Raw genomic sequence first — 115,343 nt, 5'->3', positions numbered from 1 at the left:
CGGCGCGTCGCCAATGCAGATTCCTGATCCCGAAAATACGCCAAGCGATTGGGTGTAGCGGGCCAGTTGTAGCTGATGAAGGCGCCCTGATAGCCCAGAAAGTGTTGCAACTCTTTGGAGACAAGGGTCGAGTAATCAAAATCGACATTGTAGCCATGGACATAGATGAAAATGTCTTTGTTGCGAGAGGCTGCAAGGTGATCGTCAATCCATTGGGCAAACCGAAGTCCGGCTGCCTTCATCTCCTTTTGCGAAGGTGGATCGTTCATGTAGCGCGTGACACTGAACGGCATGACACCAATCTCTTGTACGTCAGACAAGCTGAGCGTGTAGTCCTTAGCGCGGTCGCGCGTCATGGTAACGTGGCGAAGCTTTTTCAACGTCGCCAATGGGGGGTTGCTTTGCACTTCGGCAATGCCGGTACGCAGAATGTGACCGCGCTCATTGTTGTAATAGGCTTGTGGGTCGCCGGGAACCGCGGGCAGCCGATCTGTAGCGTAGAATAGCTGCGAACGCTGCACGAAATTGTCTTCCGTGATGTCCTTGTAAGGGTCAAAAGCAGCCTCGGCATAGACCGTTGGGGAGGGCATCAGTTCAATTTCGTCATAGATGTTTGGCCCGCAGGCAGCGAGGACACAGAACGAACACACGGTTGCCGCAGGCAAAGCTCTGGCAATCAGTCGCCTCGTCGTTCCTTTTCTGAATTGCCTTTGTCCGACTGTTCGCATCCGGCTGCAATTGTCGGTCCCAAGCATGTCGGCACCGCTGCTCGCGCCTTGGCGCAACTTCGATACTACAGACCTGTTTGTGTTCGGCATGGCCGCCTTTCGCATAATGCCCTTACTCAGAAGCTGTAGGTCACACCCAACACGGGTCCGAATTGTGAGAGCTTGAACCTGCTGTCAACTTCACCTTTGTCGACCATGATGTAGCGATAACCTGCGCGCAAATTCCACTTTGGAGCGATCGCATAACCTACCGTTGCCAAAAACTGTGCGGTTTCGCGATCTGAGCGAAATCCACCATAGTCGGCCAAGGCAACGGCCGACCATCGGTCATTGATCTGATACCGGATACGGGCCGCAATCAGAGGGTCTATCCAATCGTCGCTGGCACTGGAACTTGGTGCCGGGGTGGGGCCGCCGACCAGAGTGATCGTGCTGCTCGTCTCAAACCAGCGAAACCCGCCACCGAGATCGACGGCCAGGTTTTGGTCTTGATAGGCCGTGTAAGCGGCATATCCACTTAAAAACTGCGTCTTCAGACTGGTTTCAGCGCCACTGAACACCGGGCCGGGAGTGTCATTGTCAAAGGACAGGTCTGTGCGCATGTAGTCCGCGATCAGCGACCACCGGCCACTTCGCGCTTCAAGTGTACCCATGAATGCCAGATCAAGGTTTTCAACCGCTTCACTGAAGCTGAGTTCCGACTCCAGCGATCCAATGGTTGTCTTGGTGTCCGCCGCGTAGATGTAGAAGCTGCCGGAAAAACTCCAGTCGGAGTCCTGTGCCACTGCTGTTGATCCGCCGGGCAGTATCGTCGCCGCAACCAGAAAACTGCTTGCGATACACCGTATTTTTAAGCACGCCATGGCCCGCTCCCCCCTTTGCCTATCCCGAGTTCGAGGCGCGGCAAAAGATGGGCCGCGCCGTTGTCCTGTTACGTTTCACAATCGCATTCGACCGGGTCGAGTATCGGAACAGATGCCTTAACGCTATTCATTTCACGGGCGCGAAACTCTGACGGTGTTTGACCCGTCCATTTCTTGAAGGCCCGTGTCATGGCCGTCGCGTCAGAGTATCCCAAATGATCAGCGATATCGCCCACCGACAATTCAGACTTGGAAAGCAGATGTTTCGCCTGGTCACATTTGGCTTCGATGACGATGCGCGACAGTGATGTCCCATAGGCAGCAAGCCGTCGGTTGAGAACCGCGCCTCGAAAACCGCATGCCTTGGCGAGCGCCGTAGCCGACAAGTCCGTGCGCCCGACCCTTGAGTTGGCAACGCTTTGGATCGAACTCAACAAGTCTGTAGGTACAGGGTTTTTTTCGTCCTGAGTGGTCAACACGTACTCGGTCGCGGTTCGGTTAACCAGTTCAAACAAAAGCCAGGCACTTGGGAAGCGGATGGAATACCCGTCTGAGCCCGCACCTACCGCCCGGATACCGTAGAAGTAAGACGGGAGCAGATCAGGACGGTTCACACGCACAAGAACCTTATTTGCTTCCCAACGCTGACCTGCGGTTTCATGCAGCAACGTAGCCCATCGGCTGATCTGAAACGCATCCATATAGGCGGGCGAACAGCATGGCGTGAACCTGCGTTTGGCGGACAGCACGGCGAACTCTCCAGAGACATCGAGTGTCATGGTGACCGCGTTTGTGTTGTTTCCCGCATGAACGCAAAACCTGGCAATGAAATCGGCCAGCGACTTTGCTACGCGAAAGGCCTGTCCGAATGGGGATGCAACGGTCGGATCTGAAGTTTGACCAACAAGTGCTGGAAAGTCTGGGGATGTCTTTTGTGCGACGGCTTCAAACACGGCATAGACAGTGTCGTGCGGAATGAAACAACTCGGAGCGTTCAATTCCGAGAAGGATAGATCGAATTCCGCTAGGAGACTTTCTACAGATTGACCGGATTCTTGAAACGCAAGCAAAAGCGGCACGATAACCCGCCCGCGTGTAAGCGGCGGTGTTCTGTGTTGAGCATGTGCGTCATGCCCTGTCATCATAGCTCCTTAAGACCCCGCAATTGAAAGGTCGGGCACGTCAAGCATAGACCAGCGCGGCTCTGTGTCCCTGACCTGCGTCAAAGCGGAAGTCACTTTTTGAGGTAAAAAAGTCAGGTGCCCGCTGGTAGGGGCTCAATCGAATTGAACCACGCTACCCGCAGAGAGTGCGCTCTAAGAGATTGACATCACCACACGAATAATAGGACCGCCGTCGGGTCAATATGCAAAGAGAGTTTCTAGTTGTTGGCCGAAACGCTATCGCTACCTGTCATTTTTAACCAGTTTTCGGAAGCGGTCGCTCCAATCTGTCAGGGCATACATTCGAACTTTGTGGTTTGTTGGAGAGAGATGGCCAAGGCTCCAATTGTAGCATTTTAAAAAACAACAAAATGAGAGGCGTGAGAATGCGCTTTTGATCAGGTGCCGGGACCATCAAGCAATGCATTTCTGTAATTGGCTAGTGGAGCGGGCAAACTATGAATCTCACGCACAAACGCTGGAAACTTGCTGCTTTAGCTGTCCTGATTGGAAGCACAGCGACCGCTCAGAGCTTTGATACCACGGTCGATGCACTTGCTGAGACATATGAAGTGCCCATTACCATAAACAACTTTGTTCGGGCTGCTACAGACAATGAACTGAAGACGTACAATGGCCTGGCCGGAGGCGTAAATCAGTTCTTTCACTTCAAAGAACCCACCCCCATCGACAATCAGCCCACCATTCGGATGAATCGCGACACGCTCTACAGCGTTGCGGTTATTGATATCAGCCAAGGCGCAACCTTGACTCTGCCCGATGTGGGCGACCGATACATGACGACGATGGTGGTCAATCAGGATCATTTCATCAATGAAGTGTTCGACGGTGGCGGTGTGTTCCAGCTTGACATGGGTACATTCCATACCCCCTACGTACTTGTTTTCATGAGAATACTGGTGGATGCCGAGAACCCCAAGGATGTTGCGGCGGTCAATGCAATTCAGGACGGGTTCACCATTGATGCTGCCTCCGCGACGCCCTTCGAGATGCCCAATTACGACGCGGAGAGCTTTGAGGCGCTGCGCCAAGCCGCAATTGAGCTGGGCAGGTTCGCCACAGACAGCGTCCGGACTTTTGGTAAGGCAGATCATGTAGACCCATTACGCCATTTCCTTGGCACAGCAGTCGGCTTTGGTGGGCTGCCAGAAGACGAGGCCTTTTATCTTAATATCGAGCCCGGCCTGCCGCTTGGGGAATACAAAATCCAGGTCCCGGCGGATGTGCCAGTGAACGCATTCTGGTCCGTGAGCCTTTATAATGCAGACGGGTTTTTTGAACTCAATTCCCTCGACACGTATGTGGTCAACTCGGTCTCAGGCACCAAGAATGACGATGGCAGTGTGACCGTGCACTTCGGCGGTTGCAACGACGGACGTGTGAACTGTCTCCCGATCATGGATGGCTGGAACTATGCCGTGCGCCTTTATCAGCCGGGCCCAGAGGTCATCGACGGAAGCTGGGTCTTCCCCTCCGTAGAACCCGCAAACTGAACAACAGGATGCTTACGATGAAAAAGCTTCTTCTGACAGTCGCGCTTACACTCCCGACAGGCGTTTGGGCCGAAGACATGGTCGATGTGACCGTCGACACCCTTGTGCGCGCCGAGACAGATCACATGTTTCGGACCAACATGGCCAATCTCGGCCTCGCTGTTGGCGAATTGGGGCATATGCGCGAAGCCACCACACCGGATAACCAGCCCGTCATCCGCATGAACCAGGACACGCTCTACTCCGGCATTCTGCTGGATTTGAGCGAACCCGTCGAAGTGACACTGCCTAAAGCGGATGGCCGCTATATCTCGATGCATGTCATCAATCAGGACCACTTCATGTATGCCGAGGCAGAGCCCGGCACGTATCAAATCACACAGGAAGACCTTGGTACGCGCTTTGGTTTCATCGCGTTTCGCACATTCGTCGATGTGACTGACCCGGATGATATTGCCGCCGCGCAAGCGGCACAGGATGGAATTGTCGTCAGCGGCGGTGGAACGGGCCCGTTTGACGCGCCCAACTGGAACACCGAACAACTTGCCACTGCGCGTCAGGCGATAAACGATTTATCCTTGCTGGGCACCGATTTAGCCCGCGCCTTTGGCAGAACAAAGGACGAGATTGATCCGGTTCAGTTTCTGGTCGGTGCGTTCTCGGGTTGGGGCGGTCTTCCGCCTGAGGCCGCGATCTATCTGTTGGACGCGGTCGATCAGAATGACGGCGAAACACCGCATGCGGTAACCGTCAAGGATGTGCCGGTTCGGGCGTTCTGGTCGGTGACTGTCTATAACGGTGACGGCTTTCTGGAAGCCAATGATCTGGGCGTAAACAGCTACAACGGTTACACAGCCGAAGCAGCAGAAGACGGCTCGGTCACGTTGCATTTCGGTGGGTGCGACGATGGCCGCGTGAACTGTCTGCCGATCACTTCGGGCTGGAACTATGCGATCCGCCTTTATGAGCCGGAGGATGCAATCCTGAACGGCAATTGGACCTTCCCGAAGTTGGAGCCGATCAACTAGGCCACTCGCCCAACCTGCATTTCAAAAGGAGTACACGGCTATGCGTCGATCCCATACTCTTATGGGGCTGCTTTTTGCAGCCAGTGCCGGAACCACAACCGTTGCAGACGAGGCATCCGATCTGGCCCAGGAACTGGCCAACCCGCTTGCGGCAATCGTCTCGGTTCCGTTTCAATTGAACCATGATGAAAATCTGGGCGTCTCTGATCAGGGCTCGCGCACCACGCTGAACTTTCAACCAGTCGTGCCCTTTCAACTGAACGATGACCTTAACCTGATCACCCGAACTATCATTCCTTACATCTGGCAGGAAGACGTTGTGCCGGGCACACGCCAGGAGGGGTTCGGAGATATCCTTTTCTCTGCGTGGTTCTCGCCAATCGGAACCGGGGACATAACGTGGGGCGTGGGTCCCGTTGTGCGCTTTCCAACCTTTAGCGACGTATCGAGTGATACATGGGCTGCTGGGATCACCGGCATTGCACTGCGACAGACCGGTCCGTGGACCTATGGTGCGCTGGCCAATCATCTGTGGGATCTAGAAAGCAACCCCGACACCCCCACGAATGTGAGTTTTGTCCAGCCCTTTCTTGCTTATTCCACCGAAGGCGCGTGGACCTATTCGCTGCAAAGCGAAAGCGCCTATGACTGGGAAACTGATGCCTGGGCTGTGCCTATAAACGCTTCGGTCTCCAAGCTGGTCCAATGGGGGGCGCTGCCGGTCAATCTGCAAGCGGGGGCGGGCTATTGGCTCGAAGCGCCCGAAGTGGGTGCCGAAGGCGTTCGCTTGCGTTTGCAGGCTCAGGTCGTCTTGCCCAGAGGGCGCTGACGTTTGGCTGAAGAACTTTTTATGAAACGTCGAAAATAGGGAGGTCTTGATGGCCGATCAGATGCAACGCAATGCGCAAGCGCATGTCGAGCTTGACCCTGACCATTAGGATCTGATTGTCAGAAGCTGCAATCGGCTCATTCGACACGCCGTTCGGGTGATGTCTTTGTTCATGGTCGTTGTGATCGGATTTGCCGTCATCGACGCCGGTTACTCGTTCTACATCAAGCTTGTAAGTCCACCGGTCCTGATTCTTGACGTCAGTGTTCTGTTGGAGGTTTTTGCGGCCGCGCTTGTTGTGCTGATCGCTATCGAGATTTACACGAATGTCACGCTCTACCTGACGGCCGATGTCATACATGTGAAGCTGGTAGTTGCAACTGCCCTGATGGCCGTTGCCAGAAAGGTCATTACACTCGATACGACGGACCTGGAGCCGCTGTATTTCGTTGGGTATTCTGGACTCGGTCTGGCGTTTGGTGTCACGTATTGGTTGCTGTGGCGTGGCAAGTAGATATTTCAAAGGACGCCTGTATCGACGCTGGCATAAGCGAGATCGCCGACATTAGTGTTTTTTTGAAGCCGCAATCGCCTCCTTATTCAGCCAAAGAAGAAACGCTCGAAAATCTTAAAGAAATCCGGAAGCAGACCTTGGCACCTGCCCGGTGAAAGTTCCCTTTGTCCGCGTTGCGGTCGCACACGTCAACGGCAGCGAAGGGTCGTTTTCCAAAAATCCTGTACGGAAGATTCCATCCCGCCCTGTTTTGCGCCGAGCCTGAATTTAGCCCTGTTGCATCAATAAATACCTTCTGCTCGGCAATTACAGACTGTGTCCATCATACTCATGGACGTGGGTAGCCTGTTCGCGGGTATGGGCAATCTCTTGCACCACGGCGGCAATCTTGCTGGATGAAACTTGGTGCAGCTCACCGACAACGGCCTCGGCGCGCTCGTAGCTGTCCGGAACACCTTGGCTGTTAAAGTGGGCGGCAGCGGTGGAAATGTCCGCGTCTCGCCAAGTCGCCGTGGTGCCGACTGAAACGCTGTCATGATTGTTGTAGCGAGCCAGGAACTTGTTTCCATCGAGTCCGAAGCTGTTGGCGGTTGCAACAATGTCGTCACGCACTGCCAGCCATTTTTCGGCCTCGGACGGGTCCAGGTTGTCCAACTCGGCCGCATTCATGGATGTGGTGTAACTGTCGTCGGCAACAGTATACGCCTGCAGGTCGGTGTCGTATGGGCGCAGCTCGGCAACATCGCCCTTCAGCTCTCCGATCTGCACGTCCATTGCGGCGCGCAAGTGCGGATCTTCAACCTCTCGGGCAAGCGCCTCCATGTTTTCGATGGAGTTTACGATGTCCTTGGTCTGTTGCTCGTAGTTCTCGAAACCGGCCTGACCCAGAGCGGATTGCATATACTGAACATAGCGATCACCGGGCGACTGGTAGTCGTCGGAATCCTGAAAACCTTTGTCGCCGGACAGATCCGCAAGGGACGAATAGTAGGGGTGATACAGGTCGTATTCCTGAGCATCGTTCATGTGCTGAGAAACCAAAGCCTGCATATCGTTCAGATCAACCGGCTCCCCCGACCGCTCCGCAGCCTCCAATTCGATTTTCAGTTCTTCGACCAGATCTTGTTGCGCCGTATGTTCGTCAACACGGCGGTTGGCCTGGTCCTCGATGTCGAAGCTCTTTGAAGCGATGGCGGCACGATCATAGCCCATCGCCTGCTGCTCTTTCATGATGATGTCGATCTGCTCTGAAACGCGATCCTCGCGCGGGGCGGATTGATCGAATTGGGAATAGGGTGCGAAGTGTTTGACTTCGTTCAAAAGATAGTCTGTACGCGAAACCATAGTTTTTCCTTTGCGAGTTGATGGATAACTCAGTGATGGATCTGCTCAGAGCGTTGGCGCGCTCATCAGGCAGACCGGGTGAAGTCCTTATAAGCTGTGTCCGTCATCGTCACCGCGCCCTTGCAAGAGCGGGTGCGTTGCGTGGGCGTGAACTTCTGAGAGTTCTTCTGAGATTGCGATAATCCTGGAAGAAGCAAGCTGGTGCAGCTCGTCAACAACAGCCTCTGCCCGGTCGTGGCTATCCGACAATCCTTGAGCCTGGAAGTGGGCCGCTGCGGTCGAAATGTCGTCGCTGCGCCATCCCATTGTAGTGCCCAAAGTGACGTTGTGATGGTCGCCAAAGCGGGCAACAAACGCCTCGCCGTCGAGGCCGTAGCTGCTGGCCGTGTCGGTCACTTCCTTGCGGATCGCCGCCCACTTGTCGGCCTCTGGATAATCCAAGACATCCATTTCAGCGGTACTCATTCCCATCATCGTTGAATAGCGGCGGTCCTCGATGATGAAGGCTTGAAGGTCCGGATCGTTGGTGCGCAGATCCGCAACGTCGCCCTTCAGCTCGCCAATCTGAATGTCCATTGCGACACGCAGATGAGGGTCGTCAACCTCACGGGCCAGCCCTTCCATCTTGTCGATGGATTGCAGCAATTCTTTGGTCTGAGACTGGAAGCCCTCATAGGCCCCCTCGCCCAAGGTGTCCTGCATATATACCTCGTAGCGGCGTGATGCCGGGGCATAATCAGCCGACACCTGGAACTCCTTGTCATCGACAATATCAGCAAGGGCAGACAGATACGGATGGCTCTGTTCATTGACCCGAACTTCACTGATATGGGCAACAACCTGAGCTTTCAGCTCGGGTGCGATTGTTTCCTCAGAACCGCCTAATTCGATGTGTCGCCGCAAGTTGCTGATGACTTCGGGCGACACATAAGACGGGTCTCCTGGCTCGCCGTAATCATCAAAATGATGGGCTTGATCCAGCAGATGTTCCATTCTCGATACCATAGGTTCCTCACTTTCAACGAGTTGGATGGCAAACTCTTCGATCCGGTCTTTGACAGCGTTGGCGCGCTCATCAAACAGATCCGACATTCTTGCGATGGATAGGGTCATCACATCGGCAGCCATGTCGCGGGCCGTACCTTCGACTTCCGGAGTGGTTTCAACAACCGACATTCCGGCCTGAACTTTCCACGTGTCCGTCTCAACTTCCTGCCGCAATCCGCGCTCAAGGCGGGTCGTTGCGGTCAGCTCAATTCCGTATTCCTCAGCAACCTCGACCTGGATAGAGCGCTGGACGTCGATGTTCATTTCGCTGCTCATACCCATAGCCAACCACTGACCATGCTCGACGCCTCGGTTGTTCACAACGATGTGGACATGGGGGTTATCGGTGTCGTTGTGAAACACTGTCAGATAGTCCCAGGTATCGCCAAAATCACCGCTCCCAAACAGGCGATCTGCGAACTCTAAACCGGCCTCGTGAGCGGCGTCCGGATAGGTGCCTTCGGGAAAAGAAACGATCATGTGACGGGTGTAACCGTAGTTGGTTTTCCCATTGAAATCCTCGGCCCAAGTCTCGACCAAATCACTGACCTGATCCGCATCAAGCGGGGTCACGCCGTTGTCGCGGATGTCCAATACACCCTCTGCCCTGACGGTCAGATAGTTGATCTGGCGGCGCAGCTCATGCGCGTTTTTCACCCCACCTTTGCGGACGTGCTTTACAACCGCCTCAGGCTTGCCAACCACAGCACCAAGCCGCGCCTTGATGGATGAGGCCCGCGAGATCATGAACTTCATGCGCTTGGCGGTCTGCAACAGCTGATTGATCTGTTTGGAACGATCGACACCCTTCTGAGCTTCGCGGAACGCAAGTTCTAAGAAGTCACCTGCTGTCAGATCGTGGGTTGCAGCGTTCATGCGGCAGCATCCCAATCGTCATCACGCAAGATCCGGCGAATAGCGGATTCCGGCTCTCGGTTCCGGCGCGCTGCTGTGATCATCGCCTTCAAGTCTTGCCGGTGCTGGATGATCGCACGATGAAGATTTTCGACGTCGCGGCGGTCGTCATCCGTCCAGATCACCGTGCCGCGCTTGGCCGATTTCGCAAGCTGATTGAGGTTGGTGTACCCACCCTGAACCTGCCGCAAGTGCTTCTGCCAGAGATCTACAACAGCGGGATCAGGATCGAGATAACCGATCAGGCGATAGATCAGACGCTGGATGATTTGATTGCGGCTCTTGGCCCCCAGCGCGTCCACGGCAGCCTCCAGACGCTCCAGCGCGTCCACTGGCAAGCGTACGGAAAAGACAGTGGTGTCAGAAGCTTTGCTCTCGCTCAAATCGCAATCAATCCTTGGTTGCATTTGTGATTTGTAACACAACTACCTTATCCTGTCATACACTCCAAGAGGAAACCGGGGTGATTTTAGAAATCCGCATTTTCTCAAATTGCCCCCGGAACAGTTTTGCTCTTGGAGGCAATCTCCACGCCGGGAAAAGGGTCCCACCCCTTTTCCAGTCAGCAGGCGTGGGTGCCGGTGGACTGGCGCAGGGCAATCATGCTCCGCATGGGCTGCCCGAACAGCGCCCGTCACATATCGGCACATTTAAGTTCAGTATGGCATTTTTCGCGCGCCTCAGCGCGCTCTGTTTCCCGCCGCTTGCGCGGCGGGTGTGGCAGGAGTGTGAACTGCCGCGTTGCGGCCGGACGGTGCCCCTGCCCGGCCGTTGGTCTGCGCGCCACGTGTGGCGCATGTGTGGTCCGGCTCTTTGGCCGGAACAAAGAAAAGGGCGGCTTGCACCGCCCTGCCCTCCCCGTCATTCGGTGACGGGCTCGTCATCGACCCGCTTCGGGAAGGCCACCATCTCAACGCCGGGGAACATGCTGTGCTTGACCTGGATCGAGGTGATGTTGCCTGTCTCATCGGTGTTGACGAAGAGAACCCCGCACCGATCCCAGAAAGTCTTGCCTTCTTTTTCACCGGTCTTGACGTTCAGTTTCAGAGTTTGAGTTGCCATTGTTTGATCCTCGCTATGGCGTGTTTCGATGAACATGGGAAAAGCGGGCATCAAGGGGACGTCAGCAGGGAATTTGGTCCGCGCGGAATGCGCCGCAGGCGCAGGGGAAATTCCTTGTTGAAGCGCGGTGCCCGGTCCGGGCACCGCGCGTCTTCCCCGACTACCCGCTTATGTTCATCCCTTCAGAAACACGGCAGCCGAGGATCATCTCCAGCAACGAGGTTGAAACTGTCGGGCCAAGTGAATAGGCAAGACTTTCTGGGATCGCTGCGCGCGGACCATCTGAACAATGCGATGTGGTTTATGGCGGCAACATCGCCTCGGTCCGACACGGGCGCAGTGCTCAATTTGGAGTGCGGGTGGCCTTTGCGGATCGGTATGACCTTCGTGGCAAAAGACGGACGATCACCGGCGGCAATAGTCGCCCATTCCTACTGGCGGAGGCCAAAGACCGGACGGTCCGGTCCTGGTCCGCGCTTGCGTGGATCAGGTTAACAGACGGACTCAACTTGGCGAGGTGAAATCTGACCAATAACCACCGCTAACACTCGGATTTGAGCTTTGCTGCCCAATCCAGGCTCAACGTTCGAACTGACGCACGAAACCTGCAAGGACTGAGTAACCGTCCGTTCTTAAGTCTTGAACGCATTCCAAGCCATACCAAAGGTCGGCTATTTGGACGCTATGGTTATTCACTCATCCAAACACAAGATCATTCCGTATTTCGAACCCCCGCTCCAATCAGAACAGGCATTACCTGCTCATCAGATTCGAACTCGAATATCCGTTCGACCCGAATTGAGCCAAGCGTTGCCGCCTCCAGCGCGGCCTTCATTTGATTTAACGTCAATCCGAAACCGTCATTGCCTGACGCTTGCCAATCCCACTGCACAAAATGCCCACCCTTGTTGAGCAAACCGGCCAGTACTGCCACGGCACCACTGTAATCTGGAAGAAAGGCGCAAACGGAAGAAGCGCAAATTAAATCGAAACCTGAGACCCCGGTTTCCAAGTCCTGAACATTTCCCGCCAGCATATCTCCGTGAACCGCCCTGACATTGGGCAGGTTTTTTGCCTGCAGAACCGCAATCATATTCTCTGAGGTATCAACCGCGACAACTTCCGCCACATGCGGTGCGATTTTCTCTGCCAGCAATCCGGTGCCACATCCAAAGTCGAGCACGCGCTTTGATCGCCAATTCTTCCCGCGAATATCCAAGTGCTCGTCCAGCGTGGTGAAAGCGCGACTCGCATAGCGTCTGACGTCGTCATTGTCGTCCCAACCATCGGCATAGTCGTTCCAGTCATCGGTCATGTTGCTTGCGTTTCCTTGTGGGTTTGCATCGGCCCCAACACATCTGCGCTGAGACAGACGCATCGATACGAACGCGCGACATTGGCTAGGTCGGCGACAACAGTCAACATGGGTTTGGAACGGCATATGGAGGGAATGGAGGCGACCTCGGCAAGCCTCTGCCGACGATCTTGCACACAAGAAAGAGGCCCACCGAAGCGGGCCGCAAGTTTAACCGAAGGAAAGTCTCGAGGTATTGAAGTCAGGCTAACGCTTGCGCGTGCGATCGACAACACCATCGGCTGTAATCGTGGCAATGCGATCCTCGGTGCGGCGGGTCATTTCCACGCCGTCCCCTGTCATATGCGCCTCGGCAAATTCCGTGAACTTGAAGATGCTGCCATCGGCTTCCACATGGGTTTCATCTTCCGCCGAGCGCCGCTTCACCGATCCGTCATGGCGGATTTCGATGATCGTGTTGTCGGCCATTCGGACCGTCACGGAATGCTCATCCACAGCCACACCCTGCCACCACATATCCGCATCGCGGCGCACAACAATGCGACTGGGATGCAGCTTGATCTGCACGTCCTTTGTTGTCTCTGGATCAGCGGCTTTGACGACGACGATGGCCTCTTGCGCGCTGGGATCATTGTGGATCGATGCGCTTCCGTTCTTTGGCGGCCAGAGCTTTGGCTGTTCGCGCGGCTTGCCCTCCTGATCCGTGTGGAACCCGACAAACATCTGCGCGGATTTCCAAACGCGGCGGGCGGCTTTCTCGAGCTTGTTCGATGAGGTGTCCATGGGTCAATCCAAATCCATTTTGGCGAAAGTACCACCTTTAAATGTAGGCCGGGTGGCCTACCTCTGATAGCTATGCGCGACGGGGTGTTCGCGCAATGCCACTTTGAGTTTTCATCATTGAGGATGACACAGCCAGAGATTGAAGGGCAGGGCGCAAAGCGCCCTGCCCCGTTAGGTTCAAAAGCAATCAGGAACCCAAGCATCGATCCGGGCTTTCTGTGCCTCAGACACACCCAGTGCATCCTGATGCGCGTTGTCATTGAAGAGCTTGTGCATCGCTTCGTTCTTCGCACCTTTCTTGGATTTCGCGAAGGCTTTGAACATGTCGGTGTCGCCATGCAGGTCCAGCAGGTCTTTGTAGAGATCATCCAGCTGCCAGCCTTTCAATCGTTTGAAGCAGTTCTCAGCGGACGGGGTCCAGATCGTGCGCATGTCAGCACCAATCTCAGCCTCGATCTCCGCCATGAACTCCGGGCGTTGGGTCAGGAACCGCCGGGCCAGAAAACTCGTGATCTCACCGTTGCGGGTCTTCTTGCCCAGCTCGCGAAACGCTTTGAACGCCTCCACGCTGCCTTTTGCGGACATCTCCTGAAACTGGTCATAGGCTGCCTCTGCCGCCTCATCCCGCTCCCCGCCAAGACGCGGGTCGAGGATGAACTGGTCATTGATCTCGGGTGCGTTCCGCTCGGCACCACCATAACCAAACCCAAACAGGTTGCTGGTCAGACCAGACGCCGGGGTGGCGTAGAAGGCAAACAGGCTCAACACATAATCAGGCTTGTCCAGCAGGGCTGTTTGAACCGCTGCCAGCCGGATCGCCACCATGTCATCGATGAACTTCTGCGAATAGGCCGGTTTTGGTGTCTCCCCGGCCTCGGGCTCTTTGACCGGGGCCAGAACACCGGCCTCAATGGCGGCCTGCACATGTTCTGCCGCGACATAGGCCGATGATGTTTTGATCTCGCCATTGTTGCCGACATAGAGGAACACACCGGACAGCTTGCGCTGATCATCAGAATAGAACGGTGCTGCATAGTCCTCGAGCGCGACCAGCTCCTTTTCACCATCCGCGTCCAGAGCCTCTGCCTCATAGAGTTCGACAAGTTCGTCATACCGCTCGGCCTGTATTTCGGTGAACTCTCGACTTACCATCTCCAGACGGTGCATGCCTTCGCTTCCCGAAAATCCATAGGGGATGTAGCTGTCTTCATGGGTGTCCACCCAGTCCCAGCCTTCTGCTTCGCGCAGCTTTGCTGCTTCTGCCGCCAGTTTCTCAGCAAACAAACGGTCCAGTAGCGCTCCCTCATTGAACAGGGTTTCATCGGCAAAGAGATCAGCGGTGACGGTGCCGCCTGCTTCAACATAAGCCTTCTGCCCCACAAACACGGCTTTGCGGTTGGTGCTGCGGACTGCCTCTGATGTCAGGGCCTGTTTGACATCATGCTCACTGAACCACCGACACTCTTTGGCCTGTTCCAGCACTTGCAGAATTTTCTCTTCTTCACTGCTGACCGTCATGGCCTTGGCCAGCCCCATGCTGATCTCACCCGCCTTGAGCGCGTCTAGAACGGCAGCGGGCAGACCAGCCAGTGCAAGGCGGCGGCGCACATGGGCTTCGGTCACGCCAAAGGCATTGCTGATCTTGGCAGCAGACAGGGATTTCTCGGACATCTTGCCATAGGCGCGGACCTCGTCCACCGGGTCCAGTTCCTCACGCGCCGTGTTTTCCGCATTGGCCCATTGTTCGGCCACAAACGGGTTGTCTGTTATCTTCACGGGAACCTGTGCCAGATCAGCACGCTCGGTCACGGCGATATTCAGAGCCCGCAGGCGGCGGCCACCGGCAACGATAGCAACTTTGCCATCGGCATCGCGTAGGCCACTGAGGTTCTGGATCAGGCCGCACATGACCAGACTGTCAGCTAGCAGGGCAATGCCTTCCTCGGCAACGTCCTGCCGTGGGTTCAGATCGGACAGGTAGAGGTCAGACAGGGCGAGGGTTTCGATGATCTCCGGTGCGGTGAATGTTTCGACTTTGCTCATGGGGCAAATCCTTGTTTGGGTGTTTTGCTTCGTGTTAAGGGTGCCCTACCCCTTCCGGGGTAGAGCGGGGCCGCTTAGGCGGCTGCGTGTTGTTTCAAGAAGCGGAGCGCGATGTTTGCAGACAGGCCTCCCTTCTTGAGCAATTCCACAGCTTCACGTGTTCGCTGTTCGATGATCTTTGCAGGCATAGTCTCACCTCCTTTCCTGCGCGGGTTGCGCATGCAGTCCCTGCCCCGTTGGGACAGGGCTGGTCTCAGTATTCGCTGGGGCACATGATGGTCAGGACACGGCGCGTTACTGCGGGATCAAACGGGCGGTCAGAGCCGTAGGTGTAGTCCGCGTCATAGAGGTCGATTTTCCAGAACAGCTTCTGGTCACGAACCGTCACAGTTCCAAAGGTGTGATCGCCATAGGGGTCATTACCCTCGTCGAACTGGTCATCCGACGCCACTGCAGCCAAAGCCGCAGTCTGAAACTCCATCCCTTCGCCCGACACACCGGGCGTGACAAAAACCTGCCCCTGAATGCCCTTTGTCTGCATCTCGATTGCTGCAGTCGGATCGATCAGGGCTTTCCGAAACAGGTCATTCTGGGCCGCAATCTCTGCCGCCTGAAGGCTGGTGTCATTTTCGATGTAATTTGTCGTCTCAAGGTTCAAAACCGTCTCTCCTCTCATGGTGTGACCTCCGGGGCTGATCCCCTTTGGTGCTGGTTTTGAGCCGAGCCCTGAAAGGGCGTCGTCTCTAAAACCTGCCCCGTGGCGAACGCGGAGAGGGGCGAGACAGGACAAATCGACAAGAGTGGTGCGGCCCGCAGCGCAGCGCGCGAGGACACGGTCTTGTCTAATTGTCTTGTCCGAGGGGGGAGGCCGCGCCTTCCCCCTAACGTCGGGTGGCGTTTGGCTTGCCCAAATCCCGCCTGACCAACAAAAAAAGGCCAAAGGATCTTCGATCCTGCGGAAGCGCAAAAGGGATCGTCTCCCGGAGGGCAGATCACCACGGCATGGACCGACCATGACCCAAAGCCCCTGCCCCGGCTCGCAAGAGACGGTTCAGGGGCTACTGGGACAGGGAGATCATGCTGGGGTGTTCTGGGTGGAAGCCGGCATGCCGACTGAAACCTAGAGCCCGGTCACGAGCCAGCTGGCTCGGGATTTGCCAAGGGACAAAGGCCGCAGCCCGAAATCACTCACCGACCGGAACATACCCTCGTCGGAGCTTTTGCTTTTCAAGTTCTTGGAGCGCCTCACTAGCCTGAGCTTCGTCATCATACGTCACCCTCATAGCTTGCCCGTTTGTGCCTATTCGTCCCCAGGTGCGAAGAACGGACACTTCGCCAAACAGCGTCGGCTGCAACTCTATTCCATAGAACCGCGCCATGTTGACGTCTGGATCCACATGGATCAGGTGGACAGGTGTGGTTGCCGTCAGTTCCATGACGCGATTGTCGGCAAACTCAGCCCGTCTGTCCAATGACATTGCGAAATCAATTCCCGTGAAAGGATTCTGATCCTGAATGGAATATGACATCGAGTTCATCCGCTACTACTATAGCTGACCAATATGTAGGTAATGGGATCGGCCATGTTTCGTTTTCTACTATTTGCTTTCGTGATGGGTCTTGCCGCCAGCGCAGGCACGGCGCAGACACCGCCTTCGGCTGATGAGGTCGCGCAATACGAAGGTCTCTTCGCAGCCGCTCACACCGGCAACGAAGAAATGATCCGGCAGCTCGTTGCGGCAGGGGCAAACGTCAACGCGCGCGACTCCCAAGGCCGCACGCCAGCCCATGTCGCAGCCTTTGCTTCGGAGGACGAGGCGTTGCGTACGCTCGCTGAGGCCGATGCTGACATGAATGCGCTTGAAGGTCAGTCTTACGACGTAGTCACGATTGCGGCCGTTGCAAATGATCCGGAATTGATGACACTCGCCATCGAGTTGGGCAACGATCCAGGCCTAACGACCAGCCCTTATGACGGAACGGCTCTGATCGCGGCCGCCCATCTCGGTCATGTAGAGATTGTCAGACGGCTGATCGCCGCAGGCGCGCCTCTGGACCATGTGAACAATCTGCACTGGACAGCAGTTATCGAAGCCGTTGTGCTTGGTGACGGCGGCCAGGATCATCTTGCAGTTCTTGATGCACTGTTGGCAGCGGGTGCTGACCGATCGCTTGCCGATCGTAACGGAACTACGCCACTCGAACACGCCGAATTACGCGGATTTTCTGAGATGGCTGAACGGCTAAGACAAGAGGACTGAGACCAGTCCAGCTGGCAGAAGCGGTGAGTTTCACCTGACAGGCGCAGATGGCAGCTTGGATAGGACCGACCTCCGATCAAAGTGGTGTCGTGGCACAGTGGTGAAAAAGATGAGTATGTTATCCATTTTAACCTCTCACGCATCACCCACATCGTCACAAAAAAGTTCATACAATACAGCAACAACCGCTGATACTCTTTGATCGGCGATCCTGTAGTAAATGTTCTTCCCATCGCGTCGTGCATCGATCAATCCAGAAAGGCGCGGGCGGGACAGTTGCTGCGAGGCGGCGGCCTGGCGCATGGAGAGCATGTCCTGAATTTCGCCAACAGATTTCTCACCGGCGAGAAGCAGGCACAATATCTGCAGACGACCGTCATGTGCCATGGCCTTCAGAAAGTCGGTTGCTTCAAGGGCGTTTTCGCCGAGGTCTGCCTTCAATTGGCGCTCCAAAACAGTGTTAAATCTTGATATCACAATTTCTGTTATCAACCACCTCCGCGGCGCGGATAGCGTAGCAATCTATCTTCATGCCTGCGTAGTGGTTGGCCATTGGACCTTTCAGAATTTCCGCTCATACTTAGAGCATCTGAGCATCAAAATGAGATATTCTCGATGATTAAACTGATCATGTGTTTGCACCGCCGTTCGGACATGAGCCGAGAAGAGTTCCAGGATTATTGGCTGAACAAGCACGGGCCATTTTTTCAAAAGAACGCGACGGTAATGCGCTCTAAGCGGTACGTACAAAGCCATACAATTGACAGCCCACTGAATAACGCGATGAGAGAGTCCAGAAACATGCAACCGGAATTTGACGGTGTGGCTGAGGTCTGGTTCTCTTCTGAAGAAGATCTGATGGAAGCGATGGGCACCACTGAAATGCAAGAACTAAGCGCAGAGTTGCTGCAAGACGAGGCCAATTTCGTCGACCACACAAAGTCATGCGCATTTATTGTCCAAGAGCGGGAACTCTAGACCAGTTGAAAAAAGTCGCTCAGCCCACAAGTGACATTCACCACTTTCTCAAGCGAAGCAATGCGCACTTCGCCCTGCAGACCGGCGAGGACAATCCGGATCTTTTCTTCAGAAGAGAAGTGCCTGCGTGTTTGGCGCTAAACGCCCCTGACTAACTTGCCAGCGGCATATTTCGATGTTCCGGATATCTTGTTAATCAAAGCCCAAAACCTGTCCGGCGAGCACAGACGTCAGACACCCAGAGCAACTATGCAACGAGATCGAAATGAGCAATCTTGGCTTCACATTCAGGCGCGCGAAGAATGGCGATGTGGTGGTCGATCATCACGGTCGGCGCGCGACGACTCTTCGGGGCGACAAGGCGGAATGGTTTCTGCAAGATATGAGCGGTCTGGATTTCGAGGACCAACAGCAGGAAATGGCCCGTGTTACCGGCAACTATAAACGCGGGAATGAACGCAAGGCGCGCAACCATCCACGAAACCGGTAGGCTTGAAAAAAGATACGGAACCGGCACGGCGACGCTGTGTTTGGCGCCACTCATGTCGTCGAATTGAGCGATGGTCATGTGCAGCTCTCGATGCGCCTCAGCCTCCCAGCCCCGCCTCGACATCCCAAAACGGCCTGTCCCTCCCGATCTGTTCGGCAAGGAAATCCACAAAGGCGCGCACTTTCATTGGCATATGACGGCGTTCGGGGAACACCGCATAAAGCGCCTGTTCCGGCAATGTGTATTCCGGCAAGACCCGGATCAGACGGCCAGCGGCTAAATGGGAACCTGCTACGAATGTTGGCAGCCGCCCGATACCAAGTCCGTCGAGTAACGCGGTACAAAGCGTCTCGCTGTTGTTGACGCGCAGTGTGCCTTTGGTGCGGGTCCGCACTTCTCCATGCGGACCTTGGAACACCCATTCCATAGGATCCCGTGAATAGGCGTAATGCAGGCAATTGTGCGCCAGCAGATCTTCGGGATGCTGTGGGGTACCCTTTCGCGATATGTATTTCGGTGAAGCGACAAGGACGCTATGGATCGGCGCCAGCCGACGCGCGATCAGGGCGGAGTCGGGCAATGTACCGGCCCGGATGGCCATATCCAGCCCGGCATCGACCAGATCGACAACCCGGTCATCCATGGTCAGATCCATCGTGATATCAGGATAGGCAGCCAGAAACTCGGTGAGCAGCGGCGCAATATGTAGCCGTCCGAAGGACATCGGCGCGCTTATCCTCAGATGCCCGACCGGTTGACCCTGAAGGGCCGCAACCGCGTCTTCTGCTTCCTGCGCCGATCCAAGCGCCTGGACTGCGTGCGTCAGATAGATTTCCCCGGCTTCAGTCAGCGAGATGCTGCGCGTCGAGCGATGAAACAGTTGGGTGCCAAGATGTGCTTCCAGTGCGCCAACCCGTTTGCTGACGGCTGATTTCGTGATCCCCAATCGCCGCGCAGCTGCAGCAAAGCCACCGTTCTCGGCCACAGCGACAAATACCGGGATAGCGCCGATTTCGACCATGTCACCCTCACACTGTCAACTTTTTCTCATCCTTGAGTATCCCAAATAGCCAATTATCCCTCCTTGGGAAACACGTTAGGTCGTCCTCAACACGTATCGTTTGGAGGCGGCCATGCCCAAAATGCTCATCAACGGAATTCTGCGCGACAAACCAGCGCAATCTGATGGACGCTTCCACCGATTGCCCAGCTCCTTTCGTGGCTGGATCAGCCCGGATGTTGGGGCAGATTTTCCGGCCACTTCTGGTCGCTATCACCTCTATATGTCCAAGGCATGCCCGTGGTGTCATGGCGTCGACCTGGTGTTGTCGCTCAAAGGACTGCGCCAGGCCATCGGCATCACATGGATGGACCCGGTGATGTCTGAGGACGGCTGGATCATCGACCAAACCGACTTTGACGAGACGACCGGTGTGCCACGTGACCGATACCTCTATCAGGTCTATCAGCGCGCCGAACCCACCCATACCGGCGCGATTACAGTCCCGCTACTGCTGGACACGCACAGCGACCAGATTGTCAGCACCGACTCCGCTGATATCATGCGAATGCTCAACACCGCCTTCACGGACGCGACTGGTCCGGACCTTTATCCGGCCGAGGTCGCAGCTGAGATCGACCGGCTGGCGGAGGCCATCCAGGCTCCTATTCGCAACGGTGTCTATCGTGTCGGTTTTGCCACCACACAGGACGCCTATGACGAGGCAGCCCATCAGCTCTATTTAGCGCTGGACGTTGTCGAAGCAGTGCTAAAGACACAGCGTTTTCTGGCTGGCGCAATACCGACCGAGGTTGACCTGAAGCTCTTTCCGACCCTGCTGCGGTTCGACCCCGTCTATGTGACGCATTTCAGGATAGATCGGAAACGGATCATCGATTACCCGGCCCTTTCGCGCTACCTGACGGAGTTCGCTCAACTGCCTGACGTCGCTGAAACCATCGATTTGCAGCATATCCGCGCGCATTATTTTCTCAGCCATCGTCACATCAACCCAAGCGGGATCATCCCGATCGGGCCAGAACCAGACTTCATCATTGCGGTACCAACAAAAGGAGCCGCATGATGCCCCGCTTTGTCAGAGTCCTTCCACCGACAGCGCTGATCATCACCATCGGCGCGTTGGTTGGCGTCAGTTTTACCTTGACCAAGTTTGTGGCAATTGCGGGCATCGCGCCACAACTTGCCTTGTTCTGGCAGCTCTTGGTCGCAAGTCTGGTTCTGTTTGCCATTGGGGTGATTTCCGGCAAGCGCCCCCCGCTACATCGCAGGTATCTAACCTATTACCTTGGGGCTGGCATCCTTGGCATCAGCGGGCCTGCCCTGATTGGCTATACTGTGTTGGGTCACGTTTCGACTGGCTTCTACTCCGCTCTCGTCACGCTCTCACCCCTCTTCACATTTGCGATCACGGCTTTGGTCGAAAGGCGGATGTTGCCGACATATCGCCTGGTCGGGATTTTGATCGGGCTAGTTGGCATCAGCTTTGCTACTCATGGAGGTTTTGACCTGTCGGGCGTCGCGCCGCACTGGATTGCTATTGCAATGGCCGGCCCGCTTCTTCTGGCCATGGGCAATGTCTTTCGCAGCCGGGCCTACCCTCCGGGCGGTGATCCCATGGCGCTGGCAGCCGGAACTCTTGGGTTGCAACTGCTGGTGATCGGGCTGCCGGTCCTTGTCAGCGGTCAGGTCTCGCCCGGTTCGTTTGGTCCCGGCCCAATTGTTGCTATCATCGGGATCGGACTGATCACCGCACTCAGCTACGTGCTGACCTTCGAGGTGCAGCGACGTACCGATGGTGTCGGATTTGCCCAGGTCGGATACTTCGCCACTCTTTTCGGCATTGTCTTCGGAGCTTTGGCCTTTGGTGAGCCGATCCGCCTCACCTTGGTTGTAGCGCTCGCGGTACTCTTTCTTGGATTGGCCCTCACCAACGGGCACCTCCGCTTTGACCACTTCCGGCATTTTCTCTCAAAACGCCGGCCGGAACGCCGCTGAACGTCACAACACACAAAACATCTGTCATGGAGAACAAAGATGCAGATCACCAATGATTACAGCTCGCCGCACGCCGCACTGGTTGCCGAACTCTATACAGCTGTTGATGCAATGAACGCAGAAGACGTTGTCGGATTTGTAACCGAAGACGTTACATTCCGCCTCGGGAATTTCGATCCGATTATCGGGCGCGAACCTGTCCTTCTGGCCAATGAGGCGTTCTTTCAGACTATCTCTGCCATGCGCCACACCATCACCGGCATCTGGTCGAGAGGCGACACAGTGTTCTGTGACGGCACCGTCCATTATACTCGCAAAGATAGCAGCGAGCATGAAGTCCCATTCGCCACGCGCCTTGGCCTGCGGGAGGGTATAGTGGCTGATTACGTAGTCTACGTGGATATCTCAGGGCTCTAGAGGTGCTGATACGGATATGCGGCTTCGGGTTTCAGAAGCCGCCATTCGCGTAGTACTGAATCTTGGTCGGTACGGCTCAAATCCCGCTTTTCCTGCGAAGGGCACATACGACAATTTTAAGTCTATCGAATGTCTGCAACGCTTAGGCCACAGAAGGAAATGCAGTACTCTTCAGACCAGTGCGCCCACAGCAGGTTGGCACCCAACCGGTCATTCCAAAGCATGCCATTGGAGTGTTTTCAAACTGCCTCTTCGCTGCATCGCAATCGAAGAAACGAGACTTGCAATTTCGCCGACCTTGACCCCTGAGCGCCTGGCGCAGAGAGTGTCCGAAAATCAGGAGCCCCAATCATGTCCCTTGAATTCTTATTAACTTCATTGGTTGTCGTATTACTGCCTGGAACTGGGGTGATCTACACTTTGGCAATCGGCCTCGGTCGCGGATATAAGGCGAGTGTCGCTGCTGCTGTTGGATGCACCCTTGGAATTCTACCTGCGGCTGTCGCCAGCATCATTGGTTTAGCAGCGCTGCTTCATACCAGCGCATTGGCGTTTCAAGTCATTAAGTATCTTGGGGTCGCATATCTATTTTTCATGGCTTGGCGAATTATGAAAGATGACACCGTCATGAAAATGCCCGAAGATAAGAACCAAATCGGGTATCTGCGCATCGCGACAACAGGAACCTTGTTAAATGTTTTGAATCCCAAATTGTCCCTGTTCTTCTTGGCATTCCTTCCTCAGTTCATTTCTCCATCAGCGCCAAACGCAACAGCTTCGCTGATCTGGTTGGCGATCTTATTCATGATGATGACCTTCATTGTTTTTGTCGGTTACGGTGTGTTTGCCGCTTATGCACGTGAGTACGTAATCCGCCGTCCCAATGTTATGAAATGGATCAAACGATGCTTTGCCGGGACGTTCGGATTTTTGGGAGCCAAGCTCGCTATTACCAACTGACGCATTCGATCAATATGTGCTCGCTGTGGTCCTCGGATGAAGCGCGGCATCACACCAATTTTGAGTGTCAAGGACCGGCCTATAGCTACCGGTGACTGATAGTAGTCATCGCTGCGCCGCGGCCCATCAGACCGGACCTTCGCTGCGAGCGCAAAAACGAAGTCAGGCCGAAATTGTAAATAGCGGTCAAAGTGTGAGTTTGATTTCGGTATTCTAACGGCAGCGATGCATAAGTCGCGAGTCGATTCACAGCAAAGTAGGCAGAAAGGAAAAGCACGCTGAAATCAGATGCCTAATTTAGCGTTAGCATAAAGGACGCCTTCAAAATAAAACTCAGTCCCTAAGAAGCTTTGCTGCACCGCAAATCAGTTTTTAGCCGATGCCTGCCTAAGCTGGCGACTATTTTGTGCTGTTCTCCCTAAGATGGAGCTCCAGAGACTGTAAGTCGGAGACGCGAATGCTTGCATAGCTTCGTTCAATCGCTCCAGCAGTTTCCAGCGTGCGCAGACATTTGTTTGCTGTGTTTCGTGTCAGCCCGGTCATTTGCCCGACTTCTTCATTGGACAGATTGAAAACGCTGTGCCTTGGGTTCAGTTTTTTGAGGCTGATCAACATAGTGATCACGCGGCCCACAGGGTCCCGGTTGAGCGCGGCTTCAGTTAAGGTCAGGTAACTGTCGATTTGGAAAAGCACGTTCATGGAAATGTGACGCCAAACGTCCGGGTGGCGCTCGTTTACCTTTTCGACATGGGTTGCTGGCACCAAGAGTATTGCGCAATCGGTTCGCGCAACACCTGTACCCCTATGCCGCTCGCCGGTGATAACAGCGGCATCGCCAAACCAATTTCCCTCTTCGTAAAGCAAAACCAGCCGTGTTTCATCGTGATGATAGCTCAGATATGCACCGACTGAACCGCTTGCGAGGCCAACCATAAAGCGCGGATCATCCTCGACTTCAAAGATGCGCTCACCTTTGGAAATCTGATGAAACCGCGCTCCGCTTAGCCAATCTTGCTGTACAGCATCCGGCAAACGCGAAAGCCAGCCGTTTTGCCGCAAATAGCGAACCGCTTCGTCCCGATCCATAGTTGCCCTCAAATGCCCGTTGACGTGCAGTTTAGGTGGGTAGCCCTTGGTATCATACCCCCAATTTGATGATCCGAACCGTGGGTGCACGGCGGATGTTATTGTTGGGGAGTACCAAAATCATGATTACGCAAGTTCTAAAGTACACCGCTTCGTTTGCCACGATTTGCAGCGCATCCCTTGCCATGGCGCAAGACGGTCCGGAATACGCAGCCAATGTGCCAGACAGCATCATTGTGCCGGACAGTTTTGAGACGCGGTTGGGAACACTGGAATACTTCGACGGTCTCCCGACCCCGGAAACAGCCGCGGTTGCCTATGATGCGCTCAACCTTGCGCGGGGGATCACCGCCTTCACGGACGGGATGCCAGCCGCGTCGACCTACGCGATGTGCCGCGGACTCGCTGAATCCGGAGCTGTTGCGGGAAGTTTCGGGATTTTTCAGGATCTCTACAATGCCCGATCCTTGTTACTGACGCCCAACACAACGACAATTTATGTGATGGGCTGCACCGATCTGTCGAATGGTCCAGTGGTTCTCGAACTGCCATCAGGCATTCTGGGGCTGATCGACGATGTCTATATGCGCTATGTCGGTGATGTCGGGAACGCAGGGCCGGACAAGGGCAAAGGCGGGAAATACCTGATCGTGCCCGAAGACTATGATGGCGATCTGCCCGAGGACGGGTACTTTATCCTAAAGACGCCAAGTTACATGAACTGGCTCGCGCTTCGGGCCTTCCCCGGCGCAGATGGGCCAGCAGCCGAAGCCAACCGTGTCAAAGAGAACTTGCGCATTTATCCTTGGTCCGAACGGGACAATCTGCCTGAAACCGGGTTTGTCGATATGACGGATGTGCAGGTCAACACCATCCACGCCAACGACTTCTCGTTTTTTGAAGAGATGAAAGCCGTTGTCGATGCCGAACCCGAAGGCGCTTTGCCTGCGGAGCTATTGGGCGACCTGTTCACCTTGGGCATTCGCAGGGGGCAGCCGTTTGAGCCTGACGAACGTTTGACCCAAACTCTTACCGAAGCAGTCGCCATCGGAACCGCTGCGGCGCGTTCACTGATCTATGCACCTCGCACCAGAGCCCCCTTTTTGTATCAAACCGGCTATTGGAAAACGCCGTTTGTTGGCGGCGATCACGAATTCCAAGCGGGCGACGTGAAGCTTGTTGATGCCCGCACGCTGTTTCACTACTACGCCACCGGCATCACCCCCGCGATGGTGGCCAAGAATGTCGGTGTTGGCTCGCAATATGCGATGATCAACCGTGACAGCAACGGGCACTATCTGGACGGCAGCCAAACCTATTCGATCACCATTCCAGCGGACGTTCCGGTGAACAACTATTGGTCATTCGTGGTCTACAGCACCCAAACGCGATCCCTGCTGGAAACAGATCAGAAACTGGCCGGTGTCGACAGCACGTTGCCCACCCTTAAAGCCAATGACGATGGCAGCTATACAGTCTGGTTTGCCCCCCAAGCGCCGGAGGGCAAGGAGGGTAATTGGATTCAGACCATGCCGGGCAAATCGTGGTCGACCATCCTGCGTCTCTATGGCCCGCTTGAGCCCTGGTTTGATGGCACCTGGCGCCCCGGTGAGATCGAGCTGGTCAAATGATCATTCGCGAAGCAACAAAAAATCAGGAGTTTTGAAAATGAAATCCCCGCTCCTTCTGACTGCAACATTCTTGGCGTCTGCGTCGCTGGCGCAGGCGGAAACGATCGCCGTCACGGCTGATAATTTTGCTCAAGCCGAAACCGCATGGAATTTTGCCAATTGGGCGCGCAGGGGTGCAGACAAAGAGATCCTGCACCTGCGAGAAGTGTCACCAGTTGGGGCCGAAGCCCCCACAGTGCGCATGAACTGGGATACGTTGTATTCCATTCAAATTGTCGATGTTTCGGACGATCATGAATTCACAGTCACCATTCCGGACTCTGACCTGTATGTCTCGGTGCAGATTATGGATGAAGATGGGTTTTCGCCCTACTTCATTGTTGAGCCGGGTGAACACAAGCTGACCGTTTCGACGGACTATGCCTTTGTAATGTTTCGGACAGAGCTCAAGGACCGCACCGACGCGGCGGCGTTGGCCCATCTTCATGACGTACAGGATATGATCGCTGTTTCGGACTATGTTGAAAGCAGCCCCTATATTTCGGCAGACTATGATCAGGGGCAGCTCGAAGCGCTGCGCATGGCCTATAAAGATGAGTTTTTGAAGGCTGGTATTGATTACACCTATGCCAAGGCACCCGGCGCGGCCGATCAACATCTCCTCGACATCTCTCATGCCGCAGGCTGGGGCGGATATCCGCCAGAGCTGGGTGTTTCAAACGCCTATTCCAGCTCGCCCGCATTGCCCGGAGATGAATGCCTTGGCATCACTTTTGACGATCCCAAGAACAAGTTTTTCACGTCCTTCACGCTCTATGATGAAGCGGGTTATCTGATGGCCGGGAACACGCATATCAACTCGAATATGTGGGAACCCAATTCCGATGGAACCATCACCGTGCATTTCAACTGCGGAGACAACGCGATCAATTCCTTGTCCTCTGGTGGCGAGCCGTTCAATTACAGCGTTCGGAACTATGGGGTCAGCCAAGCCGTATTGAATGGTGACTTTCGACCAATCAATCCCAAACCTCTGGAGAATTGAGGAGACGTTTGATTCGCGGATGAGCTCTCTAAACTCCCGGTGACAGAGTTTCGAGAGTTCGTCAGTCGGTGCCATTCATAGAAAGTAAAGAAGCCCTAAGCTTGGGCTCACGCCCAACGCAGCGTCTGGCTCATGCCGGAACCAGTATCCGGTTGTTCGCGGATCACAGCGGACCCTGAGAGTGGTCCGCGAATGCTGCGGTCGCACCCACATTCCAGACGTTCGCCGTGGTTGCAGTATCCAGAGGTTGTCAAATTCACGCAATGCGGACAAACCAGCCATTGGACCTGCAACGCCGAATGGCTGGTTCATGACAGGAGGTGTTACCCTCGTCCGGAAGTGTCCCACCAATGCGCTTGCATAAACTGTGGGATCGCCTTCGTCGTGCCGTTCAAGCGCTGGACCGTTCCGGCTGTCAACTCAAGGGCCATCCATGCTTCATGCGCCGTCAACAGATCAGGATAAGGCGTCTGTTTGTCAGTCGGGACAAAACCATATCGAGGGTAGAAAGTCGGGACGCCCAGAACGAACACAGCGTCCGTTCCAATGAACTTTAAGTGTTCGATACTGGTTTCCATCAACTCCCTGCCGACACCAAATCCTTGATATTCCGGCGACACCCCACAAGGCGCGAGCAGGTAGCATTTTGTCTCTGGGTGATCCTCGAAGACAAACGCGGTGAACAGCACGTTGCCTGCAACCTGCCCGTCACGTTTGACACTGATCGCGATCGTGTCCGGATGATCGAGGAAGTCTTTGGCGAGTTGTGCGGTTTCTTCGCCTTCTGCTTCCCCAAACGCCAGTCTGTGGACTTCCAAGATCGCGTCGATTTCTGATTGGTTCATAGTTCATTCCTATCTTTGGTAAATTTGTCCGCGCACCAGACGACCCTCAAGTCGAAGGCTCGTACTCCCGTGCGCGAAGCAACGATGCATTGTCTGTGTTTTTGAAAGCTCGGCTAAACTTGCTCGCTTGGGTGCCCCCACATGAGCGGCGCAGCATATGGGCCGGTCACGCTGGATGTGCTTTCTCCGATGCCGTCCAAAGCCCCTGGTGACAGTTCGCGCGCAAACCAACACTCAAGCGGGGCCTGCGTTTTCACAGGCGGCAGGACTTTGTGAGGGGTGTTATATCGGTTCCCATAGTGGAACGGTTCTCCCATCACGAAGATCACGTCTGCATCAAGTTGCTTTTCCGCTTCTTCCATCAGGCGTGTGGCATAGCCTTTCCTTTGGAACTCTGGCAGCACAGCTAAAGGAGCGAGAACAAAGCACTTCAAGTGCAGCGCCTTGTCGATTGTGAGCGGGGTGTAGCAGGCATGCGCAACCCCCTCATAGACGATGGAAAAGCTGCCATCTGCGATCAGATCTTCCGCAAATTCGGCATACAGCTTGGCATGTCGTTCATCGTATAAGCCTCTGGCAGCAGCGAAAGCCTCGTATTGGATTTGATGAGGTGTATTCACAGAAGACTCTCCTTCTTGATTGGATTATCGTTGGTTCATTTGCGCGCGAACGGACTGGTTCCCTAAATGGGTGATCCGATAGGGGCGGCCATTTTTTGATTTGATGAAGCGCTTGTTTTTAAGGCGTTTGAATACGTCCATCGTGCAGGCAGAGAAGACAAAGCCGTCACGAGTGTAACATTCGACGGACTGCACCTTACCATTGTCGGCGCGCGCGTATTTTATCTCGCCACCTAAGGCGAGTTCATGCAAAACACGTTGCTCGTGCTTTGAGATGTTCATTGGGATGTCTCGATTTTACGAAAGTACAGAAACAGGACACTCAGCGTCGCGCGTGAGTGTGCCTATCAATGTTGGTGTTCCCGAATTTGCTTCGCTGGGAACGGGCGTTAGGCCCGGGTCTCTTTCATAAAATCTCCATTGCAAGAGGCGACTCACCTCAAGCGTGTTGCGTAGTTAATATTCGAATTAAGAAACGTCAACTAAATTGCAGGTGACCGCTTTCCGCAAGAAACGGGTCGCGGTGTCGGGGGCACGTCAGCTAATCCGTTAGGTGATAGTTAGTGACGGAACCAGAAGACATGACAAACCAACCCATGCCAGCAATGGATTTGAGAGCCAGCGTCATGCTGCTTCTGCTTGCTGCTGTTTGGGGCGGGTCGTTCTTCTTCGGCGAGGTTGCACTGACCGAAGTGCCACCACTGACAATAACGCTGCATAGGGTGATCTGGGCAGTCCCAATTCTTGCGCTAATCGTCATGTTCAAAGGATTGAGTGTTCCACGCACCCCCCGGGTTTGGAGCGCTTATCTCGTGATGGGGGCGCTCAACAATGCCATCCCATTTTCGCTGATCTTCTGGGGGCAAACGCAAATCGATAGCGGGCTGGCCTCAATCCTAAATGCAACAACAGCAATGTTTGCAGCGGTCGTGGCTGGCGTGCTTCTGAAGGATGAGCCGTTGACTCCTAAGAAAATAGCAGGTGCTGCCCTGGGTATTTTAGGGGTGGCCTTCATTATGGGGCCAAGCGCATTAACTGAGTTTAATCCGAGCAATCTGGCACAGCTGGCTATCCTTGGCGCGACGCTCTCTTATGCTTTTGCCGGTGTCTGGGGCAGAACTACTCTTTCAGGCCAACCACCACTTGTGAATGCACTTGGTATGCTGATCGGCAGCACAGTGCTTATGATCCCCATTGTTTTTGTGATGGATGGCCCCCCAAGCTTCGCTCTGTCTGCTGGTGTATGGGCAGCGCTTATTGGGATGGCCGCTCTATCAACAGCGCTGGCCTATGTACTTTATTTCGCGATCCTTGCGCGCGCCGGAGCCGCCAATCTTCTTTTGGTTACGCTGCTGATCCCACCGTTCGCTATCGGTCTTGGTGTCACGTTCCTTGGTGAGCGGATGGAGCCGAACGCGTGGACTGGGTTTGCTATCATTGCTTTGGGCTTTGCCGTAACTGACGGTCGACTTTTTTCCCGCTTCTTCAAAAGCCCTCAACAAGCTGATTGAGGCGCATCTGGGAATACCTCTGACCACACATTTAGGAGTGACGATCCCCGTTGTCACCAACTGACCCGACCAAGCGTCGGGTCTTTTTTGGAGAATGGATTGTCGCACGCACCATGGCGCTGTGTGATGCGGTATGGAGCATGACTGCTTCCTTTAGGAAATTGTGACTTAATAATTGAACCTAAGACCGAATCCGGCACCTTGGTCATAGGGTCGATCCGCACCAATCCCGATCAGCACATCTGCATAAAGGGCAACTCCGGGGCTGAGGTTTTTACCAACCTGGAATTCTGCGGTCGCGGGCCAGGCGTCATTCTCCCAATCATAAGGCGCTTTAATATCTGCTTTGACCCAATACCCCTCACCAAATGGCTGAAGTGCAATTAGGCGCATCGCGGTTTGGCTGACATCGGTCGGTCCATTGTAAGATGCGAAATGCTGGATCAGAGGGATCAGTGTCAGCCCACTGTTTGTGTTTGCAAAGGCGAAACCTCCGAACGGAGCGATTTGATCAGACCCGGTGCCAATGCCTTCATCGGGGTCGCCGAAATCAAGTATCCACTCCAAACCAAGCGCAGATTTGACGGTCCATGTGTCATTCAAGGGGTTTTGGGAAGGGAAGTAGATCAGCTTGAAGCTGGTCTTTTCGAACCCATTGAACCTCTCTCCGGTCGCATTCGTCGAATTGTAATGTAGCTCGTATTTTAGCTTCAGATCGGGGCGCAGCATGTATGCACCATCGATGAACATGTCCTGACGGTCTGCCCCCCCTTCCAGATCGAAATACTGATAGCGAATGTCCGTGTTGTTAACCGCCGCTAGCGGATTTGACGCGTTTTCCTCGGCTTCGGTGGTAGAAGCCATCACGAGCAATGCCGAGGTCAAGACTGCCAGATGAAGAGAGATGCGGGTCATAGTACACCATGGAAAAATTCACGCGACCAGTTAGACGGCGGTGTCTCGGCACCGCCGTCTCAAGTTTGTCATTGCCAACTAGAAAAGACTTCTCGGGCCAATTCGCTTTCGGGCCTGAGATTTTCAATTCCCTCATAGGGGACACCCTTGCCGAGCGGTTTGTGAGGGTGCTTTTCGATGGACTTCTGGTGGCGCTTCAACATGTCCTGGAAAGACGCCCCGGACCACAGCGAATACCCGACAAGCGGATGTTCTTCACGGGGATCGCGATAGACATTGAAGACAGGTGCCGCAGCGCCTGGCTGACCGGGGGCTGGCAGATGCATCTTGAACTCTTGCTTCACGATCGAGCGCAAAACCGGCCCTTCATACACATATACATAGTCGCGGCGCGAATTGCCTTCTCCCTCAAGCAATAGTGCCGACTGGTCGATGCCATCGATGACACGGTCGCGTGGAATGCGGTCGGTCGCACCTGCGATTCGGGCAAAGGTGGTGAACAGATCCGAGACATGCACGATATCACCAGCTGCGCTTCCCGGCTCGATTACTCCGGGCCACCGGATAAATGCATCTGTACGCACGCCGCCTTCCAGGTGCTGGGTCTTGCCGCCGCGATAAATCAGCTGGTTCAGACCTGATGTCCCCTCGTAGTGATACATCAAGCCATTGTCGGCCATGATCATGACGACGGTGCTGTCCGCCTTGCCAGTTTCATCGAGCTTGGCCAGAACTTCGCCGATCCAGCCGTCTAGAACCTGTAATTTGTCGGCATGGAAGCCACCATTGCGGGAGACAGCCTCATCAGGATAGGCAAAGTTTAGCGGATAAAGCGGCCAGTATTGCATGAAAAACGGGTCGTCCTGCGAAGCCAGCTTCTCCAGCTGTTCCAATGCCTGACGCTGATAGCGCAGGTTCATTTCTTCGTATTTCGCCTGCGTCCATTCCTCGCCCGGTGCCATATCGACTTCGCGGGCAAGACCACCAGCTTCACCTTCGACGCCAGTTACCAGACCGTAGGGTTTGAACCGCTCATCTAACTGGAACTGGTTAGACTGACCCGACGCATGGAAACCAAGCATGTTGTTGGCAACCATCGCATCACGTGTCATCAAGCTGAGCTGAACTTGCTGATGCAAGGGAAAGGCCGCCCAGTCGAATCCCTGATTGTGTGGGTAGGCCTGTTCAATATCGCCCTGATGCCATTTTCCAACATGCGCAGTATTGTACCCTTCTTCCTTCAGAATTTCGGCAATCGTTACCTCTTCGGACGCAAGACCTTCGCCAACAAGGGCAACCTTGACCTCTTCAACGCCCGCACGCACGGGGTGACGACCGGTCAGCATCGCCGTTCGTGTCGGCGTACAGGATGGCTCAGTGTACATCCGCATCAAAGACATGCCTTCCGCGGCGAAATCGTTGATGTTTGGCGTATCGAAACCGGTGACGTAATTCATCGTCCGGTTGCCCATCTGACCAAAGCTAACATCGTCGATCAAAATGTAGAGGATATTGGGTGGTTTGCCGCCATTGGCGTCGCGGATCTCGGAAAGCTTCTGTTCAATCTCCGTGTCTTGAGCGTCCCATTGCTCGCCAAACTGTGCGCGTAGAAACTCAAACTCTCCATCATGAATTATCGGCGCATCCTGTGCAAAGCTTGCGCTTGCCATCAGCACCATGGCTGAGGCTTGTTTCAATATTGATCTCATCGGTATCCCTTCCCCTATTTGAATTACATCTTTCCAGCACGCCTCAGCGATTGAGCAATTTCATCCCGAAGACCATCCAGGGTTTCGCGGATGTCGCAGGCAATATTGAGCGATTGGCTTCCGGACTCAGTGTTCAAGGCAAGGTACTCGTCACTGAGAAGCAGATAGTCCCGGCAAATTTCATCGAAAATAATGTCTTCACGCCGTAAGTCCGCAATTGCGGCTTGTTGGTCAGGAAACAGGGTATCAAGGACGATACCTTTCATTTCGGAGCTCGTTCGATGGATCAGCAGGTTTAGGGGAGTGTTCGCCGAATTCACTTCTCACAAAAGGTTTATCGGGGCATAATACGGTATAATCAGAGATGTAACTTGCTGAAAAAATGGAATTATCCAAAAGCACATCGACTATTATTAGTGATGGCAGAACGCCTGACGCCAAGGATGTGCGGGCCGCACTTCGGCGGCTTGTCAGGTCCTCTACTTTCGCAGGTTCACAGCGGTTGCAGGACTTTCTCGTCTATGTTGTGGAGGAATCGCTCAACGGCAGGGCCGACGACATTCGCGCCAAAACAATTGCCATGGATGTATACGGCGGGACCGTTTCTGAGATGGCGCGCCGTGAAAACGTGGTGCGAGTGGACGCAGGTCGCCTGCGTCGCAAGCTGGCCGAATACTATGCCGAAGATGGTTGCGATGAAGGCACTGTTTTCGATCTGCCCAAAGGCGGATACGCACCTGAGATATCGATTAGGTCGCCCGGGACGGATCAGCCCGAAATACCCGAGAGGGAAACCAAGACGTATACTTGGTCACACCGATTCATTGGGATTGCAGGGGTTTTCCTTATTATCTTTGTTTCTGCGGCAATTGCGTTAATTTCGACAAATCGTAGGGTTCCAGTCAGCCTGCCAGTCGATAACCTGAGCCAAGCTGAGCGCAGCGCCATATTTGATGCATCCCCTATGCGGCTTCAGGCCGTGAACCTGGCCAACTCGGGCCGCGATTTGATATTTCCGGCCTTGGAGCCCGCGCGGTTAAAGGGAGCCTTGACAATATTCCAGGGGGCAATCGAAAACGACGACAGCTATTTCGGAGGCCATGCAGGGGCCGCGCAGGTTGCAGCAACATTAGCGCTGGTGACACCGAACGCTGATCCGACCGGGGATATGCTGCGTTACGCGGACACACGGGCCAGCAGGGCGATTGAATTGGCACCCGAAACGGGGTGGAGCCAATCTGCAAAAGCCTGGGTTGAATTTACTAAAGGAAACTGGCCTGAAGCTTTGGAATTTGCGTACAGAGCGCAGCGTTTGGCACCAAACGACGTACATGTGTTGGAGTTCGTGTCACTGATCCTGTTGTATTCAGGTGAGTTCGAAAAAGTCGTGGCGATCAGCGAAGATGCACTGTCGAAAATCGATTTGGACCGGGGTTATGTGTTTCAGAACGCGATGGGGTCTGCAAAGTTCCATCTGAAGGATTTCGAAGGTGCCGTTTCCGCCTTTGAGCAGGTGACCGAAAAGGGCGGCCCCGTCGGTCCTGTGTCTGTTGCCTATCTGATGGCAGCTCATCAGATGCTGGGGAACGAAAGTAAAGCTCAAGCCTTGTCGGATAAACTCTCGCGTGAATGGCCTGACAGTAGGGTGGATATTTTGTTTCAGAGACTATTTGCGAATCCAGAATACGGGGTGGAACTTGGTGACGCTATGAAACAAGCCAATTGGAAACCAAAAGTTAACGAATGAAGTTCGTGTCTGGGCTACCGAGGCCATTCCAGTTCGAACTGGCCACAGTAGCCATCGGCCCTTAGCTACCGTCCAAGCAGATACAGCTTGCTGCATCGCGGCTTCTCGGAAGCGGTCGTTTATGAACGTCCATTCAACATTGAATGGCTCGAAGCGCTGCCAAGCGTGATTTATACTGAGGCTCCGCTGCGACCACATTCAAGCAATGCACGCATTTCCCCATTTTCGAGGACCGAAGAATGACGAGGATCACGCATCGCTGAATCAAGCATGGCATGACCGAATTCATCGGAAGTTATACCGATGGATGGCATAAACCTTTGAAGCGGTCTGAAGGGGTAGTCGGCCATAGTTCTGTTAGTGCTAATTGCCGCCACGTTTGAAACTCGATAATCCATAGCGTGTAGGATTGTCGAATGAGAACTTAGGCCATCAATAAGCTAACACTGGTAACCCTATTCCACGGCCAGCCTGTCCCAGACCCAAGTCGCAATTGGGCTATGTGTCTGTGATCTAAGCCTAAGCTCATGAATCGCAGAAACAATTCGGTAAGTATCAGGCGCCAGCTCGATCAGGACTCCGGTATCAGTCCAGATTTTGGCATAGTGGACCGGTATCAGGCCTATGTGGGTGCCTGCCAGTGTCAGATAGGTTGTTGACTCGATATTGCTTTGTGAAATCTCAGAATTTTCCTCGAACAGATGAATATCCAGAGCTTCATCAATTGGGTTTTGCAGGAAACTATGGGCCGAAATCTCGGTGGCGCGTACACATTTGGCCAGTGCCTCCGGATCGGTGATCTTGCTACAGGGATGATCGCGGCTGCAAAACAGGCCACTTGGTTCATCATAGAGGTGCCTGGTCTCGACATCTGCAGGAAGGCGGGCGTCCTTTGCCACGCCGACCAAAGCGATATCGAGGCGCCCCGCGCGCAACTCGGTCAGGCAATCGAGATAGTCGTAAACACCAATCCTAACAGTCAGCCCCTGGAATTTCGCATTAGCTTCGCTGATTGCGTCGGTAAGCGGGTTTTGGCAGTCGGTCAAAAGACAATCAACTACGCCGACGCGCAGTAATGCCTCAGCTTCATGTCCGATTTCGTTCAGGCGTGCTGCATAGCTATCAAGATGAGCAAGTAGTTGATTGGTCTCACGAAACACCTGTTCGCCCTGCGGGGTCAGCGAAAACCCCTTTCGACCTCGATTGCACAGGCGTACATTCAGCCGATGCTCAAGGTTCGCAATATGCGAGCTGATCGCCGGTTGACTGATTCCAAGCTCGTCCTGTGCCTTCACAAAGCCGCCTGCTTCGGCAACGGCCTTGAACACACGCAACAGGCGCAGATCGATATCAGTCAGTCTCATCTCATCCCTCACGCATGATCCACATGGATTCAAAGCAAAAAACAGGAAACATGTCGATTGGGTTATACATGTATCAACAGTTCTGTATGGTTCCGCAGTTTTGACGTGACTACCATCTGAAAAATACCGGACGCACCGATCAAGAGCACCTCTAAAGCGGCGCCTGTCCAAGATTTCAGGGAGCATCGCAATGAAACTGCGCAAATCAAACATCGTCGCCGCTGGTTTTCTGACCGTGTCAGGATTGGCTGTTGCCGCCGAAGAAATCACAGTCAGTGCATGGGGCGGGTTTTTCGAGGAAACGCTGAAAGCTGAAATCTATCCAGCGTTTACCGACGAAACCGGCATCACCGTACGCTCGATCGCGCAACCTGCAGATCAGGCGTGGATGACGCAATTGACCAACGCGGCGCGCGCCAAAACAGCCCCCTCCGATCTGTCTCTCGTCGCCGACGAAGTTTTCCTGCGTGGCCAGTCCATCGGCCTATGGGCCAAACTGGATGGAAGTGAAATTCCGAACACCGCTACGCTTCTCGATGGATTCACAAAAATCGACGACGATGACACGCTTCGGGCGGTTGGGGCGCTGTCCTGGTACACGACGCTTGTCACCAACTCCGAGGCAATTCCAGACGCGCCCGAAACTTGGGCCGACCTGTGGACTCGCGACTGGGATGGCAAGCTCGGCCTGACCTCAAATGCGAACAGCGGTCTGATGGAAGCCACCGCACTGACTTTCTTTGGCGGATACGAGGTGATGGAAACTCGCGAAGGCTTGGAACAGGTCATCGCGAAGATCGCCGAACTTAAGCCGAAGGTACAGCTTTGGTACCGCGACGAAGGTCAGTTTCAGCAGAACCTCGAAGCGGGCGAGTTGACCGGCGGGTTATACTATCACGACGTCACTATGCTGTCTGCGGCTAACGGCCTGCCGGTGGTTTCAACATTCCCAAAAGAAGGCGGAATACTGGGCGATGCCTACTGGATCGTTCCGCGTGACTCGGAAAACGTCGAGGCGGCGCAGAAATTCATCAACTACATGATCCGCCCGGATGTTCAGGCGCAACTGGCGCGCAAACTGGGCGTTGCCCCGGTGGCACAACGCGAGACTATGGACCTCACGGATGAGGAGTTTTCCGCTGTCAGCAGCGTAGACACACCAATTCGGCCGCAGACCCACATCCATTTGCGGGAAGGCGACTGGCTGTCCGACAAATATCTCGAGATGATCTCGCAATAACCTTGGTTATTCCCCGGCCGGGTCGGCGCGTCTTCGTTGGCCCGGCAACCAGAAAGCACCGTTTCAATGGCACAACTCGCACTTTCCAACATTCAGAAGTCCTTTGGCACATTCCAAGCATTAAAAGATGTGAATCTGGAAATCGCCTCAGGTGAATTCATTTGTCTTCTGGGCGGCTCGGGCTGCGGGAAAACCACCCTGCTGCGGATTATAGCCGGGCTGGAGACTAAAACCTCGGGCGAGATGTTGCTGGACGATCAGGACTTTTCGACCGTGAATTGCCATCAGCGCAATGTCGGCATGGTATTTCAGAGCCTGGCGCTGTTCCCCCACCTCAATGTCGGTCAGAACATCGCCTATGGGCTGGAAGTGCGCGGTGTACACAAGGACAAACGGCAGGATCGTGCCCGCAAGTTGCTGGAAGTGGTCGGATTATCCGGGCTGTTCGACCGTCCGGTTTCCGCACTTTCGGGAGGTCAGCGGCAACGGGTAGCGATTGCCCGTGCCCTGGCGATTGAGCCTAAACTGTTTCTGATGGACGAACCTTTCAGCGCCCTGGATGCGGGGCTGCGGGAACATCTGCAGATCGAGGTTAAGAAGTTACAACGCCAGTTGGGTGTGACGACCATCTTCGTCACCCACGATCAGCATGAGGCAATGTCGATTGCCGACCGCATCGTCATCCTGAACGAAGGTCGGATCGAGCAGGCCGGGACACCTACCGAGGTTTACGCCCACCCCAGCACGCGGTTCGTGGCAGATTTCATGGGCACCAACAACATCTTCACATCTGAGTTCACCCCCGGTCAGGCGACCATGCTGGACGGTGCCAACCTGGGGACGCCGTCAGGCGATATGGCCAAACTCTCGGGGAAACACACTATCGCCGTGCGACCTGAATACTTGCGGCTCGCACCGGCAAACGAAGACACCGGTGATCTGATCGGGACAGTCAATTTCGTACGCCTGCTGGGCGCGTCCATCGAGACCGAACTGAAGGTCGGAGAACGTACATTTGTACACACGCAGGTCTCGGACCGTGCCCCGGAATTCGCGGTGGGCGACAAGGCCGGCATTAGCTTCGACCTCGACCATGCCTGGGTTATCCCGTCATGAAACGCGCGGTCATCCCTCATCTGATTGGACTGTTCCCGTTGGGAATGATGTCTTTTTTCTTTCTGGCACCGCTGGCTTTTATGGTCGTGGTCAGTTTTTACGAACGTGACCCGCTGGGCTTTTATAATGTCGCCTTCGTTTGGGACAATTACGCCAAATTCTTCTCGTCCTTTTATTACACAGTCTCCCTACGCTCATTGTGGTCGGCGTCTCTGGGGGCGGTTGTTGTCGTGCTACTGGCCTTCCCAGCGATGTACATCATCGTCGATATGTCCCGGCGCTGGCAACTGTTCTGGGTCATCTTGTTGCTATCGCTGATGTGTCTGAGCGAGGTGATCATCGGCTTTGCCTGGCTGATCCTATTCTCAGAAAGCTCGGGCATCCCGAAATTCCTTGGCTGGATTGGCTTATGGGAAGACCCGGATTCGTTGTCGCCAAGCTTTGGGGCTATGCTGACAGGGTTCGTCACGCTGGGCTTTTCGCTCGTCGCGCTAATGTTCTTCCCTCAAATGGCACAGCGTGACCGCAGCATCGAAGAGGCCGCGCTGACCCTTGGCACACCTCCGGCGCGGGTGTTTTCCAAGGTGGTGCTGCCAAACTTCCTGCCAGCCATCATCTCGTCGGTCGTGACCATGTTCGTCTATTTCCTCGGCGTGTTCGTGATGCCGACCATGCTGGGTCGCCCTCAGGACTGGAACATGACGGTTATCATCACTGACAAGGCTGTCGGCGACGCCAACATGCCATTGGGCGCAGCGCTTTCGGTAATCATGTTGGCGTTCACCTTGATCATCATCTGCGGCCTGTTGCTGGGTTCGCGCAGAGGGAGGGTACAGACTTGACTCGATTGCTCAAACGTCTGTTCATCACCGCAATCGCCACCGGGCTGATCCTGCCCTTCCTGATCGTCGCCGGGGTGTCGATCAGCGCCGAAAGTAACATTGCCTTTCCACCACAGCAATTATCAGCTCGTTGGTACACGGAACTGCTGACGCAGCGCGACTGGCTGATCCCGATCCGAAACTCGCTGGTCATCGCCGCCTTTGCCGCCTTGCTGGCCGTCAGTATCGCATTGGCCGCGAATTACGTGCTTTGGCGGCTAAAGTCGGGATTTGGCCGCCTGATCTTTGCCATCGGCGTCGGGCCGTTCATGCTGCCGCCAATCATCATCGCCATGGGAGCCAGCGTGTTCTGGGCCGAGATGGGCTGGTATGGCCGGGCCGAGGCGACAGTGATTTCACATGGTGTTTTCTTTGTCACGCTGCCGCTTGTGATCATTGCGCGCGGTTTCGCAGCGCTTTCCGACGACGTGATCGAAGCCTCGCGCACTATGGGCGCCACGCCGTTGCAGACATTCACCAAGGTCATCTTCCCGCTGGTTCTACCCTATGTCATCACCGGCTACGCACTGGTCGCGATCATCAGTGTTAACGAATACCTCATCTCTTATATGGTTTCGGGTTTCGCCGTTGAGACCTTGCCCATCCGCATCTTCAACAACGTCCGTTATGGCTACACGCCGGTTGTCGCATCTGCGGCGATGGGCTTTGCCCTGCTAACCATCACGGTGCTTCTGCTGTTGTCGACTATCACCGACCTTCTCAAACTTCTCGGAGCTTCACGCGACTAAGCCGTGCCCGAAACCAATCAGGATCTGAACAATGAAAAAGCTGTCCCGACAGGATTTGGAAGACATTCTCTATGGCGCGGCCATCCTTGGCACCGGCGGCGGCGGTGAATTGTCAGAAGGTCTCGCAATGATCGACGACGCGCTGGCCCTGGGCAAAGAATTCATCATGGTCGATCTGGACGAGGCACCGGAGGACGCGCTGGTCTGCACCCCTTACATTCTGGGCGCGATATCGGCGCTGCCAAAAGAGGAAGAGCGACTGTACGAACGCCTGCCCCGTAGCACCGAACACGCCATTCTGGCCGCCTATCAACGGTTTCAGGACTATCTGGGGCGCAGTTTCTACGGCACGATTTCCTGCGAGCTTGGCGGATCGAACACAGCAACCGCATTTTATGCCGCAGCAATGGCGGGGGCCTATATCATCGACGCCGATCCCGCCGGGCGTGCCGTACCCGAGATCACGCATTCGACCTATTACCTCAATGGCTTGCCCGCTGCGCCGATCGTCATGGCTAATGAGTTTGGCGAGGCTGTCATCTGCGAAAACGTCCTCGACGATGCCCGGGCCGAGCACATCGTCCGCGCCCTGTCCAAAGTCAGCCGCAACAGCATTGCCGCGATCGATCACGCGCTTGAAATCAGTGAGGTCCGCGGCGCAGTCATCCCCGGCGCGATCTCACTGGCGTTGAATATGGGTCAAAAATGGCGCGAGGCCCGAGCGCAAGACGACGATATCGCCGAGACCATCGCCTCGGTGGGTGCGGGCTTTGTGGCATTCCGTGGCACCGTCAGCACCTGTGACTGGGAAACCAAGGATGGGTTTACCTACGGCAATATCCGCATCTCCGGGTCCCGTGACTTTGAGGGCGACACCTACCGGATCTGGCTTAAGAACGAAAACATGATCGGGCGTCTGAACGACGAGGTCCACGCCACCATACCGGACCTGATTTGTTTGATCGACACTGAAACCGGAGAACCCGTCACCAACCCAAACTATTACCGCGACCAATCGGTGGCAGTTGTCGTTCTGCCCGCACCGGAACCGTTTACCTCAACCAAGGGGCTCGAGGCATTTGGCCCTGCCTATATCGGGCTCGATCAGCCTTACCAGCCGGCCGTTGCAGCGCTGAAATAATCCACGCCGAGTTGATCCGCGCATATCCGTAAACAAACCAAAGACGAACCTTTTACCGGAACAAGACCATGACCGACCAATCGTTCCTGACCAGCGTAAACACATTCATTGATACCGCGATCACTCATGTCGATCTGCCAGAAGGGTTGGCTGAACGGATTGCTCAATGTAACTCAACCTACTCCGTCCGTTTTGGTGTGAAACTCCGCGGCCGCATCCACAGTTTCGAAGGATGGCGCTCGGTTCACAGCGAACATATCGAACCTGTAAAGGGCGGTATTCGTTATGCGCCTGATTCCGATCAGGATGAGGTTGAGGCGCTTGCTTCACTGATGAGCCTGAAATGTGCGTTGGTCAATGTGCCCTTTGGTGGTTCCAAGGGGGCGCTGCGGATCAACCCCGCTGATTGGACGGAAGATGAGCTTGAGAAAATAACCCGTCGATTTACGCAGGAATTGGCGTTGCGAGACCTGATTCACCCAGGCCTCAATGTGCCCGCCCCGGACATGGGTACGGGAGAACGTGAAATGGCTTGGATGGCTGATGAATATCGCCGAATCGGATCGTCCGATGCGATGAACCACAGCGCCTGTGTGACCGGCAAACCGGTCGCCAGAGGCGGGATAGAGGGCCGAGTCGAAGCTACGGGGCGTGGTTTGCAATATGCCCTAAACGCCTACCTCGCCCACCCCAAGACCGTCCCAATAGCCGGGCAAAAAAGCTCCAAAGGGTTGACTGTAGTGGTGCAGGGCTTTGGCAACGTGGGATATCACGCCGCTAAATTTTTGTCGCAAGACGGGTGCAGGATCATTGGCATTGTTGAGCATGACAAGGCGATCTTCAATGAAGACGGGCTGCCGGTCGAGGACGTGGCTGCGTTTCGGGGTAAAACCGGTTCAGTGGGAGGTTTCCCGGGCGCTGTGACCGTGCCAAGCGCTGTTGGGTTGACGCATTTGCCTGCAGACATCCTGATCCCGGCCGCCAAGGAAAACGCAATTACAACGGAAAACTGCGATCAGGTAAATTACAGCCTGATCGTAGAAGCTGCGAACGGGCCTGTCACAGCCGAAGCCGAAGACTGCCTGTCGCGACGCGGTATCGTCGTATTGCCTGACCTCTACGTTAACGCTGGCGGCGTGGTTGTCAGCTATTTCGAATGGGTCAAAAATATAACCCACCTGCCGTTTGGCCTGATGGATCGTCGCCAGAACATCCGCGCAGGCACAGCCGTGCTTTCCGCGTTGGAAGAGTTAGCCGGAAGGCCTCTCTGTGAACCACAACGCTCACAAATATCCCGGGATGCGCGCGAAATCGATGTCGTGCGATCAGGGCTCGAGGAAATAATGGTGCAGGCGTTTGACGACATAATGAACTGCAAGGAAAGCATTGGGAACGTGTCGCTGCGAACTGCAGCTTATGCCGTGACTATTAAAAGAATATCCGAGTATTATCGGGCAATCGGTTTATAGCAAATCACCACTGGCATCAGATCGAGTGTGCGAGACGCGCCCTAAATGTGGTCGGATTAGTTCACTCACACCGGATCAAGCTGGCTTACTCGTTGTGAAATGCTCGATCAATTGAGATGCTGATCGATCAATTGGCGGACTTCTCGCCCAGGCTCGATACTTCCGATCATCTGCTGGGCGCATCTCCTGCCAATGTCGTAGTCACTGGACCGATTGACTCGAGTTCGAATACGAGCCGAAGCAATGGCTGATAAAATTGTGATCCATATAGGCAACCAGGCGCAAACGCCCTCAGTTTTGTTCAAACAAGGGCGTTGTCTACATATCGGAAAGATTGTTTTCTAACTTGGCCGACGAACTGCTAACGCGCTTATTAACTCTCGACATAGACGGTTATGCGTTCGAAAGAGCTTGCTGTAAGTGTTTCGTGAAGGCCCGTGCAGAAGGCTTTGTTCGTTTCCCTCCCGATAGAAGAGCATGCACTTCAATCGTACCAAGATCCCAATCGGGAAGAAGTCTCACCAACGACCCATTCTCAATTTCTGCCCTGCACCCCCAAAGCGCTGTGTTCACGACCCCCATACCGGCCAGAGCAGCAACGGTTGTGCCCTCGTTGACAGTAATCATCACCCGACCATCCACGCGTATGGACTGGACCTTGCCGTCTTTTTCGAAACTCCATCCGGCCTTAGCTCGGCTTGAAGGCCCAAGAATAATCTGATGGTCTACCAGGTCCGCCGGCTGTTTTGGGTGCCCGGCTCGCGCCAAATACGCTGGAGAGGCTGCGATTATTCGCGGTGGATCGCCAAGTTTTCGAGCCACCATGGTTGAATCATCAAGCGGTCCGTAACGAATAGCCACGTCGATCGCCTCATCGATCAGGTCTTGTCGGGAATCCGTGAGAACAAGGTCGACTTTGAGCTTGGGATGTTGCGCCAGAAACGCAGGCAAAACCGGGATGATTTCCCGTTGCGCAAAGCTGGTTGCTGCCCCGATCCTCAATTTTCCGCGCAGTTCTCCCGTTCCGCGAACGAAATGGTTTGCCTCTTCGATATCCGCAATGATGGGTTCTATCCTTGTCAGATACTCCTCTCCGGCTTCGGTTGGCCTCAGGGCATGGGTGCTGCGCGCAAACAACAACACCCCCAGGTCTTTTTCCAGATTGGAGATGATGCGAGACACGGAAGGTTGCGACAGGCCGACCTCTTTTCCCGCTGCCGTAAAGCTCCCGGTTCGCGCAACACGCGCAAACAGACGTAGCGTAGAGAAGTTATCTGCCATTTGAATCTCGAATAACAGTTAGGTGTTTTCGAAGGCTACCGTTCATTTCTTCTATGAGCAACATTGTAAGTCATTGGAGCGAAACCACCGTACAAACCGCCACCAGTCGGGAGGTTCATATGCTCCCGAACCGCAGGATTAACCGAAAGGGCGCAGATATGACCAAGTTTCAATTTACCAGGCGCCAGCTAATCGGCAGCGCGCTTGCCGGTACGGTTGTTGCACTGGCCACTCGATCCACCGCAGCCACAGGTTTTTCTGTTGGTGAAAGACAGGTGATTGCCCTGTCGGATGGGCATTTTGACATGCCTTCAGACATGTTCCTTGGCACACCTGAAGGCCTGCGCGCGCAACTTGGCAACCCTACCCGGATTGCTGCAAACACTTACGCCCATCGCGCAGGGGAGCGGACATTCATGTTCGATGCGGGGGCGGGCACAAGCGACTCCATAACCCGGGCTTTCCCCACTGCGAGTAAACTGCCCGATGATCTGAATGCCGCTGGGATAGCACCCAGCGACGTTACCGACGTCGTCATCACGCATATGCATCCGGATCACGTCGGCGGTCTTGCCGTCAATGGCCAGGCTGCATTCCCGAATGCACGCATACACATTGCCGCCGCCGAATGGAAATTCTGGAATGCCTGTGATTTTGCCACAACCGGACCAGAGGCCCTTCGGCCGATGATTGCGGCAGTGCAATCGCTTTCGAAAACCGTGGAAAGCAATGTCATTTTACACAATGGCGCGGCAGATCTCGGCGAAGGAGTGAGTGTCATACCTGCACCGGGACATACACCGGGACACACTGCGATCGTTTTGGACGGCGGCAGCGAGCAATTCATCGTGGTTGGTGATCTTACGGTGCATGAAGACGTCCATTTCGCAAACCCTGACTATGGATGGGCGCTTGACGTCGATGGCGGGCTGGCCGTGGCCTCGCGGAAAGCCCTACTCGACATGATCGCAACCGACGGGCTGATCATGGGCGCCGCCCATGTCTCTAAACCCGGCCTTGGCCGCGTCAATCGCGAAGGCGAAGGCTATCGCTTCGTCCCCCTCTGATCTGCACGTCGTGAAAGGAAAACCAATGGCTAAGTATTCACAACATACAATTGAAAGCGCTCCTGACGGGTCCAAGCCGATCCTGCAGGCCATCAACGGCAAGCTGGGTTTCGTTCCAAACCTGATGGCGACGATGGCCGAAGCCCCGGTTATGGTTGAAAGCTACATGACCATGATGGGTATTTTCGACACAACCGATCTTACGCCAACCGAGCGCGAGATCATCCTAATGACCAACAACCGCCTGAACGGGTGCACTTACTGCATGGCCGCGCACACAACTGTTGCGAAGATGGCAGGTGTGGATGACGGTGTGATCGCAGCCTTGCGTAGCGGCACTCCGATTGACGACCCGAAGCTGGAAGCCCTTCGCAGCTTTGCCGAGATCATCAATGAAACCCGCGGCTGGGCCAGCGAAGAGCAGGTCGATGCCCTAATTGCGGCTGGCTACACAAAGCAGACCGTTCTTGAAGTGATTGCCGGCACAGCACTTAAGGTTCTTTCCAACTACACGACGCATATTGTTCAACCACCGGTGGATGCAGCATTCCAACCCGCAGCATGGGCTCCTGACATGGCCGCCGAATAACGAAGATACAGCAGTTTTTACTGCAGGTTCCCTCGTGCCTGAAGGAGATGGGGCGCGTGGGCAATTGAATAGAGGCAATGTGATGAACCAAGAGTACACGATATCAGCAGACACAATTGTATCGGCTATGAACTGGCGCTACGCGACTAAGGCCTTTGACAGGAACAAGCAGCTTGCCGATGCTGACAGAGCAGCCTTGCTGACGGCCTTGAGGCTATCGCCGTCTTCCTACGGATTGCAGCCATGGAAATTTTTGGTGGTTGATGACAATGCCACCCGCAGTAAGCTTGGCGAGGCTGTCCCGGCCAATAAATCAAAAATTGAAGACAGTTCTATGCTGGTTGTTCTTGCGCGGCGCAGGGTAACGACGGCTCAACATGTGGAACAACATGTCCAGACAGTAAAAGAGGCGCGCGGGGTGTCAGCGGAGGAGCTGCAACCCTTCAAGAATATGTTGACTCAAAGTGCTGCCGGTAGGCCCGCTGCCGATCAGGATGTTTGGAACGCCCGGCAGGTCTATGTTGCGCTGGGATGCGCACTAACCACCGCGGCGATGCTGAAAGTCGATGCCTGTCCCATGGAAGGCGTCAACCCAGAGAAATTCGACCAGACCCTTGGATTAGCAGGAAGCGACTTTACAACAACCGCCGCTATCGCCTTCGGATACCGGGATAAAAGTGATCCCTTCGCATCCTATTCTCGTGCTCGTCGCGCGGCCTCCGAGGTAATAGAATTTGTTTAGAAACTCTAATCGACAGGGGGGACGAGGCCTCCTGCGTTCCTAATGGCAGTCGTTTAGGCACCTGGATCAACAGAGATTCGGATAATTGACATAGGCGGTGTTCCACTGGAGCACTGCCTAATCGCGTTTCTTAAGGTACCAGCTTTGGTTCGATCAAGCATTCGTAAATCGAATAACCATTACGCCAAATAGCCGTCTACCGCTGCTCTCCCAACTGACCATATTTCTGACAGGCGGCAAGAAATGGTTCCTGCCAAGCCAGCGAACACAAGCAACGAATTGGAAAATCACATGACCCTGCAAGACAAACTCGACGGCTTCAAAGCCCAATTCAAAACCATGGCCCCCGAAGGTGCATTTGACACTTTTGCGCGGTCGACTCAGGAACTAATCGACAGCGGTCAGGCCGAGCGTGCACTGAAAGCGGGCGACACGGCTCCTGACTTTGTTCTGACCGACGCGGACCGCAATGAAGTTGCACTGAAGGATCTCCTGGCTAAAGGCCCGGTAGTTCTGACTTTCTATCGAGGAGTTTGGTGCCCCTATTGCAATATCGAGCTACAGGCGCTTGAGGAAGTTTCGGCTGATATCCGCGAGAAAGGTGCAACACTGGTTGCCATTTCCATGCAAGGTGCTGCCGACAGCCGCAAGTCGCAGAAAGACAACAACCTGAGCTTCCCGATCCTCACCGACCAAAACGGTGAACTGGCCGCGAAATTCGGCATCCGGTGGTCGCTACAAGACTATGTCATTCCATTCCACCAGGGCTTCGGCGTCGAACTGCCTCGCACCCATAGTGACGGTCAGTGGAACCTGCCGATGCCGGCGCGTTATGTCATCGATACCGATGGCACGATTGCCTACGCGGAGGTGAACCCGGATTACACTCGCCGCCCCGAGCCAGCAGACCTTTTCCCTGTTCTGGACAATCTGGCCGCTTCCGCAGCCGCCTAACCGCTCGATGTACCCCGAGCGAATCACGATTTGATCCCTCGGGGTGCACATCCCTGCAATCATCAAGCATTTCTGCGACCATCCTCCCCGTCGGACCATCAGAGGTCTCGGCTTGATGATCAAACGTTGAAACCGAAAGGACTTGACCAATGAAGGGTAAACTTATCCTCCCATACATCATGCTGAACCTCTTGTCCGGGCTTGGCTCTGCCGTAATGTTCTGGCTGTCGAGCTATGATCCGATCTGGATCGGCACGTTCTTCGCTACCTTCACTATGCCTTTTTTTCTGATTGTACTCAGCCAGGCCTTCAGCATCGCACGAACCTCAAATAATCTGCCCCTGATCCAACTGATCAATCTGGCAGCCGTTGCGTGGGTCATCTTTCAATTGTACGTCCACGTCGGCCCGTCCTCCGCAAGCGAGTATGTTGCACTTGGGCTTGCTCTGTTCGGCGCGCTGACAATGCAGTGGTACATCCGCATTTTTTCCAACTATGGGCGCAAGAAAAGTGCCGCGATTGTGCGCGGTCAGACTTTGCCTGAATTGCCTCTGCATCGGTTGGATGAAACGTCAACATCCTCAGCGTCATTTATCGGCGACAAAACGCTTGTGGTGTTCTTCCGCGCCAACTGGTGCCCCTTCTGCATGAATCAACTCAAAGAAATCCGCGCTAAGGCCGACCAACTCGACAAGGCTGGCGTGAAGGTGAAATTCATCTCCAACCAGGGTATCGATCATTCAATGAAATTGACCAGGACACTGGACCTGCCTTCAAACTTCGAGATTCTGAAAGACGTAGACCTTCGCGCTGCCAAAGCACTCGGGATCGAAGACATGGGCGGAGCGCCGTCTGGGATGCCCGGCTACCCGGTAGACACCGTGATGGCGACAGTCATCGCGCTGGATGAAACCGGTCAGGTCCTGTTTGGCGATGAGACGGATAACTACCGCATCCGCCCGCACCCTGACACGTTCCTCCACGTGTTTGGGGTCGGGGACAACGTCAGCCCTAACGCAGCTTGAAAACCCAAAATTCGACTATGACTCGGTGCCGTGGACCCGTGTTCGCGGCACTTTTTTTGTTGGCAGCCGGTAAGCCGCATCTTTCCGACCAGAATTGCTACGCGGGAAAAGGAACATTACTCACCAAGGAGCATCAAACAGATCGGGCTTACTTCCGACCTGGGACATGCCGCGCTGTCTCAAAGGACATCGATCTGGTTCTTGGCACTTGCGGCCCATTCCGGCCATTGATCACGCCCTGCCTCGCCGCAATGCAGCTTCACCAAACCGGCCATTCGCCGCACAAGCGAGATATGGAGGCGGTTAAAGGTCTGTGGGGCGGACGAAGCCGCCATCCAAAACTATTGAACAGATGTCTACTTGTGAGCGTCAGTGATCTCGACCACACAGGTCATGGTCCGCAAGCGAAGCCAAGACGTAACAGTCTTCTGCTATCCCACGACCGTCGCATCCCTGTGCGATACGCTTCAGTTCATTCTCCAGCGCCTTGAGGCGCCTTATCTTCGCTCGCACTTCGGACAACTGGCCTTCGGCGATCTTGGTGGCGGCTTCGCACGACCGGTCTGGATGGTTTTGTAACTCGATCAGTGAAGAAATCGCTCCGATAGAGAAGCCAAGATCGCGCGCATGACGAATGAAACTCAGACGTTCCAGGCCCTCATTTGTGTAGCGCCTTTGGTTGCCTGCCGTACGTTCTGGTGCTGCCAGAAGGCCCATTTCTTCGTAATAGCGGATGGTGGGCACTTTGACCTTCGTCCGTTTCGAAAGCTCGCCAATTGAGAACATGCGAATAAACCTCTTGAACCTCTAGTCACTAGAGACACTACATTAGAACCGAGGCGATTCTGAAGAGGTTTCAAGATGGCGGGATGCTGCGGTAGCGACGTGAAATTCGACGGGATGTCGAACGAATACAAACGCCGACTTTGGATCGTGATCGCATTGAATGCGACGATGTTCGTGGTCGAGATGACCGCCGGACACTATGCGAAGTCTCAGGCACTTCAGGCCGACGCGCTGGACTTCCTTGGTGACGCACTGACCTATGGTATTTCCCTCGCCGTGATCGGTGCGTCTATCCGCGCTCGAACGAATGCAGCTTTGGCTAAGGGGATCAGCCTCTTCCTGATGGGAACGTGGGTTTTTAGTTCCACCGTCTATCGCGTGTTCTACGTAGGTGTACCTGAGGCTGAAATCATGGGGATCATCGGTGCATTGGCTCTCGCAACAAATCTTGCGAGCGTGTTCCTGCTTGTCAGCTACAAGGATGGAGACGCAAACGTGAGATCGGTTTGGCTTTGCTCGCGGAACGACGCCATCGGCAACGTGGCTGTGATGATTGCCGCGTTGGGCGTCTGGGGCACGGCGACGGGTTGGCCTGACCTCATTGTGGCAGCGATTATGGCGAGTCTATTCCTGTCGTCTTCGTTCCAGATTATTCGACAGGCACTTGAGGAACGGCGTGAGGATGCTGCGCATGATCATGGAACAGCCCGGACAAGCTGACATTAGCTGTGCGGTGTGCACATTTTAGGTCGGGGCTATTCTTGCAGAGTTTCTCACTCTAAAGGGGTATGGGCTATGGCAACGAAGACCAACGAAGTAGTTCTTCAATCAGCAATCACCTGTCCGGAATGCGGGCATGTCGCAAAAGAGACGATGCCCACGGATGCGTGTCAGTGGTTCTATGAATGCACCTCTTGCCACACGGTTCTGAAACCCCTCGAAGGGGACTGCTGCGTCTATTGCTCCTACGCCACTGTGCCATGCCCGCCGATACAGGAAGGTAAGTCCTGCTGCGCATAGCTGACGTTCGCCCCTACACAGAAACACGTAGGTTTGGGCTCATTCCGGACATCGGATGCAGCGCAGTATCTGCCCCGTGGAAAGCAATCTGCACAATCAAGGACGGCCCATTGAAGACGTACATCGGTCAACAAAGGATAGTCTGCTTTCAAGAGTATTTCTCAAAACTAAAGAGGCATTTTGACAATCACAAACAGCTGTCCCGAACGAAGCTTTCCATGAACCGCCACCCTTCCTGAAACTGATCCAATAGAAGATACTCGTCCGGTTGATGCGCCTGTGCAATGTCGCCGGGTCCGCAGATGACCGTGGAATAGCCCTGCCGCTGGAACAGTCCGCCTTCGGTGGCATAGCTCACCACCCGCGGGGCGTTGTCGCCGGTCAGACGGCGGGCCAATGCTTCGGCGGGTCCGCACGGTTCAGGAGCCAGCCCGGGTGCATTGAAATCCTGAAACAAGTCAATCCCGGCGTCCGGATGCACAGCCTTCATTTGCGTCTGCAACCGAGCTACCTCGGCCTCGAAACGGGCTTCCCACTGGCATTGATCCTCACCGGGCAGAACGCGGAAATCGATCTCGAACCGGCAATCGCGGGCGGTGATGTTGTGGGCGGTTCCGCCTTTGATAGTGCCGACGTGGACGGTCGTATAGGGCGGTACGAAATCCGCATCGCGCGGGGTGCGTTTGCGGGCGGCATTCTCGGCGTTCACACGATTGGCCCAGCTGACCAGCTCCGCCGCCATCATCACCGCGCTGACCCCTTCGTGCATGATCGAGGAATGCACCTCGTGCCCGCGGACATCGACGATATAGCCAAAGCCTCCTTTGTGGCCGGAAACCACTTGCATCGTCGAAGGTTCCCCCACGATCACCGCACCTGCTTTGGGCAGTCCACTTGACAGCATGTGCTCGATCATTGGTGGCGCGCCGGTCATACCAACCTCTTCGTCATAGCTGAGTGCGATTTGGATCGGGCGTTTCAGCGGGTGCCTCTGCGCCAACGGTACCGCTGCCAGCGCCAGGGCGACGTAACCCTTCATGTCGCAGGTGCCGCGACCGTAAAGTCTGCCGTTCCGTTCTGTCACAGTGAAAGGGTCGCTGGTCCAGTCCTGCCCTTCGACAGGAACAACATCCGTGTGACCGGACAGCATCGTGCCGCCGTCCACCTCGGGGCCGATATGGGCATAGATCGACGCCTTGGTTCCACACGGGGACGGCACGCGCACAGGTTTCACTCCGTGCGACAGCAGGTAGGCCTCAACGAAATCCACCAACGCTAGGTTGCTCTCGCTGCTCACCGTGGGAAAGGCGACGAGACGATCAAGGATCTGGCGCGCGGTCAGTTCCATGAGGTCAGGTCCTTGCCCTGATCAGCATGCCAAACAGATCGCGTGGATCGTCCGGGTCAGCCAGCAAGTCGAGATTGTCGAAAAACGCAGTGCCCTCAATTGCACGGTGTATGTAGCGAAGGGCCGAGAAATCCTCAATCGCGAAACCAACACTGTCGAAGAGGGTGATCTGGCGCGCGTCCCGGCGACCTTCATGCTGTCCGCTGATCACCTGCCACAGCTCGGTCACCGGGTGATCTGTGTCCAACTGCTGAATCTCGCCCTCGACTCGGGTTTGCGGTGGATATTCCACGAAGATAGGGGTCATCCTGACCATGACGATGATCCTTTTCACCTCGGCCGCTATCGTACGCGAACGGGAACGGGGCAATATGGAGATGCTGATCAACACCCCGGTCAAGTCGATTGAGCTGATGGTTGGCAAGATCATCCCCTACATCTTTCTGGGTCTGATACAGGTCGCAATCATCCTCGGCCTAGGGCATGTTTTGTTTGATGTCCCCATCAACGGAGGGCTGGGTACGCTGCTAGTGGTGACGCTGCTGTTCATCATAGCCAGCCTGTCCCTTGGGCTGGTGATTTCCACCCTCGCCCAGAACCAGCTTCAATCCATGCAGATGACCATTTTCATTCTGCTGCCATCTATCCTGATGTCCGGCTTCATGTTTCCTTTCGACGGCATGCCGCAACCGGTCCAGATCATCGCGCAAGTCCTGCCTGCAACTCATTTCATGGATATGATCCGGGGCGTCGTCCTGCGTGACGCGTCGCTATACGAGTTGCGTTGGGGAATTCTCTGGATGATCGGATTTGCTGCATTCGGATTGTTGGCGGCCACTCTAAGATTCAAGAAACGGTTGGGTTGAAGACGGCCCAAACTGGTCATTGAGCTATGCTAACCGATGCTGCGGCGCGGCCCGTCGAACCTGCCGTTCGCTGCAAGCGTAAAATCAGCGACTGGCTGAACTCACGCGGTGCGGACAAAACCGGCATTGACTTTATAGACCTGAATAAACCCTTAAGCCCCGTTGAGGCATTCATGTTCAGCAGGTTGGGCGGAGAAAATACCCTTAGCCAGTTTCGGCGGTTTCAACGCCTGCCGAGCGCACCATCAACGAAGCACTCGCCGCATTGATGGCCAGCGCGGTGTTATACAGCGTGGCCAGCCGCAGCAGGGATTTCACATCAACATCATGGGGCAAAGCAGAAAGCGGGTCGATCAGGAAGACCAAAGCATCCAAACGTCCCTCGGCAATCATTGCACCGATCTGGGCATCGCCCCCAAGTGGGCCGCTTTTCAAACAAGTGATTGGCAACCCAATCTCTTTGGCGATACGCCCTCCAGTCGTGCCGGTGCCGAACAAGTCCATCCCTTCCAGTTCGGATTTGTGCGAATTCACCCAATCGATCATCTGATCTTTCATCTGGTCATGCGCAACCAGCGCTATCGAGCGGATTTTGGGCGCAATTCTAGCGTCTTGTGACATGGCTTTGTTCAGTCTCCTTTGGGTTGCCCGCCGCCCAGCTCCAAGCCAACGGTGATTTGCGTTTCAAGGCACCGCTCAGGTGCTGGCGCATCCGGTATGAAGCATCGGCAACTTTCCCGCGTTCCAAAAGTGAAAGAATCTCAAGGTGCTCAGAGCATTGTTCGATCAGGCGTTCGCGATTGACTTCAGCCCTGTACTCCATCAGGCGGCGCATCCGGTTAACCCTCTGTAGAGACATCAGGAAAAACGGATTGCGTGAGAGTTTGATCAGTTCTTCATGAAACAGCGAACCGTTCTTCAGTAAAGACTCGTCCGGAGCGGAGTTCAGGTCCATGTTCAGCATACCTTCCTGAATACGCCGCTGTTCATCCAGAACTTTGTGATCGAGCTCGAACGTGGGTTCGAGCATAGCGGCGGGTTCAATAGCCATTCGAAATCTATAGATCTGATCGAAAGCCTCTGGGGTCTTGGCAACCGGCAAAAAACGCCAACCGTATCCCTCTTTGCGTTCTGCCCATCCTTCCCGGGATGCCCTGGCCAATAGGTCGTTAACCTTGGTTTTAGTCCAGCCATATCGCTGACGCAAAAACTGTTCAGTAACGTCCTCGGGGATCTGGTTGGTCAGCCAGTCGTTGGCGAGGGTTTGATAGTCTTCATTTCCCTCGGGCATCGCGTTTGCCAGGGTAGAATTTATCTTTGAGGGGATTTTGTCTGCAACAAAATATCCGCGGTTTGGTTGCCGGACGAGTACCTTCTGGTTTTCAAGGCTAACCAAAGCTTCGCGCACCGGAGTACGTGAAACGCCGTATCTGTCGGCAACCTGCTGGGCGCTGACATGCTCTCCCGCATGTAGGGAGCCGGACACTATGTCATGTAGAAGCCTGTTGGAGATCTTCCTCGAAAGCTCGCTTGTTTTTCCCGACATCCTAATCACCGATGGGTTGATTTGGGGTGCTTCCCAGATTGCATTTGCCTTTCCAGAACGCCCCAGTTTTCTGGCTTTATGAGCTATAAAAACCAAAAAATTGGATTTAGGTCCACACCTTTCTGCAGCTGTCACGTGCCCATAATTGGTTTTTTGCCAATCCGGTAGAACAAGAGCCAAGCTCCGGTGCTGTAGGAGAGAAAAGTAAGTTGTTATTAATCAATGCTTTTTCAGCGAAGCGACTACAGCACGGCTAATATGCAGCAATGCAGCTTTGGATTTTTAACCCCGTAAAAGCAAATTTAAATTGGCTTTTTGCAATCAAATATGCAATCTCTGTTACTGGCGCGAGATTCGCGCTACCGAACATCGAAAAATGGGAGGACCACCTCGTGTTCATGAAACTTACTCGTGCAAGCGCCTTCGCTACCGTTGCCCTGCTGGTCGGTGTGGGCACTGCTTCCGCTGAGTTCAAAGCTGAAAGCCCACAATGTATCGCCCCGTCCAACCCGGGTGGCGGCTGGGACTTCATCTGCCGCACCACTGCCAAATACCTTTTTGACCTCGGAGTCATCGAAGACTCGATGCAGGTCACCAATATGTCGGGCGGCGGCGGTGGCGTTGCCTTTGCGCATGTCACCAAAGAGCGCAACGAAGACGACAACCTGATCGTTGCAGCGTCGATGTCGACCAGCGCACGTATCGCGCAAGGCATCTATGAGGATGCAACGCAGGATGACGTACACTTTCTGGCGACTTTCGGCGCAGAATACGGCGCCATTGCTGTGCGCGCGGACTCGCCCTTCCAGACCCTGAAAGACATGATGGACGCGATCCTGGAAGACCCGCGTTCGGTCGGTATCGCTGGCGGCTCGTCGGTTGGCAGCTTCGACCACATCAAGCCGATGCTGGTGGCCCGCGAAGCAGGAATGGAAGACGTCACGCAGCTGAAATACGTCTCGTTTGACGGCGGCGGCGAAGCCATGACCGGCCTGCTTTCGGGTGCGACCGAAGCCCTGTCGGGTGACTTCTCGGAAATGCTGGGATTCCTGGAATCGGGTGATATCCGCATTATCGGCATCATGGCACCTGAACGTCTGGCCAACTATCCGGACATCCCCACCGCAAAAGAGCTTGGTTATGACGTCGTTGGTGCGAACTGGCGCGGTCTCTACATGCCCGCAGGTGCCTCGGACGAAGCGAAAGAGTTCTGGTCGAATGCCATCAAAACCATGGTCGCCGACCCTGGCTTCCAAGCCACTCTTGAAGACGCTGCAATCGCACCCTTCAACAACTTCGGTGACGATATGCAAAACTTCGTAGCTGGTAGCATCGCAGATGTGACCAAGCTCTCGAAAGAGATTGGCATCATCCAATAACGCGACACCGGGCTGACCCAGTGTGCCGGGTCAGCCCACCACGCATCAATCATAAGGGAGGAGAAAATGAGTGACCGCATCTTTGGCGGCTTTGGGTTGGCGCTTGCCATCTTCTACATTTGGGCAGCGTCAACAATCAAAGACAGTTTCATGGTCGATGTGGTTGGTCCGCGTGCATTCCCCTACATCGTAGGTTCCATCGTCGCGCTCTGTTCGCTCTACTTCATTCTGCGCCCCGACGATGAACCGGAATGGCCGCATATGCGCGAGTTTGGCGAAATCGTCTTCGCCGCGGCTGTCATGTTCGCTTACAGCTGGGCGCTTCCCGAAGTTGGCTTCCTGATTTCGACTGTATTCGCAACGGCCTACTTGACGTGGCGCCTGGGGACGCAACCCCTTTGGTCGCTTGTGACAGGGGTCTGCACCTCGGTTGGTATCTACGTCGTTTTCCACCTGATCCTCGGCCTTGCTTTGGCCAAAGGTCCACTTGGTTTCTGAGGAGCGATACCTATGGAAATTCTATCTCTTCTTGCAGATGGCTTTGCCATCGCACTCACCCCGCAGAACCTGCTGCTGGCGGTCATCGGCTGCTTTCTTGGAACTTTGATGGGTGCACTTCCGGGTCTTGGCCCGGCCAATGGTGTAGCGATCTTGATTCCGATCGCCTTCTCGTTGGGCCTTGGTCCAACCGCATCGCTGATCCTTCTGGTCAGCGTCTACTACGGAGCTATGTATGGCGGGCGGATCAGCTCGATCCTGCTGAACATTCCCGGTGACGAACCAGCGATGATGACCTGTCTTGATGGCTATCCGATGGCCAAACAGGGCAAGGCGGGAGAGGCCCTATCGCTGTCCGGCGTTGCCTCGTTCGTAGGGGCGTTCGTGGCAACCTGTGGCCTGGTCGTTCTGGCTCCGCAGCTGGTGAAGATCGCCCTTCTATTTGGCCCGGCCGAGTATTTCGTGCTGTTCACGGTGGCTTTTGCGACCCTTGGCGGTATCTCCTCGACCAATCAGGCGAAATCGGCCTTTGCCGCAGCGCTGGGTCTTGGCATTGCCATGATCGGCAGCGACAGCCAGACCGGCTCGCAGCGTTTCACGTTCGACCATGTGCACCTCTATGACGGCATCGACTTCCTGATCGCGATCGTCGGCCTGTTCGCCCTGAGCGAGGTGTTCATCTTCCTTGAGCATCACCGCGGCGGCGCAGTCGGCTCGGCCGGTGCGACCAAGGTAGGCCGGATCATGCCCGACTTTAGCATGATAAAGCGGTGCATCCCTTCGATGGCTCGCGGCACAGGGCTGGGCTTCTTCTCGGGCGTTCTGCCGGGCGCGGGCGCGTCGCTGGGCTCGTTCCTGGCTTACTCGCTGGAAAAGCAAGCGGTTGACCGTGACGGCAAGACCTTCGGCAAAGGCGACCCGCGCGGCGTCGCGGCACCTGAAGCGGGCAACAACGCGGCCTCTGGCGGTGCTCTGGTGCCGATGTTGGCTCTCGGTGTACCCGGCTCGGGAACCACGGCGGTTCTGCTGGCAGTACTGCTGCAGCTGAACATCACCCCCGGTCCGCTGCTGTTTTCGAAAAGCCCGGACATAGTCTGGGGCCTGATCGCCTCGCTGTTCTTGGCGAACTTCATCCTGCTGGCCATGAACATCCCGCTGGTAGGCATCTTCACCCGCGTGCTTATGGTCCCGACCCGGATCCTGATGCCGATTGTCGCGATGATTTCCTTCGTGGGCATCTATTCGATCACTGGTTCGACCTTTGACGTGATGCTGATGGTAGGCTTCGGGATTGCCGGCTGGGTTCTGCGCAAACTCGACGTGTCTCTGGTGCCCGTGATCCTTGGCATTCTCCTGGGCAACCAGATGGAAGTGAACCTGCGCCGCGCCATGACGATCTCGGATGGCGACTGGTTCATCCTCGTCGGCAGTCCCCTGGCCATCATCCTGTGGCTTGTCGCAATCGCCGGCTTCGTGCTGCCCATGCTGATGGGGCGTCGCATGAAGAAGCGGATGGAAGCCGCGCGCGATCAAGAAGAATTCGTCGGCGACTAAGCCGGCACCCTCAACGAACTTGGCCAATTGGCCGATCATAGGAGACTAATATGCGTATCATGACACTGCCCTGCGATGGTATCGGGCCGGAAATCATGGCGGCGACCCTGGAAGTTGTCGAGGCTGCGAACAAACGCTTTGATCTGGGACTGACCTTCCATGAAGAAGAGAGCGGTTTCACCAGCCTAAAGAACCACGGCATCACCCTGCGGGAAGAGGTTCTGGACCGCGCCCGCACCGAATTTGACGGTGTGATCCTAGGCACTCAGTCACATATGGATTATCCCCCGGTTGTCGAAGGTGGACGCAACGTGTCGGCTGGCTTCCGCATCGGGCTGGACCTCTATGCAAACGTCCGTCCCGCACGTACCCGCAGCTTCATCCCGAACAAGGCGCCGGGCATGGATTTGGTGATCATGCGTGAAGCCACCGAGGGCTTCTACCCTGACCGAAACATGTACAAGGGCGTGGGCGAGATGATGCCCGACCCCGACATGGCGCTGTCGGTACGCAAGATCACCCGCCGCGGCTCGATGCGGATTTGTCGCGAAGCCTTCAAGCTGGCGATGCAACGCAACAAGAAGGTTGCAGCGATCCACAAGGCAAACTCGTTCCTGATGACCGACGGACTGTTCCTGGAATGCTTCCGCGAGGTGGCCAAGGACTTCCCCGAAGTTGAAACCGAAGAGCTGATCGTCGATGCTTTCGCCGCACTTCTTGTGCGCAAACCCGAAGCTTATGACGTGGTGGTAGCCACCAACTTTTACGGCGACATCCTGTCGGATTTGGCGTCGGAATTATCTGGATCCTTAGGTCTGGCAGGGTCGATCAACGCCAACGCTGAAACCGGTTTGTGCTGCGCTCAGGCGCAACATGGATCGGCGCCGGATATTCAGGGGCAGAACGTCGCCAACCCGACCTCGTTGATCCTATCAGCGGCCATGATGCTGACCTGGCTGGGCGAACAGCGTGGCATCCAGAAGTTGATGGATGCCGGTCAAGCCATTGCCGACGCCGTGGACGCAGTGATCGACGTCTCGGAAAACCGCACCCGCGACTTGGGTGGATCCGTGAACTGTGACGCCTTTGGCTCCCTCGTCGCAGAAGCCGTAGCGCGCGAAAGCGTTGCAGCTTGAGTATACTCCTTGCGGGCAACTCTTGCCCGCAGCTTTTCGGCGGCACCGCCTCTCTCCCTGTGGTGTCGCCGATTATCTCAGGACGCAAAAAAGATGACAGACCGACCGCGCATAGCGCTTATTCATGCAACCAAAGTGGCGATTGATCCGATAGAGGATGCTGCAGAGAAGCTTTGGCCCGAAGCCGAGACGATTTCGATACTGGAAGAGGGTCTTTCGGTGGATCGTGCGAAATCGGCTGAACTGTCAGGTGACTTACTACGCCGGATCATCGATCTGTCGCGCTATGCTGAAGCTGCCGACGCAGATGGCGTACTGTTCACTTGCTCGGCCTTCGGTTCTGCCATCGAACGCGCTAACCGCGAGGCCCGTATTCCCGTCATGAAACCCAACGAAGCCATGTTCGAGGCGGCATTCTCCCACGGGGACCGCGTCGTCATGCTGTACACCTTCCCCCCCGCCGCCGGTGGGATGGAGGATGAGTTCCGCGAGGCAGCCCGCGAGAAAGGCAGCACCGCACAGATCACCTCGGTCTTTTGCGAGGGCGCGCTGGACGCCAAAAAGGTGGGTGACGACGACGCTCATGATCGGTTGATTGCCGACACTGCTGCCACGATCGCCGATGCTGATGTCATCCTGTTGGCGCAGTTTTCCATGGCCAGCGCTGCGGATGCGGTGCGCGCATGCACTGACGTTCCCGTCCTGACCAGCCCAGAGGCCGCGATTGAAGAAATCCGCCGCCGGATCGAACACAATAAAGAGGGCCAGACATGCTAATTGGTGTTATCGCAGATGATTTCACTGGTGGCAGCGATGTCGCCAACACCCTGGCTAAAGGCGTTGACGGTGAAGGAGGTCTGAGAACTGCCCAGTATCCAGGCGTTCCAACAGGCCCGGCTGCACCGGATATCGACGCCGGGGTCGTCAGCCTGAAGTCACGCTCGAATCCGGTCGAAGATGCGGTGCGCGAAAGCCTCGAGGCACTAAACTGGCTAATGGATCAGGGCTGCGAGCAGATTCTGTTCAAATACTGCTCGACCTTCGATTCCACACCTGACGGAAACATCGGACCAGTTGCCGACGCTTTGACCGCTGTGCTGGATGCGCACGGTGTGGTGGTCTGCCCGGCCTTTCCGACCACCGGACGCACGGTCTATCAGGGACACCTGTTCGTGGGTGGCGTTTTGTTGAGCGAAAGCGGGATGCAGAACCATCCGCTAACCCCAATGACTGATCCCGACCTGCGTCGCTGGTTGCGACTGCAAAGTAAAAACGCGGTCGGCCACGTGCCGCTGTCCACCGTTCTGGCAGGAGCTGCACAGGTCCGCGCGGCAATAACGAACTCCGCCGAGAAGTATGTTGTGGCTGATGCCGTATCGGACGAGCACTTACTGACCCTCGGCGAGGCTCTTCAAGGCGTTCCCTTGGTAACGGGCGGGTCCGGGATCGCTCTGGGTCTTCCGCGCAACTTCATTCGTAGCGGCATGGCCGACGCCAACACCCCCACCGCCGAGGGCACATCGGGGCCTGAAGCCATTCTGGCGGGGTCGTGTTCCGGGGCGACACGCGGCCAGCTTGCCGAACATCAGAAGGCCCATCCGACCTATCCCATCGACGTACCCGGCGTCATGAATGGCACGGTCACCGTAGATGACCTGCTGGGCTTCATCGCCGAGAACACCGGCAATGCCCCTTTGGTCTATTCCTCGGGTACCCCCGACGAGGTGAAAGAGATTCAGGCCAAGTTCGGTCGCGAGGCCGTGGCCGAAACTTTGGACACTCTGTTTGCCGACGCCGCCCGTACGCTGGTGCAGCGCGGGTATCGCAGGATCGTTGTGGCGGGTGGCGAAACCTCGGGCGCGGTGGCGAAAGCCGTGGCGGGCGAGCTAGGCGCGCCCGCGATGCGCATCGGGGCGGAAATCGATCCCGGCGTACCGGTCCTGACTTTGGGCGGCGATCAGCCAATCTCGCTTGCCCTGAAATCGGGTAATTTTGGCGCACCAGACTTCTTCGCCAAAGCGCTGCGCATCATGGAGGGGCAGCAATGAGCACCGAAGCAGTTCTTCGCCAACAGATGTCGGACCTGTGCGCGTCCTTGTTCAACCGAGGCTTTTCGGTCGGCACAGCTGGTAATATATCAGCCCGCCTGCCCGACGGCATCTTGATGACGCCGACCAATTCCACTTTGGGCGCGATTGATCCCAACCGGATCAGCAAGATCGATCTGGAAGGCAACCATGTCGCAGGCGACCGTCCGACCAAGGAAGTGTTCCTGCATAAGGCCTTCTATGAAACCCGCCCGCAGGCGGGTGCCGTGGTGCATCTGCACTCGACCTGGGCGACCGCTCTGTCCTGTCTGGAAGACACCAATCCCGATGACTGCATCCCACCACTGACACCCTACGTTGTTATGCGTGTCGGCACGGTGAAATTGGTTCCCTATGTCAAGCCGGGCGACCCGAAATCGGGAGACCTGATCCGCGACCTGAAAGGCGCCTATGGCGCGGTCCTGCTGGCCAACCACGGCCCCGTGGTTTCGGGCAAGGATCTGTTCTCGGCCGTGTGCGCGGCAGAAGAGCTGGAAGAAACCGCCAAGCTTCTTGTGGCGCTGCGTGGAAAAAAGGCGCGCTTCCTTGGTGAGGCCGATGTGACTGACCTGAAAGCAACCTACGCAAATATGTGAGGCCGATATGAAAACTGCTGACCTGATTGATGACCACGCCGACAAACTGTCGCTTGTTCACTTGCCGTTTCGCCGCTTCGGCAAGGCACCGCATTTCGCCGCCCCCGTGCAGACGGTGAAGTGTTTCGAGGACAACACGGTCCTGCGTGCGCAGTTGGAAAGGCCCGGCGAAGGCCGCGTGTTGGTGGTAGACGGAGGCGGTTCCACCCGCATTGCCATTCTAGGGGACATGATTGCGGAAATGGCAATCAAGAACGGCTGGGCAGGACTGGTTCTCAACGCCTCCATCCGCGACAGCGCTGAGATCGATCAGATGGCGACGCAGGTCTTCGCACTGGCAACCTCACCGGTGAAAAGCGCGAAAGAGGGCTGGGGCAAAGCTGGCTGCGATATTCACATCGGTGGTGTGACCATTGCGCCGGGCGACTGGATCTATGGCGACGCCGATGGAGTATTGCATAGCAAGGTCAAACTGGTGTGACTGCGGCCACTATCCATTTGGATTCCGGCGGGGATAAAGTGATCCCTGGTCTGGAAATTGATGCAGGGACGCGCCGTTTAAGGGTCACGGACCTTCCACGTGTTTTGGACGACCGATTGGATCGGTTGCCCTTTGTCTTGCGTCTTCTGGCCGAAAACCACCTACGCGCCACCGGTCAGTCGAGGGCGCTTGTCGCAGCGCTGGATGCCTGGCTTGAGGGGCGAAACGATGGGTTTGAGCTCACCTTCATGCCCAACCGCATCCTGATGCACGACACCACCTGCACGCCCGCACTGGCGGACATTGCCGGGCTGCGCGACGCGGTGGCCGAGGCCGGCGGTGACCCGGGCGTTCTCTCTCCGAACCTGCCGGTCAACGTCTCGGTTGATCATTCATTGGCGGTGGATCGCTATGCCGCGCAGGCGGCGTTCTCGGCCAATGCTCGCAACGAAATCGCCCGCAACGGCGAGCGGTATGGCTTCATGAAATGGGCATCGCAGAATATGGATGGGGTTACGGTGCATCCGCCGGGCACCGGGATCATGCACACGATCAACCTTGAACAACTGGCAACGGTGCTTGAGATCGGCGCCGATGGACAGGCCCACCCCGACATGCTGCTGGGCACTGACAGCCACACGCCGATGATCAATGGCATTGGCGTGCTGGGCTGGGGGATTGGCGGGCTTGAGGCGGAAAGCGTCACGTTCGGCCAAGCCACGACCCTGAGCATGCCCGAAGTGGTGGGCGTGCACCTGACCGGTCAGCTGCCCGAGGGCGCCATGCCGACCGATCTGGCGCTTGAAGTGACGCACCGGTTGCGGGTGCTTGATGTCTCCAGCAGTTTTGTCGAGTTCTGCGGCCCTGGCCTGTCTACGCTCAGCGCCGATGCCCGCGCCGTGATTGCCAATATGGCGCCGGAATACGGTGCCTCGACCGGGTTTTTCCCGGTGGATGGCGAAACCGTTGCCTATCTGAAACGCACCGCACGGCCCGACAGTCTGACGGGCAGTATCGAACCCGTTTTTCGCGCCATGGGCCTGTGGTTCGATCCTGACACCACACCGCGCTTTGACCGGGCGATCGAGATTGATCTGACCGCGATCACTCCGACTATTTCTGGTCCGCGCCGCCCACAGGATACCTGCGCCCCGGCACAGGCCGCAGCGCGGGTCGAGACGGCGCTGGACCGTCCGCTGTCCCATGCGCCCCGCACCGAAGGCGTGGTGCCCGATGGCGCGGTGGGAATTGCCGCGATCACCAGCTGCACCAATACCTCGGACCCCTACATGATGGTCGCGGCCGGGCTGTTGGCGCGCAAGGCGCGGGCGCTGGGGCTGGCGACGCCGTTCTGGGTTAAAACCTCGATGGCGCCGGGCTCGCCCTCGGCGCGGGATTATCTGCAGCGCGCGGGCCTGATCCCCGATCTATCGGCACTGGGCTTTGATCTGGTAGGCCATGGCTGCACCACCTGTATCGGCAATTCCGGCCCCTTGCCCGATGTGATCGAGACCGCGCTGAAGGACGGCAAGGCGATCAGCGCCGTGCTGTCGGGCAACCGCAACTTTCCGGGGCGTGTGCATCCGAAGCTGGATCTGGGCTATCTGGCCTCGCCGCCCTTGGTGGTGGCCTATGCGCTGAAGGGCGATATTTTCGGTGATATCCTGAATGACCCGATCGGCAAGGACGCAGAGGGTCAGCCGGTCTATCTGCGCGATATCTGGCCCGAAACCTCTGAAATAAAATCACTCTTGCATGCGGGTTATCGTCGGGCTGACGTTCGCACCGCCTTTGCCACGGCCACCCACAATGACGCCTGGAACCGGATTAAGGTCCATGATGGCGCGCGCTTCCCGTGGGAGCCAACCTCACGCTATCTGCGGCGGCCGAAATTCACCGCCGAGCCTCAGCTGTCGCGGTTGGGCGACTATACTGCGGCGCCTCTGTTGGTGCTGGGGGATGATATGACGACCGACCATATATCGCCCGCAGGGTGGGTGGATCCGACCAGTCTGGCGGGCGAATGGCTGTGCGCGCGCGGCGGCGATCCCAAGGACATGAATGTTTATGCCGCCTATCGCGGCAATTGGGAGGTCATGCTGCGCGGCCTCTTCACAAACAGGCTGGCGGTGAACTACCTGCAAGAGGGGCTGGCCCCGGCTGAGACCACACTCGAGGATGGGCGCATCCTGCCCTTGCCCGAAGCAGCACAAATCCTGACGGATCAGGGGCAGCCTGCTATCATTCTGGCGGGTGACCGCTATGGTATGGGCTCCAGCCGCGATTGGGCTGCCAAGGGCGTGGCGCTTCTGAACATCTTCGCCGTGGTTGCCAAAAGCTTTGAACGCATTCACCGCACCAACTTGATCGGCATGGGTGTAGTGCCCGTACAGATCATGGACGAATTCGATCCGAAGTCAGCGGGCATTCGTGCCGGGGACCGCTTCAATCTGAGCCTGCCACCCGATACGCTGGTGCCTGGGATGGACACGAATGTGCAGTGGCTGCGCGATGGCGACGTGCTCGGCGAGATCCGCTGCAATGTGGCGGTGTATACCTTTCAAGAGGTCGACCTGCTGCGCCACGGTGGCGTCTTGTCGAAGATCCTTAGCCTCACCCTTGAAGGTTGTGAATAGAAAGACCTGCAATGCCGCTCGACCTAACCTGAATTGCGGGTTCTCCTAAACTGATGCAGAGATAGGACTGCTCTGAACGAACGGCAACCAATCTGGCTGAGACTGCTACAACTGGAGGTTTAGTTGAAGATTCAGTGTGCGCTGTCATCAGTAACACAGGTGTCAACTTTTGCGTATTCGTAGCCACTGATACTCTCTGCAGCATTTGTCGAAATGGGCTCACAGCCGCCATAGAAGCAAACGCAGCATTCGATCAATAGGTCCGACTGGTTCAGATGAGGACGGCCCATTCCTGCCATTGACCGTCGGCAACCGATGCTGCGACGCGGCCCGTCGAACCTGCCGTTCGCTGCAAACGCAAAACTCATCGGCTGGCTGAACTCACACAATGCGGACGAAGAGGACGCACCTGCCATTCATAGGGACCGCAAATAGTGTCACCTGCTCTTGTGCAAAACACGCAATTCTTCAGTCAGATAGTCGACAAATCGCCTGACACGCACTGTCCTTTGAAGGTCTGAGTGAAGTAGAATCCAAAGCGATGGTCCAGGAATTATGTTCGTTTCAGGCATCCGCCGCAGGTTAGGGAAAACGGACTCGAATAGGACAGGCATATACGACATACCGACATTCAAATTCATCAGACGTGCGCGCATATGACCGTCAGAAACTTCATGCCGTATGGTTGCGTTTGGGAAGGGCGACCGCGGTAGCCGCCCATGAGTGTAATCGTTACCCGACGCGCCGATCCAAGTGAGGCCTGAACCACCTGGCCCTGCTTTTGGGACAACGTTTTCGAGATAGTTCTTGCTGACGTAGATACCCAAGTCGAGCTGCATGAGTTTGCGGGCTACAACGTCGTCGGTAACAGTATGGGCGGCACGCAATGAGACGTCGGTCTGATCGTTTGTGATCGACTCCACTTCGGAGGTCAGCCGCATCTCGATATCGATTTCTGGATACCGATCACTGAATTTTGCGATCAGCGGTGCCACAATGTCGTATGCGAGGGTTGGCGTCAGAGAGAACCGAATTTTACCTGTCTCGCTCCGATCCAGGCCTTCAACCCGCTTTCGGGCAGCGAGTATTTTTTGTTCTGCTTCTTCCGCCATTGGCAAAAGAGCTTCTCCAAACTCCGTTAACGCAAACCCGCGCTTGGACCGATGGAACAATCGGGCACCATAGCTCGCTTCCAAAGCCTGAATGCTACGATTGATGGAGCCGTAATTCACACCCGTCAATTGCGCGGCGGTCCGCAGACTCCCCGCGCGGGCAACAGCTAGGAAGTACGGCAAGAACTCCCAGTCATATGTTCGCATGTTCCTCTCACGTAACACAGTGTTCTATTTGTTTCATATATGACCATCTTCAAGCTTGATACAAGGAGCTGAACTTAGCTTTCGTTGCCCCCCCCTCACCACGCTGAAATCCTAAAAGATTGGGTAATATGATGAAACGATACCATCCACTTCTCGTTGGCCTGCACTGGCTTACCGCGGCAATGATTCTTGTGGCACTTCTTGTCGGAGGACCCGGTTTGGCCAACATGGAGAATAGTGACCCTGACAAAATGTTTGGACTAACCGGTCATATGATCTGGGGGCTGTCTATCGGTGCTTTGATGATCATTCGCCTGACAACGCGCATCTTATCAAAGAGCCCTCAGCAAACCGAATCCGGCAACGTGATGCTCAATTCCGGTGCGAGAATAGCACACCTGGGGCTGTATTTTCTCGTTTTTGCGATGGTGGGCAGTGGCATTGGCATTGCCATCTCAGCGGACCTTTTTTCAATTGTTTTCTCGGGGTCGGGCCCTTCGCTCCCTGCCGATTTCAACATCTTCCCTGCGCGTATCGCACACGGCGCAATTGCTAGCTTTCTGCTCATTTTGATCGGCCTCCACTTCGCAGGTTGGGCCTATCATCAGTTCTTTTTGGGAGATCATCTGATCAATCGAATGTGGTTTGGAAAACGCAATTCCCCTGATGAGCTAACGGTTCAGCCAAAGACAACTCCGTAAAAGAGTTTTGGTAACTTTGGGCTCTCAACCGACCTTAGATCGACCACAGCATGTTAGCGCAACTGCTCGAACGCGCTCTAAAGGGACGGCCCATAAGAGACATTCACCACCCACCTGAATTTCTGCGGTCGCAGCCCGCATAGCCGCCGTTCGCTGCACCCGCTCGATTTCGATAGTGGCCAAGGTCTGAAGTCGGGACAAACCCGACTTTGGAATTTTGGCCTTTGCTGACGCAGCATCCATTCGCGCACGCAGCGCGCCCACACGCCTCGACGAGCTTCTCCCCTGGCGCTACGCTGCCAAAGCAGCGTAACAGGCACCGCCCAAGCGCAACAGGGCGGGTTCAACGGACGGGCACGCCTCAGATAGAGGCGGCGTTAGTCTATGCGGATCATTCTAGTAGCTTTGACCACATCGTAGCGGGCGTTTTGTCAGGCCGCTTAACACTTCTATCCGCTAGAAAACAGCGTCTTGATTATGGAAGTAAGGAACTTCCCTAACTGGTCTGCCTAACATGTTTTCTTAGCGGGTGGTGACTTCAAAGAGATCATAGCTTTTCAACCAACTATGATTGAGAACGCTAAGCAGCTAGCTTGTAGTCAGCTAACTATGACAGGGCGGAAAGGCTTTGAGCGGAGGCTAGCGCCGAGCGGCTGGAAAGCTGCACACATCCATATGTCTTACGACTTAGGTTTAGGACTGCACTAGCAAGCTACTTAAGAATGCGGGAATGCCCCAAAACACAGCACCTGCGACACAAACAACTATCAGAAATTCGAACGACCTGAACAACATGTCTATGTTCAACCGCACGCTGTCTACGTTCTTTGCGAAGTCCACGTAAGTCATAAAAGAGAACTGCAAAAACACGAACATAGCAAGCATACCAAGAATGCTGAGCGCCCAAGTCAACGTACTATGAAATGCTAAAAAGGCGTCTGGGTGCGAAGTTAGTAGGACATAAACACCACCGAAGTAAGCAACTACGAGACCAGCGACTAGGCTAACAACAGACACGTTTAGGTGTGAGAAAATACTTACAAACTTTTTGTCTTCCATTCGAGTTCACGTTCCACTTGTTCGCCTACAAAATCCATTGTTTGGAGGCTTAGCAGGTTCGGATTTTGTGGTGCAGTAAGTGGCTTTCTAAGTTTCCACTTTTAGTTGAATGTTCCACTTAAAAGTGGAATTTCGGTTTTGCAATTTGCAACATTGTTGCTAAGAAGAGTTGAGGACCAGCGAGCTAACGTCCAAGTTTTCTTTCGCTGATCCCCTATTGTTTAGGCGACTGACTTCTTAGTCAGTCGTCTTACTTTTTAAGCACTAGGTAAACAACTGTACCTACCCAATAAAGTGCGTTGAGAAGTGCGTTACCCAAAGGGGACATTACTTCATCCTTTTGCCTGTATGCCCAGCTTTCACCGCTGTCAGTGTGACCCCGCGAATCGGTGCCATGTCCTAGGTGCTCAAACTAGCGTGTCGGAAAACGCGCAGCAATACAGTTGATGTATGCACGTAGCAAGAAATGGCGTCAAAAGGCGCAATATATGGTATTAAGTGGTAGCAAAAAGCAACATGTGGTAGTAAATTGTTGTTAGATTGCGTTACGTGCGTGTGGACAAGTTGTGCATAACTGCGATGTTGGGGATCGTTTGGGGCCGTTCGCATACAGCCAAACGTCTCTTGCAGTCGATGCGGCCATCGCCGGGCAAGGTGTGGCCTGGGTAAGCCGGTTTTTAGTGACTCATGATCTTGAAGCCGGACGTTTGATCCAGGTTGGTAAAGCTTGGGACGCGGGTGGTAATGACTTCTATGTCCTCATGCCGCGAACTGCCAAAAACAATGAGTCGGTCGTTAATGTCATGACTTGGCTTACGGCGCGCTCCGCTGAAAATACCTGACCGCCTTGGCACTCAGCGCTGACCTTGGAGCAGGCGCAGCATAAGCCACTGCGCTGTTTTCCACGAAATACCCAACGGCCCTTAGCCGCCGTCCCTGCGAAAGTTGAATGCTGCATTGCGGCTTCCCAGAAGCGGACATTGAAAGACGCCTGTTGAAATCTGAACAGCTCGAGGCGCAGCAAAGAGTAGATTATACTCAGGCCCAGCCGCAGCCTCATGCGAACAACGTACGCATCTCACCGTTTTCGAGGACAGCGGTACAACGACGATCGTGTATCGCAGTATAAAGCATGGCATGAGCTAATTCATCGGAAGTTACACCGATGGACGGCATCAGCCTTTGGAGCGGTTTAAAGAGGTGGTCGGCCATCTTCCACGTGCTCCTCGGCCCCGACGGCGCAATATAGCCTGGACGAAAGGCGAATTTCCGTTCGAGGTCAGATGCAAACAGTTTGCTCTCCGCTTCGCCCTTAATCTTCAATGCAAAGGACATGCCGCCGCCATCTGACCGAGCGCCTTGAGCGGAAAACAAGCAGAACGTCACACCGGGCGCAGACCTCTCGCAAGCCGCCAGCAAAGCGCACATCCAATCGACTGTGATTTCCTCGTATTCTGCTCGACTCACTCGCGCGGAATAGGTGGCAAGGCAATGGAAGACTGTGTTGATACCATTGAGATAAGGCTCGATGGATTGGGTTTCGCCGAATGCTTCGAACCTCACATCGGTCAGCTTAGGATGATCTATACCGGACAGCCTGCGCCCAAGTGACACGACTTCGCGCACAGTTTTTTCGTTTAGCAATACCCTGAGTACCGATGAACCCACCATCCCCGTCGCACCGGTCAGCAGAACGCGTCCAAGTGGTCGGGTTGTCTTGTCAGGCGGATTGGGCACGGCGCTCTGCCTCGGCTTTCAAGCCGCGATTGAAAGCTTGGTAACCTTCCACATACATCTTTACCAAACGCCCGCCCATCAGGAAGGTAATGCCCCCCAGGATTTCATCGGATTGTACGAAGCGGGTTTTACCACCCTCCAGTGGCTCGACACAAAAGTGATGATTGTCGCGAATGCCGCCCGGTCCTTTCTCGGCCCAGAAGAACTCTGCCCCGTCCACGACCGTGATCGTGTGTTCCAGGGTGGTTAGCTTCTCCTTTGATGAATCCAGCTGAAAGTCGACCGTGATCGTCGATCCATCCTTAATCTCTCCTTGGATACCCACAAGGAACTCTGCCCAGTCCTTGTAGTTTGCCGTGTCGGTCAGAACCGACCAGACCAAGTCCGCCGGCGCATCGATCAAAATGTCTGTGTGGATTTTGTGATGTGAGAGGTTCACTTTTTCCGATGATGCGGTTTCCATGACTGTCCTTCCGTTGCGGTCTCAGGCGCTCAGCGGCGACACGCGATCACTGCCCTGAATTGTGATCCGTCCGAAACGATCCCGCATGCGCTTGGATCGGAAAAGGTAGATCGAGATGATGATGTAGTTGACGCATTCTTGGACAAAGTTCCGGTAGCGATCCGGATTTTCCAACATGTCGAAGGTTTGCACAGCGCACATTGTGGCAAGTGCGGTGAACATCACCAACATGGCAATCGGAGTGAAGCTACAGCGCAGGACGTATCCGGCCAGAAACGTGGCACCCGATGCGGTGATCAGTGTCCAATGGAGAGTTTGCATACCCAACGGAAAGGCCGCGTTTTGCAATCGCATGAGTGGGGCCAACCCAGTGAAGTATTCAAGAAACCCAAGAAGCCCCCAGCCCAGCATGATAGCTGAGGCGAGCACAATCAGATACTCGAACCCTTGCGAGAAACGATCCATGACGTGTCCATCCCTGTCCCTCAGATTGTAAATTTCTGATCGGCCATCTCCTCCGAGAGACGCCACAGACGCTTGGCCAAATCGTGGTCGTCGCAAATCGGATTGCGGATCGCGACGCCGGTCTTGCCGCTCATCTCTTCGGGGCCTGTAGGACCGTAGTATTCGCCGCCTTTGACCTGATCAGACAAAGCGGCGAACAGAGATGGCTTCGCAGCGTCTTCATTGGAGTGCAGCAGTTGTTCGACTTGTGCCTTCATATTAGCGTGCGTTGCTTCGTCCAAATCTTGGAATAGACCGGAGTCTGATCCACCCGGATGCACCGTCAGCGACTTCAGCAACTTGCCCGAAGCCTTGAGTTGACGGTCCAGTTCGTCGCCGAACAGAAGGCAGGCGAGCTTTGATTGACCGTACGCGACACCACCGTCCTGGTCGCATGTCAGATCGTCAAAGTGAATGTTCGCATTCTTGTGGGCGATACTGGAGAGCGAGACGATCCGCGATGCGGGGTCGTCCGGGAACATGTCGATCAGAAGTGCGGTCAGCAGAAAGTGCCCCAGGTGGTTGGTTGCAAACTGCAGTTCTACACCATCTGCATTCGTTTGAGCGGAGTACAGCAGGATACCCGCGTTGTTTATCAGCACATCCAGCGTGGAGTACCGGTTGCGGAAAGCCTCAGCGAACGCGCGAACCGAAGTTAAATCGCTCAAGTCCAACACGAGGATGTCGAGTGATGCGGAAGGAATCCGCGCGAGAATGCTTGCTTTGGCCGTTTCGGCCTTTTCAAGGCTGCGGCACGCCATGACGACGTGGAAACCTGCTTCGGCGATACCGACCGTTGTTTCAAATCCGATGCCATTGTTTGCACCGGTGACGATCGCGACTTTTTCAGTTTGTTTAGACATTCTACATCCTGACAAGTTGACATATCGTGGGTGATTGTCAATATTGACACAAGTCGCCTATTTGTCAATATGTAAATCATGGAAGATCGCTACGACTACATCCTCGAAGCCGCGAAACGGCTTTTTCTTCGCTACGGCGTGAAGCGAACGGGCATGAACGACATCGCCCAAGAAGCGGGGATTTCGCGGCAAACACTCTACAAGGCATTCGCGAACAAGGATGAGGTGCTGCGGGCCACAATCCGGTCGCTGGCAGACAGCGTCGTTCTGGATATCGAAGCCGGTCTTGAAAAAGCTGACGGCCTTGGTGCGCAGCTGGATGTTGTCTTCAAATACGCTGTCATTGAGCATTATGACTTCTTGCAGTCTTCACCCAACGCCGAGGACATCATCGCTGGCGTAACCTCGACAAGCCAGAAAGAGCTGGAGGCCGGCGCAAAACGAAACACCGAGATCATCGCACGCATCCTGGAGCCGTATTCGGGTGCGATTGAAAACTGCGATCTGACAGTCGAACAGTACGCGGACTTCATTCAGCGTTCTTCAACGGCGGCCAAGTACAGCGCAAAGAGCAAAAAACACTTGATCGAATTGTTATCCGCTTTGCGAATGTCGGCGTTGAAAGTCACCGGCAGCGTTTAGACGGGCCCGGCCCAAAGCCGACCTTGATCGCCGAGTCCGTCGCCGCGGTGCAGCTTCCCCATAGCCGCCGTTCGTGGATGGCGCAGCATTTCCGTCGGAGCAATGACCTTTGAGCGGACAAAGTGAGCTTTCGCTGCGGCTGCGCCAGTGACCGCTATGGAGACAATGCCCGCATATCCGCGAGCCTTGCCCTCATATCGCCATGACTGTCTCTACTTCTTTCTTCGCATTTTCACTGGCGGAGTTTAGGTTTTATCCGGTGACCAGTCCGACCATCGACAACAGTGTGTCCGGCGAGCGCGACTAAGGTTTTACTATATTTGAAGCCGTGGTTCGTTAGGCGTTGCTCAATGTTGTAAGGAACCGGACGCATCGTGCGCGCAATGCCAAGCGTCCTATGACACTCCAAAAGCCCGATGTCGAACACTCCATATCTCCATAACCCAAAACGTCAGGGCCGTGCGCACGCATGGGACAATCCTTAGTGACAATTTATTGGGCTACCGGGTCAATTCCCATGGGCAATCAACCGACCAGACTATCATATTGCGCCAAAATACCATCTGAACGTGCCAATTATCTTTAGGCCTATGGTCCACTTGAAGTGACGCGTACACTAAGGGGCGACCCAAAACCTTGTTATAGGAGGCTAAAACGCCAAACCGCCGTTACCCCATGGCCAAATACATCGCGCAGGTGGCCAAATTACTAAATATTTCACCCGAGCGGATCGCGCGCCGAGCCCGGCTCACAGCAGATTTCACACGCGCCGAGCGTGTCGAGTTGACGCCTTCGCAAGTGTTCGATCTTTGGCGAGCTGTTGAAGCTGAAGCCGGTCGCCCCGATTTATCGCTCGCTTTGGGCAAACTCTTTGCACACGCGCATTTTACACCTGCGATGTTTGCGTTTTCTTGTTCGCCTGATGTTCGGACCGGCCTTCACCGCTTGTCAGTGTTCAAACCACTGATGGCACCAGTAACCCTGCAAGTCTCCGAGGAAGGTGATTACCTGCATGTCGCAATCGGATCAATAGACCCAAAAATTCAAATCCCGCCGCAAATGGTCTGGTTTGAAGCAATCTTTCTGCTGGAATGCATTCGTTGCCACACCATCAAGCATATCGTTCCGGCGCGCATAGAATTACCACTCATTGAACATCCAGGGGATGAAGTGATTTCATACTTAGGATGCGAACCTGAGAGAGGCGCACAGATTTCACTGCATCGGCAAGATGCTGATTTACTCTTGGTCACCGAGAACGAGGAAACCTGGCCAGAATTCGAGAAGCAACTTCGAGACCGAATGGCAGCACAGGAGCCGGAAGTGGTCTTCGTATCTAGGGTTAAGAACGCCTTACGCGAAATGCTGCCATCAGGAGAAGCAAGTATTGAAGCGATCTGCGAAAAGATGGCCATATCCAAACGCACCCTGCAGCGCCAATTGAGTGAAGAAGGCGAAACTTTCAAAAAGGTTCTCGCATCGACGCGCTTGGAACTGTCAATGCACTATCTGAACGAAGAAGATCTAAGCATCGAAGAAATCTCGTTTTTGTTGGCATACCGAGAGCCAAACTCATTCTATCGCGCTTTCCAACGCTGGACGGGCAAGACCCCAGCGGAAGCGAGAGGTGTGTCAAAGGTTGAACTGAATTTTCTAAATAAATGAAGTGGCGGGGTTACAACGAGGACAGCACTGTCATCAGGCTGCGCGCGACACATATCAACCTTTTCTGGGAGTTTGAGTTTGTCGGCTGATTTCATGCTCATCACATTTTCATTGTTCTTTGCCGGTGCGATCGCGGTCCCGCTGGCGACGCGGTTTGGCCTGGGGTCCGTCCTTGGTTATTTGATCGCGGGCATTGCGCTCAGCCCCATACTTGGCGCGATCGGAGCAGACCTCATCGCTCTCCAGCATTTCGCCGAGTTCGGCGTTGTAATGATGCTGTTTTTGATTGGCCTGGAAATGAACCCACGCGAGCTTTGGGCGCTTCGCAATCGAATTTTTGTACTTGGAGGCCTGCAGATCGGTCTGACGACCATGGCCTTTGCCTTGATCGCTCTCGTGCTCGGCCAGCCCTGGACCGTCTCGCTCGCTATTGGCTTGGTGCTCGCTCTCTCTTCAACGGCGATTGTCAATCAAACCCTGAAGGAGAAAGGCCTGTCACGCTCCGATGGCGGGCAGTCCAGTTTCTCTGTGCTACTCGCGCAAGACATCGCTGTGATCCCAATGCTGGCATTGGTCCCGCTTCTCGCCCTGCCGGAACTTACCGAAGCGCTTAGCCACGGTTCGGGCCACGCAGACGATCACGGCGGCTCCGGGTTCAACATCTCTCTGGTTGAACATCTCAGCGGTTGGCAGACCGCCATCGTTACGGTCATGGCCATTGGCGGGGTGATTGTGATCGGACAATATCTCGTCACTCCCCTCTTCCGCTTTGTTGCCAGAGCGCGGCTGCGCGAGCTCTTTGTGAGCACAGCCCTCATGGTGGTGCTTGGTATCGCGCTTCTGATGACAATGGTCGGCCTCTCGCCAGCGCTTGGCACGTTCCTCGCCGGTGTTGTCCTCGCAAGCAGCGAATATCGCCACGAGATTGAAAGCGATATTGATCCGTTTCGCGGGCTGTTCCTGGGTGTGTTCTTCATGACCGTTGGCGCCGGTATGGATTTCGACCTGCTCTTTGGCAGTTTCGGATCCATTATGGGGATGACCTTTGGCCTCATCGCAGTCAAAGCCATTATCTTGCTTGTTCTGGCGCAGGTTTTCAAAATCAAGGGGAGCGACCAATGGCTCTTTGGATTGGGTCTCGCGCAAGCAGGTGAGTTTGGATTTGTTTTGCTGTCCTTCACTGTCGCAAACGCCGTCATTCCCGCCGGTGTCGCTGACACTTTGTTGTTGGTGATTGCGCTCTCGATGCTCACGACGCCCCTCATGTTTATCGTCCATGAGCGTTTGATCGTACCGCGCTACATTTCCGGTGAGGACACCGCCTCTGATGAGATCGAAGACCACTCTGGCATTATCATTGCCGGGCATGGGCGCGTCGGTGGGATCGTCAATACGGCATTGCGTGCATCCGGCTATGAAACGACTGTTGTTGATTACAGCAGCCAGCAGTTGGAGATGCTGCGCCTTATCGACCTCAAGGTGTACTATGGAGACGCCACGCGCCACGATCTCTTGAAAGCAGCGGGAATTGACGAGGCCAAGCTTTTGATTGTTGCCATTGATGGCAAGGATCAAACCACTGAGCTCGTCCGCTATGTCTGCGAAACGCATCCGAATGTGCATGTGATTGCCCGGGCCTATGACCGCATTCATGTCTTCGATCTGTGGGACGCAGGGTGCCGCGACATCATCCGTGAAACATATGACGGCTCGATACGTACAGCGCGCTCCGCTTTGGAGGCTCTGGGGCATACCAAAGAGGCGGCAGAGCGAATGATGGCCGAGTATGACGCGTTCGAGAGAACGCGCATGTTGGAGACGGCCGAGCTCCACAAGCCAGGCGTCGCCATACATGAAAACGAGGAGATGGTCGCCAAGTATCAAGAGACGCAAAGTGAGTGGGAGGCAGAGCTTCGGGACCGCGTCCACAAGGCGAAGACAAATCAAGCGGAGTGATCCGTCCTAGTGGGCGAATCTGATGGCACCAAATGATATTGTTGGCTTTTTGGGCGCCTGCTAAAAATCGTTACGAATTCAAGCAAGTACCGAAGGAATTACCCGTGAAAGCGCTGGAAGCATTCGATAGTCTTAGTCCCACATCATGGGCCGAAACCTCAGTCGTAGATCGGCTCGCTCTTATTGTAGAGATTCAGGAGAACATCCTGAAATACTGCGATGAATTGGGCACCGCCGATGCAGCGATGAAGAATGAACAGGTTGGCGCAGAGGGCGTTTCTCACTCAGAAGGGATTGTCACGACCGTCAACGCAATGGGCAATACGCTGATGGGGATCCGGCATCTCTATGAGTCGCTTGTGCACGGAAAATTGCCAAAGCCAATCGGTATCAAGCAGTTGCCGGATGATCGCTTCGAGATCGAGGTTTTTCCGCTCTACAAGAAAGACAAGCTGATTGCAGGCAAAGTAAGAGGCTTCCTGCATGTCGCCGGTGAGCCAAAGCAGGTCAATCCCCTCGATAGGCCTGCCGGCATTATCGCGGTCTCTGGAGCCGGCAACTACAGCTCCTCCATCGAGATGGCGATGGCGCTCTTTCTCGAAAACAAAGCCGTGATCCACAAGCCGCACCAGTTGAACGAAGAGTCTGACAAGGTGTGGGCGAAGATTTTCGCCCCGCTCATCGAGCGTGGCGCGCTGGCTTTCATCGACGGCGATCAAGGACGCGAAATGTCGGCGCTCGAGGGACTCCACTCGATTTACTTTACCGGATCGACAGGGGTTGCTCATGCGATCCAGAACGCAGCGAGCGCTCCGCTCGTCTCAGAGTGCGGTGGCAACAACCCGTGCCTCATCGTGCCAGGGAAGTGGACCGACAAGGAAATCGAGCATTGGGCGATCCAATTGGCATCGGTCGGCAAGCTCAATGGCGGTGCGGTTTGTGGACGGCCGCAAACAATCATCACATCGAAGAACTGGCCGCAGCGCGATCAGTTCATCACGGCGCTGCGCAACGCGATCTCTGAGACAACTTTCGGAACCTCTACCTATTATCCGGGCGTTGCAAAGACTAAGGAAGCGTTCCTCGAAAACCAGCCAACCGCAGAGGTGTTAAAACCCGAAGGCGGCAATCACCCGAACAGTGACTTCGTGTTCATTCCGGGCATCGGTGAAGATGATTTTGCGGTCAGCAATGAAGCCTTCTGCCAAATCTTCAGCGAACTTCCATTGGATACGGCGAACGACGCGGGCGATTTCCTCACCAAAGCCGTGGACTTTTGCAACAATCGTCTGCTCGGCACGCTTGGCTGCATGATGCTGGTGGACAACGACACGTTCAAAGCGAACGAAGCCGCCGTTCACTCGGCCGTTCACGAACTCGACTATGGCGGTATCGCAGTCAACAATGTGCCACCCAATATCTGGCTCAATGCCTATCTGACTTGGGGCGGTTGTGGCGAGACGACAGAGGACTTCGTTTCCGGGGTTGGCAATTTCGGCAACGGTCTGAACTTTGAGAACGTCGTGAAATCAGTGATTATCGATGATTTTGGGGCGTCTGCCTTCGCATTCACGAACCGAAGGCAAGTGGACCACATGTTGGTGAACGCGTCCAAATACTCGGTCGATCAAAGCTGGGGCCGGTTCGCCAAGCTCGCAGGACAAATGGCCTTGGACAGCCTGCACGGCAAAGACTTTTGATGACAGCCCATTGATTTAGTCCGGTGGGTATTGCGCCCACCGGGATGACTAAAAATGGCGCGGTCTTTTGTTTGGCACCGCGCCCCATTTCGCCAATCCGGCGAGGCACACATAGACCATGACAGGAGATGAATATGACACAAACAATTCTAATCACAGGGTGCTCCAGCGGCATCGGGCGCATGACCGCCAAGTTCTTTCAGGAGAAGGGCTGGAACGTTGTCGCAACCGTGCGCTCCAACCCAGAAGATGATGACGAGCTGAACGCGTTAGACAATGTGTTGGTGACCGCTCTCGATGTGACCAACGAAGAGACCATCAAAAGCGCGATGGCTGAAGCGGTTGAGCGCTTCGGTAAGATCGATGTGCTTTTGAACAATGCTGGCTATGGCGCGTATGGCATATTGGAATCCACGCCCGAAAAAGCGATCCGTATGCAGTTCGACGTGAACGTCATCGGTGCGCTGCTGGTCACGAAAAACGTGCTTCCCTACATGCGGGCAGCAGGTGAAGGAACCATCATCACCATCTCTTCCATGGGCGGCAAAATCACCTTCCCGCTTGGCACGCTCTATCACGGTTCAAAATTTGCCGTAGAGGGCATGATGGAATCGCTCTCCTACGAGCTTGAGTCTATAGGAATCAAAGTGAAGCTGATCGAGCCAGGAATGATCAATACCAACTTTGCTGAAACAACTGGATCAATGATTAACTATGACCGGGAGCAGGCTGAGTATGGTCCCTTCATGGACAAGGCGCTCGCCGCTATGCAAGCCGCTGGCTCACAAGGATCTGACCCCATTCTGGTGGCAGAAACGATCATGCAGGCCGCCACAGATGGCAGCGATCAATTGCGCTACATCGCAGGCCCGGATGCCGAGCAGGTAATCGCGGCCCGTAAGGCAATGGATGACGCTGAATACCTTGCTATGATGAAAGGACAACTGGGGCTTTAACTTAATCGTGAGCGGCCGCCCCAAACCGCTTTTCCCACCTACTTACAGCGCGCGCCCACAGAGTCCACTATCGATGCTGGACACTTAGATCATTCCCCCAGACGACTTTAGCGGACGTTTGGTGACTTTGCAGCATCGGTTAAAGTGGACTCAATGCCGTCATCGGATGCAGAGCAGCATTTGCGCAGTCCGGTTCCCTTTTGGGGAAGTGGACGGCCCGAAGCCGACCTTGGTCTATAAGCGATGCGCTGCGGAGCAGCATCCCCGCAGCGGTCATTCAGATTTGAAAAACTGTTATTTGTCCGTCAACTTCAGCAGAATGCCGTAGGCATTGCAGTGTTAGTTTGTAGGAGTATTGATAGCGCATGGATTCTGTGATCGCGGCCGTCAGAAAGACCAGCCGAAGATGCGCCTGCCTTCTGTATGCGCCACTCCTAGTTTGTTTGTGCACAGTAAGCGCGGTATCTCAAACGTCGGTGCCTAAGGTCATTCTGACGGAAGAGGTCGTTCAGCGAATTGAAGCTCAACGATCAGAAGATCCTGTGTTCGCATTGAAGTATAGAGCTTTGATTGCGCGTGCGAACGCACACCTGCAATCGCCAACGATTGTCGAATTACTTCAAAAGGAAGATGGCGAGATACATCAGGCTTTCCAAGGTTTTGGCGAAAGACCCGTAGAACGCCTAACGACATTGGCTTTGGCGTGGCGTTTGACAGGTGACAATCGCTATGCCGAGCGCACCAGGACAGAGCTTCTACAACTCTCGGAATTGGAGACCTGGAATCCTGAAAACTTTCTTGGGCTCAGCCGTGTGACTTTGGCGGTTTCACTTGGGTACAGCTGGATCAGCGAAACTCTGGACCCACAAGATCACCAAGCCATTAGGACTGCGTTGGTCGAAAACGCGTTGAATGAAGCCGACAAGATCTATGATCTGGACGCACTATACTTTGAAAATGGCTGGGTCGCGCCGCAACGTTGGGTCTACTCAGCACCGGTTCCTAAGACTCTGCCCGATGGAACTGCAACCGCAGATATCACGTGGCCTGTTGCATCATTCAACTGGAACGTCGTTTGCAACACCGGAATGATCGCCGCTGCACTGGTCGCTTCGGAGGCGAAGCCAGAATTGGCCAATCGAATTATCGAACGCGCTCAGCAGTCCATTCGCAATGGGTTTGCAATGTTTGCTCCGGATGGAGCTTGGTCAGAAGGACCAATGTACGGCGCTCTGTCGGCCAGGGATGCGGCTATTTTAATCGACTCCTTGAATTCAGTTCTCGGTCATGACTTTCACCTCTCAAAATCCGTTGGGCTGGAGAGATTCGGAGAATATTTGACTCATGTGACTGGACCGACAGGTATGCTCTTCAACTATGGTGATAGTGACACAAGTACCGATCCTGTCGCGCTCACATGGCTGGCATCGCACTACAATCAGCCAAGCTACAACCTACCTACAGTTAACACTACGCCATCGTCCCATCCGGCCTTCGAGCTGATTTGGCAGCAAATTTCAGAACATGAACATATACCCCCTCGTAAAGAAGCCTATTGGTCCGGGGGGCTTGGTCTGGTGACTATGCGGTCTTCTTGGAACGATCCTGACGCCACATTTGTCGGTTTCAAAGCCGGGCCGCTCCGCAGCCACCACAATAACCTGGACGCTGGAACGTTTGTGCTTGAGGCAAACAATGTGCGGTGGGCAGTAGATTTGGGGATCGGGAATTATCAGTTGCCGGGATACTTTACCGACAAGCGCTTTGATTACTATCGCACTGCCACGATAGGGCAGAATACTCTGACCTTTAGCGAGGCAAACCAAATTGCAACCGGACGTGCACAGATCGAGGAGTTTGGCCAGTTCCCTGGGTTCAACTTCACGATCGCAGATCTTTCTGATGTGTATGGCAAAACCAAAGGCACGATCATGCGTGGAATTGCCTTGGTAGGTGATAGAACAGTGCTTATTCAGGATGAAATCAACAGCCAACTAGAGGGGCCGGTGGCATGGACGATGCACACCGAAGCGGAGGTTTCGATAGTTGGGTCAAACGCGACCCTGATCCAAGACGATCACGAACTGCGCGCGCGAATTTTGTCTCCGCCGGAAGCTGAGTTTGTACTGCGTTCGGCAAATCCATGTGAAACGCCATACGATTCCGAATGCCAGCTTCAAAACCCCAACTCGGGCATAAAGAGATTGATGGTTGACCTGAACATTGATGCCTTAGATTTACCACAGACCATTACAATTGTTTTTGAAAGCGATGGACAGTCGACCTACAAAACACTTGTCCCCTTGAGCCAGTGGAGTTTGACGGCCAGCCTTCCGAACAACAGCGAAAGGCAGTAGGTACGGTCAACGACCTGAGCACGCCAAGTTACCGGGCAAAAGCTCTACTTAAAAAAGGGCACGGTTGAGCCATGATGATTGTCGATCAAGCAAGGATAGATTGACCACTATTTTGATAGCAAGGCCGCCCGGGATCAGTTCACGTGGGCCCGAATGGGTGTTTGCAGTTTCCTCGGACGTTGAATGTTTACGTGGTCATCACGGTTCGAATCCTTGGTGTTGAACTCGAGGTGCATTGGTCATAGCGGGAGAAACGTAGATCCAACACGACCGGAGCGCCTTCCAGAGCGGCCGTTTGTGTTGAACAGCTCGAAAATGAAGGAGGTTCGATACTTCTGCGAACGGGCGATACGTCGATAAAGTGCAAAACCAATATCGACGACGATCGTTAAAATGTCCTCTGGCAGCCTTAGTCAGGTTTTGGCCGAACTCTAAGTTAAAAAATCCTACCGGGCTTCTACGAGAAGTTTATTGCTTCGAATTTGCGCAAAGTCGGAATTTCCAAACAATAGCAGCCCATACTTGCCGCTCAATGGCTTCTTCGATGCTTCAGCGCAGATTCAAAAATCCGGACGTTGGAGGAATCTGCCGAAAACGCTTCTAACTTAGGCAATAGTTGCATACCGTAACTACAGTATTATCGGCATGAGGTTGGGGCATTTGTTGAGGATTGCGGTCATTGGTGGTGGTACCGCGGGTTATCTCGCCGCCGCGCATTTGACGAAACACTTTCGTGACCTCGTGAATCTGTACCATATCTACGACCCGAGCATTCCTACAATCGGGGTTGGAGAAGGAACCACACCTTCATTAAGATACTGGCTGAAAAATACGCTTGGCGTGACAGAAGCCGAGGTCATAGCAAGGTGTGATGCCACGCGAAAATATGGAATTCTGTTCGAAAACTGGGGCCGTCAGAACGCTAAGTTCATGCATCACTTTTTTCCAGTCCGGGATTTGTACGCATACCATATCTCGGCGAGAAAGCTGGTTGAATTGTTAAGCGAGCATGTGGTCGCGACCCGCATTCATAAACGTGTCGAATGCATCACCCAAGACGAGATGTCAGCCGAAATCACCTTTGACGACGGTGGCCGCCTGGGCGTTGACTACATAATCGACGCGCGCGGTTTCCCAAAAGATACCGATGCGTCGCGCATTGAAATCCCTTGGATTCCAACCAATTCAGCTCTCATACGGCGCGGCCCCGTGATCAATGGCGGCACTTTGCAGCATGAGATAAATGGGATGCCCTTTGAGTACACGTCCGCGACCCGTTCGGTTGCACGGCCGCATGGGTGGATTTTTGTCATACCGCTGACAAGCAGAACGTCATACGGGTATATTTTTAACAACCAGTTTTCATCGCCTGAGGAAATACGCGCAGACTTTGAGGTGTTTCTGGATGCCAACTGTGCCGATTGCGCACCGGCTGAAAACCATCTGCAATTCCCAAATTTCACCCGCAGAACGTTTTTTGACGGCGTCGTGATGAATATCGGCAATTCCGCTTCATTTTTGGAACCTTTGGAAGCCACTGCGATTGCAATCGCGCTTAGCCAGATCAATGCGTTTTCGCGTTGGCCCCTCGGTCGTTTGGCGAATTCGGACAAAACTGTCTTATGGCGGCGAAACCGGCACAACGCAGAAGATCTTAAGACATTCAATACTTACCTGCTCAAAACGATAATGCGGATATCGGTATTCGTCGGCTGGCATTATTCGATGGGATCGCGCTTTAAGTCAGAGTTCTGGCGTTATGCGCAAGGTCGCGCAAGAAGTGTTCCCGAAATCCTGCCTGCATCCAGTGTTGATCTTAAGACACAATGGAAAAAAGTCACGGATGCGGTAAGTCACCTACCCCATCCGTTTGAAGACCAAATTGATTTCCAGCACGTTTGCGAACCCGGACCCAGACCGAATAGACCGATCTATGGGATGTTTACCCCCGAGAGCTTTGCAGAGGTTGGGCACGGTATTGGTGCGCTATAATCCTTGACCGTAGCGCAGATTGCGTTTCCGATCACGCAGGCTGGTCTATGAAGGGGCATTCCAATAGGTTGTCAGCGCTTGGTCCATTTTTAATATATTTAGTTATAAATAAGGCCACAAACCTGATATATAACCTTCCTGTAAGTTCACGAAGACTTTGACATTCGAATTCATCTCGGCGTTCTTTTTTTGGCGAGATTTGATGGAGAAACCTGACCATGTCTGACGTAGAAAAATTTGTTGAAGCAGTCAAAAATGACAAACAGGCGCAGGATAGGATCGCGGCTGCCGGTGATTGGGAAGAAAGCATTAAAATCTCTGTCCAGGTCGCGTCAGAGAAGGGGTACAACCTAACAGAGGACGACGTTCGCAGCCATCTTCACGGTAGCCCAACCGGTGAACTGACGGAGGCCGAGCTTGAGAAAGTGGCCGGCGGTGGTTGGACAAGCAATTGCCATGGTGCTGCAACATGGGATTGCAATAGTTCCTGCTAGTACGAAACCGGCGTCGACCGCGGTTAGGCTGTCAAACTGGTCGCTCCAGCAATGCCACATTAGGTAGCTTGCGCGGAACGGCCAGACGCAGCAATTCATACCCCACGCCGGATGCTCCCTGGAAGAACCCCGGGTTCAATAGCGGTTTCCCGGCAAGCTGCAGCAACCCGTAATGACCGCGCTGCCTTGCCCGATGCACCACTTTGCCTGCAAGCATATGAGCACGAGAAGTCAGTTCAGGCTGCCCAAGTTTTTCTGCCGCCGACAACAGCAATTCGATGCGGCCTAGATTTCCGCAACACAGACTGTCAAGGACCGCGATTTCGGGCTCTATGGTCGCGGCGGCGCGGTCGATATCGATTGTCAGGTAATCATCCAAATCCTTGACGACACCGATACAACCGATCCTTCCCAATCCTATGCCCGCTGATCCATTGCACCACTGTTTCAAGAATGGAGGAGCTTCCGCGGAATGCCGGAAGTCCGGCCAATTGTTTTGAGTGCGATCAAACTGATCATTTTCGTATCTAATGGCGCGAAGCCCCGCGTCGCGGAAACCTAGATGTTCTGTTTCAGAGAATAGCGAAAGCAACGCATATGCCGTTCCGGCAGCACCATGAGAGAATCCAGTTAGAGGTCGTGGCGCAAATGTCGTCCACCCCCCACTGGCCTGGTCTTGATGGTCGGTTAGGTGCTGCCCAATATCGCTGGCCAGTTTCAGCCAAAGCGCCTCTGCTGTTTGGTGATACATGGCCAAAAGTCCAAGAATGCAACCCGCGCTGCCACCAATAATGTCCAGTTCATCGTCCTGAGAAATCACATCGCGGCTCAACGAGCTTGCAATGTGGTTAGACAGTTCAGAAATGTCGCAATCGACCTCTGTCTGCCATTGGTCCAGGCAAGCCAGCGTGTAAAGAATACCGCCAGCACCTACGATACCGGTGCCGTTATTTCGGAAGTACCGCCCCAGGCCATCAAAACGCGCACCCAGGATATCTGAGGCTAACGGCCGCAAAGCCCGGTTCGCATATTCCGCATACTTCGATTGACCAGTGACATGGGCCAGCGCCGAGAAAAACAATATGGGGCCGCACCGGCCGTCGAACAGACCCATTCCCATCGGTGCAAAATGCCATTGGTCGCTTTCCGACAGATAGTTGAAGCTAAGCCAACCAAAGTCGCCATTTTTATCCAGGACCGCCTTATTGACAAGCTGATCAGCAATTTGCTCGGCTTCGCCGATCAGTTCTCTTTGCGTCACGTGCCCCGGTATCTCACTTTCGCCGCCGTCTGTGACCGTCTCGCTGGGGCGTGCGAGTTCGCGGTTCTGAGAGCTGAGGGTGCCGCGAATGATCGCTGTCTGAAATTCGAGGTCTGTATTCGAAAGCCTTTCGCATCTGTTGAGAAGATCCTGAAAACCACTTGTTTCGAATGCACCCCTCAGGCTCTCGTTGTCTGGTAATATGAGATCGACGGAGTTGCTGACATACTCAAAAACAGGAACATTGAGAGCTGCGATTTCGCGTTCTTCAACGCTGAGAATTGGCCAAGTGAAGGGTTTTTCTTTTTCGGTTAAGAACGCCTTAGCAGCTTTTTCAAGGTGCAGATTATACTCCTTGGCATTTGTCAGCGCTTTCGCGCTTCGGCATTGGTCCAGGATCGCGGAGTAAATGCGCGTGTTACGAAACACAAAACGCACATGGCAATTCTCGAATTTCTGCAAAGGTCCGTTAGCGGTGTTGAGTCTGCTCTTTTGCGCGTGCAGCTGCTGATATGTATGTGCAAAGCCCTTCAGAATATCATCGGCATAGTCTTGCAGTTCCACACTGTCATGCTCTGCAAACGGCAGATTTAGTCTGGGCTTTATCACCGCCTCGCCGATACTCCAGCCCATCAGATCAGTATTCACATTCTGAAGAACTTTGTCTTTGAGCGATTTTGGCGGCAGCGAATTGCCCAAACCACTTATATCGACGGTGGCTTGTGTTGCCTTGAAGTACTGCCAATGCGGCAGGATCCCAGTTCTGTTCACAGACTCGCCAAACGCTTGTTCAAGCTTCGAATAAGCCCGATCCGGCGCGTCTCGGTCAGCCTCCCTGAGAGGGGATTGAAGGAGTGTTTCCGTGTCAACAAGCACCAGATGCTCACCAGAAGCGATGAGATTTTCAAAATGACAGTCACTGGCGCCAAGAAGATAAAGGATGCAAAGCAGCGCACCGGCCTGCTCATAGAACACCTGCCACTGCTCCGGGGTGGAACTGGGCTGGAACTCAACAAACTCCATCCAGCCATAGTCTTCGCGCTTCAATACAAACAAGGTTTTGAATGGGCGTCTCAATGACAAATGGTCATTGCACCAAACTAGGAATTTTTGATAGGCGACTTCCAGACTTAAGTCCTTGGGCTTGTAAACAATTCTTTGGCCGGTTTCGAATACAGCTATCAATACCGTCCGCCCGCCACGGTGGGGATCGGACAATCCGGTTTGGACTTGCGTGATATACTTTGGGTCTTCTTGTGTTTGCAGCCTCTTCTGCAATTCGGGCCAATCGCGCTCAACACGTTCTAAAAATTCCGCAGTGCAGTCGATCCACTGAAGAACAACCGTTGCCACCATGCGGCCCAAAATCGGGAAGTTCTGTAAGACCTGACACAACCCGTCATCCGACACTTCTCGAATGAAAGCACGATAAAACTCGTCAGATCTATCCGAAGGATCGTCGCCGATCAGGCTTGCGAGCGCCTGCATCCCGACCGGACGGTATGAGTTGTATGCTTCCATGAGCGCATGGAAAGAGACGTCACAAAGACCCCGCAGCAAGCCCCGCTCCAAATCTTCGATCGCATCATCTGTGAGGTATTTGTTTCGTCCAACCCTTGCCACCAAATGCCGACGGGCAACCAATATTGCTGGAAACCAGACGTCCTGAAACGGCAGCGGGGTGCTTCTTTCCGGAAGTGACCCCAATTCATTCCTGAATTCAGAACTAAACAAACTGTCGCCTGAGCTATGAGTGGCGGCGCAAATCTCCTCCAAAACCGGGAACCACGATGGTTGCCCAATACCCGCGTTTTGTGGCGGATTGAGCGCCCAGAGACCTTGTTCAATAGTTGAGCCGTTCCACTTCAACCGGTCGGTCAGCTTGGACGGAATGTTGGGATTAAGTGCGTTTTGCCACTCTGCAAGACCATCGCAAGGCATCGACCCAGGTTTAGCTGGTGCATCCTTGAGGCGTTCGTGAACCAGCCAGCACTCTCTTAGTATATGCTCGCGCAGCGCATCCGGAATCCCAAAATTTCGGGTAGTTGATAAGTGCTTGCTCCGAGTCTTGGGGCGCACATCCATGGAGAACTCCGGTCGATCTGCTCAAAATGTTTATTTTGTTGAACGTGTTAGATTAGGGCACCATCACGTCGCAAATGTCAAAACTCCTGCGTTTAAGCCAACTGCCGCTTTGCCAAAGAATAAAACGGTCCCTTGGCGTCCATCAGACTTTCATAATCCCCGGTCTCAACGATCCGCCCATCTTCCAAAACGATGATTTTATCCGCGTCACGAATTGTACTCAAGCGATGAGCGATAACCAATCTGGAAGCGTTTATTTTGTCGATGCTTTCTTTTAGCTGAGCCTGAGTGCGGTTGTCTAAAGCGCTTGTCGCTTCGTCAAAAAACAATATCCGTGGATGTCCGACCAAGGCGCGCGCTATCATCAACCTTTGCCTCTGACCTCCGGACAAGGTGCCGCCACCTTCAGACACAAAGGTATTAAGACCCATTGGAAAACTCTCGATGTCGTCTGCAAAGGCCGCGCTGCGAGCAGCTTCCATCACATCATCGTCGGAAAGTGCTCTTGCGCCGGCGATATTCTCATAGATCGTTCCAGGTGTGACGCCGATCGACTGCAAAACAGTGCCGATCTGGCGGCGCACCAAACGGATATCAAGGCTGGACAGGTCTTGGCTGTCATAAAAAACCGAGCCGGAGGCGGGTTCTTCAAACCCCAACAGCAGTCGCAGCAATGTTGACTTGCCTGCACCTGATGGGCCGACAAGAGCCACATATGCCCCCGCTTCGATTTTTAGGTTGATGTCCTTCAAAACGAAAGGACCATCTGCAGCATACCGGAAGGATACGTTTTTGAGCGTAACCTCTCCGGACAGGCGCCCCGGGTCCGAGGCCTTCCGGGCGCTCTCGGTTTGGGATTGAATAATTGGCGCCGCGCGGCGGGCCAAGGGGACAATAACGGCCAATGTGCCAATCGAAATGCCAAATGAACTGATCGATGCCACAAACTGACCAAAAGCTGCGTTGAAGGCCGCGAACGCGGACAGGCTGATTGGCTGGGACCTAACCCCGGCGACCAGGATGGCCCCAAGTATTCCCAGCGTTCCGACAACAGCCAGAAAGGTCGTTTGCAGGACTTGAACACGACCAATGTGCCAAATGGTGCGCTGTTGGCGCGAGAACACGGTTGCCCATCTCAGAAATGCGCGTTCTTCAGCTGCAGCAATTCTCAGTTTTTCAATGCCACTGAGAAGCCCCAAGGATTGTCCGGTCACCTTACCCTGAATGTCCCGGAATTCTGCTTGTGACCGCAATTGCCTCATTGCCAAAAAAGTCAGAATCGCAACCGAAACGGCTGCAAAACAGCCACCAAACAAAGCAAGCCGCGCGTCGTAGATCAACATAAGGGCGAAGCTGACAACCGAAAAAGCTCCTGTCAGGACAGCCCCGAACACAGAATTGGTCAAACGCCTCCGGGCTTCGTCAACCGCCATCACGCGCCGCACTAAGTCCCCGGTTTGGTACTGTCGAAAAAACGACAAAGGCAGGCGCAGTAGCCTGTCCCAAATGGCGGCCTGCAAGCGGATATTGACCAAAGTTTCCAGCCGAATGGCCAAGAACGACTGCGTCAAATTCAAGGCGAAAATACCCAATGCGCCCGCTGCTACGAGCACAGCCATTTCACCAAGCAAATGAACTCGCCCATCAGGAATTGCAGTCGAGACAACAACGGCAGTTCCAATTGGAACAACCAATCCGACGATCATGGCAAGAAATGCTGACAACACGATCGCGCGGAGGCCACCAAAAGAATTGCTCAGCGCAAACTTGGCCATCCCCCTAAACGTAAGTTGGTCGGGCAGGCCCGGATACAGCTGATACCCTTCCTGGTTAATCGACTCAGCATGCTTTTGGTCAAAAGGCACCATGTCTTCCGAATCCGGGTCACGCAAATGGTACTGGCGTTTTGTCCAGATCGCGGCGGCGAAACGGCCTGTTTTTTTGGATCGCACAAGAAGCGGAGGACCTTCCTGCCGCCACCAGGCCCCGTCCAATGCCACGCTGCGAAACCTGAAACCTGAAACGATCGCGAGATGCTGCAACAAATCGGGGACGTGGTCACTTGCGGGCAAGTTGGGTGATTTAGGCAGATGAAACCCTTCTATGGCACCGATTGCGGAAATCGCAGAGATGATGTTGTCATCCTTTGCCGCCCCGCCGCGCGTTGCGACGGGTTCGCTGGAAATTGAAGACAACCTCCGATAGGCGGTTTCCAGTTCGCCGGACACTACATCTCACCTTCCGCTACCAGTTCGAAGTATTCTCCCTTCAGGGCCATGAGTTCTGCATGCGTGCCGCGTTCTGCGACCCGTCCTTTGTCCAAAACGATAATCTGGTCGCAATCTCGAATTGTGCTCAACCTGTGCGCAACAACCAGGCAGGTCGTTTTCCGCCGCCGTAGCGACTCCATAATCTTCAATTCGGTTTCTGGATCGAGGGCAGAAGTGGCCTCATCAAGGATCAGAAGTTTGGGTGAACGGACCAGAGCGCGTGCGATCTCAATCCTTTGCCGTTCACCGCCGCTGAAGTTTCTTCCTTTTTCTTCGACAGGTGCGTCAAAGCTTTCCGCGCGCGCAGAAACGACATCAAAAAGCTGGGCATCCTGAATTGCCGAAACCAGGTTTTCCTGTGGAATTTCAGGATCCCAGAGCGAAATATTCTCCCGCAGAGTGCCTTCAAACAGAACGATCTTCTGATCCACCGAACCAATGAGATCAGACAGGCTGGTGCGGTCAAACGACGTGATGGGCCTGCCATTTACTTGAATACACCCAGACCAGGGCTGGTATAGGCCGGATGCTAGTTTTGCGACCGTGGTCTTTCCGCTGCCGGATCGACCGACCAAAGCCACCCATTCGCCTTCGTTCATCTCCAAATTGAAGTCTTCGATCAAAGCTGGGTCTCGCGGATTATAGCCAAATCGCAATCCATCCAGTTTCAGCGCCACCGTTTGGTTGGCATCGATCGTATCGGTTTGTCGTTCCTCATGCCGCCAATCGACCGCATGGTCGGTAATATCATTCAGCCGTATTAGCCCGGCCGCGACCTGCTGAGTGAGGCCGGATGCGTCAACAACGCGCTGAACTGAAACTGCCAGCACCGCAAACAGCGCCTGGAACGCAATAAAACCACCCAGCGAAAGAGCCGAGTTCATCACGCGTTGCCCCCCAATCCAAAGCGCCAGAGCCACGGTGACCGTGGTGATTAACTGGGGGGCCATTGCGGTTGCCTGGTCGAGGCGCGACAGTCGCTGTTCAGTATTTACCGCACGCGCATGATATCCTGCCCATTTGCCAAAAAAGTCATCTTCACCGCCGCTTATCTTCAGCGTTTCGATATTCGAGATTCCGTTGACCGATGCCGAAAACAGTTTGCCCTGTTCGACACTCAACCTGATTGAGGTTTCAAGTCGAACAGCGCGCAAAAACCGCAGCAGCATGACGTTCAAACTGGCACCGCTGATCGCAATGAGCGCCAATAACTGATCCAGCATCATCATGAGGACAAACAGGATGGATGCCGTAAAGATGTTGATCGCCGCAGTTCCGATTTGTTCGGTGCTGGTCTGAGCAAGCGATTGGATGCTGGAAACGCGGCTTACCAAGTCGCCCATAAATCTGAGTTCAAAGAATTGGGAAGGCAATCGAAGCAAGTGCCAGAAACACTCGGCAGACTTTTTCAGCGCCAAATGTGTTTGAATTCTCAATATTGTAGCATTCATCACCCAGCTCAGCGTGCCCTGGAAAATGGCGGCTAGCACCAAAGCGAATATCAGAGGTCTAAGCCAACTGTCTTGCTGTCCGAGAAGGACGTCATCGACGAAGATTCCAGCAAAATTGGGGACCGCGTATCCCGGAATTACCAGAAGCAAACCGATCAAAAGTATGAACATCATCTGAAGGCGATAATTCAACGAAAGCCCAAGCAGTTGCCGGATCGGTTGGGGTCGTTTCCCGCCTGTTTTAAAACCTTCGCCCGGCTCGATATACAAGGCGATCCCGGAATAGGACTTTTCAAAATCCGACCGCGTTACGGTCCGGTGTCCGATACCGGGATCATTCAGAAATGCATGTGTTTTATCTGCGCCTTCCAAAACGACAAAATGGTTGAAATTCCAAAACAGTATTGCGGGAAAAGAACCTGACAGAACGTCGCCAGCAGGTTTCTTGAAGCCATGGGCATCACAGCCCAAAACCTTTGCAGCATGAACAATGTTCCCGGCATTGCTGCCGTCGCGAGAAACACCGCAAACCAAACGAAGCGAATCCAGGGTCTCAAATCGCTGAAAATAGGCCAGAACCATCGCAAGGCTGGCGGCTCCGCATTCAACGGCTTCCATCTGCAGAACGGTTGGTGTCCGCACGCGGCGCTTTGAAAGCCTGCTTGGATTTTTGTTTTTCCAGGCTGGCAAATCTAAGACCCTATTAAAGCTCGTAAAGCTGGTATCACCAACGCAATAGGAGGTTTCTCGTCCAAAATGATATCAACCTCCGCGAGCGTTCCCAAATTAATTCGAAAAGGTGGCCCTTGCCCCGTCCACCATTCAAAACCACTCGGCGAATCTGTGTTTTGGACCAAGCTGATGCGCGCCAGATACTCTTCTCCGCTGGACACCATCCGGTCGGCCAGCTGCTCATTTCTCAATATGCTGTTAACCTCTTTTTCGGATACGGGAACTTGCGAAATGAATGACACCGTGCCGCGCATTGTTCCAAAATTGGCCCTTGTGACGGATGAAGGGATGACGTGAGCCTGCATTCCGACTTTCACGCGGCGCGCATATTGCGGCTGTAGAAATGCGATCACCTCGGTTCCATCACCGCCTTGTGCAACCGTCATGATGACTGTGGTTGCCGTCACGTTTTCGCCCTCCGCGACTCTGATCTCCTGCACTTCACCATCGTCAGGAACGTGAACGGATTTTCCCGTGTCTCTGGTCGATTGGAGTTGTGATAATTTCCGTTTCGCCGAGTTCAACGACTGGGCGGACTTGTCTATTTCGACCGACACATCGATTTTCAAATCTTCCAGTGCCTGTTTTGCGTCCGCCAAGGTTGAGTTCAAGTCGGCCAATTGGACTGTCGAACTTATGTACGAAGACCAATCTTCGAGAATCTCGTTTCGCGTGGTCAGTCCGCGTTTCTCGATCTCCTGAATATCCTTGATTAGATCATCGATTAGCGCTCGGTCTTTTTTGAGTTCCTCGATCGAACCGGAGTAAGTCGTTTGGAGCGTTTTGAACGCCTCTTCATGCGCCGAGATCTCCCCTTGGCGTCTTTTTATCAACGCATCGTGCTGTGTTTCTTGTTCAGTTACCGCCGCCGTGGCTTCTGCGATCTGAATGTCCAAGGTGGGCTGGCTGAGGCGTGCGACCACATCCTTGGACTTTACGTTGTCGCCAACTGAAACCCCAATTTCCTCAATGCGCCCATCCGCGCCACTTTGAACAACTGTGACCACTTCGCCTTCGCGAACGATTATGCCACTGCCAATCGCTTTGGTTGGAATCGTGCCATACAGGGCCCAAAACGAAACCACCATCGCGCACCCTAAGAGGCACAAGAACGAAAAAAGGTAGGCGCGAGGGATAAGGACTATCCGCACATCCAGGTAATCTTGTGTTCGCCAGTTTCCCTTCATGGTGAGCCTCTCAATTAACCTTGAGCAGGTGTCCGATTGCGTCCACGTTACCAGCCAAACAAAACTGGTCTAAGCTATTTATGCGAAACTCTTTCATGAAGTTTCTGATTGGGCTTAGTGCTTCTGCATACGGGTTGTTCTAATCAAGCGGATTTGTTCTAGCTGTTCGCACCCACCCTGAATTCTATCGCGGCCTTCTGTTGAAGGGTTGTGTCGCGAATTTTTTGGAGAGGAACGAAACGTCCCCTCAGCAAGGCCAGAAGAGTTGTCCTATATGCCGCACCAAATTGACACCACGCGGCAAGAGCGGTCCGTGTCAGCATAATTGTGTCTTGGGTGGCGAGAGATCGCTCCTGGTGAAAGTGGTTGTGGACGGAGAAAAAAAAGCAATGAATTTCCACAAACTTCGCAAATCCTCGACGCCTGCGAACTTATTGACCGGGGACAAACCGGTCATCCGAGCGAGAGTACTAAAGGTCTGGATTACCTTTGACGCGTACGAGTCACGGTTTTAGTGCTTCGTCGAAACTTCCTAAGCGGGTAATCCGCAGGTATGCTGAACGAATTGATGCATGGTGTCGGTTGTATCTAAACGGAGACTAAATGGTGTTGTTCAGTCGACGTGGCTTTGTTTTCTGCGGTGTGGCGATGTTGGCCTCATGGGGCGGGTTGCGTCTGCATGCCGCCCCGAGCATTGATACCGATGGCTTTCTGGCATTATCAAAAAAGCTTTTGCAGCGCGACGACCTTGCCCCAGACGCCGCTGCGAAGTTTTTGCAAGGTTTTTTGGCAATCGGGGATGGCGAGGCCCTGTATGCTCTTGCAGAGGGTCAGACGCAACCGGAGCTTGAGGAAAGGATACTCACCGCGTGGTACACGGGGCGCTCCCCCGATCCCTCAAATCCCAAAGTGGTGACCTACGGTTCTGCGCTGGTGTGGCAAGCCATGAACTATACAAAAGCACCCGGGTTTTGCGCCGTTGAAGATTGGAGCGAGGCACCCGCGCTCTAGGCTCATAAGAAAGGAGAAGCCCCGTCGCTACTGCAGTCGATATCGAAGCGGACATTTTGGTCATCGGCTCTGGCGTTGCCGGGGCGCTCACGGCGTCTGAGCTGGCATCACAAGGCCTGCGCGTCGTCATTTTTGAGACTGGTCCGCGTATCGAACGCAGTGACGCCTACAGTAAATTCTTGAGCGCAGCCGTGAAAGACTTGGCTAGCCCTTATCCTGCGGATACGGTCCCATCCTACAAAAATACCACTGGACGAGAGACAATTTACCGCCAGACCGGCCCACAGTCTTTCCAATCAGACTATCTTAAGGCGGTTGGCGGCACCACTTGGCATTGGTTGGGCAGCATACCAAGATTTCTGCCGCAAGATTTTAAGCTCCGCACGACCTATGGCTTGGGAGAGGATTGGCCGCTCAGTTACGAGGTATTGGAGCCCTACTATGGGTGGGCAGAGCGTGAGTTGGGGGCGTCCGGCGACAGTAATAACGATCGCGGGTCGCCGCGTTCCTCTCCATATCCTATGCCACCGATCCCACAGTCATACCTTGACCAGAAAGCCGCCGCGGCACTGACGGGCAGCCCATATGAGTTTTTGGCCGCACCACAGGCTCGCAATTCCATTTCTCATGCCGACCGGCCCGCTTGTTGCGGAAGCGCATCCTGTATTCCTCTATGTCCGATTCAGGCGAAATATGATGCGACGGTCCATGTCGCCAAAGCCGAAGCTGCCGGTGCGGTCCTTTTCCCAGAGACAACGGCGACTATGCTTCATCTTGATGAAGCTGGGATCATCAAGTCGGTCGAATATCGGCGTTCTGATGGTACCAGCGGCCACGCGCGTTCGAAGATTGTCGTCCTGGCCGCAAATGGCATTGAAACACCAAGGTTGATGCTGAATTCTGCGCAGGAGCGCGCGCCCGGCGGATTGGCCAACTCATCCGATCAGGTCGGCCGCAACCTGATGGACCATCCGGTGAAACTCAGCTGGGCCATGGCACCAGAGCCCGTGTGGCCATTTCGAGGTCCACTCATCACCTCAACGTGTGACACCCTGAGAGATGGGGCGTTTCGCTCCGATCACGCCGCGCTTTTGATTGAAATAGGCAACCAGGGTCAGGCTTGGTCCAAGCACGCGCCCTTCTCAAATGTAAAGCATCTCATCGCCAAAGGGTTGCGGGGTCCAGCGTTGGATCAAGCAATCTTTGATGCAACTTCTCGGCAGATCGAAATATCCTCCATGGTCGAACAACTTCCGGTACAGGAAAATCGCGTGACCCTGGATCCGGACCGTCGTGACGAAAACGGCATGCCCGAAGTCAGCATCTTTTTCAGCATCGACCCTTACACCAAAGCCGGGCTTAAAGCGGCCGAGGCTGCGCATACAGACATCTTTAGCGCGATGGGCGCATCAGAAATTGGCCATGATCCCGCGGCTAGAGGTGCGGGCCACATTATGGGTACGGTACGGATGGGAACTGATCCAAAGACAGCGGTACTGGACGAGAACTTGCGCAGCTTCGACACCACTAACCTATTCGTCGTGGGTTCTGCGGTTTTTCCCTCTGGCGGCACAGCCAACCCGACACTAACAATCGCGGCCTTAGCGCTTCGGGCATCGGAAGCCATTTCGGCACAACTGGCTCAAATGGATTAGGATCGACCAGCCAAGACGCATTGAACCTGTTCGCCCAGGATTTTTTCCTAGGCTGGGTAACCAGCGGTGAAAATACAGGCGATTTTTTGTGAGGGCCTTGGGCTGCGGAGAAGTAAGGGCGCGACCTCCGTCGAGCCAGTCATGAAATGAATGAGTGCAACCTCAATCAACAGATAGCAACAACTTGAAAGATACGTTCCCCAGAACCATCTGCGGCGGTCGAATGATCGCCTCTTCGCCAACGGGTACGGGCTGGGGTTATGGTGATATACAGTCTTTGTTACACTCGGTCGTTCATTTGTACGCCACGACTGCGCGTGTGATTCCGGTTAGCGAAAAAGTTTCAAACCGTTTGAAGCCGATCTCTCGCGCCCAAGATTCAAACTCCGCAGCGCTAAAATCAAAGGCGCGGTCGCCGAACTCCATCAACATGGTCAGAGACATGAACAACCCATAGGTGTTTTCACGCCGTGCGTCGTCGATGAGGGCTTCAATCACGATAAAGGCGCCGCCAGGCTGAAGCGTCTCATATGCCTTTCGGATCAGGTGATGTTTCTGCTCCAGATCCCAATCGTGCAGGATCATGCCCATAGTGACCACATCTGCAGGTGGAAAATGATCCTGGAAAAAGTCGCCAGACACACATGTAATGCGGTGTTCAAGATTATCTTCCACCACGCGTCTCTGAGCGATCGCATTGACTTTAGGCAGATCGAACGAAGCACAAGTAAGGTGATCGCGCGCCCTGGCCAACAGACGCGAAAGCAGCGCGTCCGCACCACCGATATCTGTCACGCTTTGATAGTTTTCGAAAGGAAAGGCACGCGCCAATTCCGCAAAGGCATGCAGCGACGATCCGTTCATGGCCGCCATGAAGGCTTCTAACCGCGCGGGTTTGGCGTAAAGCGTTTCAAAGAAACCGGTTTCCTTAGTTTTGCTTTCGTTCTGAGCTTCGCCCGTCTGCGCGGCCTCAAAGATCGTATCCCAGTATCGATAGTTGCGCTTGTCCCAAAGCTCCAGGATGCCGCCAATGTATCCGGGTTTGGCGGGATCAAGGTATGTTTCTGTTTCGTCAGTATTGCTGTAAACGGCGCTCGGCCCATCGCCTGTACGGTTGAGAAGTTGCACCGAGACGAGCAAATCCAACATATCCATAGCCGGGCGTTCCCGCAGGTTATAAGCCGCGCGGATTTCGGACAGCGTCATGCCACCTTGCGCCAACCGGCCAAATAGACCAGCCCCGGTTGCTGCCAGCAAAACACGCGACACACCATAGCCCGATGCAACGTTCATAATGTGATCAAGTGTCGGTTTGGTCATTCTTGCCTCCCATCGGTGCGTTCTTGGCCAGATCAAGAGGCGTTCGCGACCCACCAGTGAACACTGCTTTCACGTAAGAGTGCAGATTCCAGTTTCCACTGTCCAATCGGATCAAACAGGTTGGCCCTTGTACAAGGAAGCAGAAATCCACAAAGCGTGTGAACGATATCCGATCTGCGTCCAGATCGAATGTTGATCCAACATGACAACATTTATTTAACGGACCAAGTTGCTCGCATGCGAAGCCGTCTTGCTGTGATCCTGATGGCCGATATGGTCGAATACAAGCCAGAAATGGTGCCTGGCCAGGCGGGCGCTATCGGATTGATCCGTGAACGACGCAGATATGTACTGCGCCGGAATAAACACTACCGCGCGCCTTCAGTTTGGAAGATACTGCACTCTCGAATGTAAATGACCGCTTTCACAGTTTGGAGGAGTTGCTCTCGCAGATGCAGCGAACGTCCGCTACCCGCCCAACTTACAAAATCACCCAGATATTCTCCTAACTTGTATGTCAGAAAAAAGTACTATATTATCTGACAAGGAGAAAGCTATGATCACCTCATCGATTAGACAACGCATCATCGGAAAAGGCCGGGGCGCTATCTTTGCGCCAACCGACTTTCTGGATATTGGCTCCCGCGCAAGCGTGGATCAGGCATTGTCGCGTTTGGCGGATCAAGGGATGATCCGACGGTTAACGCGTGGGCTCTATGACTATCCGAGAAAGAGCGCCCGATTAGGGCTTTTGTCTCCGTCAGCCGATGACATTGCCAAAGCGATTGCACGCAAAGACAATCAGGTTCTACAGCCCTCCCCTGCCATGGCAGCCAACCAGTTGGGACTGTCGACCCAAGTGCCGTCCAAGCCGACTTATATGACCGACGGCCCGACCCGCACCAAGACAGTTGGTCGACAAGTCATCCAGTTCCGAAATGCATCATCCAAAACGCTAGTTGGCGCAGGCCAGAAAACCGGCGCCGTTTTTCAGGCGTTACGCTATGTTGGCAAAAACCGGGTGGATAGCAGTATTGTCGACACGCTGGCCCGCAATCTGGACGTTAAGGACCGCGCATTGCTCGCAAAACAAAGTAGATATGTACCGGCCTGGATGCACCCGGTAGTGCAGCAAATCGTGGCACGGGTCTGATCTTGGACCAGTTTGCCAACGATACTCCAAAGAACCGTGAAGAAGCGTTTCAGGAAACGGCCGCAAAGCTTGGTATGTCCAAGGCAATTGTTGAGAAGGATTTCTGGGTCTGCTGGTCGCTGAAACATCTATTCGCCCTGCCCTCTTTTGGCACTCACATGATCTTCAAGGGCGGGACATCGCTATCTAAGGCCTATGACATCATCCATCGGTTCTCGGAAGACGTGGATCTGTCACTCGACCGAGCGCAGCTTGGATTCGAGGGCGAACGTGACCCCGAGCACCCTGCCCTTTCAGGCAAAAAACAAAAACAACTGCTGCAAGAGCTTCAGGATGCTGTCGCAAGTGTAGTCTCTGGTCCGCTTCTGAAAGAAACCAATGTCAAGTTTGGCCGCGCGCTGGAACAAGACTATTCCCTCTTGGTCGATCCTAGTGATGCGCAAACTCTGCTATTCGCCTACCCATCTAAGACGAGTGCAGATAGCAGTTACATTCAGCCGGTCGTGCGGTTCGAGTTTGGCGCTCGTGGGGTTCACCTTCCAGCGGAGACCTGCAGAATATCACCTTATCTGCATCAGGCCTTTCCAGACCTGCTGGGCGCTGGCAACGTTGACGTAAAAGTCCTGGGCGTTGAGCGCACATTCTGGGAAAAAGCAACGATCCTTCACATGCTTTACCATCAAGACATCACCAAGCCTTTGGCAGACCGAATGTCGCGCCATTACTACGATATGGCTCAGCTTATCACCCACGAGACTCATTCTCGTGCTCTCGAACAGATCGACTTGCTGGATCAAGTTGCACACCATAAGTCCGTCTTCTTCAAAGCAGCTTGGGCCAACTACGAAAATGCCAGGCCCGGATACTTAAAACTGTTACCGAATCCTGAACTGGAAGCTGCTCTGCGCCGAGACTATGCTGGGATGCAGGAGATGATAGTCGGGGATACCCCTTCGTTCGATGAAATTTTGAAAACGATTGGCATGTTCGAGACGGACCTCAACGGCTGACATCAGCCTATTTCGGGTCTCAATGCACAGCGTTCGGACTTCAAAAACTACATTGCTAGTCGACTAAACAGACCTTTTGAATTCCTCCAAACTCAAGTTGGATCGCTCCAAGTAAAGGCTTCAAATGGTGAGACTGAATATATTGCGCGATGAACTTGCTGGGTGCGCGCAAGGTGATCGTCTGATCTTGCGTTTCAACAAATTTGAGTTCGCGATACCAACTTTTAAACAATAATGCTTCAGATTCTGATAGGCGCCGAAGCGCCCTGCCCCACGGATCCTGAAGGTCTTGTCCCTCATGTTCAACAGCTACTGGTCTTTCTTGGCCAAACTGAACATGAACAACCTTTTCGGTTGGTTTTGGGGTTTGTGTCTCCATGCGCTGCACAAAATCAGAACCAACATTTTGCCAAACCGGTTCGCTCAAACGGTAAATTTGGGCGTAGTTGAGTCGGTACGCTGCAACGCGACCTCTAACCCCAGGCCTAAGCTGGAGAAGTATATTAGAATCCGTCAATCGCTTAACTTCCCGCTTGACGGTTCGTTCGTCCACGGACCAAAGGCGAGCCATTTCTTTTTGCCCGACCGTCAGCTCATCAGTGCGCCAGTTGTACCGGGCCGTTATCAACGCAATGAGGCGCATCATCGAACATTGAAAACCAGGTGTGCCATTCAATCCCGCAACAGAGATTGCAGTCAAAAGATCGTACTTCTGAGAACCGGCCTGAAATCCTGTAAATCGTTTTATTTCCATTTTTATACTGCCACTGTGCCTCGAGCGGATCGGTTTCGCTGACCGATTCCATCAATTGGGTTCAGTGTGATGAAATCCCGTAGTTTGTCAACGGGCTTTGAAAAACAGGATGACCGCCTCTTTCTTAAAAATCAAAAGAAAATTCGGTTAATAGGTTATGGGTGACACTCTGCTGTCACCTTATTGAGGGTCGAGTGTCACCATATATCTGGTAATCGATCGCCGTCTGTCACCAAAACATAGCTTCGCTTGCGAACAACCTCCCGTTTTTACCGATTCGGAGGCGAAAAAGCGGAAATTCCATTCTTTACGTTTTGCAGTTTTCAAAAATCGCGTTATTAGAAGACATTCGTGATATAACAAGAGCAGCACCATGCGTGACCACACCGACCTTCAAGCTATGAACGAACGAAGCCTGGCTCAACAGGCTGCCGTCCGCCGCGCTACTTTCTCGCCCTCTGACGAGAAAGTGCTTCGACCATTCTCGATCTGGGAAATTAGCCAGTTCATGTTTGATGTCCCAGCGGACACCTTGAGAAAGAAATTGGCCGAAGACCCGTCTCTTCCGCAAGGCGCGACTGAAGATGATGGACGGCAAAGATGGTTTTCACTTGCTGAGATAAATGAGTTGAGACGGCGCCTGAGATTTAGAGGTAAAAGCCTTCTGCCCCAAAGGCCGGCGGGCCGGGCTATGAGAGTAGCGGTTTCGAACTTTAAGGGTGGTGTCGGTAAAACTGTCGTTGCCCAGCACTTGGCGAATGCGGCCGCGCTTGATGGTTACCGTGTTCTGGTGGTGGATTTCGACCCCCAGGCGACACTCACGCATTCAATGGGTCTGGCTGAAGTTAGAGAGTGGAATACTGTCTGGGGCATTATGTGCCGTGATCTCTGCCGTGAGGCGAACCGGATCGCGGACGAATATGATGATCCCGCAGATTGCCCCTACCCTACTGCCGACGAGTTGCCTGAAGATGTTCAGTCGATTGGCGCGCAACGTGTACAAGACTTCATTCAAAAAACTTCATGGTCGACAATCGACATCATCCCGAGCTGTGCGAACGCGGCCTTCGTTGAATTTGCGTCTGCTCAGTACAGGTCCATTCATAAGGCATGGAGTTTTTTTGGATGCGTAGCAAGATATCTCGATGAGTTGCCTGACGACCAATATGATTTGATTGTTTTCGATTGCCCGCCGGCAATCGGTTACCAGTCTTTGAATGCGGCCTTTGCCGCTGACATTCTCTATATTCCGTCTGGTCCTGGTTATTGGGAGTATGACAGCACAACGAGTTATCTTGGTCAGCTTGGCGATGCTTTGGAAGACATAACCAGCGGGTTCGACCGTATTGCACAGGATGCCGGTATCACGCTTCCTAAAAGGTTCGATGACATACGTGTTCTCATGACTCGCTTCGAAGCCAGCAACTCTTTGCATGTCGCTATGATGGATGCTTTCAAAAACGTCTTCGGGGCAGATGTCTGTCAAAATCCCATCGAAATGACACGTGCCGTCGAGCAATCTGGTAGGTTCCAGATGTCTGTTTACGAGCAGGACTACAGACAGATGACTCGGGACACATGGAAACGAGCGCGTCAATCCTTTGATAATGCATACAGCGAATTTAAGGATGTCGTCCTACGGGCCTGGGAAGCGCGTACTAATGTTGAGGAGCGGGTAGAATGAGCGGTAATAAATTTGGCTTCACTCCGATTGATGAAGATGACCTCAAGAAAACACGCCGCCGCGAAGTGGGTCCAATGGGGGCTGCGGTACGCGAGACAGCAAACAGTCTAAATGAAAGCACTGAGAACCGTGTCGAACAGCGACGGCAAAATGCTTCCGATGCCAAGGAGTATCGTAAAGCTCGTGATGAGGGGCGAGTTTTGGTTGCGGTCGGCATTAATGAAATTCATACGACAGATCTTCCAAGAGATCGCTTGGATCTTTCGGCCGTCGCAAGTTCCGATGAGATGGATGAACTCAAGGCTTCTATTCAGGAACGCGGCCAGAAGGAGCCCATAGAGCTTTATAAGGATTCAGATGGTCGCTTCCAGCTCAAAAAGGGTTGGAGACGAGTAACTGCTCTTAAGCAACTTTATGAGGAGACCGGTGATGAACGGTTTTCCAGTGTTACAGCGCGAGTTGCCGAATCCCAGAGCGATCGCATCGACCTCTACATTGACATGGTTGAGGAGAACGTTGTTCGGGAGGACCTGACTTTTGCGGAGATGGCGCAAGTCGCAATTCTTGCTTCCAAAGATTCAGAGTTGGGGGCAGGGGATGCAGAAGCTTTGGTCGGAAGGCTTTACTCATCCCTGCACAAGATGAAACGCTCTTACATTCGCAGCTTTGTTTATCTGCTCAATGAACTTGAGGGTGCGTTGCCGTTTCCAAAGAGTGTCTCCAGAAACCTTGGCGTTGAGGTTGCGCGTAAACTTCGAGCGTCATCGGGTTCAGCTGCTGGGTTGAGAGATGTGTTGGTGCGCGCATCCACAGCCGGTGAGCAAAACGAGGCGCTGGATGCCTTCTTGGCAGATACTGATGCTGAACCGGGTAGTGGGAAGAGACGTGAGAAAGCCGAGAGCGTGAAGTATGAGTTCCACGTGGGCGGCTCAAAAGTCACTGCGCGAAAGGGAGAGTGCAGGATTTTGTCTGGTCAGGACTTTAGTTCGGTTGACCGGTCAAAGCTCCAGAGAGCGGTTGAAGCTTTCGAAGCTGTTTTGAACGAGTAGTAACCCGCGGGTTACCCATGCTCAGATTTCTTGATTTCAAAGGCGGTAACCCACGGGTTACCGCCTTCTTCGTTTAGCGCCAGCTCACCCCAACAAATCCGTCGCCGGGTTTTCGGCGATATCGACGTCGTCATAGTACTTTTGTGCCTGGGCCATGGAGCGGTGCAGCGAGAGGCGCATGGCAGCCTGGATTGGGGCGCCGTCCAGTGCGGCTTGGGTTAGGAACCCAGAACGCAGACCGTGCGGCGAGGCGAAGTCCTCCGGCAACCCTGCCAACTGGAGGCGATGTTTGACGATCTGATAGATAGCGTCCGGCGAAAGCCGACGTTTCAGCACACGATCCGCTTTTGAAACTGGTCTGAACAGTGGCCCGTTCTTAATCTGTCCAACCTCGATCCAATGCACCAAGGCCTGCGCCGCGCGGCCCTTGAGCACCAGCCGTGGGGTGTCGCCTTTGGCCGTGGTCTTGGTCTCCAGCAGAGAAATCCAGATAACACCGCTCTTGTCGAACTCCTTGAGACTGACATCCTCGCGCATCAACCCGGTGATCTCCGACCGGCGCCGGCCGCCGCTGGCCCAGCCCAGCATCAGGATTGCCCGGTCTCGGCAGGCGCGGCGGCTGCCGCGGCAGGTGGCCAGCAGCTGCTCCAGAATATCGCGGGTGATCGGGTGCTGCGATTTTGGGGCAGGGGGGCGGGCCGCCGCTCGGCGGGCTTTGGACCGCGCCTGTTTGATTTGCGGTGTGCCAAACGGGCTGGCAAGATTCTTCATCCGGTGGAAGGCCAGCCAGGAGGCGATACGGCGATCCAGCGTCGAAGGGGCCGGGCAGGCGAGGGATTTGCGCAACCTTTGTGCCAACAGGGCTTCGGCAGCCTCGCGCGCCATATCTGTTTCCAGTGCGTCGCTTAGGTCACGCGCGTGATCAAGTATGAAGGCGAGGGCGGTGGCTTCGGATTCCGGCCAGTCCAGGGCCGTGCCAAAGCGCGCGGATTTCCACGCCGTGATGTAGAGCAGATCGCGCTCATAAGCCCGCAGCGTATTGGCGGGTGTGCCACGCACATAGAGGTCGGTCAGCGCCTCCTGATCTGCCTGCGACAGGGCAGGGGAGGCGGCGGGGAGATATGCGGCTGGCGGCTTCATGAGCGCCATTCTGCACTGGTTTCTCCGTAAAATCAAATAAACATGATAAGCGGTACTTATCACGTGTAACGGCCACTTGAAGCTTTGGTGAAAGTAACGAGCAAAAAGGCAACATTTTGCGCGTAAAGAGGGAGAAGGCCTTCAATACGAGCAAATCTGGGTGGCGATGCCGCAAGCTATTTGGTTCAGATTGACGGGCAGCCTGTTCTGGGAGGCTCGGATCTGTCGGAAACTCCGTCCTCACCAGTCAGATCGAACGCAGTTCTGGTAGCGCGTGCTGGCGGGAAGAGCCCGCCAGCTGTCATCATATGGTGTTCAATGCTAGGTATTCTCGATGATCACACTGATCCCCTGTCCGCCACCAATACACATTGTGGCCAGACCGTATCGGCCACCGATACGCTTCAGTTCGTAAATCAGTTTGATCAGAATGATCGAACCTGAAGCACCAATTGGATGACCCAGTGCGATGGCGCCCCCATTCGGATTAACGCACGCAGGGTCAAAACCGAGCGCGTCTGAAACTGCGCAGGCTTGTGCAGCAAAAGCTTCGTTCGATTCTATAACGTCCAGGTCCTTAACCGTGAGCGCGGCTTTTGCCAGCGCGGCTTGCGTCGCACTGATTGGGCCCAACCCCATCACGCGGGGGTCCACGCCACCGAGACCATAGGAGACGATGCGCGCCATCGGGGTGGCGTCCGATTTGCCCATGGCATCTTCACCGGCTAGGACAAGAGCGGCCGCGCCGTCATTGATACCCGATGCGTTTCCCGCAGTGACTGATCCGTCCTTTGCGAATGCAGGGCGAAGCTTAGCGAGCGAGGTGGCGTCTACGTCTGCGCGGACGTGTTCATCGGTCTTGAACTCCACTTCCTTTCTCCCCTGACGAACCGTCAAGGGCAGGATCTGCTCATCAAAATATCCAGCTTCTATAGCTTTAGCGGCCCGCTGGTGGGAGTTTGCTGCAAATACGTCTTGGGTTTCCCGATCGATGCCCTGGTCCTGTGCGATGTTTTCCGCAGTCACCCCCATGTGGCCATTTCCAAATGGATCCTGCAAAGCACCGATCATCATGTCGATGGCCTTTACGTCGCCCATTTTCTGCCCAAACCTGGAGGCGGACATGAGATGACCGGCGCGGCTCATGCTTTCAGCACCTCCGGTCAGGGCTGCTTCGGCATTGCCGAGCATGATGGCTTCTGCCCCGGTTACCACCGCCTGAAGCCCGCTGCCACACAAGCGGTTCAGCGTCAGGGCAGGGGAGGTTACAGGAACCCCCGCCGCAACAGCGATGGCACGCGACAAATACATGTCGCGAGGTTCGGTGTGGATGACGTTACCAAAGACCGAGGTCTGGATATTATCCGCTTCAAGACCCGAGCGGGAAATTGCCTCATTGGCGACGGAGGTGCCAAGATCGATCGGTGAGATGCCAGCAAGCGATCCGCCAAAATCTCCGATTGCGGTCCGCGCGCCAGACAGGATGTATACGTCTTTCATGTCGTCTTTCCTTTGATGGATTGGATAGAAGGCTTGGGGGAATAACGCTTCGCTGTCACAGAGCGATCGTTTTGATTTCGAGGTAGTCGTCCAGCCCGAAGGTGCCTCCTTCGCGGCCGATACCGGAAAGCTTGTATCCGCCAAACGGGCTACCTTGAGCAAAGCCTGCGCTGTTGACCGAGATCATTCCTGCCCGCAGTCGACGGGCGACCCGATTGGCGCGTGCACTGTCACCAGTGCTGACATAGCCCGCCAGCCCATAGGGAGAGTCATTGCCCATAGCCACGGCCTCCTCTTCTGTATCAAACGGAATGATCACCAGGACCGGGCCAAAGATTTCTTCCTGGGCGATACGCATGTCGTTGCGCACATCAGCAAAAACGGTGGGACGCGCAAAATAACCAACTTCCAGGCCTTCGGGTTTCCCAAGGCCACCAGCCACCAACGTCGCGCCTTCGTCCACCCCGATCTGAATGTAGTGTTGAACCGTTTCGTATTGAGTCTGAGAGACCAGCGGTCCGATATGTGGGCCGGGCTGGTCCGACGGACCAACGGTGATGCTCGCGGCGGTTTCGGCAGCCAGCTCGACTGCCTGATCATAGACAGACCTTTCCACAAGCATACGCGTGGGCGCATTGCACGACTGGCCGGTGTTTGACATGCATAGCAGCACGCCATCACGAACTGCCTGTTCGACATCCGCGTCAGCAAAGATCAGGTTGGGCGACTTGCCACCCAATTCCAGCGTTGTGCGCTTCATGCCGTCAATTGCCGCCTTGGCGACGGCAGTACCGGCGCGGGTGGATCCGGTAAAGGACATCATGTCGACGTCTGGATGGGCGGAAAGGGCAGCCCCGACCGTGGGTCCGTCCCCATTGACCAGATTGAATACGCCCGCAGGGAAACCGGCTTCCTCGATCATCTCGGCAAAAAGCAACGACGACAGGGGCGCGATTTCGGAGGGCTTTAAGACGACCGTGCATCCGGTCAAGAGGGCAGGGACCACTTTAAGCGTGACTTGATTCATCGGCCAGTTCCAAGGTGTGATCAATCCGCACACCCCAATAGGCTCCATGACGACGGTTTCGTTAGGGGCGTCCTGACTGAGGGGGTGTTCGAATGCAAAAGTCTCGACAGCCCGGAGAAACCCCTCAATGTGCCACTGTCCAGCACCAACCTGGTCGGAAAGGGCAAAATCAATTGGCGCGCCCATTTCCGTGGACATCGCCTCGGCCATCTCGTCCTGACGCCGGGTGTAGATATCAAGCAGCTTCCGGACAAACTCCGTGCGAATCGATTGGGGCTGATCGCTCCATGCGGGGAAGGCTATTCGTGCCGCCTCTACGGCGCGGTCGACATCCAGTGTATTGCCCATGGACAATGTCGTGACAGTGGCTTCCGTGGACGGATTGACGACGGCGGTGATGTCTGATGATGCTGGGTTAACCCATTCTCCATCAACGAAAAACTCGGATGATCTCAGCATTGTGTTCGGTCTCCTTGGCCTATTCAGGGGCCGTCAACTGTGTGCAATTGAAGGCACGCTTTCAGGCGGTGTCGGCAGCTGTTATGCGCTTGCATAATTACGGTTGCCTTTTTTATTATGCAAGCGCATAGTTGCTTCGAATCGGATTCCCGGCGGGAGTTCGTCTGGAAATTCATGCTATAGACGGCGGCTCCTTCACTTGTTCGGGCCGTCACCAATGCAACCGCGAGGGACTGATGACCAACAGGTCATATATCCGTGCACCTGAGGCCCAACGGCGCGAGGACTTGATCCGAGCGACCGTTGATTGCATTGCGGAGGAGGGGCTCAAGGGAACCACCGTTCGCAAGGTTGCCGCCCGTGCCGGCGTGACCAACGGGTTGATCCGCCATCATTTCGAGTCCAAGGAACATTTGTTGCTTGAGGCCTACAGGGATACCGTGCGCGGCATGACCAGAATTGCCCGAGAGGCAATTCTGGATTCCAATTCCGAACCTAGGGACCGTTTGTGCAGGTTTCTGAAGGCCAGTCTGACGGCCCCCGTTGTGGATCGCCGTACCTTTGCTGTTTGGGCTAACCTGATCAGCAATATCCATGTCGATGACAATCTGATCGACATCCACCGCGAAAGTCATCTTGAATTCCGTGACGAGATCGAAGCGCTGTTGCGCGATCTTCTGGAATACCGGAATCCATCGGTACAAGAGTGCCGCCGGTTGGCCGTGATGGTTAACGCGGTGGTCGACGGGTTGTGGCTGCAAGGAAGTATGTCCCGCGACCTCTTCGAAAGTGGCGAGCTGTATCGCATCGCGCTTGATGCAGTTAGCGCAATTCTGGGCTTTACGATCCTGGACACCACAATCGGTGAGAGTCCACACGCCTGATCGGCGTCCATTCCGACCCCATCTTAGAAATCTACTTGGCGCTAGGGAGGTAGCGATGCACTTTGGTTTGTCTGAAGAGCAGGAGATGATCGTCTCCACTGTCCGCAGTTTTGTGGAAAACGAAATTTACCCGCACGAAGCGGAAGTCGAACGCACTGGTCAGGTGCCCCACGAGCTTGGCGAAGAGATCAAGCGGAAATGCATTGATTTGGGATTCTACGCCTGCAATTTCCCCGAGGAAGTTGGGGGCGCAGGACTGTCCCATCTCGATTTCACCCTGGTCGAGCGTGAGCTGGGCCGCGGATCCATGGCGCTAACTCACTTTTTCGGTCGACCGCAGAACATTCTGATGGCCTGTAACGAAGAGCAGCGCGAACGCTATTTGCTGCCTGCAGTAAGGGGCGAGCGTATGGATGCGCTAGCGATGACCGAGCCGGATGCGGGATCAGATGTGCGCGGTATGAAATGCCAGGCGCGGCGCGACGGCGGCGACTGGGTGATTAACGGGTCTAAACACTTCATCTCGGGCGCTGAACACGCAGACTTCTTCATCGTCTTCATTGCGACCGGCGTGGATGAGACGCCAAAAGGCCCGAAGAAACGGATCACCACCTTCCTTGTGGATCGCGACACGCCGGGATTTGAGGTGCGCGAAGGGTATAATTCGGTCAGCCACAAGGGCTACAAAAACTGTATCCTGACATTTGACGAATGCCGCCTTCCGGACGCTCAGGTTTTGGGCGAAGTTGATGGCGGCTTTGCTGTGATGAACGAATGGCTCTATGCCACCCGCATTACCGTTGCGGCATTCAGCGTCGGGCGTGCGCGCCGCTGTTTCGATTATGCGCTGAGTTATTCCGCCGAGCGCAAGCAGTTCGGCCAGCCCATCGGGAAGTTTCAGGGCATAGGGTTCCAGATTGCCGACATGATCACAGAGATCGATGCCGCCGACTGGCTAACGCTGGCGGCCGCCTGGCGTCTGGATCAGGGCCTGCCGTCGAACCGCGAGATCGCTTCGGCCAAAGTCTATGCGTCCGAAGCGCTGGCACGCGTCACAGACACCACGCTGCAGATCTTTGGGGGCATGGGGCTGATGGATGACTTCCCGATCGAGCGCTTCTGGCGCGATGCGCGAGTAGAGCGAATCTGGGACGGCACGTCCGAAATCCAGCGCCACATCATCAGCCGCGACCTGCTGCGTCCGCTGGGCGCCTGATCACCGGATTCAAGGAGTTTCGCGATATGAACAAGGATCTGTCTCGTCTTCTGCGCCCGCAGTCGATCGCCATATTCGGAGGAGGGTGGTCAGAGCGGGTGGTCGAGCAATGTCAGAAAATGGGGTTTGCGGGCGACATCTGGCCCGTGCATCCCAAAAAGACTGAAATTGCCGGTTTGCCCTGCTATGCGCGTGTTGAGGATTTGCCAAGGCCGCCGGATGCCAGCTTCATCGGCGTCAACCGCCATGCGACCATTGACATCGTCCGGGCACTTTCCGCGCGGGATGCTGGGGGGGCGGTGTGTTTTGCCTCTGGTTTCAGGGAGGTTCACGACGGGGCTACCCTGAACGACGATTTGCTTGAAGCCGCAGGCGAGATGCCGGTCTTCGGGCCAAATTGCTATGGGTTGATCAACTATCTCGACGGTGCGTTACTTTGGCCGGACCAGCATGGCGGTCGCCGGGTCGAAAAAGGTGTCGCGATCATCGCGCAATCGTCAAACATCGCCATCAACCTGACCATGCAGGCCCGTGGTCTGCCCATCTCTTATGTTCTGACGGTGGGAAATCAGGCTCAGACCAGCCTTGCCGACATGATCGAAGCCGTGCTGGACGATCCTAGGGTCACCGCTATCGGGCTGCATATCGAAGGTTTTTCAAGTGTGGCTGATGTGGATCGGGCGTTGCGCAAGGCCCGCGACAGGAAGATGCCTGTGGTCGCTCTCAAGGTGGGTGAATCAGAGGCCGCCCAGGCGATGACCATGTCGCACACGGCATCTTTGGCGGGTTCGGACAATCTGGTCTCGGCCTTTTTCGAACGCCTGAACGTGGCCCGGGTAAAGTCATTGGACGAATTCCTTGAGACTCTGAAGATACTGCATGTAATCGGTCCATCACCGGATTTTACGCTGGGCTCAATGAGCTGTTCAGGGGGTGAGGCATCGCTGATGGGCGATCTGGCCAAGGCAGCAAACCTGGATTTGCGCCCGCTGAACGAACAACAGGCTGAAGCTGTGGCCGCGACCTTGCCTGAGATGGTGACGATTTCCAATCCACTGGATTATCACACCTTCACTTGGGGCGATAAGGACAGCCTGACCGAAACCTATGCCGCCATGCTGGCGTGCGACTTTGGCCTGACCTGCCTGGTGCTGGACATCCCTCGCCCTGATCGGTGCGACGACAATGGCAGCGAAGCAGCAATTTCGGCTGCGATCAAGGCGGCAAAGCGGACAAAAGGGAGGTTTGCCGTCGTTGCGTCCCTTCCGGATAACATGACTGAAGAGCTTGCGGAGCGTCTGGAAGCGGTCGGGATCGTGCCGCTGATGGGAATGCAGGCGTCGTTGCGGGCCGCAGCAGCAGCGGCCAGAATCGGTGTCGGCTTCACCCGGCCAACACCAGAGCCGCTTTTTGTTTCCGAAGACAATGGTGCCGGCGCCGGTTTTGAGGTGCTGAACGAGTGGCGCTCCAAGGATACGGTTCGTCAACACGGTGTTCCCGTTCCCAAAGGGCGGCTGGTCAATGCGGTTTCGGATGCGGTCGCGGCGGCGCGAGAGCTAGGCTTTCCGGTCGTGCTCAAGGCTGTGGGCGACGATCTGGCCCACAAGACGGAACTGGGCGCCGTGGTGCTCGACCTCAAGAGCGATGACGACGTTCAGTCCGCGGCCGAACGTCTGATCGGTCTAGGCGGCGCAATGATGGTCGAAAAGATGGTCGAAGGTGCTGTTGCCGAGCTGATCCTGGGGGTTTCGCGCGATCCGCAATTCGGCCTGTATCTGACGGTCGGAGCCGGGGGGATCATGGTCGAACTTCTGAAGGACGCAAAGCCTTTGTTGCTTCCGGTGACCCGGGGGGATGTGCACGAGGCATTTCTGTCATTGAAGACCGCGCCGCTTCTTACCGGATTCCGAGGGGCTGCGGCGGCCGATCTGAACGCTGCCACGGATGCTGCAGTGAAGGTGGCCGAATTCGCAATGGCCGAAAGTGCAACGCTCGAAGAAATGGATATCAACCCGCTGATGGTTTGCGCATCCGGCGCCGTCGCCGCTGATGCGCTAATTCGGAAAAGAAAGGTCTGACATGACAAACCCAATCAAAACAACGCGCAATGGCGCGATTTTCGAGATTACTCTGGATCGCCCAAAGGCTAATGCCATCGACCGTCCCACCAGCCAGCTGATGGGAGAGGTTTTTGCCGAATTCCGCGACGACAAAAGCCTGCGTGTGGCCATTTTGACCGGCGGCGGCGAGAAGTTCTTCTCGGCGGGCTGGGATCTGAACGAGGCCGCTAGCGTCGGCGGCGCAGGCTATGCCAGCGACTACGGGCAGGGGGGGCTTTATGGGTTCCCTGAACTGCCCGGTTTGGAAAAACCCGTGATCTGTGCCGTGAACGGCTATGCTATTGGCGCTGGTTTCGAAGTGCTGTTCGGAGCGGACTTTGTTGTCTGCGCCGAACACGCCCTGATGTGGTTGCCAGAGGCGCAGCTGGGTGTGGTTCCCGATGTGGGAACGTTCCGCTTGCCAAAGATCCTTCCGCCCGCGCTGGCCAACGAAGTGCTCTATGCAGGGCGCAAGCTGACCGCCGAAGAATGCGCGCATTGGGGTCTGGCCAACGCAGTGGTCCCTGGTGATCAGTTGATGGATGCCGCCCGCGAACTGGCGGGCCGTATCCTGACTTCGGCACCGTTGTCGGTGGCGGCTGCTAAACAGACCATCCGCCTTTCGCGCAACATGAGCATTTCGCAATGCTATGGCGCAATCCGCCGCGGTGACTTCCCGATGTTCGCAAAGATGATGGAAAGCGAGGATGCACTGGAAGGCACCCGCGCGGCCGTCGAAAAGCGCGATCCGGTCTGGCTGGGGAAATAAGCCATGAAAGCACTTGTCGTAAGCGCAACACCCGAACCACAATCCTTCATCGCATCGATGGCCGATTTGTCGGTCAGGGTCCTGGAGGAACAGGGTTATCAGGTGGCGCATTCCAACCTGTATGAAATGGGGTGGAACCCGGTTGCGAGCGCCAATGATTTTGGCGATCGCAAGGATCCCGACTATCTTACCTATGCGCTGGAACAGCGGCATGGGGTCGAAGGTGGCACCATTGCCCCGGATATTTCGGCCGAGCTGCAAAAGCTGATGGATGCGGATCTTTTGGTCCTGAACTTTCCGATTTATTGGTTCTCGGTTCCCGCTATTCTCAAAGGGTGGCTGGATCGTGTGATTGTTTCCGGCCTGTGTTATGGCGGACGCAGGTTTTACGATCAGGGCGGACTTTCGGGCAAGCGCGCTTTGGTTGCAGCTACCTTGGGTGGGCGACCGCACATGTTCGGCCCCGAAAGTATTCACGGACCGATTGAAACCATGCTGAGACCTCTGCTGCAGGGGACATTGGCCTATACCGGCATGAACGTGATCGAGCCATTCTTTGGCTGGCACGTTCCTTACATCCAACCCGAGGAGCGTGCGCAGATTCTGGACGACTATGCCGTGTGCCTCAAATCTCTGGATGAAAGACAGCTCCTGGAATTCCCCTCCATGGCGGATTTTAGCCGGGATCTGCATCCGCTGAAGCCCAACCTCACCGAAACCGCCTGACTTTACCCAAACGGAGCAAGCGCAAAATGAAGGTACTCGTGCCTGTGAAGCGCGTGATTGACTATAATGTGAAGGTTCGCGTTAAGGCGGACGGTAGCGGTGTCGATCTCGCCAATGTCAAAATGTCGATGAACCCGTTCGACGAGATTGCGGTGGAAGAGGCGATCCGCCTGAAAGAAGCGGGCAAGGCGGACGAAGTTGTTGCCGTATCGATCGGCGTGAAGCAGGCGCAGGAGACGCTGCGGACCGCGCTGGCCATGGGCGCCGACCGCGCGATTCTGGTTGTGGCCGCCGATGACGTGCACACCGATATCGAGCCTCTGGCCGTGGCCAAGATCCTGGCCAAAGTGGTCGAGGAAGAGCAGCCGGGCATCGTACTGTGCGGCAAGCAGGCAATCGACAACGACATGAACGCCACCGGCCAGATGCTGTCGGCCCTGCTGGGCTGGTCGCAGGGCACCTTCGCGTCCGAGCTGGACATCGAAGGCGATGCTGCCAAGATCACCCGCGAGGTTGACGGCGGCCTGCAGACCATCTCGGTCAAGATGCCGACCATCGTGACCGTGGACCTGCGCCTGAACGAGCCGCGCTATGCGTCGCTGCCCAACATCATGAAGGCAAAGAAAAAGCCGCTGGATGAGAAGACCGCCGCCGATTACGGCGTCGATGTCACTCCGCGTCTGGAAGTGGTCAAAACCGAAGAGCCGCCGGCACGTGCCGCCGGTATCGTCGTGGGCTCGGTCGACGAGCTGGTCGAGAAACTCAAAGAAGCGGGGGCTGTGTAATGGCTGTTCTTCTGCTGGCTGAAGTCAACAATGGTGAGCTGTCGCTGGACGCCACCGCCAAGGCCGTCAACGCCGCAAAGGCGCTGGGTGATGTGACCGTTCTGGCCGCGGGTGGTTCTGCCGCTGCTGCCGGTGAAGCCGCCGCCAAGATCGACGGTGTGTCGAAAGTTCTGGTTGCCGAAGATGCGTCGCTGGGCCACCGCCTGGCGGAATCGACCGCGGCGCTGATCGTGTCGCTGGCCGATGGCTATGAGCACATCGTGGCACCCGCCACCACCGACGCCAAGAACGTGATGCCACGCGTCGCCGCGCTGCTGGACGTGATGGTGATCTCGGATGCGTCGGGCGTGGTTGACGGCTCGACCTTCGAGCGTCCGATTTACGCGGGCAACGCGATCCAGACCGTGAAGTCGGGCGACGCCAAGAAGGTTGTCACCCTGCGGACCGCCAGCTTTGAAGCGGCGGGCGAAGGCGGTTCGGCCCCGGTCGAGACCGTCTCGGTTCCGGGCTCCGAAGGTCTGTCGTCGTGGGTCGAGGACAAGGTGGCCGAGAGCGACCGTCCGGAACTGACCTCGGCGGGTGTTGTTGTCTCGGGCGGCCGTGGCGTCGGCTCGGAAGAGGACTTCAAACTGATCGAAACCCTGGCCGACAAGCTGGGCGCCGCGGTTGGCGCCTCGCGTGCCGCCGTTGACTCGGGTTATGCCCCGAACGACTGGCAGGTGGGTCAGACCGGCAAGGTGGTTGCCCCGGACCTCTATGTCGCCGTCGGCATCTCGGGCGCGATCCAGCACCTGGCGGGCATGAAGGACTCGAAGGTCATTGTCGCCATCAACAAGGACGAAGAAGCCCCGATCTTCCAGGTCGCCGACTTCGGACTGGTCGCAGACCTGTTCCAGGCCGTCCCGGAACTCACCGAGAAACTCGGCTGATCACTGAATTAGGCTTTTTCACGAAGAGTCTTGGAAGGCCCGCCTATTGGCGGGCCTTTTTCAGTTCAGGTTCCGAATTGGACCAACCAATGCATCCGCAATGGTTTTATGTGCAGCAGGACCAATCATATGCTCGGCCATCGGCTGTTGCAGGGTACCGAACAGCATATCCTCAAGCTCATCGGATTGTCCGGACACATGAGCCGCAACCTCGACACAGTCGGCGCTGTGCGGTCGGACGGCCTCCAACATTTCAGCTGTTACGCTGACCGGCACCCTTTGGCTGTCGTTGTCCTGTAAGACGCGAAGGCCCAGCAGAATGACCGGCACCTCAAGCCTGCCCAGCAGGTCGTTGACCTTCCGAACCCAGTTACGGCGCAACTCCTCGGCCACAACTTCGAAACGGGCGTCCTGATGCCCCTGTAACAGGCGCATCAGGTGGCACACGAAATGGACATCGGCAAAGTCCACTTCGGGGTACAGAGCGATCAGATCTGGCGTTGGGGCCAGAACCCGATCGTTGCGCCGGGGGTGGACCCGATAGAAGTGATTCGACTGGCTCAGGACACCGGGGGCCTGCAGGATGCACAGCTCTGCCCCGTTCAGCAGCGACAACAGCCCGGCATCACCGCATAGCGCGTCCAGTCCGCAGAACAGACTGCCCAAATTCAGACACCGCCGGTCCAGCCTGCCTTCGAGAATCGCCGCAAAGGGGCGTTCGACAAACCGCCCATAGGTCTCATCCCCGCCGGTGCAGACCATGTAGGCCGTGTCCAACGACCGTTCCGGCCCACGGAACCAAAGACGCGATTCACCGTATTGGCATACGTCATGCCCGGCCCCCGCCGAGCCTGTTTGATGATAGCTCATAACACTCACCCATTTTTCACCCGATTGCCATCTTGCAGCCGCATGTCTTTAGAAAGTGCTAATGTGCGCATTTGAAGCAAATTGGATTGGTTCGATCCCCTTGCCGCCCCTACCGATCTGCCGGTACTGTCCACTCAATCCCGAGACACAGAGGCATCAGAAAATGGATGTAAAATCAGTCGGAGTGATCGGCGCAGGCCAGATGGGCAATGGTATCGCCCATGTTTTGGCGCTGGCGGACTATGATGTTCTGCTCACCGATGTGAACCAGGACGCGCTGAACGCAGCCGTGGCGACGATCGAAGGCAATATGGCGCGTCAGGCGTCGCGCGGGAAAATCACGGATGATGCGATGCAGGCCGCGCTGGGGCGTATCAAGACGACGCTGCACTTGCCGGAACTGGGGCAGACGGATCTGGTGATCGAAGCCGCCACCGAGCGTGAAACGATCAAACAAGCGATTTTCGAGGACCTGCAGCCGCATTTGCAGCCGCACACGATTCTGACCTCGAACACCTCGTCCATCTCGATTACGCGCCTGGCCAGCCGAACGGACCGGCCGGAAAAGTTCATGGGGTTCCACTTCATGAACCCGGTGCCGGTGATGCAATTGGTCGAACTGATCCGCGGTATTGCCACCGACGAAGAGACCTTCGGCACCTGCAAGGCCGTTGTGGACCGTCTGGGCAAGACCGCCGCCAGCGCCGAGGATTTCCCCGCCTTTATCGTGAATCGCATCCTGATGCCGATGATCAACGAGGCGGTTTATACCCTGTATGAAGGTGTCGGGAACGTGCAGTCGATCGACCAGTCGATGAAGCTGGGCGCGAACCATCCAATGGGACCGCTGGAGTTGGCCGATTTCATTGGGTTGGACACCTGCCTGGCAATCATGAACGTGTTGCATGACGGGTTGGCCGATACCAAGTACCGCCCTTGCCCGCTGTTGACCAAATATGTCGAAGCCGGGTGGCTGGGCCGCAAGACCGAACGCGGATTCTATGATTACCGGGGCGAGGTTCCGGTTCCGACACGGTAAGGCAGAGGGGGCCAGCCCCCTCGCCCGGATATCATCCGGGCTCACCCCCGAGATATTTTTGGCCAGATGAAGAGGCGGATCAACCTTTGAATACTTGGCCCAGCGACAATGTGTGCTTTCTGAGCCAAGCCATGAAGCCGCGCGGATCGCGTTCCAATAGCTGCATATCCTCGTCCGAGATCGGCTCTCCGATGATCGGAGATTGCGGTTTGTTGCAGGAGCGCACGATTTCATGCAGCAAAAGCCCCTGCCGCAGGATCGGAGACAGCTTGTTGGCGATCTGATAGGCGCGCGAGTTGCTGCCCGGGAAAAAAATCGGCACCACCCGGGCACCGGACCGCCGGATCATCTTGGCGGTGAACACATTCCATTCCTGCTCTTGCGCGGGTCCGAACCAGTCGTCCGATGACATCACTACACCCGATGGGAACAAGGCCACAACGCCGCCCTCTTTCAGGTGGTCCATCGCCTTGCCACGCATTTCCAGCATTTTGGTCTGCGCATCGGGGTCATGCGGGAACGGCACTGGAATCATGAAAGAGGTGGCCGCTTCGTCCAACCCCGTCAGGACCGATCGGGTCAGGATGCGATAATCACTGCGCACCTGGCCGATCAGCTCGGCCAGAATCATGCCATCGACCATGCCGTGAGGGTGGTTCGCCACCACGACCACGGGGCCTTCTTTCGGGATGTGCGCAAACTGTTCCTGCGGTGTGGTGAGGTCGATGCCCATGACCTCGAGCGCACCGCCCCAGAATCTCTGACCGCGATAGTATTCGTTCTTTTTCTCGAACTTGTTGACCATGCGCAGAATGGTCAGCTTGCCCGTGCACCATTCGATGGCGCGGATAATTGTCGAAGTCCAAGCGTCGTCGAAAGAATTCGCGTAAGTCAGGGTTCTACGGTCGTAGATTTCGCCCTGATCCGCTGTCCCATCTAC

105 protein-coding genes and 1 pseudogene (2 of these 106 cut by a window edge) are annotated in these 115,343 nt (G+C 55.0%); 61 read left to right on the top strand and 45 right to left on the bottom strand.

What is annotated here, in order from left to right:
- The 3 genes from GOX88_RS09615 to GOX88_RS09605 form a co-directional block, all read right to left on the bottom strand.
- A protein-coding gene (locus GOX88_RS09615; RefSeq protein ID WP_170400931.1) for an alpha/beta hydrolase crosses the window boundary here: on the bottom strand, positions 1 to 590 show its 5' portion. The gene continues 586 nt to the left of window position 1, outside the view; 590 of the gene's 1,176 nt are visible here — the first part of the coding sequence; the start codon lies at positions 588 to 590; its stop codon lies off the left edge, out of view.
- Positions 591 to 844: 254 nt separating this feature from the next.
- Complete coding sequence (locus tag GOX88_RS09610; RefSeq protein WP_367646869.1) at positions 845 to 1,513, bottom strand: outer membrane protein; 669 nt, start codon at positions 1,511 to 1,513, stop codon at positions 845 to 847.
- Positions 1,514 to 1,659: 146 nt separating this feature from the next.
- The gene (locus GOX88_RS09605; protein ID WP_170400930.1) at positions 1,660 to 2,733 is read right to left on the bottom strand and encodes an AraC family transcriptional regulator; all 1,074 of its coding nucleotides are present in this window, start codon (positions 2,731 to 2,733) and stop codon (positions 1,660 to 1,662) included.
- A gap of 479 nt (positions 2,734 to 3,212) precedes the next feature.
- On the opposite strand from GOX88_RS09605, the gene GOX88_RS09600 reads away from it, so the two are divergent.
- The 4 genes from GOX88_RS09600 (at position 3,213) to GOX88_RS09585 (ending at position 6,639) form a co-directional block, all read left to right on the top strand.
- Entirely contained in the window at positions 3,213 to 4,268 is a 1,056-nt protein-coding gene (locus GOX88_RS09600) for a DUF1214 domain-containing protein (protein WP_170334888.1), read from the top strand.
- 17 nt (positions 4,269 to 4,285) lie between these two features.
- Positions 4,286 to 5,296 carry a DUF1254 domain-containing protein gene (locus GOX88_RS09595; RefSeq protein ID WP_170400929.1) on the top strand — a complete coding sequence of 337 codons (1,011 nt, stop codon included), beginning with the start codon at positions 4,286 to 4,288 and terminating at the stop codon, positions 5,294 to 5,296.
- Between the two features lie 40 nt (positions 5,297 to 5,336).
- Positions 5,337 to 6,125 carry a transporter gene (locus GOX88_RS09590; RefSeq protein WP_170400928.1) on the top strand — a complete coding sequence of 263 codons (789 nt, stop codon included), beginning with the start codon at positions 5,337 to 5,339 and terminating at the stop codon, positions 6,123 to 6,125.
- Between the two features lie 160 nt (positions 6,126 to 6,285).
- Positions 6,286 to 6,639 carry a phosphate-starvation-inducible PsiE family protein gene (locus tag GOX88_RS09585; protein WP_170334894.1) on the top strand — a complete coding sequence of 118 codons (354 nt, stop codon included), beginning with the start codon at positions 6,286 to 6,288 and terminating at the stop codon, positions 6,637 to 6,639.
- Between the two features lie 306 nt (positions 6,640 to 6,945).
- On the opposite strand, the gene GOX88_RS09580 is transcribed toward GOX88_RS09585, so the two are convergent.
- From GOX88_RS09580 to GOX88_RS09540, 9 genes are all read right to left on the bottom strand, one after another.
- Positions 6,946 to 7,983 (bottom strand): hypothetical protein, encoded by a 1,038-nt coding sequence (locus GOX88_RS09580; protein WP_170400927.1) that lies wholly within the window; start codon positions 7,981 to 7,983, stop codon positions 6,946 to 6,948.
- 87 nt (positions 7,984 to 8,070) lie between these two features.
- Positions 8,071 to 9,906, bottom strand: coding sequence for a relaxase/mobilization nuclease domain-containing protein (locus tag GOX88_RS09575; protein ID WP_170400926.1), 1,836 nt, complete (start codon positions 9,904 to 9,906; stop codon positions 8,071 to 8,073).
- Positions 9,903 to 10,328, bottom strand: coding sequence for a ribbon-helix-helix protein, CopG family (locus tag GOX88_RS09570; protein ID WP_170400925.1), 426 nt, complete (start codon positions 10,326 to 10,328; stop codon positions 9,903 to 9,905). Before GOX88_RS09570 ends, GOX88_RS09575 begins: the two co-directional genes overlap by 4 nt.
- A 478-nt stretch (positions 10,329 to 10,806) precedes the next feature.
- The gene (locus GOX88_RS09565) at positions 10,807 to 11,007 is read right to left on the bottom strand and encodes a hypothetical protein (protein ID WP_170400924.1); all 201 of its coding nucleotides are present in this window, start codon (positions 11,005 to 11,007) and stop codon (positions 10,807 to 10,809) included.
- A gap of 712 nt (positions 11,008 to 11,719) precedes the next feature.
- Complete coding sequence (locus tag GOX88_RS09560; protein WP_170400923.1) at positions 11,720 to 12,322, bottom strand: class I SAM-dependent DNA methyltransferase; 603 nt, start codon at positions 12,320 to 12,322, stop codon at positions 11,720 to 11,722.
- Between the two features lie 246 nt (positions 12,323 to 12,568).
- The gene (locus GOX88_RS09555; RefSeq protein WP_170400922.1) at positions 12,569 to 13,105 is read right to left on the bottom strand and encodes a hypothetical protein; all 537 of its coding nucleotides are present in this window, start codon (positions 13,103 to 13,105) and stop codon (positions 12,569 to 12,571) included.
- A 177-nt stretch (positions 13,106 to 13,282) separates the two neighbouring features.
- Positions 13,283 to 15,148 carry a ParB/RepB/Spo0J family partition protein gene (locus GOX88_RS09550; RefSeq protein ID WP_170400921.1) on the bottom strand — a complete coding sequence of 622 codons (1,866 nt, stop codon included), beginning with the start codon at positions 15,146 to 15,148 and terminating at the stop codon, positions 13,283 to 13,285.
- 253 nt (positions 15,149 to 15,401) lie between these two features.
- Positions 15,402 to 15,824, bottom strand: coding sequence for a DUF3768 domain-containing protein (locus GOX88_RS09545; protein ID WP_170400920.1), 423 nt, complete (start codon positions 15,822 to 15,824; stop codon positions 15,402 to 15,404).
- Between the two features lie 508 nt (positions 15,825 to 16,332).
- A complete protein-coding gene (locus tag GOX88_RS09540) occupies positions 16,333 to 16,677 on the bottom strand; it encodes a WGR domain-containing protein (RefSeq protein ID WP_254443312.1) in 345 nt (114 codons plus the stop codon).
- Between the two features lie 54 nt (positions 16,678 to 16,731).
- Between GOX88_RS09540 and GOX88_RS09535 the strand changes: the two genes are divergently transcribed.
- Complete coding sequence (locus tag GOX88_RS09535; protein WP_170400919.1) at positions 16,732 to 17,409, top strand: ankyrin repeat domain-containing protein; 678 nt, start codon at positions 16,732 to 16,734, stop codon at positions 17,407 to 17,409.
- Positions 17,410 to 17,544: 135 nt separating this feature from the next.
- Here the strand turns inward: GOX88_RS09535 and GOX88_RS09530 are convergent, their stop codons facing one another.
- Positions 17,545 to 17,850 carry an ArsR/SmtB family transcription factor gene (locus GOX88_RS09530; RefSeq protein WP_367648063.1) on the bottom strand — a complete coding sequence of 102 codons (306 nt, stop codon included), beginning with the start codon at positions 17,848 to 17,850 and terminating at the stop codon, positions 17,545 to 17,547.
- Between the two features lie 174 nt (positions 17,851 to 18,024).
- On the opposite strand from GOX88_RS09530, the gene GOX88_RS09525 reads away from it, so the two are divergent.
- Complete coding sequence (locus GOX88_RS09525; RefSeq protein WP_170400918.1) at positions 18,025 to 18,387, top strand: EthD domain-containing protein; 363 nt, start codon at positions 18,025 to 18,027, stop codon at positions 18,385 to 18,387.
- Between the two features lie 247 nt (positions 18,388 to 18,634).
- Here GOX88_RS09525 and GOX88_RS09520 read toward each other — a convergent pair whose 3' ends face one another.
- Both GOX88_RS09520 and GOX88_RS09515 read right to left on the bottom strand, forming a co-directional pair.
- Positions 18,635 to 18,955 (bottom strand): hypothetical protein, encoded by a 321-nt coding sequence (locus GOX88_RS09520; RefSeq protein WP_170400917.1) that lies wholly within the window; start codon positions 18,953 to 18,955, stop codon positions 18,635 to 18,637.
- A 19-nt stretch (positions 18,956 to 18,974) separates the two neighbouring features.
- Positions 18,975 to 19,898 carry a LysR family transcriptional regulator gene (locus GOX88_RS09515; RefSeq protein ID WP_170400916.1) on the bottom strand — a complete coding sequence of 308 codons (924 nt, stop codon included), beginning with the start codon at positions 19,896 to 19,898 and terminating at the stop codon, positions 18,975 to 18,977.
- Positions 19,899 to 20,010: 112 nt separating this feature from the next.
- Here GOX88_RS09515 and GOX88_RS09510 point away from each other — a divergent pair, with 112 nt between their 5' ends.
- The 4 genes from GOX88_RS09510 to GOX88_RS09495 all read left to right on the top strand — a co-directional run bounded on the left by GOX88_RS09510 (position 20,011) and on the right by GOX88_RS09495 (position 23,270).
- The gene (locus GOX88_RS09510; RefSeq protein ID WP_170400915.1) at positions 20,011 to 20,961 is read left to right on the top strand and encodes a glutathione S-transferase family protein; all 951 of its coding nucleotides are present in this window, start codon (positions 20,011 to 20,013) and stop codon (positions 20,959 to 20,961) included.
- Positions 20,961 to 21,893: a DMT family transporter gene (locus tag GOX88_RS09505; protein ID WP_170400914.1), complete on the top strand. Its 933-nt coding sequence runs from the start codon at positions 20,961 to 20,963 to the stop codon at positions 21,891 to 21,893. The genes GOX88_RS09510 and GOX88_RS09505 overlap by 1 nt, the downstream gene beginning before the upstream one ends.
- Positions 21,894 to 21,932: 39 nt before the next feature.
- A complete protein-coding gene (locus GOX88_RS09500; RefSeq protein ID WP_170400913.1) occupies positions 21,933 to 22,310 on the top strand; it encodes a nuclear transport factor 2 family protein in 378 nt (125 codons plus the stop codon).
- Between the two features lie 351 nt (positions 22,311 to 22,661).
- Complete coding sequence (locus GOX88_RS09495) at positions 22,662 to 23,270, top strand: LysE family translocator (RefSeq protein WP_170400912.1); 609 nt, start codon at positions 22,662 to 22,664, stop codon at positions 23,268 to 23,270.
- 399 nt (positions 23,271 to 23,669) lie between these two features.
- Here GOX88_RS09495 and GOX88_RS09490 read toward each other — a convergent pair whose 3' ends face one another.
- The gene (locus GOX88_RS09490) at positions 23,670 to 24,356 is read right to left on the bottom strand and encodes a Crp/Fnr family transcriptional regulator (RefSeq protein WP_170400911.1); all 687 of its coding nucleotides are present in this window, start codon (positions 24,354 to 24,356) and stop codon (positions 23,670 to 23,672) included.
- 122 nt (positions 24,357 to 24,478) lie between these two features.
- On the opposite strand from GOX88_RS09490, the gene GOX88_RS09485 reads away from it, so the two are divergent.
- Both GOX88_RS09485 and GOX88_RS09480 read left to right on the top strand, forming a co-directional pair.
- Positions 24,479 to 25,987 (top strand): DUF1254 domain-containing protein, encoded by a 1,509-nt coding sequence (locus GOX88_RS09485; protein WP_170400910.1) that lies wholly within the window; start codon positions 24,479 to 24,481, stop codon positions 25,985 to 25,987.
- Positions 25,947 to 27,032, top strand: coding sequence for a DUF1254 domain-containing protein (locus GOX88_RS09480; RefSeq protein ID WP_170400909.1), 1,086 nt, complete (start codon positions 25,947 to 25,949; stop codon positions 27,030 to 27,032). The genes GOX88_RS09485 and GOX88_RS09480 overlap by 41 nt, the downstream gene beginning before the upstream one ends.
- A gap of 323 nt (positions 27,033 to 27,355) precedes the next feature.
- On the opposite strand, the gene GOX88_RS09475 is transcribed toward GOX88_RS09480, so the two are convergent.
- The 3 genes from GOX88_RS09475 to GOX88_RS09465 all read right to left on the bottom strand — a co-directional run bounded on the left by GOX88_RS09475 (position 27,356) and on the right by GOX88_RS09465 (position 28,779).
- The gene (locus tag GOX88_RS09475; protein WP_170400908.1) at positions 27,356 to 27,877 is read right to left on the bottom strand and encodes a GNAT family N-acetyltransferase; all 522 of its coding nucleotides are present in this window, start codon (positions 27,875 to 27,877) and stop codon (positions 27,356 to 27,358) included.
- Positions 27,878 to 27,990: 113 nt separating this feature from the next.
- Positions 27,991 to 28,497: a GNAT family N-acetyltransferase gene (locus GOX88_RS09470; RefSeq protein ID WP_170400907.1), complete on the bottom strand. Its 507-nt coding sequence runs from the start codon at positions 28,495 to 28,497 to the stop codon at positions 27,991 to 27,993.
- A gap of 24 nt (positions 28,498 to 28,521) precedes the next feature.
- Entirely contained in the window at positions 28,522 to 28,779 is a 258-nt protein-coding gene (locus GOX88_RS09465) for a YjhX family toxin (RefSeq protein WP_170400906.1), read from the bottom strand.
- A gap of 299 nt (positions 28,780 to 29,078) precedes the next feature.
- Between GOX88_RS09465 and GOX88_RS09460 the strand changes: the two genes are divergently transcribed.
- The gene (locus GOX88_RS09460; protein ID WP_254443311.1) at positions 29,079 to 30,008 is read left to right on the top strand and encodes a DMT family transporter; all 930 of its coding nucleotides are present in this window, start codon (positions 29,079 to 29,081) and stop codon (positions 30,006 to 30,008) included.
- Positions 30,009 to 30,176: 168 nt separating this feature from the next.
- On the opposite strand, the gene GOX88_RS09455 is transcribed toward GOX88_RS09460, so the two are convergent.
- The 3 genes from GOX88_RS09455 to GOX88_RS09445 all read right to left on the bottom strand — a co-directional run bounded on the left by GOX88_RS09455 (position 30,177) and on the right by GOX88_RS09445 (position 32,898).
- Positions 30,177 to 30,923, bottom strand: coding sequence for a hypothetical protein (locus GOX88_RS09455; RefSeq protein ID WP_217354205.1), 747 nt, complete (start codon positions 30,921 to 30,923; stop codon positions 30,177 to 30,179).
- 68 nt (positions 30,924 to 30,991) lie between these two features.
- Entirely contained in the window at positions 30,992 to 32,620 is a 1,629-nt protein-coding gene (locus tag GOX88_RS09450; protein WP_254443310.1) for a sulfatase-like hydrolase/transferase, read from the bottom strand.
- A gap of 35 nt (positions 32,621 to 32,655) precedes the next feature.
- Complete coding sequence (locus GOX88_RS09445; protein ID WP_170400902.1) at positions 32,656 to 32,898, bottom strand: hypothetical protein; 243 nt, start codon at positions 32,896 to 32,898, stop codon at positions 32,656 to 32,658.
- A gap of 116 nt (positions 32,899 to 33,014) precedes the next feature.
- Here GOX88_RS09445 and GOX88_RS09440 point away from each other — a divergent pair, with 116 nt between their 5' ends.
- On the top strand, positions 33,015 to 34,379 hold the full coding sequence (locus GOX88_RS09440; protein ID WP_170400901.1) for a tetratricopeptide repeat protein: 1,365 nt from the start codon (positions 33,015 to 33,017) through the stop codon (positions 34,377 to 34,379).
- A 455-nt stretch (positions 34,380 to 34,834) separates the two neighbouring features.
- Here the strand turns inward: GOX88_RS09440 and GOX88_RS09435 are convergent, their stop codons facing one another.
- Positions 34,835 to 35,743: a LysR family transcriptional regulator gene (locus tag GOX88_RS09435; RefSeq protein WP_170400900.1), complete on the bottom strand. Its 909-nt coding sequence runs from the start codon at positions 35,741 to 35,743 to the stop codon at positions 34,835 to 34,837.
- Between the two features lie 190 nt (positions 35,744 to 35,933).
- On the opposite strand from GOX88_RS09435, the gene GOX88_RS09430 reads away from it, so the two are divergent.
- The 6 genes from GOX88_RS09430 to GOX88_RS09405 all read left to right on the top strand — a co-directional run bounded on the left by GOX88_RS09430 (position 35,934) and on the right by GOX88_RS09405 (position 42,339).
- A complete protein-coding gene (locus GOX88_RS09430; RefSeq protein ID WP_170400899.1) occupies positions 35,934 to 36,983 on the top strand; it encodes an ABC transporter substrate-binding protein in 1,050 nt (349 codons plus the stop codon).
- Between the two features lie 66 nt (positions 36,984 to 37,049).
- Positions 37,050 to 38,099, top strand: coding sequence for an ABC transporter ATP-binding protein (locus tag GOX88_RS09425; RefSeq protein WP_170400898.1), 1,050 nt, complete (start codon positions 37,050 to 37,052; stop codon positions 38,097 to 38,099).
- Positions 38,096 to 38,941, top strand: a complete 846-nt coding sequence (locus tag GOX88_RS09420) for an ABC transporter permease (protein WP_170400897.1) — start codon at positions 38,096 to 38,098, stop codon at positions 38,939 to 38,941. Before GOX88_RS09425 ends, GOX88_RS09420 begins: the two co-directional genes overlap by 4 nt.
- Positions 38,938 to 39,729, top strand: a complete 792-nt coding sequence (locus GOX88_RS09415; RefSeq protein ID WP_170400896.1) for an ABC transporter permease — start codon at positions 38,938 to 38,940, stop codon at positions 39,727 to 39,729. Before GOX88_RS09420 ends, GOX88_RS09415 begins: the two co-directional genes overlap by 4 nt.
- 31 nt (positions 39,730 to 39,760) lie before the next feature.
- Positions 39,761 to 40,870, top strand: coding sequence for a DUF917 domain-containing protein (locus GOX88_RS09410; protein WP_170400895.1), 1,110 nt, complete (start codon positions 39,761 to 39,763; stop codon positions 40,868 to 40,870).
- 68 nt (positions 40,871 to 40,938) lie between these two features.
- Positions 40,939 to 42,339 (top strand): Glu/Leu/Phe/Val family dehydrogenase, encoded by a 1,401-nt coding sequence (locus GOX88_RS09405; protein WP_170400894.1) that lies wholly within the window; start codon positions 40,939 to 40,941, stop codon positions 42,337 to 42,339.
- Positions 42,340 to 42,732: 393 nt separating this feature from the next.
- On the opposite strand, the gene GOX88_RS09400 is transcribed toward GOX88_RS09405, so the two are convergent.
- Positions 42,733 to 43,620 carry a LysR family transcriptional regulator gene (locus GOX88_RS09400; RefSeq protein ID WP_170400893.1) on the bottom strand — a complete coding sequence of 296 codons (888 nt, stop codon included), beginning with the start codon at positions 43,618 to 43,620 and terminating at the stop codon, positions 42,733 to 42,735.
- Positions 43,621 to 43,673: 53 nt separating this feature from the next.
- On the opposite strand from GOX88_RS09400, the gene GOX88_RS09395 reads away from it, so the two are divergent.
- From GOX88_RS09395 to GOX88_RS09375, 5 genes are all read left to right on the top strand, one after another.
- The gene (locus tag GOX88_RS09395) at positions 43,674 to 44,687 is read left to right on the top strand and encodes an MBL fold metallo-hydrolase (protein WP_170400892.1); all 1,014 of its coding nucleotides are present in this window, start codon (positions 43,674 to 43,676) and stop codon (positions 44,685 to 44,687) included.
- Positions 44,688 to 44,712: 25 nt separating this feature from the next.
- A complete protein-coding gene (locus GOX88_RS09390) occupies positions 44,713 to 45,276 on the top strand; it encodes a carboxymuconolactone decarboxylase family protein (RefSeq protein WP_170400891.1) in 564 nt (187 codons plus the stop codon).
- Between the two features lie 82 nt (positions 45,277 to 45,358).
- On the top strand, positions 45,359 to 46,018 hold the full coding sequence (locus tag GOX88_RS09385; RefSeq protein WP_170400890.1) for an NAD(P)H-dependent oxidoreductase: 660 nt from the start codon (positions 45,359 to 45,361) through the stop codon (positions 46,016 to 46,018).
- A gap of 291 nt (positions 46,019 to 46,309) precedes the next feature.
- Positions 46,310 to 46,972, top strand: a complete 663-nt coding sequence (locus GOX88_RS09380; protein ID WP_170400889.1) for a peroxiredoxin-like family protein — start codon at positions 46,310 to 46,312, stop codon at positions 46,970 to 46,972.
- A gap of 149 nt (positions 46,973 to 47,121) precedes the next feature.
- On the top strand, positions 47,122 to 47,997 hold the full coding sequence (locus tag GOX88_RS09375; RefSeq protein WP_170400888.1) for a redoxin domain-containing protein: 876 nt from the start codon (positions 47,122 to 47,124) through the stop codon (positions 47,995 to 47,997).
- Between the two features lie 369 nt (positions 47,998 to 48,366).
- On the opposite strand, the gene GOX88_RS09370 is transcribed toward GOX88_RS09375, so the two are convergent.
- Positions 48,367 to 48,783 carry a MerR family transcriptional regulator gene (locus GOX88_RS09370; protein WP_170400887.1) on the bottom strand — a complete coding sequence of 139 codons (417 nt, stop codon included), beginning with the start codon at positions 48,781 to 48,783 and terminating at the stop codon, positions 48,367 to 48,369.
- A gap of 75 nt (positions 48,784 to 48,858) precedes the next feature.
- Between GOX88_RS09370 and GOX88_RS09365 the strand changes: the two genes are divergently transcribed.
- Positions 48,859 to 49,503: a cation transporter gene (locus GOX88_RS09365; RefSeq protein WP_170400886.1), complete on the top strand. Its 645-nt coding sequence runs from the start codon at positions 48,859 to 48,861 to the stop codon at positions 49,501 to 49,503.
- Positions 49,504 to 49,578: 75 nt separating this feature from the next.
- Positions 49,579 to 49,803 (top strand): GDCCVxC domain-containing (seleno)protein, encoded by a 225-nt coding sequence (locus tag GOX88_RS23425; protein ID WP_254443309.1) that lies wholly within the window; start codon positions 49,579 to 49,581, stop codon positions 49,801 to 49,803.
- A 187-nt stretch (positions 49,804 to 49,990) separates the two neighbouring features.
- Here GOX88_RS23425 and argE read toward each other — a convergent pair whose 3' ends face one another.
- Together argE and GOX88_RS09355 are read right to left on the bottom strand one after the other, a co-directional pair.
- Entirely contained in the window at positions 49,991 to 51,151 is a 1,161-nt protein-coding gene (gene argE, locus GOX88_RS09360) for an acetylornithine deacetylase (protein ID WP_170400885.1), read from the bottom strand.
- 4 nt (positions 51,152 to 51,155) lie between these two features.
- Positions 51,156 to 51,449, bottom strand: a pseudogene (locus GOX88_RS09355) (ornithine cyclodeaminase); the annotation flags it as partial.
- Between the two features lie 16 nt (positions 51,450 to 51,465).
- On the opposite strand from GOX88_RS09355, the gene GOX88_RS09350 reads away from it, so the two are divergent.
- Complete coding sequence (locus GOX88_RS09350) at positions 51,466 to 52,017, top strand: ABC transporter permease (protein WP_302478183.1); 552 nt, start codon at positions 51,466 to 51,468, stop codon at positions 52,015 to 52,017.
- 204 nt (positions 52,018 to 52,221) lie between these two features.
- On the opposite strand, the gene GOX88_RS09345 is transcribed toward GOX88_RS09350, so the two are convergent.
- Both GOX88_RS09345 and GOX88_RS09340 read right to left on the bottom strand, forming a co-directional pair.
- Positions 52,222 to 52,638 (bottom strand): methylglyoxal synthase, encoded by a 417-nt coding sequence (locus GOX88_RS09345; protein ID WP_170400884.1) that lies wholly within the window; start codon positions 52,636 to 52,638, stop codon positions 52,222 to 52,224.
- Positions 52,622 to 53,743: a GntR family transcriptional regulator gene (locus GOX88_RS09340; protein WP_217354204.1), complete on the bottom strand. Its 1,122-nt coding sequence runs from the start codon at positions 53,741 to 53,743 to the stop codon at positions 52,622 to 52,624. The genes GOX88_RS09345 and GOX88_RS09340 overlap by 17 nt, the downstream gene beginning before the upstream one ends.
- A gap of 218 nt (positions 53,744 to 53,961) precedes the next feature.
- Here GOX88_RS09340 and GOX88_RS09335 point away from each other — a divergent pair, with 218 nt between their 5' ends.
- The 9 genes from GOX88_RS09335 to acnA all read left to right on the top strand — a co-directional run bounded on the left by GOX88_RS09335 (position 53,962) and on the right by acnA (position 63,930).
- The gene (locus tag GOX88_RS09335) at positions 53,962 to 54,942 is read left to right on the top strand and encodes a Bug family tripartite tricarboxylate transporter substrate binding protein (protein ID WP_170400883.1); all 981 of its coding nucleotides are present in this window, start codon (positions 53,962 to 53,964) and stop codon (positions 54,940 to 54,942) included.
- Positions 54,943 to 55,008: 66 nt separating this feature from the next.
- Positions 55,009 to 55,440, top strand: coding sequence for a tripartite tricarboxylate transporter TctB family protein (locus tag GOX88_RS09330; protein ID WP_170400882.1), 432 nt, complete (start codon positions 55,009 to 55,011; stop codon positions 55,438 to 55,440).
- A 12-nt stretch (positions 55,441 to 55,452) separates the two neighbouring features.
- The gene (locus GOX88_RS09325; protein WP_170400881.1) at positions 55,453 to 56,994 is read left to right on the top strand and encodes a tripartite tricarboxylate transporter permease; all 1,542 of its coding nucleotides are present in this window, start codon (positions 55,453 to 55,455) and stop codon (positions 56,992 to 56,994) included.
- A 50-nt stretch (positions 56,995 to 57,044) separates the two neighbouring features.
- Positions 57,045 to 58,130, top strand: a complete 1,086-nt coding sequence (locus GOX88_RS09320) for an isocitrate/isopropylmalate dehydrogenase family protein (protein ID WP_170400880.1) — start codon at positions 57,045 to 57,047, stop codon at positions 58,128 to 58,130.
- A gap of 93 nt (positions 58,131 to 58,223) precedes the next feature.
- Positions 58,224 to 58,907 carry an aspartate/glutamate racemase family protein gene (locus GOX88_RS09315; RefSeq protein WP_170400879.1) on the top strand — a complete coding sequence of 228 codons (684 nt, stop codon included), beginning with the start codon at positions 58,224 to 58,226 and terminating at the stop codon, positions 58,905 to 58,907.
- Positions 58,901 to 60,178, top strand: coding sequence for a 3-oxo-tetronate kinase (gene otnK / locus GOX88_RS09310; RefSeq protein WP_170400878.1), 1,278 nt, complete (start codon positions 58,901 to 58,903; stop codon positions 60,176 to 60,178). The genes GOX88_RS09315 and otnK overlap by 7 nt, the downstream gene beginning before the upstream one ends.
- The gene (gene otnC / locus GOX88_RS09305) at positions 60,175 to 60,813 is read left to right on the top strand and encodes a 3-oxo-tetronate 4-phosphate decarboxylase (protein ID WP_170400877.1); all 639 of its coding nucleotides are present in this window, start codon (positions 60,175 to 60,177) and stop codon (positions 60,811 to 60,813) included. Before otnK ends, otnC begins: the two co-directional genes overlap by 4 nt.
- 7 nt (positions 60,814 to 60,820) lie before the next feature.
- Positions 60,821 to 61,294, top strand: coding sequence for a ribonuclease E activity regulator RraA (gene rraA, locus GOX88_RS09300; RefSeq protein WP_170400876.1), 474 nt, complete (start codon positions 60,821 to 60,823; stop codon positions 61,292 to 61,294).
- A complete protein-coding gene (acnA, locus tag GOX88_RS09295; RefSeq protein ID WP_217354203.1) occupies positions 61,291 to 63,930 on the top strand; it encodes an aconitate hydratase AcnA in 2,640 nt (879 codons plus the stop codon). Before rraA ends, acnA begins: the two co-directional genes overlap by 4 nt.
- A gap of 437 nt (positions 63,931 to 64,367) precedes the next feature.
- On the opposite strand, the gene GOX88_RS09290 is transcribed toward acnA, so the two are convergent.
- The gene (locus GOX88_RS09290) at positions 64,368 to 65,249 is read right to left on the bottom strand and encodes a LysR family transcriptional regulator (RefSeq protein ID WP_170400875.1); all 882 of its coding nucleotides are present in this window, start codon (positions 65,247 to 65,249) and stop codon (positions 64,368 to 64,370) included.
- 128 nt (positions 65,250 to 65,377) lie between these two features.
- Between GOX88_RS09290 and GOX88_RS09285 the strand changes: the two genes are divergently transcribed.
- Positions 65,378 to 65,950: a cytochrome b gene (locus GOX88_RS09285; RefSeq protein WP_217354202.1), complete on the top strand. Its 573-nt coding sequence runs from the start codon at positions 65,378 to 65,380 to the stop codon at positions 65,948 to 65,950.
- A 1,625-nt stretch (positions 65,951 to 67,575) separates the two neighbouring features.
- Positions 67,576 to 67,851 carry a LysR substrate-binding domain-containing protein gene (locus tag GOX88_RS09280; protein WP_367648062.1) on the top strand — a complete coding sequence of 92 codons (276 nt, stop codon included), beginning with the start codon at positions 67,576 to 67,578 and terminating at the stop codon, positions 67,849 to 67,851.
- A 214-nt stretch (positions 67,852 to 68,065) separates the two neighbouring features.
- On the opposite strand, the gene GOX88_RS09275 is transcribed toward GOX88_RS09280, so the two are convergent.
- Genes GOX88_RS09275 through GOX88_RS09260 form a run of 4 tightly spaced genes read right to left on the bottom strand, consistent with a single transcriptional unit; the run spans position 68,066 to position 70,576 of the window.
- Complete coding sequence (locus GOX88_RS09275; protein WP_170400874.1) at positions 68,066 to 68,746, bottom strand: NAD-dependent epimerase/dehydratase family protein; 681 nt, start codon at positions 68,744 to 68,746, stop codon at positions 68,066 to 68,068.
- Positions 68,730 to 69,209, bottom strand: coding sequence for an SRPBCC domain-containing protein (locus tag GOX88_RS09270; protein WP_170400873.1), 480 nt, complete (start codon positions 69,207 to 69,209; stop codon positions 68,730 to 68,732). Before GOX88_RS09270 ends, GOX88_RS09275 begins: the two co-directional genes overlap by 17 nt.
- 21 nt (positions 69,210 to 69,230) lie before the next feature.
- A complete protein-coding gene (locus tag GOX88_RS09265; protein ID WP_170400872.1) occupies positions 69,231 to 69,674 on the bottom strand; it encodes a hypothetical protein in 444 nt (147 codons plus the stop codon).
- A gap of 20 nt (positions 69,675 to 69,694) precedes the next feature.
- Positions 69,695 to 70,576, bottom strand: a complete 882-nt coding sequence (locus tag GOX88_RS09260; RefSeq protein WP_170400871.1) for an oxidoreductase — start codon at positions 70,574 to 70,576, stop codon at positions 69,695 to 69,697.
- A 78-nt stretch (positions 70,577 to 70,654) separates the two neighbouring features.
- Here GOX88_RS09260 and GOX88_RS09255 point away from each other — a divergent pair, with 78 nt between their 5' ends.
- The 8 genes from GOX88_RS09255 (at position 70,655) to GOX88_RS09220 (ending at position 82,338) form a co-directional block, all read left to right on the top strand.
- The gene (locus GOX88_RS09255; protein ID WP_170400870.1) at positions 70,655 to 71,218 is read left to right on the top strand and encodes a TetR/AcrR family transcriptional regulator; all 564 of its coding nucleotides are present in this window, start codon (positions 70,655 to 70,657) and stop codon (positions 71,216 to 71,218) included.
- A gap of 675 nt (positions 71,219 to 71,893) precedes the next feature.
- On the top strand, positions 71,894 to 72,883 hold the full coding sequence (locus GOX88_RS09250; protein ID WP_170400869.1) for a helix-turn-helix domain-containing protein: 990 nt from the start codon (positions 71,894 to 71,896) through the stop codon (positions 72,881 to 72,883).
- Positions 72,884 to 72,961: 78 nt separating this feature from the next.
- Complete coding sequence (locus tag GOX88_RS09245; protein WP_367648061.1) at positions 72,962 to 74,839, top strand: cation:proton antiporter domain-containing protein; 1,878 nt, start codon at positions 72,962 to 72,964, stop codon at positions 74,837 to 74,839.
- A 104-nt stretch (positions 74,840 to 74,943) separates the two neighbouring features.
- Positions 74,944 to 76,539, top strand: coding sequence for an aldehyde dehydrogenase family protein (locus tag GOX88_RS09240; RefSeq protein WP_170400965.1), 1,596 nt, complete (start codon positions 74,944 to 74,946; stop codon positions 76,537 to 76,539).
- A 134-nt stretch (positions 76,540 to 76,673) separates the two neighbouring features.
- Positions 76,674 to 77,495 (top strand): SDR family oxidoreductase, encoded by an 822-nt coding sequence (locus tag GOX88_RS09235; RefSeq protein ID WP_170400868.1) that lies wholly within the window; start codon positions 76,674 to 76,676, stop codon positions 77,493 to 77,495.
- Positions 77,496 to 77,860: 365 nt separating this feature from the next.
- Positions 77,861 to 79,852, top strand: a complete 1,992-nt coding sequence (locus GOX88_RS09230; RefSeq protein ID WP_170400867.1) for a heparinase II/III domain-containing protein — start codon at positions 77,861 to 77,863, stop codon at positions 79,850 to 79,852.
- Positions 79,853 to 80,515: 663 nt separating this feature from the next.
- Complete coding sequence (locus GOX88_RS09225; protein WP_217354201.1) at positions 80,516 to 81,844, top strand: tryptophan 7-halogenase; 1,329 nt, start codon at positions 80,516 to 80,518, stop codon at positions 81,842 to 81,844.
- Between the two features lie 218 nt (positions 81,845 to 82,062).
- Positions 82,063 to 82,338, top strand: coding sequence for a Nif11-like leader peptide family RiPP precursor (locus GOX88_RS09220; RefSeq protein ID WP_170400865.1), 276 nt, complete (start codon positions 82,063 to 82,065; stop codon positions 82,336 to 82,338).
- A gap of 31 nt (positions 82,339 to 82,369) precedes the next feature.
- Here the strand turns inward: GOX88_RS09220 and GOX88_RS09215 are convergent, their stop codons facing one another.
- The 4 genes from GOX88_RS09215 to GOX88_RS09200 form a co-directional block, all read right to left on the bottom strand.
- On the bottom strand, positions 82,370 to 85,684 hold the full coding sequence (locus GOX88_RS09215; RefSeq protein WP_170400864.1) for a type 2 lanthipeptide synthetase LanM family protein: 3,315 nt from the start codon (positions 85,682 to 85,684) through the stop codon (positions 82,370 to 82,372).
- A gap of 92 nt (positions 85,685 to 85,776) precedes the next feature.
- Positions 85,777 to 87,912 (bottom strand): NHLP bacteriocin export ABC transporter permease/ATPase subunit, encoded by a 2,136-nt coding sequence (locus GOX88_RS09210; RefSeq protein WP_170400863.1) that lies wholly within the window; start codon positions 87,910 to 87,912, stop codon positions 85,777 to 85,779.
- The gene (locus tag GOX88_RS09205) at positions 87,912 to 90,095 is read right to left on the bottom strand and encodes an NHLP family bacteriocin export ABC transporter peptidase/permease/ATPase subunit (RefSeq protein WP_170400862.1); all 2,184 of its coding nucleotides are present in this window, start codon (positions 90,093 to 90,095) and stop codon (positions 87,912 to 87,914) included. Before GOX88_RS09205 ends, GOX88_RS09210 begins: the two co-directional genes overlap by 1 nt.
- 2 nt (positions 90,096 to 90,097) lie before the next feature.
- Positions 90,098 to 91,324: an NHLP bacteriocin system secretion protein gene (locus tag GOX88_RS09200; protein WP_170400861.1), complete on the bottom strand. Its 1,227-nt coding sequence runs from the start codon at positions 91,322 to 91,324 to the stop codon at positions 90,098 to 90,100.
- 603 nt (positions 91,325 to 91,927) lie between these two features.
- Here GOX88_RS09200 and GOX88_RS09195 point away from each other — a divergent pair.
- Both GOX88_RS09195 and GOX88_RS09190 read left to right on the top strand, forming a co-directional pair.
- The gene (locus GOX88_RS09195) at positions 91,928 to 92,335 is read left to right on the top strand and encodes a sorbitol dehydrogenase family protein (RefSeq protein ID WP_254443307.1); all 408 of its coding nucleotides are present in this window, start codon (positions 91,928 to 91,930) and stop codon (positions 92,333 to 92,335) included.
- A gap of 56 nt (positions 92,336 to 92,391) precedes the next feature.
- Positions 92,392 to 93,990, top strand: a complete 1,599-nt coding sequence (locus GOX88_RS09190) for a GMC family oxidoreductase (protein WP_174826083.1) — start codon at positions 92,392 to 92,394, stop codon at positions 93,988 to 93,990.
- A 294-nt stretch (positions 93,991 to 94,284) separates the two neighbouring features.
- Here the strand turns inward: GOX88_RS09190 and GOX88_RS09185 are convergent, their stop codons facing one another.
- Entirely contained in the window at positions 94,285 to 95,364 is a 1,080-nt protein-coding gene (locus GOX88_RS09185; protein ID WP_217354200.1) for a methyltransferase, read from the bottom strand.
- Positions 95,365 to 95,866: 502 nt separating this feature from the next.
- On the opposite strand from GOX88_RS09185, the gene GOX88_RS09180 reads away from it, so the two are divergent.
- Positions 95,867 to 96,463 (top strand): DUF6088 family protein, encoded by a 597-nt coding sequence (locus GOX88_RS09180; protein WP_217354199.1) that lies wholly within the window; start codon positions 95,867 to 95,869, stop codon positions 96,461 to 96,463.
- A 2-nt stretch (positions 96,464 to 96,465) separates the two neighbouring features.
- A complete protein-coding gene (locus GOX88_RS09175; RefSeq protein WP_170400859.1) occupies positions 96,466 to 97,473 on the top strand; it encodes a nucleotidyl transferase AbiEii/AbiGii toxin family protein in 1,008 nt (335 codons plus the stop codon).
- 55 nt (positions 97,474 to 97,528) lie between these two features.
- On the opposite strand, the gene GOX88_RS09170 is transcribed toward GOX88_RS09175, so the two are convergent.
- Positions 97,529 to 98,227, bottom strand: coding sequence for a DnaA N-terminal domain-containing protein (locus GOX88_RS09170; RefSeq protein WP_170400858.1), 699 nt, complete (start codon positions 98,225 to 98,227; stop codon positions 97,529 to 97,531).
- Positions 98,228 to 98,600: 373 nt separating this feature from the next.
- On the opposite strand from GOX88_RS09170, the gene GOX88_RS09165 reads away from it, so the two are divergent.
- Both GOX88_RS09165 and GOX88_RS09160 read left to right on the top strand, forming a co-directional pair.
- The gene (locus GOX88_RS09165; RefSeq protein WP_170400857.1) at positions 98,601 to 99,911 is read left to right on the top strand and encodes an AAA family ATPase; all 1,311 of its coding nucleotides are present in this window, start codon (positions 98,601 to 98,603) and stop codon (positions 99,909 to 99,911) included.
- Positions 99,908 to 100,960 carry a ParB N-terminal domain-containing protein gene (locus GOX88_RS09160; protein WP_170400856.1) on the top strand — a complete coding sequence of 351 codons (1,053 nt, stop codon included), beginning with the start codon at positions 99,908 to 99,910 and terminating at the stop codon, positions 100,958 to 100,960. The genes GOX88_RS09165 and GOX88_RS09160 overlap by 4 nt, the downstream gene beginning before the upstream one ends.
- Positions 100,961 to 101,044: 84 nt before the next feature.
- Here GOX88_RS09160 and GOX88_RS09155 read toward each other — a convergent pair whose 3' ends face one another.
- The 3 genes from GOX88_RS09155 to GOX88_RS09145 all read right to left on the bottom strand — a co-directional run bounded on the left by GOX88_RS09155 (position 101,045) and on the right by GOX88_RS09145 (position 105,086).
- Entirely contained in the window at positions 101,045 to 102,100 is a 1,056-nt protein-coding gene (locus tag GOX88_RS09155; RefSeq protein WP_170400961.1) for a tyrosine-type recombinase/integrase, read from the bottom strand.
- A 321-nt stretch (positions 102,101 to 102,421) separates the two neighbouring features.
- Positions 102,422 to 103,744: a beta-ketothiolase BktB gene (gene bktB / locus GOX88_RS09150; protein WP_170400855.1), complete on the bottom strand. Its 1,323-nt coding sequence runs from the start codon at positions 103,742 to 103,744 to the stop codon at positions 102,422 to 102,424.
- Positions 103,656 to 105,086: an aldehyde dehydrogenase family protein gene (locus GOX88_RS09145; RefSeq protein ID WP_170400854.1), complete on the bottom strand. Its 1,431-nt coding sequence runs from the start codon at positions 105,084 to 105,086 to the stop codon at positions 103,656 to 103,658. Before GOX88_RS09145 ends, bktB begins: the two co-directional genes overlap by 89 nt.
- Positions 105,087 to 105,322: 236 nt before the next feature.
- Here GOX88_RS09145 and GOX88_RS09140 point away from each other — a divergent pair, with 236 nt between their 5' ends.
- From GOX88_RS09140 to GOX88_RS09110, 7 genes are read left to right on the top strand one after another with little or no spacing between them, the layout of a single operon-like run.
- On the top strand, positions 105,323 to 105,970 hold the full coding sequence (locus tag GOX88_RS09140) for a TetR/AcrR family transcriptional regulator (RefSeq protein WP_170400853.1): 648 nt from the start codon (positions 105,323 to 105,325) through the stop codon (positions 105,968 to 105,970).
- Between the two features lie 55 nt (positions 105,971 to 106,025).
- Positions 106,026 to 107,186, top strand: coding sequence for an acyl-CoA dehydrogenase family protein (locus tag GOX88_RS09135; protein WP_170400852.1), 1,161 nt, complete (start codon positions 106,026 to 106,028; stop codon positions 107,184 to 107,186).
- Positions 107,187 to 107,212: 26 nt separating this feature from the next.
- The gene (locus tag GOX88_RS09130) at positions 107,213 to 109,264 is read left to right on the top strand and encodes an acetate--CoA ligase family protein (protein ID WP_170400851.1); all 2,052 of its coding nucleotides are present in this window, start codon (positions 107,213 to 107,215) and stop codon (positions 109,262 to 109,264) included.
- Position 109,265: 1 nt separating this feature from the next.
- A complete protein-coding gene (locus tag GOX88_RS09125) occupies positions 109,266 to 110,054 on the top strand; it encodes an enoyl-CoA hydratase-related protein (protein WP_170400850.1) in 789 nt (262 codons plus the stop codon).
- Between the two features lie 3 nt (positions 110,055 to 110,057).
- The gene (locus GOX88_RS09120; RefSeq protein WP_170400849.1) at positions 110,058 to 110,780 is read left to right on the top strand and encodes an NAD(P)H-dependent oxidoreductase; all 723 of its coding nucleotides are present in this window, start codon (positions 110,058 to 110,060) and stop codon (positions 110,778 to 110,780) included.
- Positions 110,781 to 110,806: 26 nt separating this feature from the next.
- A complete protein-coding gene (locus tag GOX88_RS09115; protein WP_170400848.1) occupies positions 110,807 to 111,565 on the top strand; it encodes an electron transfer flavoprotein subunit beta/FixA family protein in 759 nt (252 codons plus the stop codon).
- Entirely contained in the window at positions 111,565 to 112,494 is a 930-nt protein-coding gene (locus GOX88_RS09110; protein ID WP_170400847.1) for an electron transfer flavoprotein subunit alpha/FixB family protein, read from the top strand. The genes GOX88_RS09115 and GOX88_RS09110 overlap by 1 nt, the downstream gene beginning before the upstream one ends.
- 60 nt (positions 112,495 to 112,554) lie before the next feature.
- Here the strand turns inward: GOX88_RS09110 and GOX88_RS09105 are convergent, their stop codons facing one another.
- Positions 112,555 to 113,364 (bottom strand): DUF6473 family protein, encoded by an 810-nt coding sequence (locus tag GOX88_RS09105; protein ID WP_254436266.1) that lies wholly within the window; start codon positions 113,362 to 113,364, stop codon positions 112,555 to 112,557.
- A gap of 163 nt (positions 113,365 to 113,527) precedes the next feature.
- Here GOX88_RS09105 and GOX88_RS09100 point away from each other — a divergent pair, with 163 nt between their 5' ends.
- Positions 113,528 to 114,403, top strand: a complete 876-nt coding sequence (locus GOX88_RS09100; RefSeq protein ID WP_170400845.1) for a 3-hydroxybutyryl-CoA dehydrogenase — start codon at positions 113,528 to 113,530, stop codon at positions 114,401 to 114,403.
- Between the two features lie 79 nt (positions 114,404 to 114,482).
- Here the strand turns inward: GOX88_RS09100 and GOX88_RS09095 are convergent, their stop codons facing one another.
- Positions 114,483 to 115,343: the 3' portion of a lysophospholipid acyltransferase family protein gene (locus tag GOX88_RS09095; RefSeq protein ID WP_170400844.1), read on the bottom strand. Its footprint extends 39 nt past the window's final position; 861 of the gene's 900 nt are visible here — the last part of the coding sequence; its start codon lies off the right edge, out of view; its stop codon occupies positions 114,483 to 114,485.

Source organism: Ruegeria arenilitoris (assembly GCF_013030985.1).
Classification (GTDB): Bacteria; Pseudomonadota; Alphaproteobacteria; order Rhodobacterales; family Rhodobacteraceae; genus Ruegeria; species Ruegeria arenilitoris_B.
This window is presented reverse-complemented; position numbering and strand designations above follow the sequence as displayed.

Bases quoted from the DNA above. Each gene is read 5' to 3' on its own strand.
- GOX88_RS09605 (WP_170400930.1), bottom strand. From the start codon at position 2,733: ATGACAGGGCATGACGCACATGCTCAACACAGAACACCGCCGCTTACA.
- GOX88_RS09255 (WP_170400870.1), top strand. From the start codon at position 70,655: ATGGAAGATCGCTACGACTACATCCTCGAAGCCGCGAAACGGCTTTTT.
- GOX88_RS09455 (WP_217354205.1), bottom strand. From the start codon at position 30,923: ATGACCCGCATCTCTCTTCATCTGGCAGTCTTGACCTCGGCATTGCTC.
- GOX88_RS09390 (WP_170400891.1), top strand. From the start codon at position 44,713: ATGGCTAAGTATTCACAACATACAATTGAAAGCGCTCCTGACGGGTCC.
- GOX88_RS09380 (WP_170400889.1), top strand. From the start codon at position 46,310: ATGACCCTGCAAGACAAACTCGACGGCTTCAAAGCCCAATTCAAAACC.
- GOX88_RS23425 (WP_254443309.1), top strand. From the start codon at position 49,579: ATGGCAACGAAGACCAACGAAGTAGTTCTTCAATCAGCAATCACCTGT.
- GOX88_RS09315 (WP_170400879.1), top strand. From the start codon at position 58,224: ATGACAGACCGACCGCGCATAGCGCTTATTCATGCAACCAAAGTGGCG.
- GOX88_RS09345 (WP_170400884.1), bottom strand. From the start codon at position 52,638: ATGTCACAAGACGCTAGAATTGCGCCCAAAATCCGCTCGATAGCGCTG.
- GOX88_RS09180 (WP_217354199.1), top strand. From the start codon at position 95,867: ATGATCACCTCATCGATTAGACAACGCATCATCGGAAAAGGCCGGGGC.
- GOX88_RS09505 (WP_170400914.1), top strand. From the start codon at position 20,961: ATGCCCCGCTTTGTCAGAGTCCTTCCACCGACAGCGCTGATCATCACC.
- GOX88_RS09335 (WP_170400883.1), top strand. From the start codon at position 53,962: ATGAAACTTACTCGTGCAAGCGCCTTCGCTACCGTTGCCCTGCTGGTC.
- GOX88_RS09580 (WP_170400927.1), bottom strand. From the start codon at position 7,983: ATGGTTTCGCGTACAGACTATCTTTTGAACGAAGTCAAACACTTCGCA.
- GOX88_RS09155 (WP_170400961.1), bottom strand. From the start codon at position 102,100: ATGAAGCCGCCAGCCGCATATCTCCCCGCCGCCTCCCCTGCCCTGTCG.
- GOX88_RS09265 (WP_170400872.1), bottom strand. From the start codon at position 69,674: ATGGATCGTTTCTCGCAAGGGTTCGAGTATCTGATTGTGCTCGCCTCA.
- GOX88_RS09495 (WP_170400912.1), top strand. From the start codon at position 22,662: ATGTCCCTTGAATTCTTATTAACTTCATTGGTTGTCGTATTACTGCCT.
- GOX88_RS09100 (WP_170400845.1), top strand. From the start codon at position 113,528: ATGGATGTAAAATCAGTCGGAGTGATCGGCGCAGGCCAGATGGGCAAT.
- GOX88_RS09525 (WP_170400918.1), top strand. From the start codon at position 18,025: ATGATTAAACTGATCATGTGTTTGCACCGCCGTTCGGACATGAGCCGA.
- GOX88_RS09115 (WP_170400848.1), top strand. From the start codon at position 110,807: ATGAAGGTACTCGTGCCTGTGAAGCGCGTGATTGACTATAATGTGAAG.
- GOX88_RS09365 (WP_170400886.1), top strand. From the start codon at position 48,859: ATGGCGGGATGCTGCGGTAGCGACGTGAAATTCGACGGGATGTCGAAC.
- GOX88_RS09385 (WP_170400890.1), top strand. From the start codon at position 45,359: ATGAACCAAGAGTACACGATATCAGCAGACACAATTGTATCGGCTATG.
- GOX88_RS09440 (WP_170400901.1), top strand. From the start codon at position 33,015: ATGGAATTATCCAAAAGCACATCGACTATTATTAGTGATGGCAGAACG.
- GOX88_RS09230 (WP_170400867.1), top strand. From the start codon at position 77,861: ATGGATTCTGTGATCGCGGCCGTCAGAAAGACCAGCCGAAGATGCGCC.
- GOX88_RS09400 (WP_170400893.1), bottom strand. From the start codon at position 43,620: ATGGCAGATAACTTCTCTACGCTACGTCTGTTTGCGCGTGTTGCGCGA.
- GOX88_RS09375 (WP_170400888.1), top strand. From the start codon at position 47,122: ATGAAGGGTAAACTTATCCTCCCATACATCATGCTGAACCTCTTGTCC.
- GOX88_RS09490 (WP_170400911.1), bottom strand. From the start codon at position 24,356: ATGGATCGGGACGAAGCGGTTCGCTATTTGCGGCAAAACGGCTGGCTT.
- GOX88_RS09410 (WP_170400895.1), top strand. From the start codon at position 39,761: ATGAAAAAGCTGTCCCGACAGGATTTGGAAGACATTCTCTATGGCGCG.
- GOX88_RS09540 (WP_254443312.1), bottom strand. From the start codon at position 16,677: ATGTCATATTCCATTCAGGATCAGAATCCTTTCACGGGAATTGATTTC.
- GOX88_RS09565 (WP_170400924.1), bottom strand. From the start codon at position 11,007: ATGGCAACTCAAACTCTGAAACTGAACGTCAAGACCGGTGAAAAAGAA.
- GOX88_RS09110 (WP_170400847.1), top strand. From the start codon at position 111,565: ATGGCTGTTCTTCTGCTGGCTGAAGTCAACAATGGTGAGCTGTCGCTG.
- GOX88_RS09425 (WP_170400898.1), top strand. From the start codon at position 37,050: ATGGCACAACTCGCACTTTCCAACATTCAGAAGTCCTTTGGCACATTC.
- GOX88_RS09320 (WP_170400880.1), top strand. From the start codon at position 57,045: ATGCGTATCATGACACTGCCCTGCGATGGTATCGGGCCGGAAATCATG.
- GOX88_RS09420 (WP_170400897.1), top strand. From the start codon at position 38,096: ATGAAACGCGCGGTCATCCCTCATCTGATTGGACTGTTCCCGTTGGGA.
- GOX88_RS09405 (WP_170400894.1), top strand. From the start codon at position 40,939: ATGACCGACCAATCGTTCCTGACCAGCGTAAACACATTCATTGATACC.
- GOX88_RS09520 (WP_170400917.1), bottom strand. From the start codon at position 18,955: ATGACCATCGCTCAATTCGACGACATGAGTGGCGCCAAACACAGCGTC.
- GOX88_RS09200 (WP_170400861.1), bottom strand. From the start codon at position 91,324: ATGAAGGGAAACTGGCGAACACAAGATTACCTGGATGTGCGGATAGTC.
- GOX88_RS09145 (WP_170400854.1), bottom strand. From the start codon at position 105,086: ATGCTGAGATCATCCGAGTTTTTCGTTGATGGAGAATGGGTTAACCCA.
- GOX88_RS09535 (WP_170400919.1), top strand. From the start codon at position 16,732: ATGTTTCGTTTTCTACTATTTGCTTTCGTGATGGGTCTTGCCGCCAGC.
- GOX88_RS09515 (WP_170400916.1), bottom strand. From the start codon at position 19,898: ATGGTCGAAATCGGCGCTATCCCGGTATTTGTCGCTGTGGCCGAGAAC.
- GOX88_RS09575 (WP_170400926.1), bottom strand. From the start codon at position 9,906: ATGAACGCTGCAACCCACGATCTGACAGCAGGTGACTTCTTAGAACTT.
- GOX88_RS09170 (WP_170400858.1), bottom strand. From the start codon at position 98,227: ATGGAAATAAAACGATTTACAGGATTTCAGGCCGGTTCTCAGAAGTAC.
- otnC (WP_170400877.1), top strand. From the start codon at position 60,175: ATGAGCACCGAAGCAGTTCTTCGCCAACAGATGTCGGACCTGTGCGCG.
- GOX88_RS09330 (WP_170400882.1), top strand. From the start codon at position 55,009: ATGAGTGACCGCATCTTTGGCGGCTTTGGGTTGGCGCTTGCCATCTTC.
- GOX88_RS09350 (WP_302478183.1), top strand. From the start codon at position 51,466: ATGACGATGATCCTTTTCACCTCGGCCGCTATCGTACGCGAACGGGAA.
- GOX88_RS09250 (WP_170400869.1), top strand. From the start codon at position 71,894: ATGGCCAAATACATCGCGCAGGTGGCCAAATTACTAAATATTTCACCC.
- GOX88_RS09235 (WP_170400868.1), top strand. From the start codon at position 76,674: ATGACACAAACAATTCTAATCACAGGGTGCTCCAGCGGCATCGGGCGC.
- GOX88_RS09430 (WP_170400899.1), top strand. From the start codon at position 35,934: ATGAAACTGCGCAAATCAAACATCGTCGCCGCTGGTTTTCTGACCGTG.
- GOX88_RS09105 (WP_254436266.1), bottom strand. From the start codon at position 113,364: ATGAGCTATCATCAAACAGGCTCGGCGGGGGCCGGGCATGACGTATGC.
- GOX88_RS09550 (WP_170400921.1), bottom strand. From the start codon at position 15,148: ATGAGCAAAGTCGAAACATTCACCGCACCGGAGATCATCGAAACCCTC.
- GOX88_RS09460 (WP_254443311.1), top strand. From the start codon at position 29,079: ATGACAAACCAACCCATGCCAGCAATGGATTTGAGAGCCAGCGTCATG.
- otnK (WP_170400878.1), top strand. From the start codon at position 58,901: ATGCTAATTGGTGTTATCGCAGATGATTTCACTGGTGGCAGCGATGTC.
- GOX88_RS09510 (WP_170400915.1), top strand. From the start codon at position 20,011: ATGCCCAAAATGCTCATCAACGGAATTCTGCGCGACAAACCAGCGCAA.
- GOX88_RS09285 (WP_217354202.1), top strand. From the start codon at position 65,378: ATGATGAAACGATACCATCCACTTCTCGTTGGCCTGCACTGGCTTACC.
- GOX88_RS09260 (WP_170400871.1), bottom strand. From the start codon at position 70,576: ATGTCTAAACAAACTGAAAAAGTCGCGATCGTCACCGGTGCAAACAAT.
- GOX88_RS09325 (WP_170400881.1), top strand. From the start codon at position 55,453: ATGGAAATTCTATCTCTTCTTGCAGATGGCTTTGCCATCGCACTCACC.
- GOX88_RS09485 (WP_170400910.1), top strand. From the start codon at position 24,479: ATGATTACGCAAGTTCTAAAGTACACCGCTTCGTTTGCCACGATTTGC.
- GOX88_RS09370 (WP_170400887.1), bottom strand. From the start codon at position 48,783: ATGTTCTCAATTGGCGAGCTTTCGAAACGGACGAAGGTCAAAGTGCCC.
- GOX88_RS09590 (WP_170400928.1), top strand. From the start codon at position 5,337: ATGCGTCGATCCCATACTCTTATGGGGCTGCTTTTTGCAGCCAGTGCC.
- GOX88_RS09270 (WP_170400873.1), bottom strand. From the start codon at position 69,209: ATGGAAACCGCATCATCGGAAAAAGTGAACCTCTCACATCACAAAATC.
- GOX88_RS09555 (WP_170400922.1), bottom strand. From the start codon at position 13,105: ATGGACACCTCATCGAACAAGCTCGAGAAAGCCGCCCGCCGCGTTTGG.
- GOX88_RS09130 (WP_170400851.1), top strand. From the start codon at position 107,213: ATGAACAAGGATCTGTCTCGTCTTCTGCGCCCGCAGTCGATCGCCATA.
- argE (WP_170400885.1), bottom strand. From the start codon at position 51,151: ATGGAACTGACCGCGCGCCAGATCCTTGATCGTCTCGTCGCCTTTCCC.
- GOX88_RS09500 (WP_170400913.1), top strand. From the start codon at position 21,933: ATGCAGATCACCAATGATTACAGCTCGCCGCACGCCGCACTGGTTGCC.
- GOX88_RS09395 (WP_170400892.1), top strand. From the start codon at position 43,674: ATGAGCAACATTGTAAGTCATTGGAGCGAAACCACCGTACAAACCGCC.
- GOX88_RS09165 (WP_170400857.1), top strand. From the start codon at position 98,601: ATGCGTGACCACACCGACCTTCAAGCTATGAACGAACGAAGCCTGGCT.
- GOX88_RS09445 (WP_170400902.1), bottom strand. From the start codon at position 32,898: ATGAAAGGTATCGTCCTTGATACCCTGTTTCCTGACCAACAAGCCGCA.
- GOX88_RS09600 (WP_170334888.1), top strand. From the start codon at position 3,213: ATGAATCTCACGCACAAACGCTGGAAACTTGCTGCTTTAGCTGTCCTG.
- GOX88_RS09475 (WP_170400908.1), bottom strand. From the start codon at position 27,877: ATGAACCAATCAGAAATCGACGCGATCTTGGAAGTCCACAGACTGGCG.
- GOX88_RS09290 (WP_170400875.1), bottom strand. From the start codon at position 65,249: ATGCGAACATATGACTGGGAGTTCTTGCCGTACTTCCTAGCTGTTGCC.
- rraA (WP_170400876.1), top strand. From the start codon at position 60,821: ATGAAAACTGCTGACCTGATTGATGACCACGCCGACAAACTGTCGCTT.
- GOX88_RS09195 (WP_254443307.1), top strand. From the start codon at position 91,928: ATGGTGTTGTTCAGTCGACGTGGCTTTGTTTTCTGCGGTGTGGCGATG.
- GOX88_RS09480 (WP_170400909.1), top strand. From the start codon at position 25,947: ATGGCACCTGGCGCCCCGGTGAGATCGAGCTGGTCAAATGATCATTCG.
- GOX88_RS09435 (WP_170400900.1), bottom strand. From the start codon at position 35,743: ATGAGACTGACTGATATCGATCTGCGCCTGTTGCGTGTGTTCAAGGCC.
- GOX88_RS09125 (WP_170400850.1), top strand. From the start codon at position 109,266: ATGACAAACCCAATCAAAACAACGCGCAATGGCGCGATTTTCGAGATT.
- GOX88_RS09160 (WP_170400856.1), top strand. From the start codon at position 99,908: ATGAGCGGTAATAAATTTGGCTTCACTCCGATTGATGAAGATGACCTC.
- GOX88_RS09595 (WP_170400929.1), top strand. From the start codon at position 4,286: ATGAAAAAGCTTCTTCTGACAGTCGCGCTTACACTCCCGACAGGCGTT.
- GOX88_RS09120 (WP_170400849.1), top strand. From the start codon at position 110,058: ATGAAAGCACTTGTCGTAAGCGCAACACCCGAACCACAATCCTTCATC.
- GOX88_RS09140 (WP_170400853.1), top strand. From the start codon at position 105,323: ATGACCAACAGGTCATATATCCGTGCACCTGAGGCCCAACGGCGCGAG.
- GOX88_RS09135 (WP_170400852.1), top strand. From the start codon at position 106,026: ATGCACTTTGGTTTGTCTGAAGAGCAGGAGATGATCGTCTCCACTGTC.
- GOX88_RS09545 (WP_170400920.1), bottom strand. From the start codon at position 15,824: ATGAGAGGAGAGACGGTTTTGAACCTTGAGACGACAAATTACATCGAA.
- GOX88_RS09215 (WP_170400864.1), bottom strand. From the start codon at position 85,684: ATGGATGTGCGCCCCAAGACTCGGAGCAAGCACTTATCAACTACCCGA.
- GOX88_RS09585 (WP_170334894.1), top strand. From the start codon at position 6,286: ATGTCTTTGTTCATGGTCGTTGTGATCGGATTTGCCGTCATCGACGCC.
- GOX88_RS09465 (WP_170400906.1), bottom strand. From the start codon at position 28,779: ATGAACATCTCAAAGCACGAGCAACGTGTTTTGCATGAACTCGCCTTA.
- GOX88_RS09560 (WP_170400923.1), bottom strand. From the start codon at position 12,322: ATGACCGATGACTGGAACGACTATGCCGATGGTTGGGACGACAATGAC.
- GOX88_RS09220 (WP_170400865.1), top strand. From the start codon at position 82,063: ATGTCTGACGTAGAAAAATTTGTTGAAGCAGTCAAAAATGACAAACAG.